Origin of the sequence: Streptomyces sp. NPDC088915 (assembly GCF_044749825.1) — a bacterium.
Classification (GTDB): Bacteria; Actinomycetota; Actinomycetes; order Streptomycetales; family Streptomycetaceae; genus Streptomyces.
In genome coordinates, this window is sequence record NZ_JBIVIR010000006.1 from 1 (window position 1) to 110577 (window position 110577).

General features: G+C 71.4%; 119 protein-coding genes, 4 tRNA genes and 1 pseudogene (1 of these 124 only partly in view). 96 read left to right on the forward strand and 28 right to left on the reverse strand.

Going from position 1 to position 110577, the window contains the following annotated elements; genetic code table 11:
- Positions 1 to 1058: M28 family metallopeptidase (locus tag ACIP5O_RS12430; RefSeq protein WP_401291983.1), on the reverse strand; the 1058-nt coding region annotated here is incomplete at its 3' end.
- A gap of 322 nt (positions 1059 to 1380) precedes the next feature.
- Between ACIP5O_RS12430 and ACIP5O_RS12435 the strand changes: the two genes are divergently transcribed.
- Entirely contained in the window at positions 1381 to 1890 is a 510-nt protein-coding gene (locus ACIP5O_RS12435; RefSeq protein ID WP_401291986.1) for a DUF1203 domain-containing protein, read from the forward strand.
- A 5-nt stretch (positions 1891 to 1895) separates the two neighbouring features.
- Here ACIP5O_RS12435 and ACIP5O_RS12440 read toward each other — a convergent pair whose 3' ends face one another.
- A complete protein-coding gene (locus ACIP5O_RS12440; RefSeq protein WP_401291989.1) occupies positions 1896 to 2861 on the reverse strand; it encodes an LLM class flavin-dependent oxidoreductase in 966 nt (321 codons plus the stop codon).
- A gap of 129 nt (positions 2862 to 2990) precedes the next feature.
- Here ACIP5O_RS12440 and ACIP5O_RS12445 point away from each other — a divergent pair, with 129 nt between their 5' ends.
- Positions 2991 to 3776 carry a helix-turn-helix domain-containing protein gene (locus ACIP5O_RS12445; protein WP_401291992.1) on the forward strand — a complete coding sequence of 262 codons (786 nt, stop codon included), beginning with the start codon at positions 2991 to 2993 and terminating at the stop codon, positions 3774 to 3776.
- On the opposite strand, the gene ACIP5O_RS12450 is transcribed toward ACIP5O_RS12445, so the two are convergent.
- The 5 genes from ACIP5O_RS12450 to ACIP5O_RS12470 form a co-directional block, all read right to left on the reverse strand.
- Positions 3736 to 4203, reverse strand: a complete 468-nt coding sequence (locus ACIP5O_RS12450; protein ID WP_401291995.1) for a VOC family protein — start codon at positions 4201 to 4203, stop codon at positions 3736 to 3738. The two genes, ACIP5O_RS12445 and ACIP5O_RS12450, sit on opposite strands and share 41 nt — an antisense overlap.
- Positions 4204 to 4257: 54 nt before the next feature.
- Entirely contained in the window at positions 4258 to 4869 is a 612-nt protein-coding gene (locus ACIP5O_RS12455) for a DUF4291 domain-containing protein (RefSeq protein WP_401291997.1), read from the reverse strand.
- 41 nt (positions 4870 to 4910) lie between these two features.
- Entirely contained in the window at positions 4911 to 5741 is an 831-nt protein-coding gene (locus tag ACIP5O_RS12460; RefSeq protein WP_401292000.1) for a nucleotidyltransferase domain-containing protein, read from the reverse strand.
- Between the two features lie 124 nt (positions 5742 to 5865).
- Entirely contained in the window at positions 5866 to 6912 is a 1047-nt protein-coding gene (gene rarD / locus ACIP5O_RS12465; RefSeq protein ID WP_401292003.1) for an EamA family transporter RarD, read from the reverse strand.
- Positions 6913 to 7100: 188 nt separating this feature from the next.
- Complete coding sequence (locus tag ACIP5O_RS12470) at positions 7101 to 7985, reverse strand: NmrA family NAD(P)-binding protein (RefSeq protein WP_401292005.1); 885 nt, start codon at positions 7983 to 7985, stop codon at positions 7101 to 7103.
- A 101-nt stretch (positions 7986 to 8086) separates the two neighbouring features.
- Here ACIP5O_RS12470 and ACIP5O_RS12475 point away from each other — a divergent pair, with 101 nt between their 5' ends.
- The 4 genes from ACIP5O_RS12475 to ACIP5O_RS12490 all read left to right on the forward strand — a co-directional run bounded on the left by ACIP5O_RS12475 (position 8087) and on the right by ACIP5O_RS12490 (position 14436).
- A complete protein-coding gene (locus tag ACIP5O_RS12475; protein ID WP_401292008.1) occupies positions 8087 to 8503 on the forward strand; it encodes a winged helix-turn-helix transcriptional regulator in 417 nt (138 codons plus the stop codon).
- Between the two features lie 84 nt (positions 8504 to 8587).
- Positions 8588 to 9454 carry a hypothetical protein gene (locus ACIP5O_RS12480; RefSeq protein ID WP_401292011.1) on the forward strand — a complete coding sequence of 289 codons (867 nt, stop codon included), beginning with the start codon at positions 8588 to 8590 and terminating at the stop codon, positions 9452 to 9454.
- Between the two features lie 590 nt (positions 9455 to 10044).
- Positions 10045 to 12222, forward strand: coding sequence for a bifunctional serine/threonine-protein kinase/ABC transporter substrate-binding protein (locus tag ACIP5O_RS12485; protein ID WP_401292690.1), 2178 nt, complete (start codon positions 10045 to 10047; stop codon positions 12220 to 12222).
- A gap of 6 nt (positions 12223 to 12228) precedes the next feature.
- Complete coding sequence (locus ACIP5O_RS12490; protein ID WP_401292013.1) at positions 12229 to 14436, forward strand: bifunctional serine/threonine-protein kinase/ABC transporter substrate-binding protein; 2208 nt, start codon at positions 12229 to 12231, stop codon at positions 14434 to 14436.
- 76 nt (positions 14437 to 14512) lie between these two features.
- On the opposite strand, the gene ACIP5O_RS12495 is transcribed toward ACIP5O_RS12490, so the two are convergent.
- From ACIP5O_RS12495 to ACIP5O_RS12515, 5 genes are all read right to left on the reverse strand, one after another.
- Positions 14513 to 15574 (reverse strand): 2-oxoacid:ferredoxin oxidoreductase subunit beta, encoded by a 1062-nt coding sequence (locus ACIP5O_RS12495; protein WP_401292016.1) that lies wholly within the window; start codon positions 15572 to 15574, stop codon positions 14513 to 14515.
- Positions 15567 to 17504, reverse strand: a complete 1938-nt coding sequence (locus ACIP5O_RS12500) for a 2-oxoacid:acceptor oxidoreductase subunit alpha (protein ID WP_401292019.1) — start codon at positions 17502 to 17504, stop codon at positions 15567 to 15569. Before ACIP5O_RS12500 ends, ACIP5O_RS12495 begins: the two co-directional genes overlap by 8 nt.
- Positions 17505 to 17867: 363 nt before the next feature.
- Positions 17868 to 18527: a response regulator gene (locus tag ACIP5O_RS12505; RefSeq protein WP_401292692.1), complete on the reverse strand. Its 660-nt coding sequence runs from the start codon at positions 18525 to 18527 to the stop codon at positions 17868 to 17870.
- Positions 18528 to 18689: 162 nt separating this feature from the next.
- A complete protein-coding gene (locus tag ACIP5O_RS12510; protein ID WP_401292022.1) occupies positions 18690 to 19976 on the reverse strand; it encodes a sensor histidine kinase in 1287 nt (428 codons plus the stop codon).
- A gap of 172 nt (positions 19977 to 20148) precedes the next feature.
- Entirely contained in the window at positions 20149 to 21327 is a 1179-nt protein-coding gene (locus ACIP5O_RS12515; RefSeq protein ID WP_401292025.1) for a sensor histidine kinase, read from the reverse strand.
- 206 nt (positions 21328 to 21533) lie between these two features.
- On the opposite strand from ACIP5O_RS12515, the gene ACIP5O_RS12520 reads away from it, so the two are divergent.
- From ACIP5O_RS12520 to ACIP5O_RS12580, 13 genes are all read left to right on the forward strand, one after another.
- On the forward strand, positions 21534 to 21962 hold the full coding sequence (locus ACIP5O_RS12520) for an NADH-quinone oxidoreductase subunit A (RefSeq protein WP_356541226.1): 429 nt from the start codon (positions 21534 to 21536) through the stop codon (positions 21960 to 21962).
- A complete protein-coding gene (locus ACIP5O_RS12525; protein ID WP_401292028.1) occupies positions 21953 to 22549 on the forward strand; it encodes an NADH-quinone oxidoreductase subunit B in 597 nt (198 codons plus the stop codon). The genes ACIP5O_RS12520 and ACIP5O_RS12525 overlap by 10 nt, the downstream gene beginning before the upstream one ends.
- Entirely contained in the window at positions 22546 to 23865 is a 1320-nt protein-coding gene (locus tag ACIP5O_RS12530) for an NADH-quinone oxidoreductase subunit C (protein WP_401292030.1), read from the forward strand. Before ACIP5O_RS12525 ends, ACIP5O_RS12530 begins: the two co-directional genes overlap by 4 nt.
- Positions 23862 to 24830: an NADH-quinone oxidoreductase subunit H gene (locus tag ACIP5O_RS12535; RefSeq protein ID WP_401292033.1), complete on the forward strand. Its 969-nt coding sequence runs from the start codon at positions 23862 to 23864 to the stop codon at positions 24828 to 24830. Before ACIP5O_RS12530 ends, ACIP5O_RS12535 begins: the two co-directional genes overlap by 4 nt.
- Positions 24830 to 25402, forward strand: coding sequence for a NuoI/complex I 23 kDa subunit family protein (locus ACIP5O_RS12540; RefSeq protein WP_401292036.1), 573 nt, complete (start codon positions 24830 to 24832; stop codon positions 25400 to 25402). Before ACIP5O_RS12535 ends, ACIP5O_RS12540 begins: the two co-directional genes overlap by 1 nt.
- Positions 25403 to 25404: 2 nt before the next feature.
- Positions 25405 to 25998 carry an NADH-quinone oxidoreductase subunit J gene (locus tag ACIP5O_RS12545; RefSeq protein WP_401292694.1) on the forward strand — a complete coding sequence of 198 codons (594 nt, stop codon included), beginning with the start codon at positions 25405 to 25407 and terminating at the stop codon, positions 25996 to 25998.
- Positions 25998 to 26351, forward strand: coding sequence for an NADH-quinone oxidoreductase subunit NuoK (nuoK, locus tag ACIP5O_RS12550; RefSeq protein WP_356541233.1), 354 nt, complete (start codon positions 25998 to 26000; stop codon positions 26349 to 26351). The genes ACIP5O_RS12545 and nuoK overlap by 1 nt, the downstream gene beginning before the upstream one ends.
- The gene (locus ACIP5O_RS12555) at positions 26348 to 28324 is read left to right on the forward strand and encodes an NADH-quinone oxidoreductase subunit L (protein WP_401292038.1); all 1977 of its coding nucleotides are present in this window, start codon (positions 26348 to 26350) and stop codon (positions 28322 to 28324) included. Before nuoK ends, ACIP5O_RS12555 begins: the two co-directional genes overlap by 4 nt.
- 27 nt (positions 28325 to 28351) lie before the next feature.
- Positions 28352 to 29905: a NuoM family protein gene (locus ACIP5O_RS12560; protein ID WP_401292696.1), complete on the forward strand. Its 1554-nt coding sequence runs from the start codon at positions 28352 to 28354 to the stop codon at positions 29903 to 29905.
- Positions 29902 to 31434: an NADH-quinone oxidoreductase subunit N gene (locus ACIP5O_RS12565; RefSeq protein ID WP_401292041.1), complete on the forward strand. Its 1533-nt coding sequence runs from the start codon at positions 29902 to 29904 to the stop codon at positions 31432 to 31434. Before ACIP5O_RS12560 ends, ACIP5O_RS12565 begins: the two co-directional genes overlap by 4 nt.
- A gap of 33 nt (positions 31435 to 31467) precedes the next feature.
- Positions 31468 to 31923, forward strand: a complete 456-nt coding sequence (gene mscL, locus ACIP5O_RS12570; RefSeq protein ID WP_356541238.1) for a large conductance mechanosensitive channel protein MscL — start codon at positions 31468 to 31470, stop codon at positions 31921 to 31923.
- 150 nt (positions 31924 to 32073) lie between these two features.
- Positions 32074 to 32937 (forward strand): zinc metalloprotease HtpX, encoded by an 864-nt coding sequence (gene htpX, locus ACIP5O_RS12575; protein ID WP_401292044.1) that lies wholly within the window; start codon positions 32074 to 32076, stop codon positions 32935 to 32937.
- A complete protein-coding gene (locus ACIP5O_RS12580) occupies positions 32934 to 33341 on the forward strand; it encodes a YccF domain-containing protein (RefSeq protein ID WP_401292047.1) in 408 nt (135 codons plus the stop codon). The genes htpX and ACIP5O_RS12580 overlap by 4 nt, the downstream gene beginning before the upstream one ends.
- A 3-nt stretch (positions 33342 to 33344) precedes the next feature.
- Here ACIP5O_RS12580 and ACIP5O_RS12585 read toward each other — a convergent pair whose 3' ends face one another.
- The 3 genes from ACIP5O_RS12585 to ACIP5O_RS12595 form a co-directional block, all read right to left on the reverse strand.
- Positions 33345 to 33971, reverse strand: a complete 627-nt coding sequence (locus ACIP5O_RS12585) for an alpha-ketoglutarate-dependent dioxygenase AlkB family protein (RefSeq protein WP_401292050.1) — start codon at positions 33969 to 33971, stop codon at positions 33345 to 33347.
- Positions 33968 to 34465, reverse strand: coding sequence for a methylated-DNA--[protein]-cysteine S-methyltransferase (locus tag ACIP5O_RS12590; protein WP_401292052.1), 498 nt, complete (start codon positions 34463 to 34465; stop codon positions 33968 to 33970). Before ACIP5O_RS12590 ends, ACIP5O_RS12585 begins: the two co-directional genes overlap by 4 nt.
- Positions 34466 to 34559: 94 nt before the next feature.
- Positions 34560 to 35051 carry a YajQ family cyclic di-GMP-binding protein gene (locus tag ACIP5O_RS12595; protein WP_062752813.1) on the reverse strand — a complete coding sequence of 164 codons (492 nt, stop codon included), beginning with the start codon at positions 35049 to 35051 and terminating at the stop codon, positions 34560 to 34562.
- Positions 35052 to 35223: 172 nt separating this feature from the next.
- On the opposite strand from ACIP5O_RS12595, the gene ACIP5O_RS12600 reads away from it, so the two are divergent.
- Positions 35224 to 35305 (forward strand) — tRNA-Tyr (locus ACIP5O_RS12600).
- Positions 35306 to 35380: 75 nt separating this feature from the next.
- Here ACIP5O_RS12600 and ACIP5O_RS12605 read toward each other — a convergent pair.
- Complete coding sequence (locus ACIP5O_RS12605) at positions 35381 to 36037, reverse strand: SDR family oxidoreductase (RefSeq protein ID WP_401292055.1); 657 nt, start codon at positions 36035 to 36037, stop codon at positions 35381 to 35383.
- Positions 36038 to 36039: 2 nt separating this feature from the next.
- Entirely contained in the window at positions 36040 to 37338 is a 1299-nt protein-coding gene (locus ACIP5O_RS12610; protein ID WP_401292058.1) for an amidohydrolase family protein, read from the reverse strand.
- A 241-nt stretch (positions 37339 to 37579) separates the two neighbouring features.
- Here ACIP5O_RS12610 and ACIP5O_RS12615 point away from each other — a divergent pair.
- From ACIP5O_RS12615 to ACIP5O_RS12640, 6 genes are all read left to right on the forward strand, one after another.
- Positions 37580 to 37652, forward strand: a tRNA-Thr gene (locus tag ACIP5O_RS12615).
- Positions 37653 to 37695: 43 nt separating this feature from the next.
- Positions 37696 to 37768: transfer RNA gene (locus ACIP5O_RS12620), tRNA-Met, on the forward strand.
- 89 nt (positions 37769 to 37857) lie between these two features.
- Positions 37858 to 38022, forward strand: coding sequence for a 50S ribosomal protein L33 (gene rpmG, locus ACIP5O_RS12625; RefSeq protein ID WP_003956487.1), 165 nt, complete (start codon positions 37858 to 37860; stop codon positions 38020 to 38022).
- Positions 38023 to 38105: 83 nt separating this feature from the next.
- On the forward strand, positions 38106 to 38558 hold the full coding sequence (locus ACIP5O_RS12630; protein ID WP_401292061.1) for a MaoC family dehydratase N-terminal domain-containing protein: 453 nt from the start codon (positions 38106 to 38108) through the stop codon (positions 38556 to 38558).
- 2 nt (positions 38559 to 38560) lie between these two features.
- Positions 38561 to 38989 carry a MaoC family dehydratase gene (locus ACIP5O_RS12635; RefSeq protein WP_401292064.1) on the forward strand — a complete coding sequence of 143 codons (429 nt, stop codon included), beginning with the start codon at positions 38561 to 38563 and terminating at the stop codon, positions 38987 to 38989.
- 61 nt (positions 38990 to 39050) lie between these two features.
- Positions 39051 to 40106 carry a UDP-N-acetylmuramate dehydrogenase gene (locus ACIP5O_RS12640; RefSeq protein ID WP_401292067.1) on the forward strand — a complete coding sequence of 352 codons (1056 nt, stop codon included), beginning with the start codon at positions 39051 to 39053 and terminating at the stop codon, positions 40104 to 40106.
- 14 nt (positions 40107 to 40120) lie between these two features.
- Here the strand turns inward: ACIP5O_RS12640 and ACIP5O_RS12645 are convergent, their stop codons facing one another.
- From ACIP5O_RS12645 to ACIP5O_RS12655, 3 genes are all read right to left on the reverse strand, one after another.
- Positions 40121 to 40756, reverse strand: a complete 636-nt coding sequence (locus ACIP5O_RS12645; RefSeq protein WP_401292070.1) for an NAD(P)-dependent oxidoreductase — start codon at positions 40754 to 40756, stop codon at positions 40121 to 40123.
- A gap of 28 nt (positions 40757 to 40784) precedes the next feature.
- Complete coding sequence (locus tag ACIP5O_RS12650; RefSeq protein ID WP_401292073.1) at positions 40785 to 41807, reverse strand: adenosine deaminase; 1023 nt, start codon at positions 41805 to 41807, stop codon at positions 40785 to 40787.
- Between the two features lie 115 nt (positions 41808 to 41922).
- On the reverse strand, positions 41923 to 43149 hold the full coding sequence (locus ACIP5O_RS12655; protein ID WP_401292075.1) for a pyridoxal phosphate-dependent aminotransferase: 1227 nt from the start codon (positions 43147 to 43149) through the stop codon (positions 41923 to 41925).
- Between the two features lie 203 nt (positions 43150 to 43352).
- On the opposite strand from ACIP5O_RS12655, the gene ACIP5O_RS12660 reads away from it, so the two are divergent.
- The 15 genes from ACIP5O_RS12660 to tuf all read left to right on the forward strand — a co-directional run bounded on the left by ACIP5O_RS12660 (position 43353) and on the right by tuf (position 62045).
- A tRNA-Trp gene (locus ACIP5O_RS12660) sits at positions 43353 to 43425 on the forward strand.
- A 103-nt stretch (positions 43426 to 43528) separates the two neighbouring features.
- Positions 43529 to 43816 (forward strand): preprotein translocase subunit SecE, encoded by a 288-nt coding sequence (gene secE / locus ACIP5O_RS12665; protein WP_125657856.1) that lies wholly within the window; start codon positions 43529 to 43531, stop codon positions 43814 to 43816.
- 44 nt (positions 43817 to 43860) lie between these two features.
- Complete coding sequence (gene nusG, locus ACIP5O_RS12670; protein ID WP_401292077.1) at positions 43861 to 44778, forward strand: transcription termination/antitermination protein NusG; 918 nt, start codon at positions 43861 to 43863, stop codon at positions 44776 to 44778.
- Positions 44779 to 44936: 158 nt separating this feature from the next.
- Positions 44937 to 45371, forward strand: coding sequence for a 50S ribosomal protein L11 (rplK, locus tag ACIP5O_RS12675; RefSeq protein WP_030208950.1), 435 nt, complete (start codon positions 44937 to 44939; stop codon positions 45369 to 45371).
- 79 nt (positions 45372 to 45450) lie between these two features.
- Positions 45451 to 46179 (forward strand): 50S ribosomal protein L1, encoded by a 729-nt coding sequence (gene rplA / locus ACIP5O_RS12680; RefSeq protein WP_015035537.1) that lies wholly within the window; start codon positions 45451 to 45453, stop codon positions 46177 to 46179.
- A gap of 113 nt (positions 46180 to 46292) precedes the next feature.
- Positions 46293 to 47123, forward strand: a complete 831-nt coding sequence (locus tag ACIP5O_RS12685; RefSeq protein ID WP_401292081.1) for a hypothetical protein — start codon at positions 46293 to 46295, stop codon at positions 47121 to 47123.
- Between the two features lie 251 nt (positions 47124 to 47374).
- Positions 47375 to 47905 carry a 50S ribosomal protein L10 gene (gene rplJ / locus ACIP5O_RS12690; protein WP_356541259.1) on the forward strand — a complete coding sequence of 177 codons (531 nt, stop codon included), beginning with the start codon at positions 47375 to 47377 and terminating at the stop codon, positions 47903 to 47905.
- A gap of 113 nt (positions 47906 to 48018) precedes the next feature.
- Positions 48019 to 48402, forward strand: a complete 384-nt coding sequence (gene rplL, locus ACIP5O_RS12695) for a 50S ribosomal protein L7/L12 (RefSeq protein WP_383446040.1) — start codon at positions 48019 to 48021, stop codon at positions 48400 to 48402.
- A 563-nt stretch (positions 48403 to 48965) separates the two neighbouring features.
- A complete protein-coding gene (gene rpoB, locus ACIP5O_RS12700) occupies positions 48966 to 52448 on the forward strand; it encodes a DNA-directed RNA polymerase subunit beta (protein WP_125657873.1) in 3483 nt (1160 codons plus the stop codon).
- Positions 52449 to 52548: 100 nt separating this feature from the next.
- A complete protein-coding gene (locus ACIP5O_RS12705) occupies positions 52549 to 56448 on the forward strand; it encodes a DNA-directed RNA polymerase subunit beta' (RefSeq protein ID WP_125657876.1) in 3900 nt (1299 codons plus the stop codon).
- 111 nt (positions 56449 to 56559) lie between these two features.
- The gene (locus ACIP5O_RS12710) at positions 56560 to 57399 is read left to right on the forward strand and encodes a hypothetical protein (protein WP_401292086.1); all 840 of its coding nucleotides are present in this window, start codon (positions 56560 to 56562) and stop codon (positions 57397 to 57399) included.
- Positions 57400 to 57690: 291 nt separating this feature from the next.
- A complete protein-coding gene (gene rpsL / locus ACIP5O_RS12715; protein ID WP_003948652.1) occupies positions 57691 to 58062 on the forward strand; it encodes a 30S ribosomal protein S12 in 372 nt (123 codons plus the stop codon).
- Between the two features lie 2 nt (positions 58063 to 58064).
- Positions 58065 to 58535: a 30S ribosomal protein S7 gene (gene rpsG / locus ACIP5O_RS12720; RefSeq protein WP_015035567.1), complete on the forward strand. Its 471-nt coding sequence runs from the start codon at positions 58065 to 58067 to the stop codon at positions 58533 to 58535.
- Between the two features lie 39 nt (positions 58536 to 58574).
- Positions 58575 to 60701 carry an elongation factor G gene (gene fusA / locus ACIP5O_RS12725; RefSeq protein ID WP_356541265.1) on the forward strand — a complete coding sequence of 709 codons (2127 nt, stop codon included), beginning with the start codon at positions 58575 to 58577 and terminating at the stop codon, positions 60699 to 60701.
- 150 nt (positions 60702 to 60851) lie between these two features.
- The gene (gene tuf, locus ACIP5O_RS12730; RefSeq protein ID WP_033201985.1) at positions 60852 to 62045 is read left to right on the forward strand and encodes an elongation factor Tu; all 1194 of its coding nucleotides are present in this window, start codon (positions 60852 to 60854) and stop codon (positions 62043 to 62045) included.
- 103 nt (positions 62046 to 62148) lie between these two features.
- Here tuf and ACIP5O_RS12735 read toward each other — a convergent pair whose 3' ends face one another.
- On the reverse strand, positions 62149 to 64140 hold the full coding sequence (locus ACIP5O_RS12735) for a PIG-L family deacetylase (protein ID WP_401292091.1): 1992 nt from the start codon (positions 64138 to 64140) through the stop codon (positions 62149 to 62151).
- 346 nt (positions 64141 to 64486) lie between these two features.
- On the opposite strand from ACIP5O_RS12735, the gene gdhA reads away from it, so the two are divergent.
- From gdhA to truA, 34 genes and pseudogenes are all read left to right on the forward strand, one after another.
- Entirely contained in the window at positions 64487 to 65854 is a 1368-nt protein-coding gene (gene gdhA / locus ACIP5O_RS12740) for an NADP-specific glutamate dehydrogenase (protein ID WP_401292094.1), read from the forward strand.
- A gap of 68 nt (positions 65855 to 65922) precedes the next feature.
- The gene (locus tag ACIP5O_RS12745) at positions 65923 to 66660 is read left to right on the forward strand and encodes a sigma factor-like helix-turn-helix DNA-binding protein (protein ID WP_401292097.1); all 738 of its coding nucleotides are present in this window, start codon (positions 65923 to 65925) and stop codon (positions 66658 to 66660) included.
- A gap of 375 nt (positions 66661 to 67035) precedes the next feature.
- On the forward strand, positions 67036 to 67344 hold the full coding sequence (gene rpsJ, locus ACIP5O_RS12750; RefSeq protein ID WP_003948644.1) for a 30S ribosomal protein S10: 309 nt from the start codon (positions 67036 to 67038) through the stop codon (positions 67342 to 67344).
- Positions 67345 to 67357: 13 nt separating this feature from the next.
- A complete protein-coding gene (gene rplC, locus ACIP5O_RS12755) occupies positions 67358 to 68002 on the forward strand; it encodes a 50S ribosomal protein L3 (protein WP_125657892.1) in 645 nt (214 codons plus the stop codon).
- 7 nt (positions 68003 to 68009) lie between these two features.
- On the forward strand, positions 68010 to 68660 hold the full coding sequence (rplD, locus tag ACIP5O_RS12760; protein WP_125657895.1) for a 50S ribosomal protein L4: 651 nt from the start codon (positions 68010 to 68012) through the stop codon (positions 68658 to 68660).
- Positions 68660 to 68983: a 50S ribosomal protein L23 gene (rplW, locus tag ACIP5O_RS12765; protein ID WP_053646169.1), complete on the forward strand. Its 324-nt coding sequence runs from the start codon at positions 68660 to 68662 to the stop codon at positions 68981 to 68983. Before rplD ends, rplW begins: the two co-directional genes overlap by 1 nt.
- Positions 68984 to 69022: 39 nt before the next feature.
- Positions 69023 to 69859: a 50S ribosomal protein L2 gene (gene rplB, locus ACIP5O_RS12770; RefSeq protein ID WP_030208986.1), complete on the forward strand. Its 837-nt coding sequence runs from the start codon at positions 69023 to 69025 to the stop codon at positions 69857 to 69859.
- A gap of 12 nt (positions 69860 to 69871) precedes the next feature.
- Entirely contained in the window at positions 69872 to 70153 is a 282-nt protein-coding gene (gene rpsS, locus ACIP5O_RS12775; protein WP_015035577.1) for a 30S ribosomal protein S19, read from the forward strand.
- A 42-nt stretch (positions 70154 to 70195) separates the two neighbouring features.
- Positions 70196 to 70543 (forward strand): 50S ribosomal protein L22, encoded by a 348-nt coding sequence (gene rplV / locus ACIP5O_RS12780; protein ID WP_004571827.1) that lies wholly within the window; start codon positions 70196 to 70198, stop codon positions 70541 to 70543.
- A complete protein-coding gene (rpsC, locus tag ACIP5O_RS12785) occupies positions 70543 to 71394 on the forward strand; it encodes a 30S ribosomal protein S3 (protein WP_030214015.1) in 852 nt (283 codons plus the stop codon). The genes rplV and rpsC overlap by 1 nt, the downstream gene beginning before the upstream one ends.
- 5 nt (positions 71395 to 71399) lie before the next feature.
- Positions 71400 to 71819 (forward strand): 50S ribosomal protein L16, encoded by a 420-nt coding sequence (rplP, locus tag ACIP5O_RS12790; protein WP_015035580.1) that lies wholly within the window; start codon positions 71400 to 71402, stop codon positions 71817 to 71819.
- Positions 71819 to 72043 (forward strand): 50S ribosomal protein L29, encoded by a 225-nt coding sequence (gene rpmC / locus ACIP5O_RS12795; RefSeq protein ID WP_017239580.1) that lies wholly within the window; start codon positions 71819 to 71821, stop codon positions 72041 to 72043. The genes rplP and rpmC overlap by 1 nt, the downstream gene beginning before the upstream one ends.
- Entirely contained in the window at positions 72043 to 72327 is a 285-nt protein-coding gene (rpsQ, locus tag ACIP5O_RS12800; RefSeq protein WP_030214021.1) for a 30S ribosomal protein S17, read from the forward strand. Before rpmC ends, rpsQ begins: the two co-directional genes overlap by 1 nt.
- A 99-nt stretch (positions 72328 to 72426) precedes the next feature.
- A complete protein-coding gene (gene rplN, locus ACIP5O_RS12805; protein ID WP_003956455.1) occupies positions 72427 to 72795 on the forward strand; it encodes a 50S ribosomal protein L14 in 369 nt (122 codons plus the stop codon).
- 2 nt (positions 72796 to 72797) lie between these two features.
- Positions 72798 to 73109, forward strand: coding sequence for a 50S ribosomal protein L24 (gene rplX / locus ACIP5O_RS12810; RefSeq protein ID WP_030208998.1), 312 nt, complete (start codon positions 72798 to 72800; stop codon positions 73107 to 73109).
- Complete coding sequence (gene rplE / locus ACIP5O_RS12815) at positions 73106 to 73663, forward strand: 50S ribosomal protein L5 (protein WP_104860432.1); 558 nt, start codon at positions 73106 to 73108, stop codon at positions 73661 to 73663. The genes rplX and rplE overlap by 4 nt, the downstream gene beginning before the upstream one ends.
- 5 nt (positions 73664 to 73668) lie before the next feature.
- Positions 73669 to 73854, forward strand: coding sequence for a type Z 30S ribosomal protein S14 (locus ACIP5O_RS12820; protein WP_003948630.1), 186 nt, complete (start codon positions 73669 to 73671; stop codon positions 73852 to 73854).
- A 220-nt stretch (positions 73855 to 74074) separates the two neighbouring features.
- Positions 74075 to 74473 (forward strand): 30S ribosomal protein S8, encoded by a 399-nt coding sequence (gene rpsH / locus ACIP5O_RS12825; RefSeq protein ID WP_030209003.1) that lies wholly within the window; start codon positions 74075 to 74077, stop codon positions 74471 to 74473.
- A gap of 21 nt (positions 74474 to 74494) precedes the next feature.
- Positions 74495 to 75034 carry a 50S ribosomal protein L6 gene (gene rplF / locus ACIP5O_RS12830; protein WP_053646165.1) on the forward strand — a complete coding sequence of 180 codons (540 nt, stop codon included), beginning with the start codon at positions 74495 to 74497 and terminating at the stop codon, positions 75032 to 75034.
- Between the two features lie 4 nt (positions 75035 to 75038).
- The gene (gene rplR, locus ACIP5O_RS12835; RefSeq protein WP_030209008.1) at positions 75039 to 75422 is read left to right on the forward strand and encodes a 50S ribosomal protein L18; all 384 of its coding nucleotides are present in this window, start codon (positions 75039 to 75041) and stop codon (positions 75420 to 75422) included.
- Positions 75423 to 75467: 45 nt separating this feature from the next.
- Positions 75468 to 76070, forward strand: a complete 603-nt coding sequence (gene rpsE / locus ACIP5O_RS12840) for a 30S ribosomal protein S5 (protein ID WP_015035588.1) — start codon at positions 75468 to 75470, stop codon at positions 76068 to 76070.
- Entirely contained in the window at positions 76070 to 76252 is a 183-nt protein-coding gene (gene rpmD, locus ACIP5O_RS12845; RefSeq protein ID WP_015035589.1) for a 50S ribosomal protein L30, read from the forward strand. Before rpsE ends, rpmD begins: the two co-directional genes overlap by 1 nt.
- Before the next feature lies 1 nt (position 76253).
- A complete protein-coding gene (gene rplO, locus ACIP5O_RS12850; protein ID WP_053646163.1) occupies positions 76254 to 76709 on the forward strand; it encodes a 50S ribosomal protein L15 in 456 nt (151 codons plus the stop codon).
- 219 nt (positions 76710 to 76928) lie between these two features.
- Positions 76929 to 78248, forward strand: coding sequence for a preprotein translocase subunit SecY (gene secY / locus ACIP5O_RS12855; RefSeq protein ID WP_401292109.1), 1320 nt, complete (start codon positions 76929 to 76931; stop codon positions 78246 to 78248).
- Positions 78248 to 78895, forward strand: a complete 648-nt coding sequence (locus tag ACIP5O_RS12860) for an adenylate kinase (protein WP_389479681.1) — start codon at positions 78248 to 78250, stop codon at positions 78893 to 78895. The genes secY and ACIP5O_RS12860 overlap by 1 nt, the downstream gene beginning before the upstream one ends.
- A 99-nt stretch (positions 78896 to 78994) precedes the next feature.
- The gene (gene map, locus ACIP5O_RS12865) at positions 78995 to 79846 is read left to right on the forward strand and encodes a type I methionyl aminopeptidase (protein ID WP_401292111.1); all 852 of its coding nucleotides are present in this window, start codon (positions 78995 to 78997) and stop codon (positions 79844 to 79846) included.
- Positions 79847 to 79950: 104 nt separating this feature from the next.
- Positions 79951 to 80109: pseudogene (locus ACIP5O_RS12870) on the forward strand (type I methionyl aminopeptidase); the annotation flags it as partial.
- 182 nt (positions 80110 to 80291) lie between these two features.
- Positions 80292 to 80513 (forward strand): translation initiation factor IF-1, encoded by a 222-nt coding sequence (gene infA, locus ACIP5O_RS12875; RefSeq protein ID WP_003956442.1) that lies wholly within the window; start codon positions 80292 to 80294, stop codon positions 80511 to 80513.
- A 63-nt stretch (positions 80514 to 80576) separates the two neighbouring features.
- A complete protein-coding gene (rpmJ, locus tag ACIP5O_RS12880; protein WP_003956441.1) occupies positions 80577 to 80690 on the forward strand; it encodes a 50S ribosomal protein L36 in 114 nt (37 codons plus the stop codon).
- 189 nt (positions 80691 to 80879) lie between these two features.
- Positions 80880 to 81260 carry a 30S ribosomal protein S13 gene (rpsM, locus tag ACIP5O_RS12885; protein ID WP_030209021.1) on the forward strand — a complete coding sequence of 127 codons (381 nt, stop codon included), beginning with the start codon at positions 80880 to 80882 and terminating at the stop codon, positions 81258 to 81260.
- A gap of 66 nt (positions 81261 to 81326) precedes the next feature.
- Positions 81327 to 81731 carry a 30S ribosomal protein S11 gene (gene rpsK / locus ACIP5O_RS12890; RefSeq protein WP_003956432.1) on the forward strand — a complete coding sequence of 135 codons (405 nt, stop codon included), beginning with the start codon at positions 81327 to 81329 and terminating at the stop codon, positions 81729 to 81731.
- 117 nt (positions 81732 to 81848) lie between these two features.
- On the forward strand, positions 81849 to 82871 hold the full coding sequence (locus tag ACIP5O_RS12895) for a DNA-directed RNA polymerase subunit alpha (RefSeq protein WP_030209023.1): 1023 nt from the start codon (positions 81849 to 81851) through the stop codon (positions 82869 to 82871).
- 174 nt (positions 82872 to 83045) lie between these two features.
- Complete coding sequence (rplQ, locus tag ACIP5O_RS12900; protein WP_401292114.1) at positions 83046 to 83534, forward strand: 50S ribosomal protein L17; 489 nt, start codon at positions 83046 to 83048, stop codon at positions 83532 to 83534.
- An 84-nt stretch (positions 83535 to 83618) separates the two neighbouring features.
- A complete protein-coding gene (truA, locus tag ACIP5O_RS12905; RefSeq protein WP_401292116.1) occupies positions 83619 to 84476 on the forward strand; it encodes a tRNA pseudouridine(38-40) synthase TruA in 858 nt (285 codons plus the stop codon).
- Here the strand turns inward: truA and ACIP5O_RS12910 are convergent.
- The gene (locus ACIP5O_RS12910; RefSeq protein ID WP_401292118.1) at positions 84447 to 85469 is read right to left on the reverse strand and encodes a hypothetical protein; all 1023 of its coding nucleotides are present in this window, start codon (positions 85467 to 85469) and stop codon (positions 84447 to 84449) included. The two genes, truA and ACIP5O_RS12910, sit on opposite strands and share 30 nt — an antisense overlap.
- 56 nt (positions 85470 to 85525) lie before the next feature.
- On the opposite strand from ACIP5O_RS12910, the gene ACIP5O_RS12915 reads away from it, so the two are divergent.
- From ACIP5O_RS12915 to glmM, 4 genes are all read left to right on the forward strand, one after another.
- Positions 85526 to 87148, forward strand: coding sequence for an ABC-F family ATP-binding cassette domain-containing protein (locus ACIP5O_RS12915; protein ID WP_401292121.1), 1623 nt, complete (start codon positions 85526 to 85528; stop codon positions 87146 to 87148).
- A 232-nt stretch (positions 87149 to 87380) separates the two neighbouring features.
- The gene (gene rplM / locus ACIP5O_RS12920) at positions 87381 to 87824 is read left to right on the forward strand and encodes a 50S ribosomal protein L13 (protein ID WP_125667150.1); all 444 of its coding nucleotides are present in this window, start codon (positions 87381 to 87383) and stop codon (positions 87822 to 87824) included.
- A 44-nt stretch (positions 87825 to 87868) separates the two neighbouring features.
- Positions 87869 to 88381 carry a 30S ribosomal protein S9 gene (gene rpsI / locus ACIP5O_RS12925; protein ID WP_030687788.1) on the forward strand — a complete coding sequence of 171 codons (513 nt, stop codon included), beginning with the start codon at positions 87869 to 87871 and terminating at the stop codon, positions 88379 to 88381.
- Positions 88382 to 88534: 153 nt separating this feature from the next.
- Complete coding sequence (gene glmM, locus ACIP5O_RS12930) at positions 88535 to 89893, forward strand: phosphoglucosamine mutase (RefSeq protein ID WP_401292124.1); 1359 nt, start codon at positions 88535 to 88537, stop codon at positions 89891 to 89893.
- Positions 89894 to 89990: 97 nt separating this feature from the next.
- Here the strand turns inward: glmM and ACIP5O_RS12935 are convergent, their stop codons facing one another.
- Both ACIP5O_RS12935 and coaA read right to left on the reverse strand, forming a co-directional pair.
- Positions 89991 to 90965 (reverse strand): DUF389 domain-containing protein, encoded by a 975-nt coding sequence (locus tag ACIP5O_RS12935; protein WP_401292126.1) that lies wholly within the window; start codon positions 90963 to 90965, stop codon positions 89991 to 89993.
- A gap of 2 nt (positions 90966 to 90967) precedes the next feature.
- The gene (coaA, locus tag ACIP5O_RS12940) at positions 90968 to 91966 is read right to left on the reverse strand and encodes a type I pantothenate kinase (RefSeq protein WP_401292129.1); all 999 of its coding nucleotides are present in this window, start codon (positions 91964 to 91966) and stop codon (positions 90968 to 90970) included.
- A gap of 172 nt (positions 91967 to 92138) precedes the next feature.
- Between coaA and ACIP5O_RS12945 the strand changes: the two genes are divergently transcribed.
- The 3 genes from ACIP5O_RS12945 (at position 92139) to ACIP5O_RS12955 (ending at position 95202) form a co-directional block, all read left to right on the forward strand.
- Positions 92139 to 92888 (forward strand): hypothetical protein, encoded by a 750-nt coding sequence (locus ACIP5O_RS12945; protein ID WP_401292131.1) that lies wholly within the window; start codon positions 92139 to 92141, stop codon positions 92886 to 92888.
- Between the two features lie 73 nt (positions 92889 to 92961).
- A complete protein-coding gene (gene glmS, locus ACIP5O_RS12950; protein ID WP_401292134.1) occupies positions 92962 to 94809 on the forward strand; it encodes a glutamine--fructose-6-phosphate transaminase (isomerizing) in 1848 nt (615 codons plus the stop codon).
- Positions 94810 to 94833: 24 nt separating this feature from the next.
- Positions 94834 to 95202, forward strand: a complete 369-nt coding sequence (locus ACIP5O_RS12955) for a holo-ACP synthase (protein ID WP_401292136.1) — start codon at positions 94834 to 94836, stop codon at positions 95200 to 95202.
- A 184-nt stretch (positions 95203 to 95386) separates the two neighbouring features.
- Here the strand turns inward: ACIP5O_RS12955 and ACIP5O_RS12960 are convergent, their stop codons facing one another.
- A complete protein-coding gene (locus tag ACIP5O_RS12960) occupies positions 95387 to 95512 on the reverse strand; it encodes a hypothetical protein (protein ID WP_401292139.1) in 126 nt (41 codons plus the stop codon).
- Here ACIP5O_RS12960 and ACIP5O_RS12965 point away from each other — a divergent pair.
- The 5 genes from ACIP5O_RS12965 (at position 95511) to ACIP5O_RS12985 (ending at position 100309) form a co-directional block, all read left to right on the forward strand.
- The gene (locus ACIP5O_RS12965) at positions 95511 to 96959 is read left to right on the forward strand and encodes an NAD(P)H-hydrate dehydratase (protein ID WP_401292142.1); all 1449 of its coding nucleotides are present in this window, start codon (positions 95511 to 95513) and stop codon (positions 96957 to 96959) included. The two genes, ACIP5O_RS12960 and ACIP5O_RS12965, sit on opposite strands and share 2 nt — an antisense overlap.
- Positions 96960 to 97066: 107 nt before the next feature.
- Positions 97067 to 98215 (forward strand): alanine racemase, encoded by a 1149-nt coding sequence (alr, locus tag ACIP5O_RS12970; RefSeq protein WP_401292145.1) that lies wholly within the window; start codon positions 97067 to 97069, stop codon positions 98213 to 98215.
- Positions 98216 to 98227: 12 nt separating this feature from the next.
- Positions 98228 to 99424 carry an alpha/beta fold hydrolase gene (locus ACIP5O_RS12975; protein WP_401292148.1) on the forward strand — a complete coding sequence of 399 codons (1197 nt, stop codon included), beginning with the start codon at positions 98228 to 98230 and terminating at the stop codon, positions 99422 to 99424.
- A gap of 9 nt (positions 99425 to 99433) precedes the next feature.
- The gene (gene tsaE / locus ACIP5O_RS12980) at positions 99434 to 99964 is read left to right on the forward strand and encodes a tRNA (adenosine(37)-N6)-threonylcarbamoyltransferase complex ATPase subunit type 1 TsaE (protein WP_401292150.1); all 531 of its coding nucleotides are present in this window, start codon (positions 99434 to 99436) and stop codon (positions 99962 to 99964) included.
- Between the two features lie 186 nt (positions 99965 to 100150).
- The gene (locus ACIP5O_RS12985; RefSeq protein WP_401292152.1) at positions 100151 to 100309 is read left to right on the forward strand and encodes a hypothetical protein; all 159 of its coding nucleotides are present in this window, start codon (positions 100151 to 100153) and stop codon (positions 100307 to 100309) included.
- A 54-nt stretch (positions 100310 to 100363) separates the two neighbouring features.
- Here the strand turns inward: ACIP5O_RS12985 and ACIP5O_RS12990 are convergent, their stop codons facing one another.
- Positions 100364 to 100906, reverse strand: coding sequence for a hypothetical protein (locus tag ACIP5O_RS12990; RefSeq protein WP_401292699.1), 543 nt, complete (start codon positions 100904 to 100906; stop codon positions 100364 to 100366).
- 119 nt (positions 100907 to 101025) lie between these two features.
- Here ACIP5O_RS12990 and tsaB point away from each other — a divergent pair, with 119 nt between their 5' ends.
- From tsaB to ACIP5O_RS13020, 6 genes are all read left to right on the forward strand, one after another.
- Positions 101026 to 101697, forward strand: coding sequence for a tRNA (adenosine(37)-N6)-threonylcarbamoyltransferase complex dimerization subunit type 1 TsaB (gene tsaB / locus ACIP5O_RS12995; RefSeq protein ID WP_401292154.1), 672 nt, complete (start codon positions 101026 to 101028; stop codon positions 101695 to 101697).
- Between the two features lie 23 nt (positions 101698 to 101720).
- A complete protein-coding gene (rimI, locus tag ACIP5O_RS13000) occupies positions 101721 to 102182 on the forward strand; it encodes a ribosomal protein S18-alanine N-acetyltransferase (RefSeq protein ID WP_401292702.1) in 462 nt (153 codons plus the stop codon).
- Complete coding sequence (tsaD, locus tag ACIP5O_RS13005; RefSeq protein WP_401292156.1) at positions 102182 to 103291, forward strand: tRNA (adenosine(37)-N6)-threonylcarbamoyltransferase complex transferase subunit TsaD; 1110 nt, start codon at positions 102182 to 102184, stop codon at positions 103289 to 103291. Before rimI ends, tsaD begins: the two co-directional genes overlap by 1 nt.
- A gap of 11 nt (positions 103292 to 103302) precedes the next feature.
- Positions 103303 to 103548 carry a hypothetical protein gene (locus ACIP5O_RS13010; RefSeq protein WP_401292704.1) on the forward strand — a complete coding sequence of 82 codons (246 nt, stop codon included), beginning with the start codon at positions 103303 to 103305 and terminating at the stop codon, positions 103546 to 103548.
- Positions 103549 to 103626: 78 nt separating this feature from the next.
- Positions 103627 to 104484, forward strand: coding sequence for a polysaccharide deacetylase family protein (locus ACIP5O_RS13015; protein WP_401292159.1), 858 nt, complete (start codon positions 103627 to 103629; stop codon positions 104482 to 104484).
- A gap of 100 nt (positions 104485 to 104584) precedes the next feature.
- Positions 104585 to 105256: a hypothetical protein gene (locus ACIP5O_RS13020; protein WP_401292162.1), complete on the forward strand. Its 672-nt coding sequence runs from the start codon at positions 104585 to 104587 to the stop codon at positions 105254 to 105256.
- Here the strand turns inward: ACIP5O_RS13020 and ACIP5O_RS13025 are convergent.
- Positions 105189 to 106385 (reverse strand): SAM-dependent methyltransferase, encoded by a 1197-nt coding sequence (locus tag ACIP5O_RS13025; protein ID WP_401292164.1) that lies wholly within the window; start codon positions 106383 to 106385, stop codon positions 105189 to 105191. The two genes, ACIP5O_RS13020 and ACIP5O_RS13025, sit on opposite strands and share 68 nt — an antisense overlap.
- A 163-nt stretch (positions 106386 to 106548) precedes the next feature.
- On the opposite strand from ACIP5O_RS13025, the gene ACIP5O_RS13030 reads away from it, so the two are divergent.
- The 3 genes from ACIP5O_RS13030 to groL all read left to right on the forward strand — a co-directional run bounded on the left by ACIP5O_RS13030 (position 106549) and on the right by groL (position 110093).
- Positions 106549 to 107526, forward strand: coding sequence for a polysaccharide deacetylase family protein (locus tag ACIP5O_RS13030; RefSeq protein ID WP_401292167.1), 978 nt, complete (start codon positions 106549 to 106551; stop codon positions 107524 to 107526).
- 522 nt (positions 107527 to 108048) lie between these two features.
- Positions 108049 to 108357 carry a co-chaperone GroES gene (groES, locus tag ACIP5O_RS13035; RefSeq protein WP_015035628.1) on the forward strand — a complete coding sequence of 103 codons (309 nt, stop codon included), beginning with the start codon at positions 108049 to 108051 and terminating at the stop codon, positions 108355 to 108357.
- Positions 108358 to 108464: 107 nt separating this feature from the next.
- Positions 108465 to 110093: a chaperonin GroEL gene (gene groL, locus ACIP5O_RS13040; protein WP_356541324.1), complete on the forward strand. Its 1629-nt coding sequence runs from the start codon at positions 108465 to 108467 to the stop codon at positions 110091 to 110093.
- Between the two features lie 64 nt (positions 110094 to 110157).
- On the opposite strand, the gene ACIP5O_RS13045 is transcribed toward groL, so the two are convergent.
- Positions 110158 to 110577: the 3' portion of an ester cyclase gene (locus ACIP5O_RS13045; protein WP_401292170.1), read on the reverse strand. The gene runs 279 nt beyond the window's last position; only the last 420 of its 699 coding nucleotides appear in the window; the start codon falls outside the window, past its right edge; its stop codon occupies positions 110158 to 110160.

Consider the following 110577-nt stretch of genomic DNA (forward strand, 5'->3'; position numbering starts at 1 on the left):
GTGACGCCGGTGACGTTGACCGTCGAGGTGACCGCGGCGCCGTTGTCCGGGACGGACACGTCGGCGGTGTTCTCGAAGACCTTGCCGGTGGGCGGCGTGGTGGAGCCGGCGGACAGCGTCCAGACCGCGTGCGCGATGGCGTCGCTGTTGCGGTCCAGGGCGGTGTCGTTAATGTTCGCGGTGGTGTCGCAGGAGGAGTGGTAGCAGCGGTCGAACGCCTGGCCGGCGGTGCCGCCCCACTTCTGCGCCTGAGCCGACGTCTTGGTGTAGTCGGCGCCGCTGAACAGGCCGCCGACCGGGACGCCGACGTTCTTGAACGGGGCGTGGTCGGAGCGGCCGTCGCCCTCGGTCTCGATCTCCGTCTGGATGCCGAGGCCGGCGTAGTAGTCCTTGAAGGTCTTCTCGATCGTCGGGTCGTCGTCGTAGACGAAGTAGCCCGGGTTCGGCGAGCCGATCATGTCGAAGTTGAGGTAGCCCTTGATCTTCGAACGCTCGGTCGTCGGAAGGTTGTTGACGTAGTACTTGGAGCCGACGAGGCCCAGCTCCTCGGCGCCCCACCAGGCGAACCGCAGGTGCTTGGAGGGCTGGTAGCCGGCGCGGGAGACGGCGAGGGCGGTCTCCAGGATCGCGGCGGAGCCGGAGCCGTTGTCGTTGATGCCGGGGCCCGAGGTCACCGAGTCGAGGTGCGAACCGGACATCAGGACCTGGTTCGGGTCACCGCCCGGCCAGTCGGCTATCAGGTTGTAGCCGGTGGCGCCGCTGGTGGTGAACGTCTGCAGGCTGGTGGTGTATCCGGCGGCGTCCAGCTTCGCCTTCACGAAGTCGATCGACGCCTTGTAACCGGTGCGGCCGTGGGCCCGGTTGCCGCCGTTGGCGGTGGCGATGGACTGGAGGTCCGTCAAGTGCTGCTTGACGGCGGTGAGCGAGATGTCGGGCGCGGCGGCGGCACCGGCGGCCTCGGCGGGCCGGGCGGTGGCACTGGTCCCGGTGAGACCGGCGAGCGCGAGCGCCGCGAGGGCGGCGACCGCGGTGACGCGTCTGGGCACGGAGGTGTTCATGTGGGGGCTCCGGATTCCGAACGGGGATGGGACGGAACGTGCGAGACGCCCCGGGCGTGGGAGGCCGCGAGGCGTTGGAGCTGTACGAATGCGTGCGGAGTGTTCAGTTGTCCGTTGCACGAGCGTTCTACTGTGCGTGCTGAATGTTCAGTGACAGGATGTGTTCACGTCAAGAGCGGAAACCGGTCAGGGGTGTTCGCTCAGCGGACGGGGGTGTCTGTGTCCCGTCGGTCCGACTCCCTTGACGGCAGGGCCGTTTCGGGAGACCGCCACGTCCGAATCCCGCCAGCGGGCAGGGCGGAGGAGGGGCGACGCTGGAGCCATGCGTACCGCCGAGACTTCTTACGTCCCCCGGGCCGTCGCGCCCGCCGCCCTCGCCGCACTGCGCGTCGTCGACGACGCCGGACGTCCCTGTGTGCCGTACCCGGCCACCGGGGGCGGGGAGCCCCTCCGCTGTTGTCTGCGCCCCGCCGCCCCCGGCGAGCGGATCGCGCTCGTCTCGTACGCCCCGCTGCGCCGCTGGGCGGCGGAGACGGGGGCGGAACCGGGCGCGTACGACGAGCAGGGCCCCGTCTTCGTGCACGCCGGGGAGTGCGGCGGGCCCGCGCCCTCGGAGGAGTACCCCTTCGCGCGGCCCGGGGCCCTGCGCACCCTCCGCCGGTACGACGCGGAGGGCCGGATCGTCGGCGGCCGGCTGCTGGAACTCCCGGAGGACCCCGCGGACGGCTTCGACCGGGCCCTCGCGGAGGCCTTCGAGGACCCCGCCGTGGCCCTGGTCCACGTCCGGGCCGTCGAGTACGGCTGCTTCCACTTCGAGGTCCGCCGCCCCTGATCCCCCTACGGGGCGCCCGCCGCCCGCACCGCCGGGAGCAGGTCCGCGAGCCGTTCCAGCTGGTCGTGCTGGGAGCGCAGGTCCAGGGCGCCGAGGCGCGCGACGACGTGCCGGGCGCCGGCCGCGACGTACTCCTCCAGGCGCTCGCGCACCCGGCCGGCCGAGCCGGTGACGACGGCCTGGACCTTCTCCAGGTCCTCCAGCGGCATGCCGTACGTGGCCCGCGCGTAGGCGTCCATCGCCCGGCGGCCGTGCTCGGGCTCCGCGTCCGGGCCGTCGTCGATCCGCACCGAGACGAACAGGGCGGGCGTGACGTCCCTGGGCGCGCGTCCGGCTCCGGCCGCCGCCGCGCGGACGGCCCGCAGGCCGGTCGCGTAGTCGGCGGGATCGGGCGGATAGGGGAGCCAGCCGTCGTACGTCCGGCCGGTGCGGGCCAGGGCGGCGGGGGTCGCTCCGCCGAGCCAGACGGGCGGGCCGCCGGGCCGGAACGGCCTGGTCATGGGCGGTACGTCGGTGAAGCGGAGGAAGTCGCCGTGGAAGGAACCGCCGCCGCCCCACAGGGTCCGCCACAGCGCGACCGTCTCGTCCAGGCGGGCGAAGCGCCTCTCCCACGGCACCTCGGACAGGGCGTAGAGGGGCTGCCCGAAGCGGCCGGGGAAGCCGGCACCGACGGCCACGGCGAGCCGGCCGCCGGACAGCAGGTCGAGCGACGCCAGCGCCTGGGCGGTCTGCACCGGCCGGCGCAGGTGCGGCAGCAGCGCGGCCGTCCCGAGCGTCACGGCGTCGGTCGCCGGGGCGAGCGCCGCCAGCATCGTGAGCGCCTCGACGCGCGGGCCGATCAGGGTGTCGTTGACGAAGAGCGAGGAGAAGCCCGCGCGTTCGGCCCGGCGGCCGAGGGCGACCAGGTCGCGGGGGTCGTCGTCCGGGCCCCACTGGGCGGCTCCGGTCGGAAGCAGTACGCCGATGTCCATGACGGCGATGCTCACGGCGGGGCGCGCGGGCCTCAATTCCCCCCGGGGAATGGCCCGGAGGCGTGTCCGTGCGGGCTCGATTCCCCGCAGGGAATGGCCCCGAGCCGCCCCCGCCCGTACAACGGGACCGTGGACTTTCCCCGTGCGCTCCGCGAACGCCGTACCGGCCGCCGTCTCAGCCAGCTCGACCTGGCGCTGCGGGCGGGCACCACGCAGCGGCACCTCAGCTTCATCGAGTCCGGCAGGTCCGTTCCCGGCCGGAACATGGTGGTGCGCCTGGCCGAGTCGATGGAGCTGCCGCTGCGGGAGCGCAACGAGCTGCTGCTCGCCGCCGGGTACGCGCCCGTGTACCCCGAGAGCCCGCTCGACGGCCCGGAACTCGCGCCCGTGCGCACGGCGATCGATCACGTCCTGCGCGGACACCTGCCGTACCCGGCCCTCGTCGTGGACCGCAACGGGGACCTGATCGCCGCGAACAGCGCGTTCGACCTGATCACCGAGGGCGCCGCCGCCGACCTCGTGGGGCCGGGCGCGAACGTCTACCGCCTGGCGCTGCACCCCGACGGCCTCGCCCCCCGCGTCGGCAACCTCGCCGAGTGGGCGCACCACGTCCTGGCCCGCCTCGGTCACCTGGAGGAGCTGCGGGCCGAGCTGGCCGGGTACGTCCCCGAACCGGGGCCGTCCGCCGGGGCCCTCGGCTTCGCGGTGCCGCTCCGGCTGCGGACCCCGTACGGCGAACTGCGCCTGATGACGACCGTGACGACCTTCGCCACCGCCGTGGACGTGACGCTCGCCGAACTGAAGCTGGAGGCGTTCCTGCCGGCGGACCGGGCGACGGCGGACGCGCTGCTCGCGGCGGCCTCCCGCACCACCGCTACTGCACGCAGAACTCGTTCCGCTCCGGATCCGCCATGACCACCCACGAGCCCGACGGCTCGTCCACCTCGCGCAGGACCGTCGCGCCGAGGCCGATCAGGCGGGCGACCTCCTCGTCCCGGGCGCCCTCCTCCGCGTGGAGGTCCAGGTGGACGCGGTTCTTGACGGTCTTCGCCTCCGGGACCCGCTGGAAGAGGATCCGGTGGCCCAGGCCCGCGTCGGTGTCCTCGTCGTACGGCTCGTCCGGGTGCCGCACGGCGGCGAGGTCCCGCCAGCCGAGCCGCTCGTCCTCCGTGCCCCCGTGCACGGTGGTCGTCACCGCGTCGGGCACGGCCCCCATGCCGAGGAGCCGCCGCACGAGCGGACTGTGGTCCTCCTCCCGGTAGCGCAGGGCGGCGGCCCAGAAGGCGGCCTGGGCGTGCGGGTCCGTGGCGTCGACGACGAGCTTCCAGTGCAGGGGTCTCATGGCACCGGTTGTAACGTCCCCTCCCCGCCCGTGCCACCGGAACGGTTCTTTCCGCTAGGACGGGCGGTCCCGTCCGACCCGCAGGCGGTCCAGGAGCCCCTCCGGTTCCGGGTACGGCTCCTCCCGGGGCAGCAGCGCGCGGGCGCCGTCCACGTCGCCGGCCCGGACCAGGGCGTGGACGCGGTGGGCGAGCGGGGTCACGTCGGTGATCGACACCGTCCACTCGTCCGCGTACCGGCGGGACGCCTCGCCCGCCAGACCGAGCTGGAGCGAGCGGTACGGGAGGGGGTTCAGGTGCGGGTCGCGCTCCGGGTCCCACTGGACCCGGGCCGGGGACTCCCGCAACTGCCGCTTCCACGCCTCCTGGTCGGGGTGGAAGCCGTGCGCGTAGTGGGAGAGGCAGGCGTTCCGCAGGGCCCACTCGAAGCCCTCGCGGGTGATCTCCACGGCGAGGACGGTCTCCTGCCCCTCCTTCAGGCCCCAGCCCGAGCGGTACATCATCCACAGGAACGACGGCTTGATCCACGTCATCCGGTCCCGCTTCCAGACGGCCGGAAACCGGCCCTCCCGCGCCGCCGGAAGCCCGATCGCGGGCGCGTACGCCTGGTAGACGGTGACCGTGCGCCCGGTGTGGAGCGCACGGATCCGGTACTTCGGTTCTTCCATGGGGTTCAGGGTGGGGGCGGGTCCCCGCTCCCCACCACCGGTTATTCCGGGGCCGGGCGGTCCGCGAGCGCCCCGCACACCTCGGCGGTCAGGGCGTCCGCCTCGTCCAGGGCCGCCGCCAGGGAGGCCGGGTCCGTACCGGGGGCGGAGAAAAGCCGGTGGGCCCGGTCCGCGAAGTCCGGCGGGCCGGCCGGCAGCTCGCCCGCCTCCCGCACCGCCCCCTTCTCGTTCAGGACCCAGCTCCCCGCGTGCGCGTGCAGGGCGTGCACGAGGAGGCCGACCGCGCGGAAGAGGCAGCCCGCCACGTAGAAGGCGTCCCCGCGGGCCGCTCCCTTCCGGGCGCAGGCCAGGGTGAACGGCGCCTCCCAGCGCGCGTTCTCGACGAGCGCCGCGCGCAGCGCGTCCGGGTAGGGGCGGACCCGCTCCTGGAGGGCCCGCAGCTCGCCGGTCGGATCGGCCAGGACGCGGCCGAGCGCCAACTCGCCCACGTAGGAGGGGGAGTAGAAGCCCAGGGGGTGACCGGGCTGGGTGCCGATCTCGAAGCGGCCCTCCTCGCACTCCTCCCGGACGCGCCGCACCCGGTCCAGGTCGCGGTAGATCCAGTCCATCCGGTGGCCGTCGACGGTCAGCCAGCCGCCGCCGTCCACCCACGGCCCCCAGCCGCCCGGCTCGGACACCTCCCCGGGGCCACCGGTCAGCTCGGCCGCCAGCAGGCGCAGGGCGTCGGTGTCCGGCGCCGACCGGTAGTACAGGCCCAGGTCGAAGTCCGAGTCGGGGGAGTGCGCCCCCCGCGCCCGGCTGCCGCCCAGGCAGACCCCGACGACCCCCTCGATCTCGGACAGGCGGTCGGCGATCTCCGTCAAGCGTTCCATCCGGCCCACTGTGCGGAGGCCGGTCACCGTCCGCAACCGGATTGTCGGAGCGCCCCGACCGAGGACCTGCCGGAAGGGGGTCGGCGCCGGGTCGGCGCCCGGTCGGCACCCGGTCGGCGTCCGGTCAGCGTCCGTTCGTGGGCGTGGCCCGGACCGACCCGGCGCCCTCGACCGATCCCGCGTCCTCGACCGACCCCGCGCCCTCGACCGGTTCCGGGGTCCCCGCCGTCCCCGCCGTCCCGGCCGCTCCCGCTCCCGCCGCCGTCGCCGCCGCGATCGCCGCCCGGCTGCGCCGGTTCGTCCGCAGCGCGTCCCAGGTGAGGATCGTCAGGGCGAGCCAGACGAGGGAGAAGCCCGCCCAGCGCTCCGGCGGCATCGCCTCGTGGAAGTAGAGGATCCCGAGGAGGAACTGGAAGGTCGGCGCGAGGTACTGGAGGAGGCCGAGCGTCGACAGCGGGACGCGGATCGCCGCCGCGCCGAAGCAGACCAGCGGCACCGCCGTCACCAGGCCGGTGGCGACGAGCAGCGCGGTGTGGCCGGCGCCGTGCGCGCCGAACGCCAGGGTGCCCCGGCTGCCCAGCCAGACCAGGTACGCGAGGGCGGGCAGGAACTGGACGGCGGTCTCGGCGGCCAGCGACTCCAGACCCCCGATGTTCACCTTCTTCTTCACCAGGCCGTAGAGCGCGAAGGAGAAGGCGAGGACGAGCGAGATCCACGGCGGCTGCCCGTACCCGATCGCGAGGACGAGCACGGCCGCGAAGCCGATCCCGACCGCCGCCCACTGCGCCGGGCGCAGCCGCTCCTGGAGGACGAGGACGCCGAGGGTGATGGTGACGAGCGGGTTGATGAAGTAGCCGAGGGAGGCCTCGACGACGTGGCCCGAGTTCACGGACCAGATGTAGAGGCCCCAGTTCACGGTGATGACGGTGGCGGCGAGGGTGATCAGACCGAGCTTGCGCGGGCTGCGCGCCAGCTCCCGCACCCAGCCCCAGCGGCGCAGGACGAGCAGGGCGAGCCCCACGAAGACCAGGGACCACGCCATCCGGTGGGCGAGGATCTCGATCGCCCCGGCGGGCTTGAGTAGCGGCCAGAAGAGGGGGACCAGGCCCCACATGCCGTAGGCGCCGATCCCGTAGAGCAGGCCTGCTCGTCCCTCGTTCTCCGTCTTCACCGGACCTCCCGCCCTGTGCCGCGCCGTCCTGTCGGCCGCTCCGACGACGGTAGCGCCGCACGGGGCGGGTTGTCATGCCCGTACCGCTATACGGTCATGACGGTCCGGCGGTCCGGCGGTACGGGCATGAGGGCTTGGCGGTACGGCCGTGACGGCCCTGCGGTACGGGCATGGCGGCCCGGCGGTCGTCAGGAGGCGTCGAGCGCTTCCTGGATCGAGACGCCGACCGGGGTGGTCGGGCGGCCGATCAGCCGGGTCAGGTCGCCGGTCCGCAGGGCGAGCGCGCCGTGCTCGGCGGCCCGGTCGACGTCGACCAGGATCTCGGCGAAGGGGCGCGGGAGCCCGGCGCCGGTGAGGATCTCCAGGTGGGCCTCGGCGGAGACGGGGGTGTAGACGACCTCTCGGCCGGACCGGGCGGCGACCTCGGCCGCGTACTCGGCGAAGGACCAGGCGGTGTCGCCGCTCAGCTCGTACGTCTCGTTCAGGTGCTCCTCGGCCGGGCCGGTCAGGACGGCGGCCGCGGCGGCGGCGTAGTCGGCGCGGGAGGCGGAGGCGATCCGGCCCTCGCCGGCGTTGGAGACGACGGCGCCGTGGGCGAGGACGGGGGCCAGGTTGGCGGTGTAGTTCTCGCTGTACCAGCCGTTGCGGAGGAGGGTGTACGGCAGGCCGGAGGCGAGGATCAGGCGCTCGGTCTCCTTGTGCTCGGCGGCCAGCTCGAAGTCGGCGTCGTCGCCGCCGAGGACGCCGGTGTACGCGAGCTGGGCCACGCCCGCCGCCTTCGCCGCGTCGATCACGGCGGCGTGCTGCGCGACGCGCCGGCCGACCTCGCTGCCGGAGATCAGGAGCACCCGGTCGCCGGCCTCGAAGGCGTCCGCCAGGGTCTCGGGGCGGCCGTAGTCGGCGATCCGCAGCTCGACCCCGCGCTCGGCCAGGTCCGCGGCCTTCTCCTTGTCGCGGACGACGGCGACGATCCGCCCGGCGGGGGCGGCGCCCTCGGCGGGGACCGCGGAGAGGAGGGCGTCGACGACGAGGCGGCCGAGCTGTCCGGTGGCTCCGGTGACGACGATGCTCATGGTGCTTCCTTACGCGTGGGGTGTGTGAACGTTGAACTTGTACTCACCGTAGGACCCGCACTAACTTTTCGGAAGTGCCCACTTTGAAGTAAGGTACTGGCATGGAGGTAAGTGAAGAGGTGAGCGCGATGGCTCCGCTGCCCGACGTCTTCGAACCGATGTGCCCCTCGCGGGCCGTCCTGGAGCACGTCACCAGCCGCTGGGGCGTCCTCGTCATGGCGTCCCTCCTGGAGCGGCCGTACCGCTTCAGCGAACTGCGCCGCCGCATCGGGAACGTCAGCGAGAAGATGCTGGCCCAGACGCTCCGGACGCTGGAGCGCGACGGCTTCGTCCACCGCGACGCCAAACCCGTCATCCCGCCCCGCGTCGACTACGCCCTCACCCCGCTCGGCACCGAGGCCGCCCGCCAGGTCTGGGCGCTCGCCCACTGGAGCGAGCAGCGGGTCGCCGCCGTCCAGGAGGCCCGCGAGCGGTACGACGAGGCGCGTCGCGAGAGTGCCACCGCTCTGTCCCAATGAGGTTGTAGCCACGGTGGGTTGACCCGGCAGGTCGTACGATCTGATCGCCGTTCGGGCAATCCGTGTAGGGACCGTGGGGGAACTGTGGCGTACGGGGACCGAAGACTGCTGCGCGCCTGCTGCGCCGTGCTGGTGGGCGGGCTCATCGCGACCGGGTGCGCGGACGGCGGCGACGACCGCGACGACGGGGCGAAACCCGGCGGCAAGGGGAGTACGAGCGGGGCGCCGGCCCCGAGCGGTACGGCCACGGCCGCTCCGGACCCCACGCCCGCCCCCACGCCGACCGCCCTGGACTTCACCCCCGACCCGGAGCGGGTGCCGAAGAACGCCGCCGACGCCAGGCGGATCGCCCTCGCCGTCGTCGCCGGGCCCGACGCCTGGGGCCCGGAGTACGTGAAGCGCACCCCGTACCTCAGCGGCCCCGACTACTGGCCCGTGCTCGGGGACGGCTGCTCCTGGGAGACCGGCAACCGGCCCTCCGACGTCCTCTCCAGCGTCACCGCCTACAGCGAGGTCCCCGCCGCCGACGGCCGGGGGACCCTCCGGGTCGCCGCCACCGTCACCGTGCACCGCACCGAGGACGACGCCGACTGGGAGATGGCCGAGACCCTGGAGGAGGCGCTCCGCTGCCCGAACCAGAGGCTGCGCGACGGCGAGCGCATCGAGGGGCTCATCTCCCTCGGCAACCCCTTCGGCCTCGGCGGCAACTACACCGCCACCGACTCCCTCGGCGAGCGCGGCGGCTACTACAGCGACGCGGTCCCCGGGAAGCAGTTCTACGGCTGGTACCAGTCGCGGATCGGCCAGGTCACCGTCGCCACCGTCGTCAAGGGGGCCCCGGGCTACAGCGAGCAGGCGACCGGCACGACGGTCGGCACCGTCACCGCCCAGGTCCAGGCCCTCGTCACCATGCTCGAACGCGTCAAGGACGAGCTGGAGGTCCAGTCATGAGCCCCGTGAACCCGAGAGACGGCCGGGAGCCGGTGGACGGCCGGGAGCCGGGGAACGGTCAGGAGCCGGGGAACGGTCGGGAGCCGGGGAACGGTCAGGAGCCGGGGAACGGTCGGGAGCCGGTGGACGGTCGGGAGCCGGGGAACGGGGCCGGGCCCCAGCCGCCGCGCGACCCCCGGATCGGCCCCCTGCCGACCCCGCCGGCCCGGTCCGCCGCCGGCCGCCGGAACTCGCCCGGAGCCGGGCACGCGGACTCCCGGCCCCCGGCCGAGCCTCCGGTGGAGAACCCGTCCCCGGCCGAGCCTCCGGCGGAGAACCCGCCCCCGGCAGGGACCCCGCAACTGCCCCGACAGGCCCCGGACGAGCCCCCGTTCCCGCCCCGGCCCCCGGCAGGGAGCCCGCCCCGGCCTCCGGCGGAGAACCCGTCCCCGTTCCCTCCCCAGCCTCCCGCAGGGACCCCCGCAGGGACCCCACCCCGCCCCCCGGCCGAGCCCCCCCACTCCCCGGTCGAAGCCCCCCGCCCCCCAGCAGCACCCCCCCGTCCCCACCCCGGTGACCTCCACCCCCTCCTCCCCTCCGATCCCTCCGTCATCGCCGGTTACCGGCTGCTCGGGCGGCTCGGGGCCGGCGGCATGGGCGTCGTCTACCTGGGCCGCACGGCCAACGGCGAGCTCGCCGCCGTCAAGGTCACCCACGCCGACCAGGCCGACCAGCCCGACTTCCGGGCCCGGTTCCGGCGGGAGGTCGAGGCCGCGCGGCGGGTCTCCAGCCCCTGGGCCGTCCCCGTCACCGGCGCCGACCCGGACGCCCCCGAACCGTGGATGGCCACCGCCTTCGTCGCCGGGCCCTCCCTCGGCGAGGCCGTCACCGCGCACGGGGCACTGCCCGAGCGGAGCGTCCGGCTCCTCGGCTGGGCCGTCGCCCGCGCCCTCGCCGCCGTGCACGCGGCCGGGCTCGTCCACCGGGACGTCAAACCGGGCAACGTCCTGCTCGCCGTCGACGGCCCCCGGCTCATCGACTTCGGCATCGCCCGCGCCACCGGCGAGACCGCCCTCACCGCCACCGACATGGTCGTCGGCACCCCCGGCTTCCTCGCCCCCGAGCAGGCCGAGGCCCGCGCCGACGCCGTCGGCCCCGCCGCCGACGTCTTCGCCCTCGGCTGCCTCCTCGCGTACGCGGCGACCGGACGCCCGCCCTTCGGCACCGGCACCCCGGACGCCCTCCTCTACCGGACCGTCCACGACGCGCCCGACCTCACCGGCGTGCCCGAGGGGCTGCTCGACCTCGTCCGGGCCTGCCTCGCCAAGGACCCCGCCGACCGGCCGACCGCCGCGGAGATCGGCGTACGGCTCGTCGAGGACACCCCCGGCGCCGCCGCCGAGTGGCTGCCCGCCCCCGTCGTGCGGACCATCGCCGAGCGCTCCGCCCGGATGCTCGCCCTGCCCGAGATCGACGCGACCGCGTCCGGCGCGGGGGCGGCGGAGCCGCCGAAGCGCAGCAGGCGCGGCTTCCTGCTCCTCGCCTCCGGCGCCGCCGTCCTCGCCGCCGGCGGCGGAGCCCTCGCCGTCCGGTCGGCCCTCGGGGGCGAGGACGGCAGGAAGGGCGACGGCAAGGCCGCCCCGCCCCGCACCACCTGGAAGATCGGCGTCCTCGCCGACCTCTCCGGCCCCGCCGGGGAGACCGGGCGGGCCCAGGAGCGCGGCGCCCGCCTCGCCGTCGAGCAGTTCAACGCCCGGAAGAACAAGCCGTTCACCCTCGAACTCAAGGTCTCCGACGACCGGGGCGACCGGAACGCCGCCCTCGAAGCGGCCCGCAGGCTCACCACCGACCCCGGCGTCGTCGCCGTCCTCGGCCCCACCTCCGACGACACCGGACAGGCCGCGCTCCCCGCCTTCGAGGAGTCCGGCCTCCCGCTGCTCACCACCTCCGCCGGATTCAACCTGTTCACCCGGCGGGACGAGGAGAGCCCGCCCAACGCCACGGTGCTGCGGGCCATGCCCAGCCACCTCATGGGCGGCGCGTACCTCGCGTTCGCCGTCACGCTCCTGCCCGCCGTCCGCAAGCCCGGGGTCCTCCAGGAGCGCACGGACGACCAGTACAGCTGGCTGCTCGTGCGCGGCGTCCAGTTCGGCTTCGGACAGGCCAAGATCACCCCGCACTACCGGGTCGTCCCCGCCCACGCGCGGGACTACCGCGGGATCCTCGGCGGGATGATCGACGCCGGCATGGACGCGTACGTCCACTGCGGGGTCCGCGAGACCGCCGTCCTCGCCGCCCGCGCCCTCGCCGAACTCGGCTTCACCGGACCCCGGTTCGTCGGCCAGCACGCCTTCGGCCCCGCCTTCCTGAAGGAGGCCGGACCCGCCGCCGAGAACTGGTTCTTCGGCGTGCCCGTCCTCGACCCCCTGGCCCGAGAGAAGGACACCAAGATCAAGGCCGCGGACCGGGAGAGGACCGCCGGGTTCGTCGCCGCGCACCGCAAGCGCTACGGCGCCCCTCCCGCGTACTACACGGGCGAGTCGTACGACGTCGTGAACATGGTCCTCGACCAGCTCGCCCGGAACGCGAAGGCGGGCAGGACCCCGGCCCGCAAGGGCCTCTGGGCGCAGCTCCGGGCCAAGAAGTACACCGGCGTCATGGGCGGGTACTCCTTCGACGAGTACGGCGACCTCAGCGGCGTCGGCACGTTCGTGTACGGCGTGCAGAACGGCGCCTACACGTCGATCGGGGCCGCGCCCGCCGTGCCCGCCAACCTGCGGAAGAGCTGACCGCCCGTGCAGCCGCTCCGCAGGGCCGACCCGTCCTCGATCGCCGGCCACCGGCTCCTCGGCCGCCTCGGCGCCGGCGGCATGGGCGTGGTCTACCTCGTCCGCACCCCCGGCGGGACGCTCGCCGCGCTCAAGATCGTCCGCGCCGAGCACGCCGCCGATCCCGGCTTCCGGGAGCGGTTCCGCCGCGAGACCCGGACCGCCGGGCGGATCACCGGCCGCTGGGTGGTCCGCGTCCTCGGCGCCGACCCGGAGGCCCGGGAACCCTGGCTGGCGACCGAGTTCGTCCCCGGCCCCTCGCTCGCCGAGGCCGTCGCCCTGCACGGCGCCCTGCCCGAACCGACCGTGCGGGCCCTGGGCGCCCGGCTCGCGGACGCGCTCGCCGACGTGCACGCGGCGGGGCTCGTCCACCGGGACGTGAAGCCGGGGAACGTCCTCCTCGCCCTCGACGGGCCGCGCCTCATCGACTTCGGCATCGCCCGGTCCGCCGGGGCCACCGCCCTGACCGCCACGGACGCGATGATCGGCACCCCCGGCTTCCTCGCCCCCGAACAGGCCCGCGTCGGCGTCGCGGACGAGGTCGGCCCGGCCGCCGACGTCTTCGCGCTCGGCTGCGTCCTCGCGTACGCCCTCACCGGCGAACGCCCCTTCGGTACGGGCGCGGTGGCCGCCGTCGTCTACCGCACCGTCCACGAGGAGCCGGACCTCCGCGAGGTCCCGGACACGATCCTGCCGCTGGTCGCGGCCTGCCTGGCCAAGGACCCGGCGGCCCGCCCCACGGCCACGGAGGTGAGGGCCGCCCTCGGGGAGGCCGGGGGCCCGGCGGGGGACTGGCTGCCGCCCGGCCTGCCCGCGCTCATCGCCCGGCGGTCCTCCCGCGTCCTCGACCTGCCGGTCCCCGAACCGACCGTGCTCGCGGCCCCCGAACCCCCCGCCGGGGTCTCGCGCCGCCGCGTCCTGGCGGCCGGCTCGGCGGCGGCCGTCGCCGGAGCGGGCGGCCTGACCGCCTGGCTCCTCGGCCGCGGCCCCGCCGGGAAGGGCACGGGGGCGGGAACGGGCGGGGGCGCCGCGCTCCCCGCGTACACGATCGGCGTCCTCACCGATCTGAGCGGCCCCACCGAGGAGGCCGGGCGGGCGCAGGAGCGCGGCGCCCGGCTGGCCGTGGAGACCTTCAACGCCCGCCCGGACCGGACCTTCGACGTGACCCTGCGGGTCGTGGACGACGGCGGGGACGGAAAGCGCGCCACGACCGCCGCCCGCACCCTGCTCAAGGACGAGGGGCTCGTCGGCGTCGTCGGCCCGACGACCGCCCCGAGCGTGGTCGCCGCCGTGGCCGAGCTCGTCGACCGCTCCGTCCCCCTGGTGAGCGTCCTCGCCGCCGTCCCGAACGGCACCACGGTGGAGGGCCAGACCACCAAGCGCACCTACTTCGAGCCCCGCCCCTCCCCGGACACGATGATCGTCCCGTTCGTGCGCTACCTCTCCGAGCGCGGGATCGTCCGGACCGCCCTCGTGGAGGACCGCGACGGCGGCCGGTCCACCTGGTTCGCGATCAAGAGCCTCAAGCAGACCCCGCCCTCGCAGTCCAAGGGCGGGACGGTGACCGCCCACCCGGTCGAGGCGGACAGCGAGGACTTCGCCTCCGCCGTACGGGCCGCCCTCGCGACGGACCCGCAGGCCGTGATGTACGTGGGGGTCTCGCCGCGCCGGGCCGCCCTCTGCGCGAAGGCCCTGCGCGACCGGGGCTTCCGGGGGCCCTGCGGCAGCGTCGAACAGCCCTTCACCCGGGAGTTCCTCGACCTCGCGGGCCCGGCGGCCGAGGGCTGGTACTTCGGCACGGGCCACGTCGACCCGGACGGCCTCCCGGCGGCGAAGGACTTCACCGCCGCGTACCGGAAGCGCTGGGGACTGCCCGGCACCACCCCCGTCGAGCCGTACGCCACGGAGGCGTACGACGTCGTCAACTGGACGCTCCGGGCGCTGGGCACGACGGTCGGGAACCACTCCGAGTCGGTGGCGTCCGGAGTGGCGAACGACCTGCGCCAGACCCCGTACAAGGGCCTCGCCAAGACGTACTCCTCGGACGGCAGGGAGAGCGTCGTCGCGAACCTCGTCGGGCTCTTCCTCTGGAAGGTGAAGGACGGGAAGCCGTACTTCCTGGGGGAGTTCGCGGACGCGGCGGTGGCGGAGGCGAAGAGGACGGGGAAGACGTGAGGGGGAGGACATGAGGGGGAGGACATGAGGGAGGGCGGGTCCGTGGGGACCCGCCCTCCCTCTCCGCGCCGTCGCGTCAGCCGACGACGGTCCAAGTGTCGTTGCCGGTGAGGAGCTGGGCGAGGTCGCCCTTGCCCTGCCGCTCCACGGCCGCGTCGAGCTGCTCCGCCATGAGCGTGTCGTAGACCGGCCGCTCCACCGACCGGAAGACCCCGACGGGGGTCCGGTGGAGGGTGTCGGGGTCGGCGAGGCGGGAGAGCGCGAAGGCGGTGGTGGGGGTGGTGGCACGGGCGTCGTGGACGAGGATCTCGCCCTCGTTCGCGGGCGTCACGTCGACGACCTCCAGGTCACCGGTGGCCGCGTTCCGCACGACCCCCTTGGCGAGGTCGGCGCCGAAGCGGATCGGCTGCCCGTGCTCCAGCCGGATCACCGCCTCCTGGGCCCGGTCCTTGTCCTTCAGGACGTCGAAGGCCCCGTCGTTGAAGATGTTGCAGTTCTGGTAGATCTCCACCAGGGCCGTGCCGTTGTGGTCGGCGGCCTGCCGCAGGACCTCGGTGAGGTGCTTGCGGTCGGAGTCGACCGTGCGGGCCACGAAGGACGCCTCCGCGCCGAGCGCCAGCGAGACCGGGTTGAAGGGCGCGTCCAGGGAGCCCATCGGGGTCGACTTGGTGATCTTGCCGACCTCGGAGGTGGGGGAGTACTGGCCCTTGGTCAGGCCGTAGATCCGGTTGTTGAAGAGCAGGATCTTGAGGTTGACGTTGCGGCGCAGGGCGTGGATGAGGTGGTTGCCCCCGATGGACAGCGCGTCGCCGTCGCCGGTGACCACCCAGACCGACAGGTCGCGGCGCGAGGTGGCCAGACCGGTGGCGATGGCGGGGGCCCGGCCGTGGATGGAGTGCATCCCGTAGGTGTTCATGTAGTACGGGAAGCGGGAGGAGCAGCCGATGCCGGAGACGAAGACGATGTTCTCCCTGGCCAGGCCGAGTTCGGGCATGAAGCCCTGGACGGCGGCCAGGACGGCGTAGTCGCCGCAGCCGGGGCACCAGCGCACTTCCTGGTCGGACTTGAAGTCCTTCATCGACTGGACGGCCTCGGCCTTCGGCACCAGGTGCAGGAGCGACTCGGCGGACTCAGGCATCGATGGCCTCCTTGAGGACGGCGGCGAGCTGCTCGGCCTTGAACGGCATGCCGTTGACCTGGGTGTGGCTGCGCGCGTCGACCAGGTACGCCGCCCGGAGCAGGGTGGCGAGCTGGCCGAGGTTCATCTCGGGGACGACGACCGTCTCGTACCGCTTCAGCACCTCGCCGAGGTTCTTCGGGAAGGGGTTCAGGTGGCGCAGGTGGGCCTGGGCGACGTGGCCGCCCTCGCGGCGGACGCGCCGCACGGCGGCGGTGATCGGCCCGTAGGTGGAGCCCCAGCCGAGGACCAGGGTGCGCGCGCCGTCCGGGTCGTCGACCTCGACGTCGGGCACGTCGACGCCGTCGACCTTGGCCTGGCGGACGCGGACCATGAAGTCGTGGTTGGCCGGGTCGTAGGAGATGTTCCCCGTGCCGTCCTGCTTCTCGATGCCGCCGATGCGGTGTTCGAGTCCGGGCGTGCCGGGCACGGCCCACGGCCGGGCGAGGGTCTCGGGGTCGCGCTTGTAGGGCCAGAAGACGTCGGTGCCGTCGCCCAGGGTGTGGTTGGGGCCGGTGGCGAACGCGGTCCGCAGGTCGGGCAGCTCGCCGGTGTCGGGGATCCGCCACGGCTCGGAGCCGTTGGCGAGGTAGCCGTCGGAGAGCAGGAAGACCGGCGTGCGGTACGTCAGGGCGATCCGGGCCGCTTCGAGCGCCGCGTCGAAGCAGTCGGCGGGCGTCTGCGGCGCGACGACCGGCACGGGCGCCTCGCCGTTGCGCCCGTACATCGCCTGGAGCAGGTCGGCCTGCTCGGTCTTGGTCGGCAGGCCGGTCGACGGGCCGCCGCGCTGGATGTCGACGATCAGCAGCGGCAGCTCCAGGGAGACGGCCAGGCCGATCGTCTCCGACTTGAGCGCCACCCCGGGGCCGGAGGTGGTGGTGACGGCGAGCGAGCCGCCGAAGGCCGCGCCGAGCGCGGCGCCGATCCCGGCGATCTCGTCCTCGGCCTGGAAGGTCCGCACGCCGAAGTTCTTGTGCTTCGACAGCTCGTGCAGGATGTCGGAGGCCGGGGTGATCGGGTACGAGCCGAGGTAGAGCGGCAGGTCGGCCCGGCGGGCGGCGGCGACCAGGCCGTACGACAGGGCCAGGTTCCCCGAGATGTTGCGGTACGTGCCCGTGGGGAAGGCGCGGGTCGCGGGGGCGACCTCGTAGGAGACGGCGAAGTCCTCGGTGGTCTCCCCGAAGTTCCAGCCGGCCCGGAACGCGGCCACGTTCGCCTCGGCGATCTGCGGCTTCCTCGCGAACTTGCGGCGCAGGAACGCCTCGGTGCCCTCGGTCGGCCGGTGGTACATCCAGGACAGCAGCCCGAGCGCGAACATGTTCTTCGACCGCTCGGCCTCCTTGCGGGGCAGGCCGAAGTCCTTCAGCGCCTCCAGGGTCAGCGTCGTCAGCGGCACCGGATGCACCCGGTAGCCCTCCAGGGAGCCGTCCTCCAGCGGCGAGACCGCGTAGCCGACCTTCGCCATCGCCCGCTTGGCGAACTCGTCGGTGTTGACGATGACCTCGCCGCCGCGCGGCACGTCGGCGATGTTCGCCTTCAGCGCCGCCGGGTTCATCGCGACCAGTACGTTCGGCGCGTCGCCCGGGGTGAGGATGTCGTGGTCGGCGAAGTGGAGCTGGAACGAGGACACGCCCGGCAGCGTCCCGGCGGGCGCCCGGATCTCGGCCGGGAAGTTCGGCAGCGTCGACAGGTCGTTCCCGAAGGACGCCGTCTCCGAGGTGAACCGGTCACCCGTGAGCTGCATGCCGTCGCCCGAGTCGCCCGCGAAGCGGATGATCACCCGATCGAGGCGCCGGACCTCCTTCGCGCTGCCGTCCTGGGACGCGGCCGGGGCGCCTCTCTGCTCCCCGAGCAGGGCCTCACCGGCCTCGCTGCTGACCTGGCTGGTCACTGAACTGGACCTCCCTCGTGGCAAGGGGACTCTCCGCCGGAGGCGGGGAGGAGCTCGGGGCGCGGTCGGCCGATCACCGTCCGTCCCGCTGCCCACCCTACGACGGCGGGGGCGAGTCTCCCCGGACTTCTTGCATCGTGGACCGCTTTTCGGGGTCCGTTCTGTCCGGGTTCGTCACGTCGTGTCGCTGTCCGAAGTATTCCGGAAGGTCTGGTTCCGGTCTTTCTGTCGCCCGGGGGCCGGTTCCGGCGGCCGGGAGGCCGGAACCGGCGGGCGGTCACCCGGGGCCCGGCGGCCCCGGAGCCCCTCGGGACCTCAGCCCCTCAGCCCCGCAGGACCTCAGCCCCGCAGGACCTCATGACCTCATGACCTCAGGTACGTCAGTACGGCGAGTACCCGCCGGTGATCGCCGTCACTCGGCGAGAGTCCCAGCTTCAGGAAGATGTTGCTGATGTGCTTCTCCACCGCGCCGTCGCTCACGACCAGCGCCTTCGCGATCGCCGAGTTCGTCCGCCCCTCCGCCATCAGGCCCAGGACCTCCCGCTCGCGCGGGGTCAGGTGCGCCAGGACGTCCTGCTGCCGGCTGCGGCCGAGGAGCTGCTGCACGACCTCCGGGTCCAGGGCCGTGCCGCCCCCGGCGACCCGGACGACCGCGTCCACGAACTCGCGGACCTCCGCGACCCGGTCCTTCAGGAGGTAGCCCACGCCCCGGCTGGAACCGGCCAGGAGCTCGGTGGCGTACTGCTCCTCCACGTACTGCGACAGGACGAGCACCCCGAGCCCCGGATGGTCCTTGCGCAGCCGCACCGCCGCCCGCACGCCCTCGTCCGTGTGGGTCGGCGGCATCCGCACGTCCGCCACCACCACGTCCGGCAGCGTCCCCTCGGCCGCGAGCTTCCCCACCGTCTCCACCAGGGCCTCGCCGTCGCCGACCCCGGCGACGACCTCGTGCCCCAGGTCGGTCAGGAGCCGGGTCAGCCCCTCCCGGAGCAGTACCGAATCCTCGGCGATGACCACCCGCACCCGTCCCGCCACGTCCCGCTCTCCCACGCCCCACAGCCCCCACGATCAGGTCGTCCGGTCTTCCGTCGAAGCCCCAGCATCGCACCCGGGAGCCCCCGGAGGACCCGGGTTCCGTCCGGCGGACCGGGGCCGGGGCCGCGACCCCGACCCGCCGGACGGGAGCTACGCCCGCCAGGGCAGTTCGGCCGTGACCGTCGTCGGGCCGCCCGCCGGCGAGTCCACGACCAGGACCCCGTCCACCGCCCCGACCCGCTCGGAGAGCGCCGCCAGGCTCCGCCCGGCCGCCGCCTCCGCGCCGCCGACGCCGTCGTCCCGGACCTGGATCATCAGCCGGTCGCCCGAGCGCCACACGTCCACCCGGGCGCGCCGCGCCCGCGCGTGCTCGGTGACGTTCCGCAGGAGCTCCGAGACCGTGAAGTACGCGATCCCCTCGATCGCCGCGACCGGCCGCGCCGGCAGGTCCACGTCCACCGACACCGGCACCGCGCAGCGCGAGGCCACCGCCGACAGGGCCGCGTCCAGGCCCCGGTCGGTGAGGACGGCCGGGTGGATGCCCCGGGCCAGGTCCCGCAGCTCCTGGAGCGCCAGCTTCACCTCGCCGTGCGCCTCGTCCACCAGGACCGCCGCCGCCTTCGGGTCCTCCGCCAGCCTCTCCTTCGCCAGGCCCAGGTCCATGGCGAGCGCCGACAGCCGGGCCTGCGCGCCGTCGTGCAGCGCCCGCTCGATGCGCCGCAGGTCGGCGGCGGCGGTGTCCACGAGCACGCCCCGGTCCGACTCCAGCTCCGTCACGCGCGAGGCCGGCCGGGACGGGCCGAGCAGCCCGGCCACCAGGAACCGGTCGACGGCGACGAGCCCGCGCAGCAGCCACGGCCCGACCAGGACGAACAGCAGGCCGATCGCGCTGGTGACCGCGATCTCGAAGGGCGAGTCCAGGTACAGGCCGTGCGTCCCGTCGCCGTACAGCTGGATCCCGTCCTCCCCGACGTACGCGGGGAACGTCCACTGCCACAGCGGATACGTGAAGAGGCTCCAGCCCCATCCCCAGAACGCGACCGTCACCGAGAAGGAGAACACCGCCCACGGCATGTGCACGAACGCGTAGAGCAGGTGCCGCCACGAGGCCCCGCTCTTCAGCATGGCCCCCATCCACGAGAACGCCCCGCCGGTCCGGCCGCGCACCGGCTCCGGCGCCGTCACGTCCAGGCCGAGCAGCGCCCGCGCCCGGGCCCGCTCCACCGCGCCGAAGCCCCGGCACAGGGCGAGCGCCCCGGCCAGGACCGGGACGCCGAGGAAGGTGACGAGCAGCCCGACGCCGGTCGAGACGAGGGAGACGGAGAGCGCGAACCAGCAGATGCTCAGCGGGAGGCCGATCAGCACGTACCCGAGGGCGCGCCAGGTGCGCCCCTCGAACGGCGCGCGGATCGCGGCGGGGAGTCGGTGGGAGGGCATGGCGAACGTCCTTCTCTGCTGGTGTCCTGGCGGTGGACTCGGGGCGGTGCGGTGCGTGTTCCAGGATTCCGTTCCGGCGGGGGCCGGACCATGAGGGAGGTCGGCGTCTGCGGGCGGGGGTTTTCCCCACCCCGGGGGCCCGGGGGCCCGGGGGCCCGGGGGCCCGGGGGTTCTACCGGGCGGCCGCGACCCGGTCCCGCCACGGCAGCTCCGCCGTGACCGTCGTCGGCCCGCCCGCCGGGGAGTCCAGGACGAGGACGCCGTCGACCGCGCCGAGGCGCTCCGCGAGCCCGGCGAGCCCCGTGCCGCCGTCGAGGCGCGCCCCGCCGGCGCCGTCGTCCCGGACCTGGAGCATCAGCCTTCCGCCCGCCCGCCACACCTCCACGGAGGCGGACCGGGCGCGGGAGTGCTTGGAGACGTTCTGGAGCAGCTCCGAGACCGTGAAGTACGCGATGCCCTCGATCGCCTCCGCCGGCCGCTCGGCCAGGTCGACGTCGACCCGCACCGGCACCGTGCAGCGCGCCGAGACGGAGGACAGGGCGGCGCCGAGCCCCCGGTCGGTGAGGACGGCCGGGTGGATGCCCCGGGCCAGGTCCCGCAGCTCCTGGAGCGCGAGCTTCACCTCGCCGTGCGCCTCGTCGACCATCGCGGCGGCGGCCTCCGGGTCGTCGAGGAGCTTCTCCTTCGCCAGACCGAGCCCCATCGCGAGGGCGACGAGCCGGGCCTGCGCGCCGTCGTGCAGGTCGCGTTCGATGCGCCGCAGGTCGGCGGCGGCGGTGTCGACGACCACGCCCCGGTCCGACTCCAGCTCGGCGATCCGCCGCTCCAGCTCGTCGGAGGGCGAGAGCAGCCCCCGGACCATGCCCCGGTCGGCGCTCGCGAGCAACCGCGCGAGGAAGGGGAGCACGGGCCAGAGGACGAGGAGCGAGACCAGGGTGACCGTGAAGGTCACGATCCCCCAGGGCAGCCGGATCAGCCCGTACAACTGGGTCCGCCAGGCCACCGGGTCCTTCAGCGCGGACCACAGCCAGCCGAAGAAGCCGTCGCGCCGGGGCAGCGGGGACGGCTCCCGGACCGCGACGCCGAGCAGGCCCCGGGCCCGCCCCCGCTCCGACCGGCCGAGCAGCCGGGCGCCGCCGAGGCCGAGGGCGAGCAGCGGGAGGCCGATCACGGTGACCGAGAGGCCCACCCCGAGCAGGACGCTCACCACCGCGTAGACGAAACCGGCCAGCGTCGTGAGGAGGTTGGAGAGGAGGAAGACGATCTCCTTCCAGGTCTCCTTCCCGTAGGCGGTACGGGGACGCGCCGGGGCGGTGGCGGAAGCGGCGGCGGAGTCGTGATCGGCACTCATGGGCCCCAGGGTGCCCGGCGCGGATCACGCGCCGCCATGGGGGAGACGGTCGAACGGAAGGGGGGTTAACCCCACCGGGGCCGGTCCGGGGCCGGTCCGGGGCCGACCCGGAGCCCGCGCGGGAACGGTCACCACGACTGCTTACGGTCCCTTTAGCAGGGCCTAGACTCGCGTGCGTACAGATGCGTACAGAACAGAAGTGACCCATGGGGCACCTGGACCGAGGGGCGGACGTGCGGGAACCGACCGTTGTCGCGGCCGACGCGGCGGACTACTTCCAGACGTACTCCGTCGTCGGCCTGCTCGCCGTCGTCGGCGTGCTCTTCGTCGCCGTGGCGTTCGGCGCGGGCAGGCTGCTGCGGCCCGTCGTGCCGACGCCCGAGAAGCTCCTCACGTACGAGTGCGGCGTCGACCCCGTGGGGGAGGGCTGGGCGCACACCCAGGTCCGCTACTACGTGTACGCCTTCCTCTACGTGATCTTCGCCGTCGACTCGATCTTCCTCTTCCCCTGGGCGACGGTCTTCGCCGCGCCCGGCTACGGCGCCACGACCCTGGTCGAGATGTTCGTCTTCCTCGGCTTCCTGGCCGTGGGGCTGCTCTACGCGTACAAGAAGGGCGTCCTGGCATGGACGTAACACCCGGAGTCCCCGGAACCGCTCCCGAGCCCGTGGCCCTGCCCGCCCCGAAGCTGGGACCGCTCGCCCGCCTGGCCCCGGAGCCGATGAAGGTGGTCCTGAACTGGGGCCGCCGCTACAGCCTGTGGGTCTTCAACTTCGGCCTCGCCTGCTGCGCGATCGAGTTCATCGCCGCGTCGATGGCCCGGCACGACTTCATCCGCCTCGGCGTGATCCCCTTCGCGCCCGGACCGCGCCAGGCCGATCTGATGATCGTCTCGGGCACGGTGACGGACAAGATGGCACCGGCCGTGAAGCGCCTCTACGAGCAGATGCCCGAGCCGAAGTACGTCATCTCCTTCGGCGCCTGCTCCAACTGCGGCGGCCCGTACTGGGACTCGTACTCCGTGACGAAGGGCGTCGACCAGATCATCCCGGTCGACGTGTACGTACCGGGCTGCCCGCCCCGGCCCGAGGCGCTCCTCCAGGGCATCCTCAAGCTCCAGGAGAAGATCGCGCGGGAGAGCCTGGCGGAGCGGTACGCGGCGCCCCCCTCGGTCGCGGAACTGACGAGCCCGCTGACGCCCCCGCCGGGAGGCACGGCATGAGCACGTACGACATCCTCCCGGAGTCGGTGACGGAGGTCTTCGGCGAGGAGGCGACGGCGGAACGGGCGTACGACCTGCTGACGGTCGACGTCCCGCCGGCCTCCTGGATCGCGGCCCTGACGACGGCCCGCGACACGTTGGGCTGCACCTACTTCGACTGGCTGAGCGCGGTCGACGAGCCGGGCACGGGGTTCCGGGTCTGCGCCCACGTGGTGTCCCTCGCGGAGGGCTCCCCGCGCCGCCTCCTCGTCCGTACGACGGTCCCGCACGCGGCCCCCGCCCTCCCGACGGCGGTGGACGTGTACGCGGGCGCGGGCTGGCACGAGCGCGAGACCCACGAGATGTTCGGCGTGGACTTCACGGGCCACCCGAACCTGGTCCCGCTGCTCCTCCCCGAGAACTTCGAGGGCCACCCGCTGCGCAAGGACTTCGTCCTCGCGGCCCGGGTCGCCAAGGCGTGGCCGGGCGCGAAGGAGCCGGGCGAGTCGCACGAAGGCGGCCCCAAGCGCCGCCAGATGCTCCCCCCGGGCGTCCCGGACCCCAACGAGTGGGGCCCCCTCAAGGGCCAGCTCCCCCCGGCCCCCACCCGCGCCGAACGCCCGGCCCGCCGCACCCGCACGACGACGGACACCACCCCGGCCGACCCGACGACGACGCCCCCGGTACGTCGTGCCCGTTCGGCGTCGGAGGGCTCGGCGAGCCAGGACCCGACGACGGCCCCGGCCCGCCGGACCCGCTCGGTGTCGGAGGGTTCGGCGAGCCGGACGGCGGAGGAACCGGGCACTCCGGCGCGCCGCTCCCGCTCCGCGTCGGACGGCTCGGTCAGCCAGGCGCCCGCAGGGGACGCGGCGGGGGAGACCCCGCCCGAGACGCCGCGCCCGCCGCGCCGCTCCCGTTCCGCGTCGGACGGCTCCGCGAGCCAGGCGGTGGGGGAGCCGGGTGCTCCGGTACGCCGCTCCCGCTCGGCCTCGGACGGCTCCGCGAGCCAGACGCCCCCGGAACCGAGGGCCCCCCGCGCCCACCGCAGCTCGGACGCCCCCTGGCACCACGCCCGCCCGGCCTTCGACGAGGAACCGGCGGCCCCGGCGGAACAGGACACCGCACCGGCCCCGGCCCCGCAGGAGGCCCCGGCGGCCCCGGCGGAGCCCGCCGCCCCGGCGGAGCCGGACACCGCCACCGCCCCGGCCGAACCCGGCACGGACGCCGAACCCGGCACGGACGCCGAACCCGGCGAGGACGCCGAACCCGGCAAGGAAAAGCCCACCGACCCCGACCCCGCCGACCCCACCCACCCCGCCGGAGGCGATCCCGCGTGAACGACGTACTCGACGTCGCCCTCCGGCTCCTCGTCGTCTTCGCCGTCTTCCTCGTGCTGCCGCTCGTCGTCGGCCAGACCGAGCACAAGGTCATGGCCCACATGCAGGGCCGCCTCGGCCCCATGTACGCCGGCGGCTTCCACGGCTGGGCCCAGCTCGTCGCCGACGGCGTGAAGTTCGCGCAGAAGGAGGACGTGGTCCCGAAGGACGCCGACCGGCGGGTCTTCCAGCTCGCGCCGGCCGTCGCCCTCCTCCCGTACCTCCTCGTCCTCGTCGCGATCCCGGTCGGCCCGGAGGAAGGGGCCGTCGGGCAGGTCGTCGACGCCGGCATCTTCTTCGTGCTCGCCGTCATGGGCGTCGGCGTCCTCGGCAGCCTCATGGCCGGCTGGGCGTCCGCGAACAAGTTCTCGCTGCTCGGCGGCCTGCGCACCGCCGCCCAGCTCCTCGCGTACGAGCTCCCGATGCTCCTCGCCGCCGCCTCCGTCGCGATGGCCGCCGGCACCGTCTCCCTCCCCGGCATCCTGAACGCCTTCGCGTGGTGGTGGGTGCCCTGGCAGATCGTCGGCGCGCTCGTCTTCTTCGTGGCCGGCCTCGCCGAACTCCAGCGGCCGCCGTTCGACATGCCGGTCGCGGACTCGGAGATCATCTTCGGCGCGTACACCGAGTACACCGGCCTCCGCTTCGCGCTCTTCCTGCTCGCCGAGTACGCGGGCATCGTCGTGCTCTGCGGCCTCACCACCGTCCTCTTCCTCGGCGGCTGGCACGGCCCCCTCGGCGCCGACGGCCTCGGCTGGGTCTGGACCCTCCTGAAGACCGCCGTCCTCGCCTTCGTCGTCATCTGGCTGCGGGTCAGCTACCCGCGCCTGCGCGAGGACCAGCTCCAGCGCCTCGCCTGGACGGCGCTCGTCCCGCTCGCCCTCGCGCAGATCGCGCTCACCGGCATCGTGAAGGTGGCGATCCAGTAATGGCTCCTCTGCTCCCGCCCTCCCGACCCGGCATCCCGGGTTCCGGCCTCGCCAAGGGCCTCGCCGTCACCCTCCGCACGATGACGCGGCGCTCGCACACCGCGCAGTACCCCGACGTACAGCCCGAACTCCCGCCCCGCACCCGTGGGGTCATCGGCCTGTTCGAGGAGAACTGCACGGTCTGCATGCTCTGCGCCCGCGAGTGCCCCGACTGGTGCATCTACATCGACTCCCACAAGGAGACGGTGCCGCCCGCCGCCCCCGGCGGCCGCGAGCGCAGCCGGAACGTCCTCGACCGCTTCGCCATCGACTTCGCGCTCTGCATGTACTGCGGCATCTGCATCGAGGTCTGCCCCTTCGACGCGCTGTTCTGGTCGCCCGAGTTCGAGTACGCGGAGACCGACATCCACGAGCTGACGCACGAGCGCGACAAGCTCCGCGAGTGGATGTGGACGGTCCCGGAACCGCCCGCGCTCGACCCGCGCGCGGAGGAACCGAAGGAGATCGCCGCCGCCCGCAAGGCGGCGGAGAAGGCCGCGGCGGCAGCGGCGGCCGAGGGGGAACAGCAGTGATCCTGACAGCAGTACAAGCGGCACAAGCGGCACAAGCAGCACAAGCAGTACAAGCGGTACAGCAAAGCCACGGCTTCCTCTCGCCCACCGGCGTGGAGATCGCCTTCCTCCTCGTCGGCCTCGTCACCCTCGGCGCCGCCGTCGTCACCGTCACCACCCGCCAGTTGGTGCACGCCGCCCTCTGGCTGGTCGTGGCCCTCGGCGGCCTCGCCGTCGAGTACCTGCTCCTGACCGCCGAGTTCATCGCCTGGGTGCAGGTGCTGATCTACGTCGGTTCCGTCGTCGTCCTCCTCCTCTTCGGCCTCATGCTCACCAAGGCCCCCATCGGCCGCTCCCCGGACACCGACTCGGCCAACCGCCCGGTCGCCCTCGCCGTGGCCCTGGCCGCCGCGGCCGCGCTCGTCTGGGTGGTCGTCGACGCGTTCCGCACGACCTGGATCGACCTCGACGGAGCCGTCCAGGGCTCCACCGAGGTGACCGGCTCGATCCTCTTCCGGCACTGGGTGCTGCCCTTCGAGGCGCTGTCCGTGCTCCTCCTGGCCGCCCTGGTCGGCGCCATCGTGCTCTCCCGGAAGAAGAACGAGGGGGAACGCTGATGCACCTCGCCTACCCCGCCGTCCTCGCCGCCCTCCTCTTCTGCACCGGCCTCTACGGCGTCCTCGCCCGCCGCAACGCGATCCTCGTCCTGATGTCCGTCGAGCTCATGCTCAACGCCGTCAACCTCAACCTCGTCGCCTTCGACGTCTGGCTCCGCGACGCCCTCCACGCCGGCCAGGCCCTCACCCTCTTCACCATCGCCGTCGCCGCCGCGGAGATCGGCATCGGCCTCGCGATCGTCCTGATGGTCCACCGCAACCGCGGCACCTCGGACGTCGACCGCCTCCGCGACACGGCGGAGCACCCGGACCCGGACAAGACCTCCGACGAGAAGGCCGAGGCCGCCGCGTGACCACCACCACCCTCGCCGTCCTCGTCCCCCTCCTCCCCTTCCTCGGCTCCGCCGCCGGGTTCCTCCTCGGCCGCACCGCCCCCGGCTTCGTCCGCCCCCTCGCCGTCCTCCCGACCCTCGCCGCCGCCGTCCTGGCCGTGCTCGTGGCGGTCCGCCAGGGCGGCGGGAAGGCGATCGACGCCGCCACCGAGCTCACCCCCACCGGCTCGGTCCCGATCGACCTGGCCCTGCACGTCGACGGCTTCGCCGCCCTCGTCGCCGTCCTCGTCGGCACCGTCGCGACCTGCGTGCAGATCTACTCGACCGGCTACCTCCGCGAGGACCCCCGCTACCCCTCGTACGCCGCGCTCGTCTCCCTCTTCACCGCCGCGATGCTCCTCGTCGTCTACTCCGGCGACCTGATGGTGCTCCTGGTCGGCTGGGAGGTCATGGGCATCTGCTCGTACTTCCTCGTCGGCCACTACTGGGAGACCCCCGAGGCCCGGTCCGCCTCCCTCAAGGCCTTCCTCGTCACCAAGCTCGGCGACGTCCCCTTCCTCATCGGCCTCTTCGCGCTCGCCGCCGACGCCGGCACCTTCCGGATCACCGGGGTCCTCGGCGCCGTCGCGACCGGCGGCCTCGACCACCCCACCCTCGTCGCGCTGCTGCTGCTCGCCGGCGTCGCGGGCAAGTCCGCGCAGTTCCCGCTGCACACCTGGCTCCCGGACGCCATGGCCGGCCCCACCCCCGTCTCCGCGCTCATCCACGCCGCCACGATGGTCGCCGCCGGCATCTACTTCACCGCCCGGCTGCTCCCCGTCTTCGCCGCCTCCGCCGCCGCGATGACCGTCCTCGCCGTGATGGCCGCGGTCACCATGGTCGGCTCGGCGCTCGCCGCGCTCGCCCAGGACGACATCAAGCGGGTCCTCGCCTACTCGACGATCGGCCAGCTCGGCTACATGGCCGGAGCCCTCGCCGTCGGCGACCGGGGCGCCGCCGTCTTCCACCTCCTCTCGCACGCCGCCTTCAAGGCCCTGCTCTTCCTCGCCGCCGGCGCGGTCATCCACGCCGCCGGTACGAACTCGCTGACCGCCATGTCCCGCATGAGCGGCCTCGCGAAGCGGATCCCGGACGCGTACTGGACGATGACCGTCGCCCTCCTCGCCCTCGCCGCGATCCCGCCCTTCGCCGGCTTCTTCTCCAAGGAGGCCGTCCTGGTGGCCGCCGAGCACACCGCGCTCGGGGACCGGACCGCCGCCCCCGCCGGAGCCGGCTGGACCGTCCTCGTCGCGGGCCTCCTGACCGCCCTCCTCACCGCCGCCTACGCCCTCCGCCTCTGGCTGCGCACCTTCCGGGGCCGGGGCGCCGAAGCCCCCGATCACGGCCGCCAGCCGATCGCCATGACCTCCGTCCTGTGGGTCCTGGCCGTCCCCTCCCTCGGCTTCGGCCTGACCGTCCGCCACCTCCCCGACTGGTTCGACGGGAACGAACTCGCCCCGACCCTCGTCACCGCCGTCCTCGGCACCGGCCTCGCCGTCGCCGGAGCGGCCGTCACCTATGCCGTCTGGCGCACCCTCGCCGCCCGGGCCCCCGTCGTCCCCACCCAGCACGTCGCCCACCCGGACGCCGACGCGGGCCTGGTCGAGGCCGAGGCGCTGCACCTGCCGCACCCCGCCGAGGACCCGGCCGACCCCGGCCGCGCCCTCCTCGGGCCGCTGCACCGCCCCGCCGCCGACGGCTTCCACCTGGACGCCGCCTACCGGGCCGCCTTCGTCCGCCCCGTACTCGCCGCCGCCTCCCTGGTCCGCTTCCTGGACCGCGAGGTCGTCGACACCTACGTCCGGGGCGCCGCCGGATCCGCCAAGGGCCTGGGGTGGCTCGTCCGCCGCGCCCAGACCGGCAACGTCCAGACCTATCTGAGCGCCCTGCTCGCCGGCTCCGTCGTCCTGGCGATCGCCGCAGTCGCCCTCGCCAACGCCGTCGCCGGAGCGTGAGCCGTGATCGATATCAGCGAATCCGTGATGCAGTTCCTCCTGGCGTTGATCGTCGCCGGGCCGCTCCTCGGCGCCGCCGCGGCCCTCCTCCCCGCCCCGCCGGGGCTGAAGGGGACGTCACCCGACCAGGCCGTCCTGCGCCACGGCGTCACCGTCACCGGCGTGATCCTGCTCGCCACGCTCGTCCTCGCGGCCGGCTTCGACCACGACCACCCCTCGACGATGCAGGCCACGACCGACATCAGCTGGATCAGGGCACTGGACGTGCGCATCCACCTCGGTGTCGACGGCATCTCCCTCCCCCTCCTGGTCCTGACCGCGCTCCTGAGCTTCCTCTGCGCGCTCCACTCCTACTTCAAGCCTCCGGCGGGCCCCGCCCCCAAGGCCTTCGTGGCACTCCTCCTCGTCCTGGAGTCCGGCACCCTCGCCACCTTCGCCGTCCTCGACCTCGTCCTGTTCTTCCTGGCCTTCGAGACGGTCCTCATCCCGATGTACTTCCTCATCGCCCGCTGGGGCGGCGAGGGCAGGCGCGCCGCCGCCACGAAGTTCGTCCTCTACACGCTCCTCGGCTCCGTCGTCATGCTGCTCGGACTCCTCCTCATCGGTGTGAAGTCGGGCACATTCGACATGGTGGCACTCGCCACTGACAACGGCCGCGGACTGACCACGTCCGTGCAGGTCATCGCCGTTCTCGCGATCGGGATCGGGCTCGCCGTGAAGACCCCGATGTGGCCGCTGCACAGCTGGCTCCCGGACGCCCACACCGCCGCCCCCACCGTCGGCTCCGTCCTCCTCGCCGGCGTCCTGCTCAAGATGGGCACGTACGGCCTCGTCCGGATCGTCCTGCCGATCGCACCCGACGGCATGCGGACCTTCGCCCCGTACCTCGCCGCCTTCGCCGTCGCCGGGATCGTCTACGGCTCGCTCGCCTGCCTCGCCCTCGCGCGCCCCGGCGCCAAGGGCGACCTCAAGCGGCTCATCGCGTACTCCTCCGTCGGCCACATGGGCTTCGTGCTCCTCGGCATCGCCACCATGACCCCCACCGGGGTCAACGGCGCCCTCTTCGCCAACGTCGCCCACGGCCTCGTCACCGGACTGCTCTTCTTCCTGGCCGGCGCGGTCAAGGACCGGTACGGCACCGCCGACCTCGACACCCTCGCCGGCGCCACCGGGGCCGCCCTCTACGGCCGCGCCCCCCGCCTCGGCGCCCTCCTCGCCTTCGCCGCCGTCGCCTCCCTCGGCCTGCCCGGCCTCGCCGGCTTCTGGGGCGAGATGCTGGCCCTCTTCGGCGCCTTCGACCCCGCTGAGGGCCTCAGCCGCCCCGCCTTCCTCACCTTCACGGCGATCGGCGCCTTCGGCACCCTGCTCACCGCCGCGTACCTCCTGATCGTCGTCCGCCGCGTCTGCATGGGCGGCCCCCGGCCCGCCGGGGAGGCCCCGATCGCCGACGTCCAGGGGTACGAGTTCGCCGCCTGGACCCCGCTCGTCGCCCTCACCGTCCTCGCCGGACTCTGGCCCGCCGTCCTCCTCGGCCTCACCGACCCGGCCGTCCAGAAGCTCCTCGCCGGAGGCACCCAGTGACGTCGCAGCTCGTCCAGTCCGTCGACTGGCTCACGATCGCGCCCCCCGTCCTCACGGCCGCGGTCGCCCTCGCCGTCCTCGTCGCCGACCTCTTCGTCCCGCCGGAGCGCAAGCGGATCCTCGGCTGGACCGCGATCGGCGGCCTCGCCGCCGCCCTCGCACTCCTCCTCCCGCTGCGGGCCGGCGACCGCTCCACCTTCTGCCTCACCCCCGACACGCGGGTCACGGCGTGCAGCTACACCGCCGACCACTTCACCCTCGTCATCCAGCTCCTCGTCCTCGGCGGCGCGCTCCTCACCGCGCTGCTCTCCCTGGACGAGACCCGCGAGAGGCTCCCGGCCGGCGAGTACTGGTTCCTGCTGCTCTCCTCGGCCGCCGGAGCCGCCCTGCTGCCCGCCTCCCGGGACCTCGCGACCCTCGTCGTCGCCCTGGAGGTGGCCTCCCTGCCCGCCTTCGCGCTCGTCGGCCTCAAGCGCGGCGACCGCATGTCCGGCGAGGCCGCCCTCAAGTTCTTCCTCTCCTCCGTCACCGCGACCGCCGTCACCCTGCTCGGCGCGAGCTTCGTGTACGCGACGACCGGCACCCTCCACCTCACGGAGATCGCCCAGCGCCTCGACGAGGTCCCCGGGCAGCTCCAGACCCTCGCCGAGGCGGGCGTCGCCCTCACCCTCGTCGGCTTCGCCTTCAAGACGGCCGCGGTCCCCTTCCACTTCTGGGTCCCCGACACCTACGTCGGCGCCCCGCTGCCCGTCGCCGCCTACCTCTCCGTGGTCGGCAAGGCCGTCGGCTTCACCGGCCTGATCCTGGTGACCGTCGTCGCCTTCCCCTCGTACGCGGACGTGTGGGGCCCGGCGCTCGCCGTCCTCGCCGCGCTCACCATGACCGCGGGGAACGTCGCCGCCCTGCGCCAGTCCGCCACGCGCGCGTGGAGCGCGGTCCGGCTGCTCGCCTGGTCCTCCGTCGCCCAGGCCGGCTACCTCCTGGTGCCGATCGCGGCCGCCGCGTACTCCGGGGACGACCAGATCGGCGCCACCGTCGCGTACGCCCTGATGTACGCCGTCGTGAACCTCGGGGCCTTCGCGGTCGTCGCCCTCGTCGCGCGCGTGCGCCCCCGGAACCGGATCGAGGACCACCGGGGCCTGTACGCGACGCACCCCGCCGCCGCCCTCGCGCTCGCCTTCTTCCTCCTGAATCTGGCCGGTTTGCCCCCGGGTATCATCGGCCTCTTCGCCAAGGTGACCGTCTTCTCGGCGGCCGTCGACGCGGGCCTGGGCTGGCTGGGCGTGGTCATGGCGCTCAACGTCGTGATCGCGCTGTACTACTACCTCCGCTGGACGGCCCTGCTCTTCCGCACCCCGGAAGAAGCGCCGGAAGGGGTCCGGGAGGGCAGCGCCGCCCCCCGGCACCGGACCTCCCACCGGCCCCCCGTGCCGGTCACCCTGGCGATCGTGCTGACCGCCGTCGCCGGAGCCGTCCTGTCGGGCTACCCGCAGTTCGCCCTCCGCTTCGCGGCGAACAGCCTTTTCTGACCCCACCCGAGCAGAACCCAGGAGCAGGGCCCCGTGCTGAACGGATTCAAGGACTTCATACTTCGCGGGAACGTCGTCTCGATGGCCATCGGTCTGGCCGTCGGAACGGCGTTCACCTCCGTCGTCACGGGCTTCAGCAAGGCCTTCATCACCCCGCTCATCGGCCTCGCCACCGGCTCGGTCGGCAACTTCAACGACGCGACGTTCAGCATCGGCAAGACCGTTTTCCCCTACGGCCTGGCCATCTCCGCGACCATCGCCTTCGTCATCACCGCGGCGGTCCTCTACTTCCTGATCGTCGTCCCGATGACGGGGATCCAGCACAAGTTCGCCAAGGAGAAGGCCGCCGACCCCAAGTCGGAGAAGCGCGACTGCCCCCACTGCTACAGCGAGATCCCGGCCATCGCCTCCCGCTGCGCCTTCTGCACCGGCGAGGTCGAACCCGTCGGCACCCTCCTGGAAAAGGTCGAGGTCCCGGCACCCCGCTGATCACCCGGACGGCCCACGGCCACCCCCCCCGGCGCGGCCGGGGGAACCCGAACCTCCCGCCTGGCGTTGACCAGAACGGGAGGGTCCACTGGGGGAGTGGACCACCACGAGGAAAAGGGTTCCCCTGCCGCACCACCTGGAGGGCGTACCGTGCACCGCCGGCACAACGGGCTGAGGACCGCCGTCCTCCTCGGAGGGCTCTCGGCCCTCATCATCGTCATCGGCAGCTTCTTCGGGCGTACGGGGCTGGTCGTCGCGCTCGTCGTGGCGCTCGGCACCAACGCGTACGCGTACTGGAACAGCGACAAGCTGGCGCTGCGGGCCATGCGCGCCCGCCCGGTCAGCGAGTTCGAGGCGCCCGCGCTCTACCGGATGGTGCGCGAGCTCTCCACGCAGGCGCGCCAGCCCATGCCCCGGCTCTACATCTCGCCGACCCAGGCGCCCAACGCCTTCGCCACCGGCCGCAACCCGCGCAACGCCGCCGTCTGCTGCACCGAGGGCATCCTCGCCCTCCTGGACGAACGGGAACTGCGCGGGGTCATCGGCCACGAGCTGAGCCACGTCTACAACCGGGACATCCTCATCTCCTCGGTCGCCGGCGCGCTCGCCTCCGTGATCATGTTCCTGGTGAACTTCGCCTGGCTGATCCCCGTCGGCCGCTCCAACGACGACGACGGCCCCGGCCTGCTCGGCATGCTGATGATCATGATCCTCGGCCCGATCGCCGCCTCCGTCATCCAGCTCGCCATCTCCCGCTCCCGGGAGTACGAGGCCGACGCCTCCGGCGCCCAGCTCACCGGCGACCCGCTCGCCCTGGCGGGCGCCCTGCGGAAGCTGGAGGCGGGCACCAAGCAGCTGCCGCTGCCGCCCGAGCCCCGGATCGAGACCGCGAGCCACATGATGATCGCGAACCCGTTCCGGCCCGGCCAGGGCCTCTCCAAGATGTTCTCCACCCACCCGCCGATGGCCGAGCGCATCGCCCGGCTCGAACAGATGGCAGGTCGACGCCCGTGAAGACGATCCTGAACGTCATTTGGCTGGTCCTGTGCGGATTCTGGATGTTCCTCGGCTACATGCTCGCGGGACTCCTGCTCTGCGTCACGATCATCGGCATCCCCTTCGGGCTCGCCGCCTTCCGCATCGGGATCTACGCCCTGTGGCCCTTCGGCAAGACGGTCGTCGACCGCCGCGACGCGGGCGCGCCCTCCTGCGTGGGCAACGTCCTGTGGCTGGTCCTCGCCGGCTGGTGGCTGGCGCTCGGCCACATCACCACCGGCATCGCCCTCTGCATCACGATCATCGGCATCCCGCTGGGCATCGCGAACTTCAAGCTGATCCCGGTCTCGCTGCTGCCGCTGGGCAAGGAGATCGTCTCCACGGACAGGGCCGCGGGCGTCCAGGTCCCCCAGAGCTACTGAGAACTACGGCATCCCGGTCTCCCGCAGGGTGATGTTGAGCCGCCCCCTCACCCCGAGGGCGGGCTCGGCGGTCCCGGGGAACACCCGGGGCACCCCGTGGTGCGCCCACCGCGAGGGCCCGCCGAAGACGAACAGGTCGCCGGAGACCAGCTCGACGTCCCTGTGGGGCCGCCCCCGGCCCTCCGCGTTCCCGAACCGGAACACGCACCGGTCCCCCAGGCTCAGCGACACCACCGGCGCCCCGGAGCGCTCCTCCCGGTCCTGGTGCATGCCCATCCGCGCCTCGGGCGCGTAGAAGTTCACGAGCGCGGTGTCGGGCGTGAAACCGCCGTGCTCCCCGTACGCCTCGGCAACGGCCTCCCGCCCGAGCGAAACCAGCCACTCGGGCAGTTCGAGGCCGACGGCGTCGAGATACCGGTACGGCACCCACTGCCGCCCCAGACACAGCGACCGCACCGACATGACGCCCCCGCCCGGCAGCACGGTCCGCCGGTACGGAAAGGGCCCGCGCCCCCACTCCCGGCAGGCGTCCACCAGCTCCCGCTGCCGCGAGAACGGCAGCCACGCGGGCACGTGCACGGCCCCGGGCGCGACGACGACCCGTTCCCGGGGAAAGAGCCCCTCACTCACACCAGGGCCCCCTCCAGGCCCAGCAGCCGCTCCTTGCGCTCGACCCCGGCGGCGTACCCGCGCAGGGCCCCGTCGGCCCCGATCACCCGGTGGCAGGGCCGCACCACGAGCAGCGGATTGCGCCCGATCGCGGTGCCCACGGCCCGCACCCCGGCCCCCGCCGAACCGACCCGCCGGGCGATCTCCCCGTACGAGACGGTGGAGCCGTACGGCACTTCTTCGAGGGCCCGCCAGACACGCTGCTGGAACTCCGTCCCGGCGTCACCGTCGACCGGCACCTCGAACCGCTCCCGCTCCCCGGCGAAGTACTCCCGCAACTGCCCGGCGACCTCCTCGAAGGCCCCGGGCGCACGCGTCCAGCCGTCCTCGACCACGACGCCGCCCCTCTGCCCCGGCAGGGACAACGAGCGCAGCACGGCACGACCCCCCGGCGCGAGCCGCCCGACCAGCAGCATCTCGCCCAGGGGGCCGTCCACGTACGCGTACACGGTCATGACTGCTTCCTCTCCCGCACGGCTCTTCCACGACCCAGTGTGCGGGGCCGCCGACGAGGGGACCGGCGGGATTCGGACACGACCCTCGACGGGGCTAGCGGTAGTTCACGAACTGGATCGCGAAGTCGAAGTCCTTGCCCTTGAGGAGCGCCTGCACGGCCTGGAGGTCGTCCCGGCTCTTCGAGCTGACCCGCAGCTCGTCGCCCTGCACCTGCGCCTTGACGCCCTTGGGGCCCTCGTCGCGGATGGTCTTCGCGACCTTCTTGGCGTTCTCCTGGGAGATGCCCTCGGTGACCGAGGCGAAGAGCTTGTACTCCTTGCCGGAGAGCTGCGGCTCGCCCTCGACGTCCAGCGACTTGAGCGAGATCCCCCGCTTGATCAGCTTGGACTGGAAGATGTCGAGGATCGCGTTGACCCGCTCCTCGCCGTTCGCCTGCATGAGGATCTTCTCGCCCGACCAGGAGATCGAGGCGTTGGTCCCCTTGAAGTCGTAGCGCTGCGAGATCTCCTTGACGGCCTGGTTGAGGGCGTTGTCGACCTCCTGCCGATCGACCTTGGAGACGATGTCGAAACTGGAGTCGGCCATGACTCGTGGCTCCTTGCTCGGGTGCTGTGGATACAGCGCAAAGCCTAGGGGGCGAGCCACGGCCCGAACCGCTGATCAAACCGGTGGCGGAGCACCCCCGGGGATCAGGTATTGTTTACGTCGTTGCCACGGAGCACCGCCGAAAAGCGGATCTGCAAGGCGACGATCCCATGGCGGTGTGCCCGAGTGGCCAATGGGAGCGGACTGTAAATCCGTCGGCTTAGCCTACCCAGGTTCGAATCCTGGCGCCGCCACGCGATGTTGAGGGTCCCCGGTACGCGTACCGGGGACCCTCTCTCGTTGTGCGGGGTGCACGACGCCGCCCCGGGTCAGTTTCCGGCCACCGCCTTCACCGCCACCGAGAGCGGCGTCGAGCCCGAGGTCAGTTCCAGGGTGAGGCCGGACGTCGCCGGGGTGTCCAGGAGTTCCGCGACGACCGCCGCCACGTCGTCGCGGGGGACCGGGCCGCGGCCCGTGCGGGCCTCCAGGCGGACCAGGCCCGTGCCCGCGTCGTTCGTGAGGGTGCCGGGGCGCAGGATCGTCCAGTCCAGGGCCGTACGGGAGCGGATCTCGTCGTCGGCCGCGCCCTTGGCCCGCAGATAGGTGTCGAAGATCTCGTCGCCCGGGTGGGACGCGTCCGCGCCCATCGAGGAGACGACGACGTACCGCCGCACCCCCGCCCGTTCCGCCGCGTCCGCGAGGAGCACCGCGGCCCCCCGGTCCACCGTGTCCTTGCGGTCCGCCCCGCTGCCCGGACCCGCACCCGCGGCGAAGACCACCGCGTCGGCGCCCCGCAGGGCGTCGGCGACCATGGGGGACGACGCCGTCTCCAGGTCCAGGACCACGGGTTCGGCACCCGCCTCCCGCAGGTCCGCCGCCTGTTCCGGCCGGCGGATGATCCCCGCCACTTCGTGCCCGCCCGCCGAGAGCAGCCTCTCCAGGCGCAGGGCGATCTGTCCGTGTCCTCCAGCGATGACGATGCGCATACTCACGACCGTACGACGGGACCGGCCCGAGGGCCCCCCGGCCCGGGCGGCCGCTTCGTCCGCGCCTGTCGCGGCAGGTCGAGCGCCGCCGCCGAGTCGCAGTACTCCCGCACCGCGCTCGTCCGCGCCACCACCCGCCCCCGGTGCACCACGATCCGGCTGTACGCCAGGGACAGCACGCCCGCGAGCCGCTCGCCCCGCACCGCGAGCAGCTCCGCCGGAAAGCCCGCCTCCACCCGCACCTCCGGAAGGCCCAGCACCGCCCGCGCCTCCGCGCCCACCGCCCCGTACGCCTCCTCCGGCGCGAGCCCGCCCTGCGAGGCCAGCAGGTACGCCGCCTCCAGCGGATCCCCGCGCCCCACCGGGTTGGCCGCGTCCCGCAGCGCCCCGCTCCCGGCCGCCACCCGCACCCCCGCCGACCGCAGCAGCCCCACCGGCGCCACGCCCCGCGACCCCGCGTCCCGGCACCCGCCCTGCGGCAGGCACACCACCCCCACGCCGGCCGCCGCCAGCCGCTCCGCCGCCCGCCCCGCCACCTCCGGAGGGAGACGGGCGAGGCCCGCGCACGGGCCGATCGTCACCCCCGTCCCCAGCTCCCCGGCCATCGCCGCCAGCCGGGCCAGCCACGCCGGATCGCCACCCTCCGTGTGCAGGTCCACCGGTACGCCGTGCTCCGCCGCGACCTCCAGGACCACCGCCGCGTGCCCGGCCGGATCGGGGTCCGGGTCCGGTCGGCCGCCGACCGCGACCGCGCCCCTCCGCACCGCGTCCCGCAGGAGCGCCCGCCCGTCCGCCCCCGCCGCCCCGGTCAGCAGCCGGGGCACGGCGACGGGCAGCAGCTCGCCGAGGCCGTGCAGCGAACGCCGGGCCCGGAGCACCTCCTCCAGCGGTCCGAGGCCCTGCCCGTCGTCGATCCCCACGTGCGCGCGCAGCGCGGTCGCGCCGTGCCCGAGCTGGAGCAGCGCGGCCTCCGTGGCCCGGCGCCGCACCTCCTCCCCGTCGTACGGGACGGGGCCGGAGCCGGGGCCGGGGAGGTCGGCGGAGAACGCGGTGTCGGCGTGGGCGTGCGGCTCGGCGGGAGCGGGCAGCAGCAGGTACCCCGTGAGGTCCACCCGGGCCCCCGCGGCCACGGGCGCGAGGCTGCCCGCCGTACCGACCGCCTCGATCCGGTCGCCCACGAGCCGCACGTCCACGGTCCGCCCGTCGGCGAGCCGCGCGTGCGAGAGCAGGAGGGAGGTCGGGCCGGCGCCGGCCGCGGCCCCGTCCTCGGGCGGCTGGGGCTGCTTGCTGTCGGCTGGCATCCGGCTCCTCAACGCTCCTCGGGGTCGGAATCGGGGTCGGAATCGCGATCGGGATCACGCGGCGTGCGGCCGAGCCTAGGGGCGCCCGCGGTGACCTGCGGGGAGGGGCGCGACGGGCGTACCGATGAGCGCACGTGTGGCGTACGTGTGGCGTACGTGACGCCTGGTGGGAGGGCCCGAATCGTCGCGGGGAAACGGATTTGGGAGATGGGCCGGAGACCGTGTAATGTCTTCCTCGCTCGCCCCAATAGCTCAGTCGGTAGAGCGTCTCCATGGTAAGGAGAAGGTCTACGGTTCGATTCCGTATTGGGGCTCTGGTGAGAAGGACCCGCCTTCGGGCGGGATCCGGATCATCAAAGCGGTGTAGCTCAGTCGGTAGAGCAAGCGGCTCATAATCGCTGTGTCACCGGTTCAAGTCCGGTCACCGCTACACACGGTAGCCGATTGCGGGGTCGGTCCTTCGATCGGCTACCCTTTTATGCGTTCATCCGTCCAACCGTCCGTCCAAGGAGCACTCACGTGGCTGCCACCGACGTCCGCCCGAAGATCACGCTGGCCTGCGTGGAGTGCAAGGAGCGGAACTACATCACCAAGAAGAACCGGCGTAACAACCCGGACCGTCTTGAGATGAAGAAGCACTGCCCCCGCTGCAACTCGCACACCGCGCACCGCGAGACGCGCTAATCAGGCTCGTACACGAGGCCGCCCCCATTCCGGGGGCGGCCTCGTGTCGTTTGTCGGCAACAGATCCAGGAGGTATCGAGTCCATGGCGCTCGACCAGTCCTTCGTGGGCCGGACCTATCCGCCCACCCCGCCCTACGAGGTCGGCCGCGAGAAGATCCGCGAGTTCGCGGAGGCGATCGGGGACGCCAACCCCGCGTACACCGACGCCGGGGCGGCCAAGGCGCTCGGTCACCCCGACGTGATCGCCCCGCCCACCTTCGTGTTCGCCATCACGTTCAAGGCGGCCGGACAGGTCGTCGAGGACCCGCAGCTCGGCCTCGACTACAGCCGGGTCGTCCACGGCGACCAGAAGTTCGCCTACACCCGCCCCGTACGGGCCGGGGACCGGCTCTCGGTCACCTCCACCATCGAGGCGGTCAAGTCCCTCGCCGGCAACGACATCCTGGACGTCCGCGGCGAGGTCCACGACGAGACCGGCGAGCACGTCGTCACCGCCTGGACCAAGCTCGTCTCCCGAGCGCCCGAGGAGGCCTGACCATGACCGCGAAGATCGCCTACGACGAGGTCGAGGTCGGCACCGAACTGCCCGCGCAGGCCTTCCCCGTGACCCGCGCCACCCTCGTCCGGTACGCCGGTGCCTCCGGGGACTTCAACCCCATCCACTGGAACGAGAAGTTCGCGGTCGGGGTCGGGCTCCCGGACGTCATCGCCCACGGCATGTTCACCATGGCCGAGGCGATCCGCGTCGTCACCGACTGGGCCGGCGACCCCGCCGCCGTCGTCGAGTACGGCGTCCGCTTCACCAAGCCCGTCGTCGTCCCCGACGACGACACCGGCGCCCTGATCGAGGTCGCCGCCAAGGTCGCCGCCAAGCTGGACGACGGCCTGGTACGGGTGGACCTCACGGCGACCAGCGCGGGCCAGAAGGTCCTGGGAATGAGCCGGGCCGTGGTGCGGCTCGCCTGACGCGTTTGTTCCAGCCGCGGGTGGAACGTTCCACCCGCGGCTGGAACGTACTCTTGGCCCCGTGCAGCTCCTCAACGACGCCCCCCTCGCCCCCCTCACCACCTTCCGTCTCGGCGGCCCCGCCTCCCGCCTCGTCACCGCCACCACCGACGACGAGGTGATCGCGGCCGTCCGCGAGGCCGACGACGCCGGGACGCCGCTGCTGATCATCGGCGGCGGGTCCAACCTGGTCATCGGGGACAAGGGCTTCGACGGCACCGCGCTCCGGATCGCCACCACCGGCTTCTCCCTCGACGGGACCCGTCTGGAGCTGGCCGCCGGAGAGGTCTGGACGGACGCCGTCGCGCGGACCGTCGAGGCCGGGCTCGCCGGGATCGAGTGCCTGGCCGGGATCCCCGGCTCGGCCGGGGCCACCCCGATCCAGAACGTCGGCGCGTACGGGCAGGACGTCTCCGCCACCGTCACCGAGGTCGTCGCGTACGACCGGACCACCCGCGAGACGGTCACGCTGACCAACGCCGAGTGCGCCTTCTCGTACCGGCACAGCCGCTTCAAGGAGCACCCCGAGCGGTACGTCGTGCTGCGGGTCCGCTTCGACCTGGAGGACGCCGACGGGCTCTCCGCGCCGATCAAGTACGCCGAGACCGCCCGCGCCCTCGGCGTCGGGGCCGGCGACCGCGTCCCGCTCGCCGCCGCCCGCGAGACCGTCCTGAAGCTGCGCGCCGGCAAGGGCATGGTCCTGGACCCGGAGGACCACGACACCTGGTCGGCCGGCTCCTTCTTCACCAACCCGATCCTCACGGCCGGGCAGTACGAGGCCTTCCTCGCGCGCGTGGCCGAGCGGCTCGGCCCCGACGTCGTCCCGCCCGCCTTCCCGGCAGGCGACGGCGCGGTGAAGACCTCGGCGGCCTGGCTGATCGACCGGGCCGGGTTCACCAAGGGGTACGGCTCCGGGCCCGCCCGGATCTCCACCAAGCACACGCTCGCCCTCACCAACCGGGGCGGGGCGACCACCGAGGACCTCCTCGCCCTCGCCCGCGAGGTCGTCGCCGGGGTCAGGGACGCCTTCGGGATCACCCTCGTCAACGAGCCCGTCACCGTCGGCGTCGAGATCTAGTACGGCTGGTACGGCTAGTACGCGACGCCCACGCCCTGCTTGACCGTCGACGGGTCGTCGATCATCGCCAGCATCGCGTGGGCCACGTCCGCGCGGGCCAGGAAGCGGCCCCGGGGCGGGGTGCCGGCGACGACCGTGCGGTAACGGCCGGTGCCCGGCCCGTCCGTCAGCCGGGGCGGGCGCACGGCCGTCCAGTCGGCGTCGCTCGCGGCCAGGTCGGCCTCCATGGCCCGCAGGTCGGCGTGGACGTCCTTCAGGACCGCGCCCACGACCGCGACGGCCGCCCTGTCCACGAGGGCCCGACCGGCCGGGACCGGGCCCAGCGGGGCCGCGCTGACCACCAGGAGGCGGCGCACCTTCTCGGCCTCCATCGCCGCGAGCACCGAGCGGGTCAGCCGGGCCGCCACGCCCGCGTCCGCCCGGCTCCTGGCCCCGAGGCCCGAGAGCACCGCGTCCCGTCCCGCGATCGCCGCGCGCAGCTCCCCGGGATCGGACAGGTCCTCGGCCCGGCGGACCACGAGCCGCGTGCCGGTCGCCGCGAGCCGCGCCGGGTTCCGCACCACCGCCGTCACCTCGTGGCCCGCGGCCAGCGCCTGGCGGACGACCTCCCGGCCGACGCCGCCGGTCGCGCCGAAGACGGTGAGCCTCATCCCGTGCCTCCCCCGTGGCAGGGCCCGTTCAGGACCCGATCCAGTCGTCGATCCCCGCGAGCAGCTTCTCGCGTACCCCCTCGGGTGCCGCCGAACCCCGCACCGACTGCCGTGCCAGCTCGGCCAGTTCCGCGTCCGTGAAGCCGTGGTGCCGGCGGGCGATCTCGTACTGCGCCGCGAGCCGCGAGCCGAAGAGCAGCGGGTCGTCCGCGCCGAGCGCCATCGGCACCCCCGCGTCGAAGAGGGTCCGCAGCGGTACGTCCTCGTGCCTCTCGTACACCCCGAGGGCCACGTTCGACGCCGGGCAGACCTCGCAGGTCACCCCGCGCTCGGCGAGCCTGCGCAGCAGCCTCGGGTCCTCCGCCGCCCGCACCCCGTGGCCGACCCGGGCCGCCCGCAGGTCGTCCAGGCAGTCCCGCACCGACGCCGGGCCCGTCAGCTCGCCGCCGTGCGGGGCCGCCAGGAGGCCGCCGTCGCGGGCGATGGCGAACGCCCGGTCGAAGTCCCGGGCCATGCCCCGGCGCTCGTCGTTGGAGAGCCCGAAGCCCACCACGCCCCGGTCCGCGAACCGGACCGCGAGCCGGGCCAGGGTGCGGGCCTCCAGGGGGTGCTTCATCCGGTTCGCCGCCACCAGGACCCGCATGCCGAGCCCGGTGTCCCGGGAGGCCGACTCGACCGCGTCCAGGATGATCTCCAGGGCCGGGATGAGCCCGCCGAGGTGCGGGGCGTACGAGGTGGGGTCGACCTGGATCTCCAGCCACCCCGAACCGTCCCTGACGTCCTCCTCGGCCGCCTCGCGGACCAGCCGCCGGATGTCCTCCGGCGCGCGCAGGCACGAGCGGGCGATGTCGTAGAGGCGCTGGAAGCGGAACCAGCCGCGCTCGTCGGTCGCCCGCAGCTTGGGGGGCGTACCGCTGCTCAGCGCTTCGGGGAGGTGCACGCCGTACTTGTCGGCCAGCTCGATCAGCGTCGTGGGCCGCATCGAACCGGTGAAGTGCAGGTGCAGATGGGCCTTGGGCAACAGGGTGAGGTCGCGGAAATCGTGCTCCATCGACCGATCCTGCCGCACCCGAACGGGGGAGGACAGCCCTTTCCCCGATCGGGAGCCTCCCGAACGCAGAAACGGGCCCCGGTTCCGGGGAACCGGGGCCCGTGACGAACTGCGGTCAGGCGGTCGCCTCGGCCAGCAGCTTCTGGATCCGGGACACGCCCTCCACCAGGTCCTCGTCGCCGAGCGCGTACGACAGGCGCAGGTAGCCGGGGGTGCCGAAGGCCTCGCCCGGGACGACCGCGACCTCGGCCTCGTCCAGGATGAGGGCGGCCAGCTCGACCGAGGTCTGCGGGCGCTTGCCGCGGATCTCCCTGCCGAGCAGCTCCTTGACCGAGGGGTACACGTAGAACGCGCCCTCCGGGGTCGGGCAGACGACGCCGTCGATCTCGTTCAGCATCCGCACGATCGTCTGGCGGCGCCGGTCGAAGGCGGTGCGCATCTCCGCGACCGCGTCCAGGTTCCCGGAGACGGCGGCGAGCGCGGCGACCTGCGCGACGTTGCTCACGTTGGACGTGGCGTGCGACTGGAGGTTCGTGGCGGCCTTCACGACGTCCTTCGGGCCCACGATCCACCCGACGCGCCAGCCCGTCATCGCGTACGTCTTCGCCACGCCGTTGACCACGACGCACTTGTCGCGCAGCTCGGGCACGATCGCCGGCAGCGAGGTGAACTTCGCGTCGCCGTAGACCAGGTGCTCGTAGATCTCGTCCGTCAGGACCCACAGGCCGTGCTCGACGGCCCAGCGGCCGATCGCCTCGGCGTCGGCCTCGCTGTAGACGGCGCCGGTCGGGTTCGAGGGGGAGACGAAGAGGACGACCTTGGTCTTCTCCGTGCGGGCCGCCTCCAGCTGCTCCACCGAGACCCGGTAGCCGGTCGTCTCGTCGGCCACGACCTCCACCGGGACGCCGCCCGCGAGGCGGATCGACTCGGGGTACGTCGTCCAGTACGGCGCCGGGACGATGACCTCGTCGCCCGGGTCGAGGATCGCGGCGAAGGCCTCGTAGATCGCCTGCTTGCCGCCGTTGGTCACCAGGACCTGGGACGCGTCGACCTCGTAGCCGGAGTCGCGCAGCGTCTTGGCGGCGATGGCGGCCTTCAGCTCGGGCAGGCCGCCGGCCGGCGTGTAGCGGTGGTACTTGGGGTTCTTGCAGGCCTCCACGGCCGCCTCGACGATGTAGTCGGGGGTCGGGAAGTCGGGCTCGCCCGCGCCGAAACCGATCACCGGACGGCCGGCGGCCTTGAGGGCCTTGGCCTTGGCGTCGACGGCGAGGGTGGCGGACTCGGAGATCGCACCGATCCGGGCGGAGACCCGACGCTCGGTGGGAGGGGTAGCAGCGCTCATGCGGCCATCGTCCCAGACCGTCTCGGCGGCGGGCACACAGGTTTCACGGAGCGGACAGGAACGGTCATTCCCGGTCGTACGCACGCCCGTCGGCAGGTCGGCGCGGTTCCTGTTCGACGTAGGGGCCCATGACCACGTATGCTCACTCCTCGTTGGTCCGCACCGGCCGCGTCTCACGATGCGGTAGGTTGGGTAACTGACAAAGGGTCGTAGCTCAATTGGTAGAGCACCGGTCTCCAAAACCGGCGGTTGGGGGTTCAAGTCCCTCCGGCCCTGCTACACACACCGCCAGGTGTTGTGCGCATGTACGTACTTCATTGCACCGCCGTGCGGCTCCACCCGGGCGCGGCACGGCCGACCCGGAATCAGGTGAGACATCGTGACGGACGCCGTAGGCTCCATCGACACGCCTGATGCCGACGACGAGACCGCAGAGTCGAAGAAGAAGTCCCGTAAGGGCGGAAAGCGCGGGAAGAAGGGCCCTCTGGGCCGCCTCGCGCTCTTCTACCGCCAGATCATCGCGGAGCTCCGCAAGGTCGTCTGGCCCACGCGCAGCCAGCTGTCGACGTACACCACCGTGGTGATCGTCTTCGTCGTCATCATGATCGGCCTTGTCACCGTGATTGACTATGGCTTCCAGGAAGCAGTCAAGTACGTCTTCGGCTGACTTTTTGTTCCACCCCATCTGTATCGCAGGAAGAAGCAGCCACCGTGTCTGACGCGAACCTGAACGACGCCTTCGAGTCTGAGTCCGCCGAGGACGAGCTGGACATCGTCGAGGCCGCCGACGAGGACCAGGCCGACGCTGCTGACGACGCTGCGGGCGAGGCCGCCGCCGACGAGACCGTCGAGGACGAGGGCGCCGAGGACGAGTCCGACGAGGACGTCGAGGAGTCCGACGAGGACACCGAGGAGTCCGACGAGGACACCGAGGAGTCCGACGACGACGTCGAGACCGTCGAGGACGAGGCCGCCGCCGAGGTCGAGGAGACCGAGGAGGAGGCCGCCCCGGTCGACCCGGTCGCCGCGCTCCGCGAGGAACTGCGCACCCTCCCCGGCGAGTGGTACGTCATCCACACCTACGCGGGCTACGAGAAGCGCGTGAAGGCCAACCTGGAGCAGCGCGCCGTCTCGCTCAACGTCGAGGACTTCATCTACCAGGCCGAGGTCCCCGAGGAAGAGATCGTCCAGATCAAGGGCGGCGAGCGGAAGAACGTCAAGCAGAACAAGCTCCCCGGCTACGTGCTCGTCCGCATGGACCTCACGAACGAGTCCTGGGGCGTCGTCCGCAACACCCCCGGCGTCACCGGCTTCGTGGGCAACGCCTACGACCCGTACCCGCTGACCCTGGACGAGATCGTCAAGATGCTCGCCCCGGAGGCCGAGGAGAAGGCCGCCCGCGAGGCCGCCGAGGCCGAGGGCAAGCCGGCTCCGGCCCGCAAGCTGGAGGTCCAGGTCCTGGACTTCGAGGTCGGCGACTCGGTCACCGTCACCGACGGCCCCTTCGCCACCCTCCAGGCCACGATCAACGAGATCAACGCCGACTCGAAGAAGGTCAAGGGCCTCGTCGAGATCTTCGGCCGCGAGACCCCGGTCGAGCTCAGCTTCGACCAGATCCAGAAGAACTGATCCCACGGTTTTCCGACCAGGTCAGAGCGGCTGTCGCAGCCGCTCTGACCTGCTCGGTTTTTAGCCGCACGTGTATACCCGTTATCGTGGTGCGGTATGCCTCCATCCGGATGTCCGGATGGCGGGCTGAACACTCTCACTAGGACCCGGAGAGAGCAATGCCTCCCAAGAAGAAGAAGGTCACGGGGCTTATCAAGCTCCAGATCAACGCCGGTGCGGCCAACCCGGCCCCGCCGGTCGGCCCCGCGCTGGGTCAGCACGGCGTCAACATCATGGAGTTCTGCAAGGCCTACAACGCCGCGACCGAGTCGCAGCGCGGCATGGTCGTGCCGGTGGAGATCACGGTCTACGAGGACCGTTCCTTCACCTTCATCACCAAGACCCCGCCGGCCGCGAAGCTGATCCTCAAGGCCGCCGGTGTGGACAAGGGCTCCGGCGAGCCGCACAAGACCAAGGTCGCCAAGCTCACGGCCGCCCAGGTCCGCGAGATCGCCTCGGTCAAGCTCCCCGACCTGAACGCCAACGACCTCGACGCCGCGTCGAAGATCATCGCCGGCACCGCCCGCTCCATGGGCATCACGGTCGAGGGCTGATCACCCCCCTTGTGATCCAGTGGTAGGACCAAGCGCTGGTCCGCACCACGACTCCACACCTGAACCAACAGGAGAAGAAGTGAAGCGCAGCAAGGCTCTCCGCGGCGCGGACGCCAAGGTCGACCGCGAGCGGAACTACGCTCCCCTCGAGGCCGTCCGTCTCGCCAAGGACACCGCCACCACGAAGTTCGACGGCACCGTCGAGGTCGCCTTCCGCCTGGGTGTCGACCCGCGCAAGGCCGACCAGATGGTCCGTGGCACCGTGAACCTCCCGCACGGCACCGGTAAGACCGCCCGGGTCCTGGTCTTCGCGACCGGTGACCGTGCCGAGGCCGCGATCGCCGCCGGCGCCGACATCGTCGGCTCCGACGAGCTCATCGACGAGATCTCCAAGGGCAACCGCCTGAACGAGTTCGACGCCGTGGTGGCCACCCCGGACCTCATGGGCAAGGTCGGCCGCCTCGGCCGCGTCCTCGGCCCGCGTGGTCTCATGCCGAACCCCAAGGTCGGCACCGTCACCCCCGATGTCGCCAAGGCTGTCAACGACATCAAGGGCGGCAAGATCGAGTTCCGCGTCGACAAGCACTCGAACCTGCACTTCATCATCGGCAAGGTCTCCTTCGACGAGACGAAGCTGGTCGAGAACTACGCCGCGGCCCTGGAGGAGATCCTCCGTCTGAAGCCGTCCGCCGCCAAGGGCCGCTACATCAAGAAGGCGACCCTGACGACGACGATGGGCCCCGGCATCCCGCTGGACTCCAACCGCACCCGCAACCTCCTCGTCGAGGAGGACCCGGCCGCGGTCTGAGCCCCATCGGCTCGCTGAAGTGGTCAGCCGGCCCCGCACCTCTCCGGAGGCGCGGGGCCGGCTTCTTGTCTACGGTCGGACCACAAGGAGCCGATCAAGAGGTGGGGACGGCCATGAGCGGAACCACGTGGAAGAGCGCCCTCGTCGCCCTGGCGGCCGCGCTCGTCGTGACGGGCGTCGCGGGGTGCGCGGACGGCGGCGCCGCGAAGCGGGCCGGCTCCCCGTCCGCGTCGGCGGGGACCCGGGACCGGGAGGAGGCCGCGAAGGCCGTCCGGGCCGCGTACGAGAAGACGGCGGCGGCCAAGAGCGCCAAGGTCCGGATGCAGGTCGTGGTGAGCGGCGGCCGGGCGGCCGGCAGCAGCACCTTCACCGGTGTCCGCAAATGGGGTCCCTCGGTCGCGGACCTGAAGGTCACCGCCTCCACGTACCTGGCGGCCGTCCCCGGCGCCCCCGCCGAGACGCGCGTGGTCGCGGCCGGCGGAGCCGCGTACACCGACGTGGGCGCCGGGCGGACCGCGCTCACGGGCGGCAGGCGCTGGCTGAAGGTCGACCTGGAGGGCCCCGGCGCGGACGACGGGCTCGTGACCCAGCTGACCGCCGGGCTGAGCGGCGTCAACCAGGACCCCGCCGAGGAGCTCGGCCTCCTCGCGAAGTCGTCCACGCTGAAGCCCCTCGGCGCGGTGGAGGAGCCCGGTGCGCGGGCCTACGGGGGAGACCTCCCCGGGGGCAGGCACCTGGAGGTCTGGATCGGCGCGGACGGCTATCCGCGGCGCACGGTCCTCACGACCGACACCGACGGCTCGCTGACGAAGCTCATCACGACCTCCACCGACTACGGCACCGAGGTCGACGTCCGGACCCCGCCCGCCGGCGACACGATCGGCTTCGCGGAACTGCTCGCGAAGTTCACCAAGGGCCGCGGCGGGGGGAGCGGTCGGGGCTGATTTGCCCCCGGCCGACCCGGTCGCGTACTCTTCCGAGGAAGCCAAAGACCGCTGGTCGTCTCTGCGCCCGTTCGGGTGCGGTGGCCGAAGGATTCGCTGAGAGATGCGAACGACCCGCGCAGGTGACTGTGGAAGAGTTCCCGATTCCTTGTGAAACGGTCGAGCTGAGCCCCGTGCGCCTGCGCCCGGGGCGTTTTGTTTTGTTCAGCCCCTTCCGAGCGGTCCCATCACCCGGAAGGAGGCCGACGCTTATGGCAAGGCCCGACAAGGCTGCCTCGGTGGCCGAGCTGGAGGACCAGTTCCGCAGCTCGAACGCCGCTGTGCTGACCGAGTACCGGGGTCTCACCGTCGCGCAGCTCAAGACGCTGCGTCGTTCGCTCGGTGAGAACGCCCAGTACGCCGTGGTGAAGAACACGCTGACCAAGATTGCGGCCAACCAGGCCGGGATCACCGCGCTGGACGAGCACTTCGCTGGTCCGACCGCGGTCGCCTTCGTCACCGGTGACCCGGTGGAGTCGGCGAAGGCCCTGCGTGACTTCGCCAAGGAGAACCCGAACCTCATCATCAAGGGCGGTGTCCTTGACGGTAAGGCGCTCTCCGCGGATGAGATCAAGAAGCTCGCGGACCTCGAGTCCCGCGAGGTTCTGCTCAGCAAGCTGGCCGGCGCGTTCAAGGGCAAGCAGTCCCAGACTGCCTCGCTCCTCCAGGCGCTGCCGTCGAAGTTCGTCCGCACCGCGGAGGCGCTTCGCGTCAAGCTCGCCGAGCAGGGCGGTGCCGAGTAACTCGGCTCGCGCATTGATCCGCGCCGCCTAGCGCGCGGATCGCAGCGGGCCGACAGTACGCCCGCCTCTACATACATCCGGCACCTGCCGAATTAGTGGAAGGATCGCCCATCATGGCGAAGCTCTCTCAGGACGACCTCCTCGCCCAGTTCGAGGAGATGACCCTCATCGAGCTCTCCGAGTTCGTGAAGGCCTTCGAGGAGAAGTTCGACGTCACCGCCGCCGCGGCCGTCGCCGTCGCCGGTCCGGCCGGCCCGGGCGCCCCGGCCGAGGCCGCCGAGGAGCAGGACGAGTTCGACGTCATCCTCGAGGGTGCCGGCGACAAGAAGATCCAGGTCATCAAGGTCGTGCGCGAGCTCACCTCCCTGGGCCTCAAGGAGGCCAAGGACCTCGTCGACGGCGCCCCGAAGCCGGTCCTCGAGAAGGTCGCGAAGGACGTCGCCGAGAAGGCCGCCGAGTCCCTCAAGGCCGCCGGCGCCTCCGCCACGGTCAAGTAAGACCGTTTCGAGTCGCTGTAGCCGACTCTCGCTTCCGCGCGACGCGTTCCGTGTAACGCGGGAGCACCGAAGGGCGATCATCCACATGGGTGGTCGCCTTTCGGCGTTCCCGGGAACGGGCGTGGCGGGCGTCCGGAGGGGTGCCGGAAGCGGAGTATGGTGATCTTCGCCGTGCGCCCCGCGGAGCGGGGGCCCTTGACGAACCGCACGCAGCGCGCAATTCTCAGGACGCGTCGTCACAACGATCCGTATCCGAGGCATGGATCGACGGCGGAACGGGCAGTATCGAGGTGCGCCGCACGGCGCGAAGTAGCGCGGAGTTGAGAGCAACGAGGGTCGCGAAGAACTCGCCCTGGACATCAGTGAGCCAAGTGGCTACACTGACCCTTTGCGCTGCCTGTTAGCTGCCCCCTGCCCGTCACCAGGGGCATACCTTCGCATCCGTTTCATCGGCCGACCCCTTCTGACCTGGCCTTTCGGTCATTTCAGGAAACGTCTGCCCTGAAGCTCTGCTGGGGACCGGTACGCGCGTAGTGAGTCCGAGCCCTCGGAAGGACCCCCTCTTGGCCGCCTCGCGCAACGCCTCGACCAATACGAACAACGGCGCAAGCACCGCCCCGCTGCGCATCTCCTTTGCAAAGATCAAGGAGCCCCTCGAGGTTCCGAACCTCCTCGCGCTGCAGACCGAGAGCTTTGACTGGCTGCTCGGCAACGCCGCCTGGAAGGCTCGCGTCGAGGCCGCCCTTGAGTCGGGACAGGACGTCCCCACGAAGTCCGGCCTGGAGGAGATCTTCGAGGAGATCTCCCCGATCGAGGACTTCTCCGGGTCGATGTCGCTGACCTTCCGCGACCACCGCTTCGAGCCGCCGAAGAACTCGATCGACGAGTGCAAGGACCGTGACTTCACGTACGGCGCCCCGCTCTTCGTCACCGCCGAGTTCACCAACAACGAGACCGGCGAGATCAAGTCCCAGACGGTCTTCATGGGCGACTTCCCGCTCATGACCAACAAGGGCACCTTCGTCATCAACGGCACCGAGCGTGTCGTGGTGTCGCAGCTGGTCCGTTCGCCGGGCGTCTACTTCGACTCGTCGATCGACAAGACCTCCGACAAGGACATCTTCTCCGCCAAGATCATCCCGTCCCGGGGTGCCTGGCTGGAGATGGAGATCGACAAGCGCGACCTGGTCGGCGTCCGCATCGACCGCAAGCGCAAGCAGTCCGTCACCGTCCTCCTGAAGGCCCTCGGCTGGACCACCGAGCAGATCCTCCAGGAGTTCGGCGAGTACGAGTCCATGCGCGCCACCCTGGAGAAGGACCACACCCAGGGCCAGGACGACGCGCTGCTCGACATCTACCGCAAGCTCCGCCCGGGCGAGCCGCCGACCCGCGAGGCCGCCCAGACGCTGCTCGAGAACCTCTACTTCAACCCGAAGCGCTACGACCTCGCGAAGGTCGGCCGCTACAAGGTGAACAAGAAGCTCGGCGCGGACGAGCCGCTGGACGCCGGCGTCCTCACCACGGACGACGTCATCGCCACGATCAAGTACCTCGTGAAGCTCCACGCGGGCGAGACCGAGACGATCGGCGAGAACGGCAACGAGATCGTCGTCGAGACCGACGACATCGACCACTTCGGCAACCGTCGTCTGCGCAACGTCGGCGAGCTCATCCAGAACCAGGTCCGCACGGGTCTGGCCCGCATGGAGCGCGTCGTCCGCGAGCGCATGACCACGCAGGACGTCGAGGCGATCACGCCGCAGACCCTGATCAACATCCGGCCGGTCGTCGCCTCCATCAAGGAGTTCTTCGGCACCAGCCAGCTGTCGCAGTTCATGGACCAGAACAACCCGCTGTCGGGTCTGACGCACAAGCGTCGTCTCTCGGCGCTGGGTCCCGGTGGTCTGTCCCGCGAGCGGGCCGGCTTCGAGGTCCGAGACGTGCACCCGTCCCACTACGGACGCATGTGCCCGATCGAGACCCCCGAAGGCCCGAACATCGGTCTGATCGGTTCGCTCGCCTCGTACGGCCGCGTCAACGCGTTCGGCTTCATCGAGACGCCGTACCGCAAGGTCGTCGACGGCCAGGTCACCGACGAGGTCGACTACGTCACCGCCGACGAGGAGGACCGCTTCGTCATCGCGCAGGCCAACGCCGGCCTCGACGACGAGCTGCGCTTCACCGAGAACCGCGTCCTGGTCCGCAAGCGCGGCGGCGAGGTCGACTACGTCCTCCCGGCCGACGTGGACTACATGGACGTCTCGCCGCGCCAGATGGTGTCGGTCGCGACCGCCATGATCCCGTTCCTCGAGCACGACGACGCCAACCGCGCCCTCATGGGCGCGAACATGATGCGTCAGGCGGTGCCCCTCATCAAGTCGGAGGCCCCGCTCGTCGGCACCGGCATGGAGTACCGCTGCGCCACCGACGCCGGCGACGTGCTCAAGGCCGAGAAGGACGGTGTCGTCCAGGAGCTGTCGGCCGACTACATCACGGTCGCCAACGACGACGGCACGTACATCACGTACCGCCTGCACAAGTTCTCCCGCTCCAACCAGGGCACCTCTGTGAACCAGAAGGTCGTCGTGGACGAGGGCGACCGCGTCATCGAGGGCCAGGTCCTCGCCGACGGTCCCGCCACCGAAGACGGCGAGATGGCGCTCGGCAAGAACCTGCTCGTGGCGTTCATGCCGTGGGAGGGCCACAACTACGAGGACGCGATCATCCTGTCGCAGCGCCTCGTGCAGGACGACGTCCTCTCCTCGATCCACATCGAGGAGCACGAGGTCGACGCCCGTGACACCAAGCTGGGCCCCGAGGAGATCACCCGGGACATCCCGAACGTCTCCGAGGAGGTCCTCGCCGACCTCGACGAGCGCGGCATCATCCGCATCGGTGCCGAGGTCGTCGCCGGCGACATCCTGGTCGGCAAGGTCACGCCCAAGGGCGAGACCGAGCTGACCCCGGAGGAGCGCCTGCTCCGCGCGATCTTCGGCGAGAAGGCCCGCGAGGTCCGCGACACCTCCCTGAAGGTGCCCCACGGCGAGATCGGCAAGATCATCGGCGTGCGCGTCTTCGACCGCGAGGAGGGCGACGAGCTTCCCCCGGGCGTGAACCAGCTGGTCCGCGTCTACGTCGCCCAGAAGCGCAAGATCACCGACGGTGACAAGCTCGCCGGCCGTCACGGCAACAAGGGCGTCATCTCGAAGATCCTGCCGATCGAGGACATGCCGTTCCTGGAGGACGGCACCCCGGTCGACATCATCCTCAACCCGCTCGGCGTCCCGTCCCGAATGAACCCGGGACAGGTCCTGGAGATCCACCTCGGCTGGCTCGCCAGCCGCGGCTGGGACGTCTCCGGCCTCGCCGACGAGTGGGCGCAGCGCCTCCAGGCCATCGGCGCCGACCAGGTCGCCCCCGGCACCAACGTCGCCACCCCGGTCTTCGACGGTGCGCGCGAGGACGAGCTCGCGGGCCTGCTGAACCACACCATCCCGAACCGCGACGGCGAGCGCATGGTGCTCCCGACCGGCAAGGCGAGGCTGTTCGACGGCCGCTCCGGCGAGCCGTTCCCGGACCCGATCTCCGTCGGGTACATGTACATCCTCAAGCTCCACCACCTGGTCGACGACAAGCTCCACGCGCGTTCGACCGGCCCGTACTCGATGATCACCCAGCAGCCGCTGGGTGGTAAGGCCCAGTTCGGTGGCCAGCGCTTCGGTGAGATGGAGGTGTGGGCGCTGGAGGCTTACGGCGCCGCGTACGCCCTCCAGGAGCTGCTGACGATCAAGTCCGACGACGTGACCGGCCGCGTGAAGGTCTACGAGGCCATCGTCAAGGGCGAGAACATCCCTGAGCCCGGCATCCCCGAGTCCTTCAAGGTGCTCATCAAGGAGATGCAGTCCCTGTGCCTCAACGTGGAGGTGCTGTCCTCGGACGGCATGTCCATCGAGATGCGCGACACCGACGAGGACGTCTTCCGCGCAGCGGAGGAGCTCGGCATCGACCTGTCCCGGCGCGAGCCGAGCAGCGTCGAAGAGGTCTGACGGGAGTCCGGCCGGGGGGACCCGTACAGGTCCCCCCGCCGGCCCCAGGACCCCCGTATCAGACCCACAGCCTTACAACCCTGAGAGGGATTGACGCATAGTGCTCGACGTCAACTTCTTCGACGAGCTCCGGATCGGTCTGGCCACCGCTGACGACATCCGTCAGTGGAGCCACGGCGAGGTCAAGAAGCCGGAGACCATCAACTACCGCACGCTCAAGCCCGAGAAGGACGGACTCTTCTGCGAGAAGATCTTCGGTCCGACCCGGGACTGGGAGTGCTACTGCGGCAAGTACAAGCGCGTCCGCTTCAAGGGCATCATCTGTGAGCGGTGTGGCGTCGAGGTCACCCGCGCCAAGGTGCGCCGCGAGCGGATGGGCCACATCGAGCTCGCCGCCCCCGTCACCCACATCTGGTACTTCAAGGGCGTCCCGTCGCGCCTCGGATACCTGCTCGACCTCGCCCCGAAGGACCTGGAGAAGGTCATCTACTTCGCGGCGTACATGATCACGTACGTCGACGACGAGCGCCGTACGCGTGACCTGCCCTCGCTGGAGGCGCACGTCTCCGTCGAGCGCCAGCAGATCGAGAACCGTCGCGACTCCGACCTGGAGGCCCGCGCCAAGAAGCTCGAGAACGACCTCGCCGAGCTGGAGGCCGAGGGCGCCAAGGCCGACGTGCGCCGCAAGGTGCGCGAGGGCGCCGAGCGCGAGATGAAGCAGCTGCGCGACCGCGCGCAGCGCGAGATCGACCGTCTGGACGAGGTCTGGTCGCGCTTCAAGAACCTCAAGGTCCAGGACCTGGAGGGCGACGAGCTCCTCTACCGCGAGCTGCGTGACCGCTTCGGCACGTACTTCGACGGCTCGATGGGCGCCGCGGCGCTGCAGAAGCGCCTGGAGTCCTTCGACCTGGAGGAGGAGGCCGAGCGCCTCCGCGAGATCATCCGCACCGGCAAGGGCCAGAAGAAGACCCGTGCGCTCAAGCGCCTCAAGGTCGTCTCCGCGTTCCTGCAGACCGCGAACAGCCCCAAGGGCATGGTTCTCGACTGCGTGCCGGTCATCCCGCCGGACCTGCGTCCGATGGTGCAGCTGGACGGTGGCCGCTTCGCGACCTCCGACCTGAACGACCTGTACCGCCGCGTGATCAACCGCAACAACCGCCTGAAGCGGCTTCTCGACCTCGGCGCGCCCGAGATCATCGTGAACAACGAGAAGCGCATGCTCCAGGAGGCCGTGGACGCCCTCTTCGACAACGGTCGTCGCGGTCGCCCGGTCACCGGTCCCGGCAACCGCCCGCTGAAGTCCCTGAGCGACATGCTCAAGGGCAAGCAGGGTCGTTTCCGTCAGAACCTGCTCGGCAAGCGAGTCGACTACTCGGCCCGTTCCGTCATCGTCGTCGGCCCGCAGCTCAAGCTGCACCAGTGCGGTCTGCCGAAGGCCATGGCGCTCGAGCTCTTCAAGCCGTTCGTGATGAAGCGCCTGGTGGACCTGAACCACGCGCAGAACATCAAGTCGGCCAAGCGGATGGTCGAGCGCGGCCGCACGGTCGTGTACGACGTCCTCGAAGAGGTCATCGCCGAGCACCCGGTCCTCCTGAACCGTGCGCCCACGCTGCACCGCCTCGGCATCCAGGCCTTCGAGCCGCAGCTGGTCGAGGGCAAGGCCATCCAGATCCACCCGCTCGTCTGCACCGCGTTCAACGCGGACTTCGACGGTGACCAGATGGCCGTCCACCTGCCGCTCTCCGCGGAGGCGCAGGCCGAGGCCCGCATCCTGATGCTGTCCTCGAACAACATCCTCAAGCCGGCCGACGGCCGCCCGGTCACGATGCCGACCCAGGACATGGTTCTCGGTCTGTTCTTCCTGACCACCGACGGCGAGCTGCGTGACACCAAGGGCGAGGGCCGCGCGTTCGGCTCCACGGCCGAGGCGATCATGGCGTTCGACGCCGGCGAGCTCGCGCTGCAGTCGCCGATCGACATCCGCTTCCCGGTGGGCACCATCCCGCCGCGCGGCTGGACCCCGCCGGCGCGCGAGGAGGGCGAGCCCGAGTGGCAGCAGGGGGACTCGTTCCGCCTGCGCACCACCCTGGGCCGCGCGCTCTTCAACGAGCTGCTGCCCGAGGACTACCCGTTCGTCGACTACTCGGTGGGCAAGAAGCAGCTCTCCGAGATCGTCAACGACCTGGCCGAGCGCTACCCCAAGGTCATCGTGGCGGCGACGCTCGACAACCTGAAGGCGTCCGGCTTCTTCTGGGCGACCCGCTCCGGCGTCACCGTGGCCATCTCCGACGTCGTCGTCCCCGAGGCGAAGAAGGAGATCGTCGCCGGGTACGAGGCGCAGGACGAGAAGGTCCAGAAGCAGTACGAGCGCGGTCTGATCACCAAGGAAGAGCGCACGCAGGAGCTCATCGCGATCTGGACCAAGGCGACCAACGAGGTCGCCGAGGCGATGAACGCGAACTTCCCCAAGACCAACCCCATCTTCATGATGGTCGACTCGGGTGCCCGAGGAAACATGATGCAGATGCGGCAGATCGCGGGTATGCGCGGTCTGGTGTCGAACGCGAAGAACGAGACGATCCCGCGTCCCATCAAGGCGTCCTTCCGCGAGGGCCTCTCCGTCCTCGAGTACTTCATCTCGACGCACGGTGCCCGTAAGGGTCTCGCCGACACCGCCCTGCGCACCGCCGACTCGGGTTACCTGACCCGTCGTCTGGTGGACGTCTCGCAGGACGTCATCATCCGCGAGGAGGACTGCGGCACCGAGCGCGGTCTGAAGCTGCGGATCGCGGCGAAGGACGAGACGGGTGTCCTGCGCAAGACGGACGACGTCGAGACCTCCGTGTACGCGCGGATGCTCGCCGAGGACGTCGTCGTGGACGGCAAGGTCATCGCGCCGGCCAACGTCGACCTGGGTGACGTGCTCATCGACGCCCTGGTCAACGCGGGCGTCGAGGAGGTCAAGACCCGTTCGGTCCTGACCTGCGAGTCCGCCGTCGGCACCTGTGCGTTCTGCTACGGCCGTTCGCTCGCCACCGGCAAGCTGGTCGACATCGGTGAGGCGGTCGGCATCATCGCCGCCCAGTCCATCGGTGAGCCCGGTACCCAGCTGACGATGCGTACCTTCCACACCGGTGGTGTGGCCGGTGACGACATCACCCAGGGTCTGCCCCGTGTCGTCGAGCTCTTCGAGGCCCGGCAGCCCAAGGGTGTCGCCCCGATCTCGGAGGCGGCCGGCCGCGTCCGCATCGAGGAGACCGAGAAGACCAAGAAGATCGTCGTCACCCCGGACGACGGCAGCGACGAGACGGCGTTCCCGATCTCGAAGCGCGCCCGTCTGCTCGTGGGCGAGGGCGACCACGTCGAGGTGGGCCAGAAGCTCACCGTGGGTGCCACCAACCCGCACGACGTGCTCCGGATCCTCGGTCAGCGCGCGGTCCAGGTCCACCTGGTCGGCGAAGTCCAGAAGGTCTACAACTCGCAGGGCGTGTCGATCCACGACAAGCACATCGAGATCATCATCCGGCAGATGCTGCGCCGCGTGACGATCATCGAGTCCGGCGACGCGGAGCTGCTTCCGGGCGAGCTGGTCGAGCGGTCGAAGTTCGAGACCGAGAACCGTCGTGTGGTCACCGAGGGCGGTCACCCCGCCTCCGGCCGTCCGCAGCTGATGGGCATCACCAAGGCCTCGCTGGCGACGGAGTCCTGGCTGTCGGCCGCCTCCTTCCAGGAGACGACCCGAGTGCTGACGGACGCGGCGATCAACGCCAAGTCCGACAGCCTCATCGGCCTCAAGGAGAACGTCATCATCGGTAAGCTCATCCCGGCCGGTACGGGTCTGTCCCGCTACCGCAACATCCGGGTCGAGCCGACCGAGGAGGCCAAGGCCGCGATGTACTCGGCCGTCGGCTACGACGACATCGACTACTCGCCGTTCGGCTCGGGCTCCGGCCAGGCCGTTCCGCTGGAGGACTACGACTACGGTCCGTACAACCAGTAGGCGAGTCGCTCGACGCCCGAGGGCGGTCACCCCGATCACGGGGTGGCCGCCCTCGGCGGTTTCCGGCGGCTTCGGTAGGTTGGCGGCCCTGTCCGACCGAGGAGCCGCCCCGTGACCGCCCGCCCCCGCCCGCGCCTGCTGTACGTCACCGACCTCGCCTATCCGGCGCGGGGGAGGCGCTACGGCGACGAGGACGTGGCGCTCACCGCCCGGCTGCGGGAGGACTTCGACCTGGCCCTCTGCCACCCGCGGGACGCCGCCGCCCTCATGGACGCCTTCGACGCGGTCGTGGTGCGCAACAGCGGCCCCGTGCTGGGCCACCGGGAGGCGTACGCGGCCTTCCGCGAGCGGGCCCTGGCGCTCGGCACCCGCGTCTACAACCCGCTCCACGGGCGCGGCGACATGGCGGGCAAGGGGTACCTCCTCGAACTGACGGCCGCCGGTCTCCCGGTCATCCCCACCGTCGACCGGTCCGGGGCCCTGGAGGGGCTGCCGGAGGCCGCGGAGTACGCGGTGAAGCCCCGGGACGGGGCCGACTCCGAGGGCCTGCGCTTCGTCCCGTACGGGGAGCTCGCCGGCCTCCTCGACGGGGCGGCCGGGGAGCTCCTCGTCCAGCCCCGGATCGACTTCCGGTACGAGGTCTCGTTCTACTTCGTCGACGACCTCTTCCAGTACGCCCTGTACGCCCCCGACCCGGAGCGCCGCTGGGTCCTGGAGCCGTACGAGCCGTCCCCGGACGACCTGGCCTTCGCGCGGCGCTTCGTGGACTGGAACGCCCTCGGGCACGGGATCCAGCGCGTCGACGCCTGCCGGGCGCCCGACGGCGGGCTGCTCCTGGTCGAGCTGGAGGACCTCAATCCGTACCTCTCGCTCGACCGGGTCTCCGAGGAGGTCCGGGAGGCCTTCGCCGACGCCCTCACCGGCTCCCTGCACCGCTTCCTGGCGGGGTGAGGGGCGGGGCGGGGACGGGGTGGGGGGCGGCCGTCCCACGTCGTGATCATGTGCGCGTGGGCATTTGTTTTGACCGGAGTCCGTACGGTAGGTACGCTCAAGCCTTGTGCCTGGGGTGTGCCTGGGCTCGTGTGCGTGTCCTCAACCGCACGGCGAGTTCCGCACCGGCCACCGTGATCCTCGCTCCTCTCCATCCTCGATGGAGCCCGCGAGATTCGACACACCCGACCGCGTGGGTCGGTGAATGTTCCAGGTTAGTTGTACCGACGGCACACAGAAACCGGAGAAGTAGTGCCTACGATCCAGCAGCTGGTCCGCAAGGGCCGGCAGGACAAGGTCGAGAAGAACAAGACGCCCGCACTCGAGGGTTCCCCTCAGCGTCGCGGCGTCTGCACGCGTGTGTTCACGACCACCCCGAAGAAGCCGAACTCGGCCCTCCGGAAGGTCGCGCGTGTGCGTCTGACCTCCGGCATCGAGGTCACGGCCTACATCCCGGGTGAGGGTCACAACCTGCAGGAGCACTCCATCGTGCTCGTGCGCGGTGGCCGTGTGAAGGACCTGCCGGGTGTTCGCTACAAGATCATCCGCGGTTCCCTCGACACGCAGGGCGTCAAGAACCGTAAGCAGGCTCGCAGCCGCTACGGCGCCAAGAAGGAGAAGTAAGAATGCCTCGTAAGGGCCCCGCCCCGAAGCGCCCGGTCATCATCGACCCGGTCTACAGCTCTCCTCTTGTCACCTCGCTGATCAACAAGATCCTGCTGGACGGCAAGCGTTCCACCGCCGAGCGCATCGTGTACGGCGCCATGGAGGGTCTTCGCGAGAAGACCGGCCAGGACCCGGTCATCACGCTGAAGCGCGCGCTGGAGAACGTCAAGCCGGCCCTCGAGGTCAAGTCCCGCCGTGTCGGTGGCGCCACCTACCAGGTGCCGATCGAGGTCAAGCCGGGCCGCGCGTCCACGCTCGCCCTCCGCTGGCTCGTCGGTTACTCCCGCGCCCGTCGCGAGAAGACCATGACCGAGCGCCTCATGAACGAGCTCCTCGACGCCTCGAACGGCCTCGGTGCTGCCGTCAAGAAGCGTGAGGACACGCACAAGATGGCCGAGTCCAACAAGGCCTTCGCGCACTACCGCTGGTAGTCGCAACCCACATCGAGACCGAGAGAAGACTGAGCCGATATGGCTACCACTTCGCTTGACCTTGCCAAGGTGCGCAACATCGGCATCATGGCTCACATCGACGCGGGCAAGACGACCACCACCGAGCGGATCCTGTTCTACACCGGTGTCTCGTACAAGATCGGTGAAGTCCACGACGGCGCTGCCACGATGGACTGGATGGAGCAGGAGCAGGAGCGCGGCATCACGATCACGTCCGCCGCGACGACCTGCCACTGGCCGCTCGAGAATGTCGATCACACGATCAACATCATCGACACGCCGGGCCACGTCGACTTCACCGTCGAGGTGGAGCGTTCGCTGCGCGTGCTCGACGGTGCTGTCACCGTGTTCGACGGTGTGGCCGGTGTCGAGCCCCAGTCCGAGACCGTCTGGCGTCAGGCGGACCGCTACGGCGTTCCGCGCATCTGCTTCGTCAACAAGCTCGACCGGACCGGCGCCGACTTCCTGCGCTGCGTCGACATGATCGTGGGCCGCCTCGGCGCCACCCCGATCGTCATGCAGCTCCCGATCGGTGCCGAGGCCGACTTCCAGGGCGTCGTCGACCTCGTCCGCATGAAGGCGCTCGTCTGGTCCGCCGAGGCCAGCAAGGGCGAGATGTACGACATCGTCGACATCCCGGCCGAGCTGACCGAGCTGGCCGAGGAGTACCGCGGCAAGCTGGTCGAGACCGTCGCCGAGAACGACGAGGAGCTCATGGAGCTGTTCCTGGAGGGCGTCGAGCCCACCGAGGAGCAGATCTACGCGGCCGTCCGTCGCATCACCATCGCCTCCGGCAAGGGCGGCGACACCACGGTCACCCCCGTGTTCTGCGGCACCGCCTTCAAGAACAAGGGCGTTCAGCCCCTGCTCGACGCGGTCGTGCGCTACCTCCCCTCGCCCCTGGACGTCGAGGCCATCGAGGGCCAGGACGTCAAGGACCCCGAGGTCGTCGTGCGGCGCAAGCCGTCCGACGAGGAGCCGCTGTCGGCCCTCGCGTTCAAGATCGCGAGCGACCCGCACCTCGGCAAGCTCACCTTCGTCCGGATCTACTCCGGTCGCCTGGAGGCCGGCACCGCGGTGCTGAACTCCGTCAAGGGCAAGAAGGAGCGCATCGGCAAGATCTACCGCATGCACGCGAACAAGCGTGAGGAGATCGACTCGGTGGGCGCCGGCGACATCGTCGCCGTCATGGGCCTCAAGCAGACCACCACCGGTGAGACGCTGTGCGACGAGAAGAACCCGGTCATCCTGGAGTCCATGGACTTCCCGGCGCCGGTCATCCAGGTCGCCATCGAGCCCAAGTCCAAGGGTGACCAGGAGAAGCTGGGCGTCGCCATCCAGCGTCTCGCGGAGGAGGACCCCTCCTTCCAGGTCCACTCGGACGAGGAGACCGGCCAGACCATCATCGGTGGCATGGGCGAGCTCCACCTCGACATCCTCGTCGACCGCATGCGTCGCGAGTTCAAGGTCGAGGCGAACGTCGGCAAGCCGCAGGTCGCGTACCGCGAGACGATCCGCAAGACCGTCGAGCGCGTGGACTACACCCACAAGAAGCAGACCGGTGGTACCGGTCAGTTCGCCAAGGTGCAGATCGCGATCGAGCCCATCGAGGGTGGCGACGCCTCCTACGAGTTCGTGAACAAGGTCACCGGTGGCCGCATCCCGAAGGAGTACATCCCTTCGGTCGACGCGGGCGCGCAGGAGGCCATGCAGTTCGGCATCCTGGCCGGCTACGAGATGACTGGCGTCCGCGTCATCCTTCTCGACGGCGGCTACCACGAGGTCGACTCCTCCGAGCTCGCGTTCAAGATCGCCGGTTCGCAGGCCTTCAAGGAGGCCGCGCGGAAGGCTTCGCCGGTCATTCTCGAGCCCATGATGTCCGTCGAGGTCACCACGCCCGAGGACTACATGGGTGAGGTCATCGGCGACATCAACTCCCGCCGTGGTCAGATCCAGGCCATGGAGGAGCGCAGCGGCGCTCGCGTCGTGAAGGGCCTCGTGCCCCTTTCGGAGATGTTCGGCTACGTCGGAGACCTCCGCAGCAAGACCTCGGGTCGCGCAAGCTACTCGATGCAGTTCGACTCCTACGCCGAGGTTCCGCGGAACGTCGCCGAGGAGATCATCGCGAAGGCCAAGGGCGAGTAACTCTTCCGAGTTCACGCTTTAGGCTTGACACCAGTGACCGGGGCCCGGCCCCGAAACCCGAGGAATCGGGTCCCGGTCGACTGGCATCCCAGCAAAGATCACCTGGCGCCGATGAAGCAAGGCGTTCAGAACCACTCCAGGAGGACCCCCGTGGCGAAGGCGAAGTTCGAGCGGACTAAGCCGCACGTCAACATCGGCACCATCGGTCACATCGACCACGGTAAGACGACCCTCACGGCCGCCATTACCAAGGTGCTGCACGACGCGTACCCGGACCTGAACGAGGCCTCGGCCTTCGACCAGATCGACAAGGCTCCCGAGGAGCGCCAGCGCGGTATCACCATCTCGATCGCGCACGTCGAGTACCAGACCGAGTCGCGTCACTACGCCCACGTCGACTGCCCCGGTCACGCGGACTACATCAAGAACATGATCACGGGTGCGGCGCAGATGGACGGCGCCATCCTCGTGGTCGCCGCCACCGACGGCCCGATGCCGCAGACCAAGGAGCACGTGCTCCTGGCCCGCCAGGTCGGCGTTCCGTACATCGTCGTCGCCCTGAACAAGGCCGACATGGTGGACGACGAGGAGATCCTGGAGCTCGTCGAGCTCGAGGTGCGTGAGCTCCTCTCCGAGTACGAGTTCCCGGGCGACGACCTGCCGGTCGTCCGCGTCTCGGCGCTCAAGGCGCTCGAGGGCGACAAGGAGTGGGGCGAGAAGCTCCTCGGCCTCATGCACGCCGTGGACGAGTCCATCCCGCAGCCCGAGCGCGACGTCGACAAGCCGTTCCTGATGCCGATCGAGGACGTCTTCACGATCACCGGTCGTGGCACCGTCGTCACCGGTCGCATCGAGCGTGGTGTCCTCAAGGTCAACGAGACCGTCGACATCATCGGCATCAAGACCGAGAAGACCACCACCACGGTCACCGGCATCGAGATGTTCCGCAAGCTGCTCGACGAGGGCCAGGCCGGTGAGAACGTCGGTCTGCTCCTCCGTGGCATCAAGCGCGAGGACGTCGAGCGCGGCCAGGTCATCATCAAGCCGGGTTCGGTCACGCCGCACACGAACTTCGAGGCCCAGGCCTACATCCTGTCGAAGGACGAGGGTGGCCGTCACACCCCGTTCTTCAACAACTACCGCCCGCAGTTCTACTTCCGTACCACGGACGTGACCGGCGTCGTGACCCTCCCCGAGGGCACCGAGATGGTCATGCCGGGCGACAACACCGCCATGAGCGTTGAGCTGATCCAGCCCATCGCCATGGAGGAGGGCCTGAAGTTCGCCATCCGTGAGGGTGGCCGGACCGTCGGCGCCGGCCAGGTCGTCAAGATCACCGCCTGATCTTGAACTGACCTGGTGACTCGCAGGAGTCGCCGAGCAGTAGGAGAAGGCCCCGCACCGAAAGGTGCGGGGCCTTCTCGCGTTCCCGGGGCCGTCGGTTCCTCTACGGCTTCCAGCTCCACGGGCGCCCGTCCGCGCCGAGCCCCACCACGGTCACGCCCCGCGCCCCCAGGTGCAGCGCGGCCGGGGCCGCCGCCCCGCCCTTCGCCGTACGGACCCGGGTCCGGCCGCCGACCCGCACCACCGTCCGGCCGCGCGTGTCCGTGCCGAGCAGGACCGTGCCGAGCGCCGCCGACCGCGCGGCGACCACCTCCCCGTACCCGTCGAGACCGGTGTCGCCGGCCGGGCCGAGCAGCCGCGCGTCCGCCGGGGGCCGGTGGAACAGCTCGCCGTCCGCGCTCGCCACCGTGGAGCCGGAGAGCGGCAGCCGCTCCGTCCGCTCCCGCCCGTCCACCCAGTGCCGTACGGACTCCCGGCCCGCCGCGTACACGTGGACGCGGCCCGCGGCGTCCACCGAGACGGCCGGGGCGTCCTGGACCTCGGCGGTCCCGGGGAGCGTCCGCCACGGGCCCCAGGAGCCGTCCGCCGCCCGGACCCGGGTCGAGAGGCGCCCGTCCGCGTTCCGTACGAAGAGGTGGACCCGGCCGTCGGGGGCCGCGACCGCCACCGGGGAGCCGAGCCGGCGCCCCCGGTCGTCCCCGCGCTCCGGGTTCCCCAGGCCCCGCCAGGCGAGGAACGGGCCGCCGGGGGAGCGCTGTTCGAGGAGCACCACCTCGCGCCGGTTGGCGCCGCCGTGCCCGTCGAGCGCGGCGAACCGCACCCCGAGGAGCAGCACCCGCCCGTCGGGCAGGACCGCGGAGCCGAGGGCCGGGGCGAGCGGGCCGCCGCCGAGGTCCTCCGGCTCGCCCCAGACGCCGCTGCCGGGCGCCGACTCGCGCCGGCGGACCGCCCGCAGGCCGAGGACCCCGTACGCCGCGAGCCGGCCGTCCGGCTCCTCGGCGAGGGCCGGGCGGGCGCCGGGCCAGCGGTGGTGGGTGGAGCGGACCCAGCCCTTGCGGTTGGTCAGCGGGCGGTCGCCGCCGACGCCGTAGTCGCCGCAGCCCGAGGGGTTCCCGCACCGCCAGGAGGGGTCGCCGCCGTACGGGACGAGCCGGGCCGCCTTCTCCTTCAGGACCCCCGGCGGGAGGTTCTTGGGCCAGTGCCGGTTGTAGTAGCCGCGGAAGGCCGTCGTGGTGAACGCCGGTATCGGCTCGCCGTCCCGTACCGCGTCCGAGACCCGGCGGCACAGCGCCGCCCAGGTGAAGCAGGCGACCGCCGTGTGGTCCCCGTGGTCGGCGTAGCCGGGCTGCTCGGAGTCCCGCCGCCGGGTGGCCTCGTCGCTGTGCTGGACGTCCGGGTCGGGGTCCAGGGTGTGCACCACCGTGGGCCGGTAGCGGGCGAGGAGCCCGGCGAGGACGCCGACCAGGCCGTCGTAGTCGTAGGTGCTGGCCCGGGTGACGGGGGAGCCGGCCGAGAGGTGGGTGCGCAGCTCCAGGGCGCGGTCCTCCCAGAGGGCGGGCAGGGCCGTGTACCGGCGGGGGGTGTGCATCGGCAGGTCGAGGAAGACCAGTTCGACCCGGCGCCCGCCGTGCGCGAGGACGTCGACCTCGGCCCGCCGGCCGCCGGGGAGCGCCAGCGTGCCCCGCCGCCACGGGGTGAACGGCGGCAGGCCGAGCGCCACCGCGTACGACTGGCGCAGGCCCTGGTGGCGGGCGGCGGAGTAGGCGGCCCGGTCCGGGGGCGTCTCGGGCATCCCCGCGACGCGGTTCCGGCCGGTGTGCTCGCCGGCCGTCACGTACACGGAGACGAGCGGGACGCCCGCGTCGAACAGCCGCTGCGAGTCCGGGTTCATGAAGTACAGGTCGTCGTCCGGGTGCGCGGCGAACTGCATCAGGAGCGCCCGGCGGGCCCGCGCCGAGTCGATCGGCTTCCCCGGCGCCGGATCGGCGGTCGGCGCGCTCCGGCGCGGCTCCGGTACGGAGCACCCGGCGGCGGCCGCGGTGGCGGCGAGGGCCGCAGTGAGCACCGCCCGGCGGCGGGGTCGGACGTGCTGCACTGCGGGGCCCTTCGCTCGGCGGTCTCCGGGACGGCGGAAACGGACGTCTGTAAGACGGGCATCTGTGCGAAGGGGTTGTGTGCGTGCGAAGACGTGGGCGGGAGGGGCGTACGCGGGCGCGGACGAGGGGGCGCCCGGGCGCGGCGGGGCCGGTGGTCGTCTCGGATGGCGGACCCCGGCATCCGCTTACTGGTGCTTGCATTCACATGGATGTAACAGTGGGCACGGCGGCGGGGACGACGGGGTCCCGGAGCGGCCGTCCTCACCTCCCCGCGCGCGGCAACGGCGCCGAGCGCTCCCACCCGGTTCTCCGCCGGCGTACAGCCGTGCCAGAAGGGGGTTCCACGTGTCGAACCGACCCGACCCGCAGTCCGCCCGCTCCACCCTCGACGCTCTGCGCGCCGAGATCGAACACCGCAATCCGGCGCAGCCCGAGTTCCACCAGGCCGTCCACGAGGTGCTCGACACCCTCGCCCCGGTGCTCGCGGCCCGGCCCGAATTCGCCGAGCCGGGGCTCCTGGAGCGGCTGGTCGAGCCCGAGCGGCAGATCGTCTTCCGGGTGCCGTGGCAGGACGACCGGGGCCGGACGCACGTCAACCGGGGCTTCCGCGTCGAGTTCAACAGCGCCCTCGGCCCGTACAAGGGGGGCCTGCGCTTCCACCCCTCCGTGAACCTGGGGATCGTCAAGTTCCTCGGCTTCGAGCAGATCTTCAAGAACGCCCTGACCGGGCTCGGCATCGGCGGCGGCAAGGGCGGCAGCGACTTCGACCCACACGGGCGCAGCGACGCCGAGGTCATGCGGTTCTGCCAGTCCTTCATGACCGAGCTGTACCGGCACCTCGGCGAGCACACCGACGTGCCGGCCGGTGACATCGGCGTCGGCGGCCGGGAGATCGGCTACCTCTTCGGCCAGTACCGGCGGATCACCAACCGCTGGGAGGCCGGCGTCCTCACGGGCAAGGGCACCGGCTGGGGCGGCTCCGCGATCCGCCCGGAGGCCACCGGCTACGGCAGCGTGCTCTTCACGGCGGCGATGCTCCGCGAGCGCGGCGAGGACCTGGAGGGACAGACGGCCGTCGTCTCCGGCTCGGGCAACGTGGCGCTGTACACGATCGAGAAGCTCCTCGCGCTCGGCGCCAACCCGCTCACCTGCTCCGACTCCAGCGGTTACGTGTACGACGACAAGGGCATCGACCTCGACCTGCTGAAGCGGGTCAAGGAGGTCGAGCGCGGCCGGGTCGCCGACTACGCCGAGCGCCGGGGCTCCTCCGCGCGCTTCGTGCCCGGCGGCCGGGTCTGGGAGGTCCCCGCCGACGTCGCCCTGCCGTCCGCGACGCAGAACGAGCTGGACGAGAACGACGCGGCGACCCTGGTCCGCAACGGCGTGAAGGCCGTCGCCGAGGGCGCCAACATGCCCACGACGGCCGGGGCGGTCCACCTGTTCCAGCGGGCCGGCGTCGCCTTCGGCCCGGGCAAGGCGGCCAACGCGGGCGGCGTCGCGGTCAGTGCCCTGGAGATGGCCCAGAACCACTCCCGCACGTCCTGGAGCGCGGAGAGGGTGGAGGCGGAGCTCGCCGGGATCATGACCTCGATCCACACCGCCTGCCACGAGACGGCCGAGCACTACGGGACGCCGGGCGACTACGTCACCGGGGCCAACATCGCGGGCTTCGAGCGGGTCGCCGAGGCGATGCTGGCGCAGGGCGTCATCTGATCCGTACGCACGCACACGCGTACGTCCGTACGACGGGCCCGCGGGGGCCGGGGGAGGGAACGTCCGGAATGGGGCACGGTGACGAGGACGTCTTCCTCCGGCGTGCGGCCGGGCCGGACGAGGTCGAGGACCTGCTGCGCGCGTACGCGCCGGAGGTCCTCGCCGCCTTCGTGGGCCGGTTCGGCGACTTCGACCTCTGCGAGGGGGTCTTCCAGGAGGTCCTGGTCGCGGCGGCCCGGGAGTGGCCCGAGCGGGGGATCCCCTCCTACGCGCGCAGTCGGCTGCTCACCACCGCCGTCGGCGCGCTGATCGACCGGGTGCGCCGCGCGGAGGCGGGCCGGCGCGGCGGGGCCGGGGCCCTGGCCCTCACGGACCGCGCGATCCTGGCGTACGCGGGACGGGGCGCTCCGGGGGAGGACGTCTGGGAGGGGCCGCTCTCGCTGTTCCTGCTCTGCTGCCATCCGGACCTGCCCCGGGCCGCCCGGACCGCGCTCGTCCTGCGCGCCGTCGGCGGCCTCGGTCCCGCACGGGTCGCCGCCTTCTTCGACCTGCCCGAGGAGACCCTGGAGCGGTACGTGGTCCGGGCCAGGCGGACGATCGTGGACGGGGGCTGGGCGCGCGCCCTGCCCGTGGGGGAGGAGCGCACGGCCCGCCTCGCCGAGGTGCGGCGCGTGCTCCGGCTCGTCCGCGACCGGGGGTACGCGGCCGAGGCGGCCCGGCTCGCCCGGCTGCTGGACCGGTGCCTGCCGGACGGGGGTGGGGCGCACGGCTTCGAAGCGTGCGCCCCGGCGCATAGGTGTACGTGACGTGGGGTACAGTCTTGGACCCCGATTGGCGGCGGGATGGCCCGGTGTGGCAGACTGTCGGGGTTGCTCGGTTGAGTGCCGATGCTGCGCGCCTCCCGTCGGGAGGACCGGAAGCGAGTCCCACAGTACTCGTCGCTCCTTCTCAGGAGCGGACGTACGGGAATCTTCTGGGAAGCGTCAGCGGGGTACCGGCCAGGCACTCGGTGGGTGTTCTGCCCCCGGCTCGCGGTTCTCGGGACCGCGCCCCCTTGGTTGGGAAGTCCTCAGGGACTTCTGCGTAGAGGGAGCGCGACACGCCCGACCGCGTGGGTCGGAGGTGGAGTCACGAGAGCCCCCGAGTCCAGAGCGTTACGAGACAAAGGACTACTAGTAGCCATGGCGGGACAGAAGATCCGCATCCGGCTCAAGGCCTACGACCACGAGGTCATCGACTCCTCGGCGAAGAAGATCGTCGAGACGGTGACCCGCACTGGTGCGTCGGTCGCGGGCCCGGTGCCGCTGCCCACTGAGAAGAACGTGTACTGCGTCATCAAGTCGCCGCACAAGTACAAGGACTCGCGCGAGCACTTCGAGATGCGCACGCACAAGCGCCTCATCGACATCCTCGACCCCACGCCGAAGACGGTCGACTCGCTCATGCGTCTCGACCTGCCGGCGGGCGTCGACATCGAGATCAAGCTCTGAGGTGACGCGCGAGATGGCTAAGAACATCAAGGGCATCCTGGGCGAGAAGCTCGGCATGACGCAGGTCTGGGACGAGAACAACCGGGTCGTCCCGGTGACCGTCGTCAAGGCCGGCCCGAATGTCGTGACCCAGGTCCGCACGAACGACAGCGACGGCTACGAGTCGGTCCAGATCGCCTTCGGCGAGATCGACCCGCGCAAGGTGAACAAGCCCCTCAAGGGTCACTTCGCCAAGGCCGACGTCACCCCGCGCCGCCACCTGGTGGAGCTCCGCACCGCTGACGCCTCCGAGTACACGCTCGGCCAGGAGATCACCGCCGAGGTCTTCGAGGCCGGCGTGAAGGTCGACGTCACCGGCAAGAGCAAGGGCAAGGGCTTCGCCGGTGCGATGAAGCGCCACAACTTCCGTGGTGGCAAGGCCTCGCACGGTGCCCACCGCGTGCACCGCAAGCCCGGTTCCATCGGTGGCTGCGCCACTCCGGGCCGTGTCTTCAAGGGCATGCGCATGGCCGGTCGCATGGGCAACGAGCGTGTGACCACCCAGAACCTGACCGTCCACGCCGTTGACGCCGAGAAGGGTCTGCTGCTCATCAAGGGCGCCGTCCCCGGCCCCAACGGTGGCCTCGTCCTGGTCCGCACCGCGGCCAAGGGGGTTTGAGGAACCGATGAGCACCATTGACATCCTTTCGCCGGCAGGCGACAAGGCCGGGACCGTCGAGCTCCCCGAGGAGATCTTCGGCGCCAAGGTCAGCGTTCCGCTGATCCACCAGGTCGTCGTCGCGCAGCTGGCCGCGGCCCGTCAGGGCACGCACAAGACCAAGACCCGTGGCGAAGTCCGCGGTGGTGGCAAGAAGCCTTACCGCCAGAAGGGCACCGGCCGCGCCCGTCAGGGTTCGACCCGCGCCCCGCAGTTCGCCGGTGGTGGCGTCGTCCACGGCCCGCAGCCGCGTGACTACTCCCAGCGGACCCCGAAGAAGATGAAGGCCGCCGCCCTCCGCGGTGCCCTCTCGGACCGGGCCAACCACTCCCGCATCCACGTCGTCACCGGCGTGGTCGAGGGTGAGGTCTCCACCAAGGCCGCCAAGACGCTGTTCGGCAAGATCTCGGAGCGCAAGAACCTGCTCCTGGTCGCCGAGCGCTCCGACGAGGCCGCGTGGCTGTCCGCTCGTAACCTGCCCCAGGTGCACATCCTGGAGCCGGGCCAGCTCAACACGTACGACGTGATCGTCTCCGACGACGTGGTCTTCACCAAGGCCGCCCTCGAGTCCTTCGTGTCTGGCCCCCAGACCGCTGAGACCGAAGGGAGCGACGCCTGATGAGCGAGGCCGTCGTCACCAGCAAGACCTTCTCGGACCCGCGTGACATCCTCGTCAAGCCGGTCGTCTCGGAGAAGAGCTACGCCCTGCTCGACGAGAACAAGTACACGTTCATCGTCGCGCCCGGCTCCAACAAGACCCAGATCAAGCAGGCCGTCGAGGCGGTCTTCTCGGTCAAGGTCACCGGGGTCAACACGATCAACCGCCAGGGCAAGCGCAAGCGGACCAAGGCCGGTTTCGGCAAGCGCAAGGACACCAAGCGCGCCATCGTGACCCTTGCTGAGGGCAACCGAATCGACATCTTCGGCGGCCCGACCGCCTGACGGCGGTCGAGTCGTCCGATATCGGACGAGGACTGAGAAATGGGTATCCGCAAGTACAAGCCGACTACGCCGGGCCGTCGTGGCTCCTCCGTAGCCGACTTCGTCGAGATCACGCGGTCCACGCCGGAGAAGTCGCTGGTCCGCCCCCTGCACAGCAAGGGCGGCCGTAACAACACCGGTCGTGTGACCGTCCGTCACCAGGGCGGTGGCCACAAGCGCGCCTACCGCGTGATCGACTTCCGTCGTCACGACAAGGACGGCGTGCCGGCCAAGGTCGCTCACATCGAGTACGACCCCAACCGCACCGCGCGCATCGCGCTGCTCCACTACGTGGACGGCGAGAAGCGCTACATCATCGCCCCCAAGGGTCTGACGCAGGGTGACCGCGTCGAGAACGGCCCCGGCGCGGACATCAAGCCCGGCAACAACCTGGCGCTCCGCAACATCCCGGTCGGTACCACGATCCACGCGATCGAGCTCCGTCCCGGTGGCGGCGCCAAGTTCGCGCGTTCCGCCGGTGCCTCCGTGCAGCTGCTGGCGAAGGAGGGCACGATGGCCCACCTCCGCATGCCCTCCGGCGAGATCCGTCTGGTCGACGCCCGCTGCCGCGCCACCATCGGCGAGGTCGGCAACGCCGAGCAGTCGAACATCAACTGGGGCAAGGCCGGCCGTAAGCGCTGGCTGGGTGTTCGCCCGACCGTCCGCGGTGTGGCGATGAACCCGGTCGACCACCCGCACGGTGGTGGTGAGGGCAAGACCTCCGGTGGTCGCCACCCGGTCTCCCCGTGGGGTCAGAAGGAGGGTCGTACTCGTTCGCCGAAGAAGGCTTCGAACAAGTACATCGTCCGCCGCCGCAAGACGAACAAGAAGCGCTAGGAGCGGGTTTAGATGCCGCGCAGTCTCAAGAAGGGACCCTTCGTCGACGGCCACCTCGTCAAGAAGGTGGACGCCCAGAACGAAGCCGGTACCAAGAACGTCATCAAGACCTGGTCCCGTCGCTCGATGATCATCCCGGCCATGCTCGGCCACACGATCGCGGTGCACAACGGCAAGACCCACATTCCGGTGTTTGTCACCGAGTCGATGGTCGGCCACAAGCTCGGCGAGTTCTCGCCGACGCGCACCTTCCGGGGTCACGTGAAGGACGACCGGAAGTCGAAGCGCCGCTAGTAGCGGGGTGGAATGACCATGACAGACACTGGAAGGACAACCATGGAAGCCAGGGCCCAGGCGCGGTACATCCGCGTCACGCCCATGAAGGCCCGCCGCGTGGTGGACCTTATCCGTGGCATGGACGCCACGGAGGCTCAGGCGGTCCTGCGTTTCGCCCCGCAGGCCGCGAGCGTGCCGGTTGGCAAGGTGCTGGACAGCGCCATCGCCAACGCCGCGCACAACTACGACCACACTGACGCCTCTTCGCTGGTCATCAGCGAGGCGTACGTGGATGAGGGCCCGACCCTGAAGCGGTTCCGTCCGCGTGCTCAGGGCCGTGCCTACCGGATCCGTAAGCGGACCAGCCACATCACCGTGGTCGTCAGCAGCAAGGAAGGAACCCGGTAATGGGCCAGAAGGTTAACCCGCATGGGTTCCGGCTCGGCATCACCACGGACTTCAAGTCCCGCTGGTACGCCGACAAGCTGTACAAGGACTACGTCAAGGAAGACGTCGCCATCCGCCGGATGATGACGTCCGGCATGGAGCGCGCCGGCATCTCGAAGGTGGAGATCGAGCGCACCCGTGACCGTGTGCGTGTGGACATCCACACCGCGCGTCCCGGCATCGTCATCGGCCGCCGCGGCGCCGAGGCCGACCGCATCCGCGGCGACCTCGAGAAGCTCACGGGCAAGCAGGTCCAGCTGAACATCCTCGAGGTCAAGAACCCCGAGATGGACGCCCAGCTGGTCGCCCAGGCCGTCGCCGAGCAGCTCTCCTCCCGCGTCTCCTTCCGTCGTGCCATGCGCAAGAGCATGCAGGGCACGATGAAGGCCGGCGCCAAGGGCATCAAGATCCAGTGCGGCGGTCGTCTCGGCGGCGCCGAGATGTCCCGCTCGGAGTTCTACCGCGAGGGCCGCGTGCCCCTGCACACGCTCCGCGCGAACGTCGACTACGGCTTCTTCGAGGCCAAGACGACCTTCGGCCGCATCGGCGTGAAGGTCTGGATCTACAAGGGCGACGTCAAGAACATCGCCGAGGTCCGCGCCGAGAACGCCGCGGCCCGTGCGGGTAACCGCCCGGCCCGTGGTGCGGGTGGCGCTGGCGACCGTCCCGCCGGCCGTGGTGGCCGCGGTGGCGAGCGTGGCGGCCGCGGCCGCAAGCCGCAGCAGCAGTCCGCGCCGGCTGCGGAGGCCCCCAAGGCCGACGCTCCCGCCGCCGCTGCCGCTCCGGCTGAGAGCACCGGAACGGAGGCCTGACCGACATGCTGATCCCCCGTAGGGTCAAGCACCGCAAGCAGCACCACCCCAAGCGCTCGGGCATGAGCAAGGGTGGTACGCAGGTCGCGTTCGGCGAGTACGGCATCCAGGCCCTCACGCCGGCGTACGTGACCAACCGCCAGATCGAGGCGGCCCGTATCGCGATGACCCGCCACATCAAGCGTGGCGGCAAGGTCTGGATCAACATCTACCCGGACCGCCCGCTGACGAAGAAGCCCGCCGAGACCCGCATGGGTTCCGGTAAGGGTTCTCCGGAGTGGTGGATCGCGAACGTCAAGCCGGGTCGGGTGATGTTCGAACTGTCCTACCCGAACGAGAAGATCGCGCGCGAGGCCCTGACCCGTGCGGCCCACAAGCTGCCGATGAAGTGCAAGATCGTGAAGCGCGAAGCAGGTGAGCTGTGATGTCGGCCGGTACCAAGGCGTCCGAGCTGCGCGAGCTGGGCAACGAGGAGCTTCTCAACAAGCTCCGCGAGGCCAAGGAAGAGCTGTTCAACCTCCGCTTCCAGGCGGCGACGGGTCAGCTCGAGAACCACGGTCGGCTCAAGTCCGTCCGTAAGGACATCGCCCGGATCTACACCCTGATGCGTGAGCGCGAGCTGGGCATCGAGACGGTGGAGAACGCCTGATGAGCGAGAGCAACGTGACTGAGCAGAAGACCGAGCGCAACGCTCGTAAGGTCCGCGAGGGCCTGGTCGTCAGCGACAAGATGGACAAGACCGTCGTCGTCGCTGTCGAGGACCGCGTCAAGCACGCGCTGTACGGCAAGGTCATCCGCCGTACGAACAAGCTCAAGGCTCACGACGAGCAGAACGCCGCCGGCATCGGCGACCGCGTCCTCCTGATGGAGACCCGGAAGCTGTCGTCGACGAAGCACTGGCGCGTCATCGAGATCCTCGAGAAGGCCAAGTAATCACCTAGGGGGTTTCCCTTAGGTTCAGTTCCGCCAGGCTCGGCAGGGGCTTCCGCGTGAAGCCCCTGCCGGGAACCGGCAGACAATCAGGAGATAGACGTGATCCAGCAGGAGTCGCGACTGCGTGTCGCCGACAACACTGGTGCCAAGGAGATCCTTTGCATCCGTGTTCTCGGTGGCTCGGGTCGCCGCTACGCGGGCATCGGTGACGTCATCGTCGCCACCGTCAAGGACGCGATCCCCGGTGGCAACGTGAAGAAGGGTGACGTCGTCAAGGCGGTCATCGTTCGCACCGTCAAGGAGCGCCGCCGCCAGGACGGCTCGTACATCCGCTTCGACGAGAACGCCGCTGTCATTCTCAAGAACGACGGCGACCCTCGTGGCACCCGTATCTTCGGCCCGGTCGGCCGTGAGCTGCGCGAGAAGAAGTTCATGAAGATCATCTCGCTCGCGCCGGAGGTGCTGTAAGCATGAAGATCAAGAAGGGCGACCTGGTCCAGGTCATCACCGGTAAGGACAAGGGCAAGCAGGGCAAGGTCGTCACGGCCTTCCCCCGCGAGAACCGCGTCCTCGTCGAGGGTGTCAACCGGGTCAAGAAGCACACCAAGGCCGGCCCCTCGCAGGCCGGCGGCATCGTCACGACCGAGGCCCCGATCCACGTGAGCAACGTTCAGCTCGTCGTGGAGAAGGACGGCAAGAAGGTCGTCACGCGTGTCGGTTACCGCTTCGACGACGAGGGCAACAAGATCCGCGTTGCCAAGCGGACGGGTGAGGACATCTGATGGCTACCACCACTCCGCGTCTCAAGACGAAGTACCGCGAGGAGATCGCGGGCAAGCTGCGTGAGGAGTTCTCCTACGAGAACGTCATGCAGATCCCCGGCCTCGTGAAGATCGTGGTCAACATGGGTGTCGGCGACGCCGCCCGTGACTCGAAGCTGATCGACGGCGCGATCCGCGACCTCACGACGATCACCGGTCAGAAGCCGGCCGTCACGAAGGCCCGCAAGTCCATCGCGCAGTTCAAGCTCCGCGAGGGCCAGCCGATCGGCGCCCACGTCACGCTCCGTGGCGACCGCATGTGGGAGTTCCTGGACCGCACCCTGTCGCTCGCGCTCCCGCGCATCCGCGACTTCCGCGGCCTGTCCCCCAAGCAGTTCGACGGCCGTGGCAACTACACCTTCGGTCTCACGGAGCAGGTCATGTTCCACGAGATCGACCAGGACAAGATCGACCGTGTCCGGGGTATGGACATCACCGTGGTGACCACGGCGACCAACGACGACGAGGGCCGTGCCCTTCTGCGTCACCTCGGCTTCCCCTTCAAGGAGGCGTAAGCGAGATGGCGAAGAAGGCTCTCATCGCGAAGGCTGCCCGCAAGCCCAAGTTCGGCGTGCGCGGCTACACGCGCTGCCAGCGCTGTGGTCGTCCCCACTCCGTGTACCGCAAGTTCGGCCTGTGCCGCGTGTGCCTCCGTGAGATGGCTCACCGTGGCGAGCTGCCGGGCGTGACCAAGAGCTCCTGGTAACTCCCTCTCGCCCCCTGGGCGTCAGGAGTTCCGGAGACTCTCGGTAAGCATTGGGCCGGCGGAGGCCCACCCCCGTCATGCCGTAGGCTGGTGGGGTTGGGCGTCCGCCGCCCGTACGACTTACTACGCCGTAGGTCCCCGCGCCGCACCCGTCCCGCCCCTGTGTGGGGAGAGGGATGGCGCACTGGAAACCCCGGCGAGAGAGGCCGAAGGCCAATTCATGACCATGACTGATCCGATCGCGGACATGCTGACTCGTCTGCGTAACGCGAACTCGGCATACCACGACACCGTGACGATGCCGCACAGCAAGATCAAGTCTCACATCGCGGAGATCCTCCAGCAGGAGGGCTTCATCACGGGCTGGAAGGTCGAGGACGCCGAGGTCGGCAAGAACCTCGTCCTCGAGCTCAAGTTCGGTCCGAACCGTGAGCGCTCCATCGCGGGCATCAAGCGGATCTCGAAGCCCGGCCTCCGGGTCTACGCGAAGTCCACCAACCTGCCGAAGGTCCTCGGCGGCCTGGGCGTGGCGATCATCTCCACGTCCCACGGTCTCCTGACCGGCCAGCAGGCAGGCAAGAAGGGCGTAGGTGGGGAAGTCCTCGCCTACGTCTGGTAGTCGGGAACGGAGGAATAGCTAATGTCGCGTATTGGCAAGCTGCCTATCCAGGTTCCCGCCGGCGTGGACGTCACCATCGAGGGCCGCACGGTCACGGTGAAGGGTTCCAAGGGCACCCTGAACCACACCGTCGCCGCGCCGATCGAGATCGTGAAGGGTGAGGACGGCGTTCTCAACGTCACCCGCCCGAACGACGAGCGTCAGAACAAGGCCCTCCACGGCCTGTCCCGCACGCTGGTGGCCAACATGATCACCGGTGTGACCCAGGGATACGTCAAGGCGCTCGAGATCAGCGGTGTCGGTTACCGCGTCGCCGCGAAGGGCTCCAACCTGGAGTTCCAGCTCGGTTACAGCCACCCGATCCTGGTCGAGGCGCCCGAGGGCATCTCGTTCAAGGTCGAGTCGCCGACCAAGTTCTCGGTCGAGGGCATCGACAAGCAGAAGGTCGGCGAGGTCGCCGCCAACATCCGCAAGCTGCGCAAGCCCGACCCGTACAAGGCCAAGGGCGTCAAGTACGCGGGCGAGGTCATCCGCCGCAAGGTCGGAAAGGCTGGTAAGTAAAGCCATGGCATACGGTGTGAAGATCGCCAAGGGCGACGCCTACAAGGGCGCTGCCAAGAAGCGCCGCCACATCCGCATCCGCAAGAACGTGTCGGGTACGGCGGAGCGTCCGCGCCTCGTCGTGACGCGTTCCAACCGCGGCATCACCGCTCAGGTCATCGACGACCTCAAGGGTCACACCCTTGCGTCGGCGTCGACCCTGGACGCGTCGATCCGCGGTGGCGAGGGCGACAAGTCCGCGAAGGCCAAGCAGGTCGGTTCCCTGGTCGCCGAGCGCGCCAAGGCCGCCGGCGTCGAAGCCGTCGTGTTCGACCGTGGTGGCAACAGGTACGCCGGGCGCATTGCCGCTCTGGCTGACGCCGCCCGCGAAGCCGGGCTGAAGTTCTAAGCCCCGGTTCCGGGACTAACGGACGTAACAGAGAGAGGTAATCCAATGGCTGGACCCCAGCGCCGCGGAAGCGGTGCCGGTGGCGGCGAGCGGCGGGACCGGAAGGGCCGCGACGGTGGCGCTGCCGCCGAGAAGACCGCGTACGTTGAGCGCGTCGTCGCGATCAACCGCGTCGCCAAGGTTGTCAAGGGTGGTCGTCGCTTCAGCTTCACCGCGCTGGTCGTGGTGGGCGACGGTGACGGCACCGTAGGTGTCGGTTACGGCAAGGCCAAGGAAGTTCCCGCGGCCATCGCCAAGGGCGTCGAGGAAGCCAAGAAGAACTTCTTCAAGGTTCCCCGCATCCAGGGCACCATCCCTCACCCGATCCAGGGCGAGAAGGCCGCGGGCGTCGTCCTGCTCAAGCCGGCTTCCCCCGGTACCGGTGTGATCGCCGGTGGCCCGGTGCGCGCCGTCCTCGAGTGCGCCGGCGTTCACGACATCCTGTCGAAGTCGCTCGGCTCCGACAACGCGATCAACATCGTGCACGCGACCGTGGAGGCCCTCAAGGGCCTGCAGCGTCCCGAGGAGATCGCGGCCCGCCGCGGTCTGCCCCTCGAGGACGTCGCTCCCGCGGCTCTGCTCCGTGCGCGTGCCGGGGCGGGTGCGTAATGGCTCGCCTCAAGGTCACGCAGACGAAGTCGTACATCGGCAGCAAGCAGAACCACCGCGACACCCTGCGTTCGCTCGGCCTCAAGAAGGTCAACGACGTGGTTGTCAAGGAGGATCGTCCCGAGTTCCGCGGCATGGTGCACACCGTCCGCCACCTCGTGACGGTCGAGGAGGTTGACTGACATGGCGGAGAACAACCCGCTGAAGGCCCACAACCTCCGTCCCGCCCCCGGCGCCAAGACCGCGAAGACCCGTGTCGGTCGTGGTGAGGCGTCGAAGGGTAAGACGGCCGGTCGTGGTACGAAGGGCACGAAGGCCCGCTACCAGGTTCCGCAGCGCTTCGAGGGTGGGCAGATGCCCCTCCACATGCGTCTGCCGAAGCTCAAGGGCTTCAAGAACCCCTTCCGCACCGAGTACCAGGTCGTGAACCTGGACAAGCTCACCTCGCTCTACCCGCAGGGTGGCGAGGTCACGGTGGCCGATCTGGTCGCCAAGGGTGCCGTTCGCAAGAACCAGCTCGTCAAGGTCCTGGGCCAGGGCGAGGTCTCCGTGGCGCTGCAGGTGACGGTCGACGCCGTCTCCGGCTCCGCCAAGGAGAAGATCGCCGCCGCCGGCGGCACCGTCACCGAGCTCGTCTGAGACGACCGCTCGATGGCCTGAACATCCGACCGGGGATGCCTCTCAAAAGGGGCATCCCCGGTTGGTCGTTCCTAGGGGGGCATGGTCGCCGGTAAGGTGGCGTGCACTGTCCAGGCTCCATGCGGTATACCCGCGCGGAACCGATGACTGAATTCAACTATTCGTCGAACCTCAAGACCGTCACCCTTGACGCATAGCGCGGGGGTCGCAGGAGGCACCGTGCTCACCGCGTTCGCCCGGGCGTTCAAGACGCCCGACCTGCGCAAGAAGCTGCTCTTCACGCTCGCCATCATCGTGCTGTACCGGCTCGGGGCCCACGTCCCCGTCCCCGGCGTCAGCTACGAGGCCGTCCAGCAGTGTGTCAAGCAGGCCAGCGAGGGCAACAACAGCCTCTTCGGCCTGGTCAACATGTTCAGTGGCGGGGCGCTGCTGCAGATCACCATCTTCGCGCTCGGCATCATGCCGTACATCACGGCGAGCATCATCCTGCAGCTGCTGACCGTCGTGATCCCGCGTCTGGAAGCCCTCAAGAAGGAGGGGCAGTCCGGCACCGCCAAGATCACGCAGTACACCCGGTACCTGACGATCGCCCTCGCCATCCTCCAGGGCACCGGCCTCGTCGCCACCGCCAAGAGCGGCGCGCTCTTCAGCGGCTGCATCGTCGCCGACCAGGTCGTGCCCGACCAGTCGATCTTCACCATCGCCACCATGGTCCTCACGATGACCGCCGGCACGGCCGTCGTCATGTGGCTCGGCGAGCTGATCACCGACCGCGGCATCGGCAACGGCATGTCGATCCTGATGTTCATCTCGATCGCCGCCGGCTTCCCGGGCGCCCTGTGGGCCATCAAGAAGAGCGGCAAGCTCGCCCAGGGCTGGATCGAGTTCGGCGTCGTCATCCTCATCGGCTTCGTGATGGTGGCCCTGGTGGTCTTCGTCGAGCAGGCCCAGCGGCGCATCCCGGTCCAGTACGCGAAGCGCATGATCGGCCGGCGCTCCTACGGCGGTACGTCCACGTACATCCCGCTCAAGGTGAACCAGGCGGGTGTGATTCCCGTCATCTTCGCGTCGTCGCTGCTCTACATCCCGGCGCTCGTGGCGCAGTTCTCGAACTCCACCGCCGGCTGGAAGACCTGGATCGAAGCCCACTTCGTCAAGGGTGACCACCCCTACTACATCGCCGCGTACTTCCTCCTGATCGTGTTCTTCGCCTTCTTCTACGTGGCGATCTCGTTCAACCCCGAGGAAGTCGCCGACAACATGAAGAAGTATGGTGGCTTCATCCCGGGTATCCGGGCCGGTCGACCTACTGCCGAGTACCTGAGCTACGTGCTCAACAGGATCACTTGGCCGGGCTCGCTGTACTTGGGTCTGATCGCTCTCGTGCCGACGATGGCGTTGGCAGGCTTCGGTGGCGCCAATGCCAACTTCCCCTTCGGCGGGACGAGCATCCTGATCATCGTGGGTGTGGGGCTGGAGACCGTGAAGCAGATCGAGAGCCAGCTCCAGCAGCGCAATTACGAAGGGTTCCTCCGCTGATGCGAATCGTCCTCGTCGGACCGCCCGGTGCGGGCAAGGGCACGCAGGCCGCGTTCCTTGCCAAGAACCTGGACATCCCGCACATCTCCACGGGTGATCTGTTCCGCGCCAACATCTCTCGGGGCACGGAGCTGGGCCTCAAGGCCAAGGCGTTCATGGACGCCGGTGACCTGGTGCCCGACGAGGTGACCATCGGGATGGCCAAGGACCGCATGGAGCAGCCGGACGCCGTCAACGGCTTCCTGCTCGACGGGTTCCCCCGGAACGTCGCTCAGGCCGAGGCGCTGGACGCCGTCCTGAAGGCCGAGGGCATGGAGCTCGACGCGGTCCTGGACCTGGAGGTCCCCGAGGACGAGGTCGTGAAGCGGATCGCGGGCCGCCGCATCTGCCGCAAGGACAGCGCGCACGTCTTCCACGTGACGTACAACGCGCCGAAGACCGAGGGCGTCTGCGACGTCTGCGGCGGCGAGCTCTACCAGCGCGACGACGACTCCGAGGAGACCGTCCGCCGGCGCCTGGAGGTCTACCACACGCAGACCGAGCCGATCATCGACTACTACCGGGCGCAGAACCTGGTCGTGACGATCTCGGCGCTCGGCAAGGTGGACGAGGTCACCGCCAAGGCGATGGACGCGCTCAAGAAGTAACCCCGGTTCGTTCGACACGGCCGCGGTGCCCCTCGGGGGCGCCGCGGCCGTATCGTTGTTCCGTCCCCCTTTTACCCCCACGGAAAGGCCCCGGCCACGATGGTGCAGATCAAGACCCCCGAGCAGATCGCGAAGATGCGCGAGGCGGGGCTGGTCGTCGCCGCCATCCACGCGGCGACCCGCGAGGCGGCCGTGCCGGGCGCCACGACCCGGGACCTGGACGAGGTCGCGCGGAAGGTCATCGCCGACCACGGGGCGAAGTCGAACTTCCTCGGGTACGGCGGGTTCCCCGCGACGATCTGCACCTCGGTGAACGAGGTCGTCGTCCACGGCATCCCCGACGACAAGACCGTCCTGAAGGACGGCGACGTCATCTCGGTCGACTGCGGCGCGATCGTGGACGGCTGGCACGGCGACGCGGCCTACACGGCCTTCGTGGGCACCGGCCACGCCCCGGAGCTGATCGAGCTCTCCCGGGTGACCGAGGAGTCGATGTGGGCCGGCATCGCGGCCATGAGGACCGGCAACCGCCTGGTCGACGTCTCGAAGGCGATCGAGACCTACATCAAGCGGCAGCCGCGGCCGGCGGTCGGCGACCACAGCCTGGGCCGGTACGGGATCATCGAGGACTACGGGGGCCACGGCATCGGCACCGAGATGCACATGGACCCGCACCTGCTGAACTACGTCTCCCGCAAGCGCGGCAAGGGCCCCAAGCTGGTCCCCGGCTTCTGCCTGGCCATCGAGCCCATGGTCTCCCTCGGCACCCCCCGCACGGAGGTCCTGGAGGACGACTGGACGGTCATCACGACGGACGGCACCTGGTCCTCCCACTGGGAGCACAGCGTGGCGGTGACGGAGGAGGGGCCGCTCGTCCTGACCGCGGTCGACGGGGGCAGGGCGAAGCTGGCGGAGCTGGGCATCACGGCGGCTCCGGATCCGTTGGCGTAGCGGGGCGGCACCCCATGGCCGCCGGTCGGAGGCCGGCGCAGCCCCTCGAAGCTTGTGAGGCGCCCTCGGCGCCGAGCCCGCGAGAGGGGCGTCGGGGATCGGTCGATTGGACGGTCATCACGACCGACGGCACCTGGTCCTCCCACTGGGAGCACAGCGTGGCGGTGACGGAGGAGGGGCCGCTGGTCCTGACGGCGGTCGACGGGGGCAGGGCGAAGCTGGCGGAGCTGGGAATCACGGCGGCTCCGGATCCGTTGGCGTAGTCCTGGAAGGTACGCATTTTCTACGGCGTGGCGGCTTGCGTAAGGATCATTTCGGGTGGGCAGACTTCCCGATTCGTCTTTTCCTTGCGCCTGACGTAGACTGATGCGTCGGCTCTCGTGTACCCGTGTGTCCGCACGCGGCGGCGAAAGTCGATCAAGGTAGCCGATTCGAAAGGCGAAGCGTGGCCAAGAAGCAAGGTGCCATCGAGATCGAGGGCACCGTGATCGAGTCCCTCCCGAACGCCATGTTCAAGGTGGAGCTCCAGAACGGTCACAAGGTCCTCGCGCACATCTCCGGCAAGATGCGGATGCACTACATCCGGATCCTCCCGGACGACCGGGTCGTCGTGGAGCTCTCTCCGTACGACCTGACGCGTGGCCGGATCGTCTACCGCTACAAGTAGATCTTGCCCGCACCCCGCCTCCGCGCGCGGGTGGTGGCACTGACCCGGAGAACCTCACATCCCATGAAGGTCAAGCCGAGCGTCAAGAAGATCTGCGACAAGTGCAAGGTGATCCGCCGTCACGGCCGGGTCATGGTCATCTGCGACAACCTGCGCCACAAGCAGCGCCAGGGCTGACGCACGCCGACCGACCTGCATTTCGCAGTTCTTCGCGCGACGCATAGCAACATGTACATACGCAGAGCCCGTCCGACCGTGTCCCACGGTTGACGGCACCTCCGGCGGGGGCCGGGGACCCGACCTGTACCTCATACGGCAGCCGGGAACGGTTCTGCAGCAGACCCCCGAGAACACAGGAGCCATTGAATGGCACGCGTTTCCGGTGTTGACATCCCGCGCGAAAAGCGTGTGGTGGTCGCACTCACCTACGTCTTCGGCATCGGGCGCACCCGGTCCGAGGAGATTCTCGCCGCGACCGGCGTGAACCCGTCCACCCGTGTCCGCGACCTCGCCGAGGAAGACCTCGTCAAGATCCGCGAGTACGTGGACGCCAACCTCCGTACCGAGGGTGACCTCCGCCGTGAGATCGCCGCCGACATCCGCCGCAAGGTCGAGATCGGCTGCTACCAGGGCCTCCGCCACCGTCGTGGCCTGCCCGTCCGCGGTCAGCGCACCAGCACGAACGCCCGTACCCGCAAGGGCCCGCGTCGCGCCATCGCCGGCAAGAAGAAGCCGGGCAAGAAGTAGTCCTCAGCGGACGCTTGACCAAGCGGTCTTCGCTGTAGGACCGACCACCTCCCGTAGGAGTTATAGATGCCCCCCAAGGGTCGTCAGGGCGCTGCCAAGAAGGTGCGCCGCAAGGAAAAGAAGAACGTCGCTCACGGCCACGCGCACATCAAGAGCACGTTCAACAACACGATCGTCTCGATCACGGACCCCTCGGGCAACGTGATCTCCTGGGCCTCCGCCGGCCACGTCGGCTTCAAGGGCTCGCGCAAGTCCACCCCCTTCGCCGCGCAGATGGCCGCCGAGTCGGCCGCCCGCCGCGCGCAGGAGCACGGCATGCGCAAGGTCGACGTCTTCGTCAAGGGTCCCGGCTCCGGCCGTGAGACCGCGATCCGCTCCCTCCAGGCCACCGGCCTCGAGGTCGGCTCGATCCAGGACGTCACCCCCACGCCGCACAACGGCTGCCGTCCCCCCAAGCGCCGCCGCGTCTGACGCACGGCTGCTTGTTCAGGACTTCGGGCGGTACGGCTCTTCGGGGCCGTGCCGCCCGTACCCTTGCAGGACAAGTCGGACGTCAAATAGTGGGCGTCCACGACTGAAGGACACAACATGCTTATCGCTCAGCGTCCGTCGCTGACCGAAGAGGTCGTCGACGAGTTCCGCTCCCGGTTCGTGATCGAGCCGCTGGAGCCGGGCTTCGGCTACACCCTCGGCAACTCCCTCCGCCGTACCCTCCTCTCCTCGATCCCGGGTGCCGCCGTCACGAGCATCCGCATCGACGGCGTCCTGCACGAGTTCACCACCGTGCCGGGCGTCAAGGAGGACGTCACCGACCTCATCCTGAACATCAAGCAGCTGGTCGTCTCCTCGGAGCACGACGAGCCGGTCGTGATGTACCTGCGCAAGCAGGGCCCGGGTCTGGTCACCGCCGCCGACATCGCGCCCCCGGCCGGTGTCGAGGTGCACAACCCCGACCTCGTCCTGGCGACCCTGAACGCCAAGGGCAAGCTGGAGATGGAGCTGACCGTCGAGCGCGGTCGCGGCTACGTCTCCGCCGTGCAGAACAAGCAGGCGGGCCAGGAGATCGGCCGCATCCCGGTCGACTCCATCTACTCGCCGGTGCTCAAGGTCACGTACAAGGTCGAGGCGACCCGTGTCGAGCAGCGCACCGACTTCGACAAGCTGATCGTCGACGTCGAGACCAAGCAGGCCATGCGCCCGCGCGACGCCATGGCGTCCGCCGGCAAGACCCTGGTCGAGCTGTTCGGTCTGGCGCGCGAGCTCAACATCGACGCCGAGGGCATCGACATGGGCCCGTCCCCGACGGACGCCGCCCTGGCCGCCGACCTCGCGCTGCCGATCGAGGAGCTGGAGCTCACCGTCCGCTCGTACAACTGCCTCAAGCGCGAGGGCATCCACTCCGTGGGTGAGCTCGTGGCGCGTTCCGAGGCGGACCTGCTCGACATCCGCAACTTCGGTGCGAAGTCGATCGACGAGGTCAAGGCGAAGCTGGCCGGCATGGGCCTGGCGCTCAAGGACAGCCCGCCCGGGTTCGACCCGACCGCCGCGGCCGACGCCTTCGGCGCGGACGACGACGCGGATGCCGGGTTCGTCGAGACCGAGCAGTACTGACGGTCGCGATTTTGCTGTGGACCGGTTTCGGCTGGTCGCGCCCACGCGGCGGTAGCCGCAAGATCGACACCTCCCCGCGCCCCTGGGGGCGCGGGGTCTCCGACGGGTGACCGCCCGCTCGGACACTGACATCGGTACCTCATACGGCCGGTGCAGATCACAAGGAGAAACACCATGCCGCGTCCCGCGAAGGGTGCCCGCCTCGGCGGTTCCGCCGCGCACGAGAAGCTGCTCCTCGCCAACCTGGCGAAGTCGCTCTTCGAGCACGGCCGCATCACCACGACCGAGGCCAAGGCCCGCCGCCTGCGTCCGGTCGCCGAGCGCCTGATCACCAAGGCGAAGAAGGGCGACATCCACAACCGTCGCCTGGTGCTGCAGTCGATCACCGACAAGGGGATCGTCCACACCCTCTTCACCGAGATCGCCCCGCGTTACTCGGAGCGTCCGGGTGGCTACACCCGCATCACCAAGATCGGCAACCGTCGTGGCGACAACGCCCCGATGGCCGTGATCGAGCTGGTCGAGGGCGAGATCGCCAAGAAGGCGACCGTCGCCGAGGCCGAGGCCGCCACCAAGCGCGCCGTTAAGGAGGCCGACGAGGCCCCCAAGGCCGAGGAGACCAAGACCGACGAGGCTGCGGCCGAGGAGTCGAAGGACGCGTAAGCGTTTTTCCGGCTGTTTTCGTGTGCGGGCCCGTACCCCTCGTGGGTGCGGGCCCGTTCCCGTGTGTTTGAGAGGATCTTCCGCGTGAGCGACGACGTGCAGGACGGTTTCGTACGGGTCCGGCTGGACCTTTCGTACGACGGCAGGGACTTCTCCGGCTGGGCCAAGCAGGCCCGCGGGCAGCGGACCGTCCAGGGGGACATCGAGGACGCCCTGCGGACCGTGACCCGGTCCAAGGAGACGTACGAGCTGACCGTCGCCGGCCGGACCGACGCCGGGGTGCACGCGCGCGGCCAGGTCGCCCACGTCGACCTGCCCGTGGAGCTGTGGGAGGAGCACCGCGACAAGCTGCTGCGGCGGCTCGCCGGGCGCCTCGCGCACGACGTGCGGATCTGGTCCCTGACCGAGGCCCCCAGCGGTTTCAACGCCCGTTTCTCGGCGATCTGGCGCCGCTACGCCTACCGCGTCACCGACAACCCCGGCGGGGTCGACCCGCTGCTGCGCGGGCACGTGCTCCGGCACGACTGGGCCCTCGACACGGACGCCATGAACGAGGCCGCCGCCGCGCTCGTCGGCGAGCACGACTTCGCCGCGTACTGCAAGCGGCGCGAGGGCGCCACCACCATCCGCACCCTCCAGGAGCTGCGCTGGGAGCGGCGGCCCGACGGCGTCCTCGAAGCGACCGTCAAGGCGGACGCCTTCTGCCACAACATGGTCCGCTCGCTGGTCGGCGCGCTGCTCTTCGTCGGCGACGGGCACCGGCCGGTGGACTGGCCGGGCAAGGTGCTGGCGGCCGGCGTCCGGGACTCGGCCGTGCACGTCGTGCGGCCGCACGGCCTCACCCTCGAAGAGGTCGGCTACCCGGCCGACGAGCTGCTCGCCGCCCGCAACCGGGAGGCGCGCAACAGGCGGTCACTCCCCGGGAGCGCCGGCTGCTGCTGAGGCCTGGGACTTGCCGCGGGCGTAGATCTGGTTGAAGGCGAAGGTGCCCAGGTCGTCGCTGGCCCGGAAGACGCCCTGGTCGGCCTTGGTGACCTTCTTGCCGTTGGCGAAGCCGGCCTGGGTGAAGTACGCGTACCGGCCGATCGAGTTCGACCGGCGCAGGCAGACCGTGGCGTGGCAGAAGTCGCCCACGCCCGCGCCGGTCAGGGGCGCGATGCCGCCGGCGGCCTGGTCCTTCGCCTTGAGGGCCGCGGCCTCGGAGGGGAAGACGGCGACGCCGACGGTGATCGCCACGCCGTCCCTGACGTAGGTGGCCCGGAGCACCTTCTGGCAGCCGTTGTTCTTCAGGACGGTGCCGAGGCCGCCCTGGGTGACGGCCGCGCAGTTCGTCGTGGCGGAGGTCGCGCCCTTCTGGTACGGGCGGCCGTTCATGGTCAGCTTCCTGCCCGGGAAGAGGCCCTCGGCGGTGAGCGGGGCCTTGTCCTTCTTCGGGTCCGAGATGTAGTCCTTCGGGTTCGGCGGGGGCGGCGGCGCCACCGAGGAGAAGGTCGGCTCGGGGGTGGGGGCCTCGGTGGGGGAGGCCGACGCGGTGGGGGTCCCGCCGTTCTTCGCGGTGTCGTCCTTCGTGCCGCCGGCCACCACGGCGGTGGCGACGATCGCGCCGACGGCCAGGGTGGCCAGGACCCCGCCGCCGATCATCAGTCGGCGCCTGCGGCGGTCGCGGGAGGCCGAGGCGTCGGCCAGGGCGCTCCAGTCGGGGGTGGGGCCGCCGCTGCCGCCGTCCCGGGCGCCGGGGAAGGGGTCGGGGGCGTTGCCGTCCCGGGCGCCGGGGAAGGGGTCGCCGCCGGGCTGTCGCCCGTGTCCCGGCCCCTGTCCGTACCCCTGCTGTCCGTGGCCGCCGGGCGGCTGCTGTCCGTACCCGGGCTGCCCCCCGTACCCCTGCTGCCCCTGTTGCTGCGGCTCCTGCGGCCACTGCGGTCCCCCAAAGCTCATGCCGCGCATCCTAAACCGGTTGGGCGGGGCCGACGCGGGCGGCGACAATGCACCTCATGGGACACGTCGAGGCCGCACATCTTGAGTACTACCTCCCCGACGGGAGGGTCCTGCTCGCGGACGCCTCCTTCCGGGTGGGGGAGGGGGCCGTCGTCGCCCTCGTCGGGGCCAACGGCGCCGGCAAGACCACGCTCCTCCGGATGGTCTCCGGGGAGCTCAAGCCGCACGGCGGCTCCGTCACCGTCAGCGGCGGCCTCGGCGTGATGCCGCAGTTCGTCGGCTCCGTACGGGACGGGTCGACCGTCCGCGACCTGCTCGTCTCGGTCGCGCAGCCCCGGATCCGGGAGGCCGCGAAGGCGGTCGACGCGGCCGAGCACCTGATCATGACGGTGGACGACGAGGCCGCGCAGATGGCGTACGCGCAGGCGCTCTCCGACTGGGCCGAGGTGCAGGGGTACGAGGCCGAGACCCTCTGGGACATCTGCACCACGGCCGCGCTCGGCGTCCCGTACGAGAAGGCGCAGTTCCGCGAGGCCCGGACGCTCTCCGGCGGCGAGCAGAAACGCCTTGTGCTCGAAGCGCTGCTGCGCGGCCCCGACGAGGTCCTGCTCCTCGACGAGCCGGACAACTACCTCGACGTGCCCGGCAAGCGGTGGCTGGAGGAGCGGCTGCGGGAGACCCGCAAGACCGTGCTCTTCATCTCCCACGACCGGGAGCTGCTCTCCCGGGCCGCGCAGAAGATCGTCGCCGTCGAACCCGGCCCGGCCGGTTCGGACGTGTGGGTGCACGGCGGCGGCTTCGCCACCTTCCACGAGGCGCGGCGGGAGCGGTTCGCCCGCTTCGAGGAGCTGAAGCGGCGCTGGGAGGAGAAGCACGCCCAGCTGAAGAAGCTCGTGGTGAACCTGCGGCAGGCGGCCTCGGTCAGCCACGAGATGGCCTCGCGGTACGCGGCGGCGCAGACCCGGCTGCGGAAGTTCGAGGAGGCCGGGCCGCCGCCGGAGCCGCCGCGCGAGCAGGACATCCGGATGCGGCTGCGCGGAGGTCGGACCGGGGTCAGGGCCGTGACCTGCGAGAACCTCGAACTGACCGGTCTGATGAAGCCGTTCTCGCTGGAGATCTTCTACGGGGAGCGGGTCGCCGTCCTCGGTTCGAACGGCTCCGGCAAGTCGCACTTCCTGCGGCTGCTCGCCGGGGACGGGTCGGTCGCGCACACGGGGACGTGGAAGCTGGGCGCCCGGGTCGTGCCCGGACACTTCGCGCAGACCCACGCCCACCCGGAGCTCGCCGGGCGCCCGCTCGTCGACGTCCTGTGGACCGAGCACGCCAAGGACCGGGGCGCGGCGATGTCCGTGCTGCGCCGGTACGAGCTGGAGCGCCAGGGCGACCAGGCCTTCGACAAGCTCTCGGGCGGCCAGCAGGCCCGGTTCCAGATCCTGCTCCTGGAGCTGGCGGGGACGACCGCGCTGCTGCTCGACGAGCCGACGGACAACCTGGACCTGGAGTCGGCCGAGGCCCTCCAGGACGGTCTGGAGGCGTACGACGGGACCGTGCTGGCCGTCACGCACGACCGCTGGTTCGCGAAGAGCTTCGACCGGTACCTGGTCTTCGGCGCGGACGGGGTCGTGCGGGAGACGCCGGAGCCGGTGTGGGACGAGCGGCGGGTGGAGCGGGCGCGGTAGGGCCCGCCCCCGGGCGGGAGGCGTTTTGACCCGTCCGGGGTGGCGCGGGTACTGTTGCCGTTTGTTATGCGTATCGGCTTCGTCGTTCTCACGCGAGGGGCCCTTACGCAGGTTCCCTGGAGCAGTTACCAGTGGCTCGCATACGGGCGATGACCCGGCAGTGCAGGCCCCAGCTGCATGATCGCTTCAGGTGTGTCTGGACTCCATCCACTGAAGAAGCGAAGGCTACGAAGTGCGTACGTACAGCCCCAAGCCCGGCGATGTCACTCGCCAGTGGCACATCATCGACGCGCAGGACATCGTCCTGGGCCGTCTGGCGACCACGGCCGCGAACCTCCTGCGAGGCAAGCACAAGCCGGTGTACGCCCCCCACATGGACATGGGCGACTTCGTCATCATCATCAACGCCGACAAGGTCCACCTGTCCGGCAACAAGAAGACCCAGAAGCTGGCGTACCGCCACTCCGGCTTCCCGGGCGGTCTGCGCTCCGTCCGCTACGACGAGCTGCTGGCCAAGAACCCCGAGAAGGCCGTCGAGAAGGCCATCAAGGGCATGATCCCCAAGAACTCCCTGGGCCGTCAGATGCTCTCGAAGCTGAAGGTCTACGCGGGCGAGAACCACCCGCACGCTGCCCAGCAGCCGGTCCCGTTCGAGATCACCCAGGTCGCGCAGTAGTTCCGGCCACACCCCCTAAGAACGAAAGAAATCTGAGGAGCATCGTGGCCGAGACCACCCCCGAGACCCCCGTCGACGAGTTCGAGGGCGTCGAGGAGTACACCACCGAGACCGAGAACGTCGAGGGTGACTACACCTCCGAGTCCCTCGCGTCCCGCTTCGGCGACCCGCAGCCGGCCGCCGGCCTGGGCCGTCGCAAGAACGCCATCGCCCGCGTCCGGATCGTCCCGGGCACCGGCAAGTGGAAGATCAACGGTCGCACCCTTGAGGACTACTTCCCCAACAAGGTGCACCAGCAGGAAGTCAACGAGCCCTTCAAGGTGCTCGAGCTCGACAACCGCTACGACGTCATCGCCCGCATCGCGGGTGGCGGTGTCTCCGGCCAGGCCGGCGCCCTGCGCCTCGGCGTGGCCCGTGCGCTGAACGAGGCGGACGTCGAGAACAACCGCCCGGCGCTGAAGAAGGCCGGCTTCCTCTCCCGCGACGACCGTGCGGTCGAGCGCAAGAAGGCCGGTCTCAAGAAGGCCCGCAAGGCTCCGCAGTACAGCAAGCGTTAATCGCCTGCTCGGTCTGCATTCCGTACGCCCCGGCGGCACTGCCCGTGCCGTCGGGGCGTACGGTTTTTCGTACTCTCCTTTCATAAGCCTCTTCACAAGCCCCTCTTTCATGGGCTTCATGGGCGCCCGGGCACGTATTTTCGGAGGACAGCTGTGGGACGACTCTTCGGCACGGACGGCGTACGCGGCGTCGCCAACGCGGACCTGACGGCGGAGCTCGCGCTCGGCCTGTCCGTCGCGGCGGCGCACGTGCTCGCCGAGGCGGGCACCTTCGAGGGGCACCGGCCGACCGCGGTGGTCGGGCGTGACCCGCGCGCGTCCGGAGAGTTCCTGGAGGCCGCCGTCGTGGCCGGCCTCGCCAGCGCCGGCGTCGACGTGCTGCGCGTCGGCGTGCTGCCGACCCCGGCCGTGGCCCACCTCACCGGCGTCCTGGGCGCCGACCTCGGCGTGATGCTCTCCGCGAGCCACAACGCCATGCCCGACAACGGCATCAAGTTCTTCGCGCGCGGCGGCCACAAGCTGGCCGACGAACTGGAGGACAGGATCGAATCCGTGTACGAGGAGCACCGCACCGGTGCTCCCTGGGACCGTCCGACCGGTGCCGGCGTCGGCCGCGTCCGCGACTACGACGAGGGCTTCGACACGTACGTCGCCCACCTCCTCGCGGTCCTCCCCAACCGTCTCGACGGCCTGAAGGTCGTCCTCGACGAGGCCCACGGCGCCGCCTCTCGCGTCTCGCCCGAGGCCTTCGCCCGGGCCGGCGCCGAGGTGATCACCATCGGCGCCGGGCCCGACGGCCTCAACATCAACGACGGCTGCGGCTCCACCCACCTCGGCCTGCTCCGGGCCGCCGTCGTCGAGCACGGCGCCGACCTGGGCATCGCGCACGACGGCGACGCCGACCGCTGCCTGGCCGTGGACGCGGCGGGCAACGAGGTCGACGGCGACCAGATCCTCGCCGTGCTCGCCCTCGCCATGCGCGAGGCCGGCACCCTGCGGGGCGACACGGTCGTCGCGACCGTCATGTCCAACCTGGGCTTCAAGCTCGCCATGGAGCGCGAGGGCCTGAACCTCGTCCAGACGGCGGTCGGCGACCGCTACGTCCTGGAGTCCATGAAGGAGCACGGCTACGCGCTCGGCGGCGAGCAGTCGGGCCACGTCATCGTGCTCGACCACGCCACCACCGGCGACGGCACCCTCACCGGCCTCATGCTGGCCGCCCGGGTCGCCGCCACCGGCAAGTCCCTCGCGGACCTCGCCGGCGTGATGGAGCGGCTGCCGCAGGTCCTGATCAACGTGAAGGACGTCGACAAGTCGCGCGTCACCACCTCCGCCGACCTGGCCACCGCCGTCCACGAGGCCGAGCGCGAGCTCGGCACCACCGGCCGGGTGCTGCTCCGCTCCTCGGGCACCGAGCCGCTGGTCCGCGTCATGGTCGAGGCCGCCGACATCGAGCAGGCCCGGTCGGTCGCGCAGCGCCTCGCGGACGTCGTGAAGTCCGCGCTCGGCTAACCTTTCTGAGGCACCGTCATGCGGGAGGGCCCCGTCGCACCGGACACCGGCGCGGCGGGGCCCTCGCCGGCCGCCCCCTCGTCAGCCGTCCCCCTCGTCAGCCGCCCCCGTCGGTCGTGCCCTTCCGGACCTTCGCCCCGCGGCGCAGGCGGCCGTGCAGGGCGCGCCAGAGCGCCTTCTGGCCGTACAGCGTCAGCACCCCGGCCAGCATGATCCCGAACAGGTTCAGCAGGAGCTGTTCGATCGAGCCCCACGTCTGGCCGACGTCGCCGTAGGCGAGCGCCACGGCCGCGTTCGCGCCCGCGGGGACCGTCGTCACCGAGATCGCCACGCCGACCAGGGCCCCGGACTTCGCCGAGGTCAGCGAGAGCATGCCCGCCGCGCCCGCGAGCAGCGCCACGACGAAGGAGAACGGGTCCGGCTTCCAGATGAAGCCGGTGTTGGGCCGGTCCGCGTCCAACTGGGCCCGGCTGAACAGGTCGAGCGCGTCCATCCCCAGGCTGAAGAGCGTCGTCATCGCGATCGCCGCCGCGAAGCCGACGAGCAGCGCGATCAGCGAGCGCGCGGCGAGCCCCGGGGCGCGCCGCACCACCGCCGTGCAGACGCCGGCGAGCGGGCCGAACTCCGGGCCGACGGCCATGGCGCCGACGATGAGGATCGCGTTGTCCAGGACGACGCCGCAGGCCGCGATCATCGTCGCCAGGACCATGAACGCGACGTACGTGACGGAGAGCGTCGACTCCTCGTGCGTCGCGCCCGCCAGCTGCTCCCAGAGCACCGCGTCGGCGGGCTCGCCCGGGGCCTCCTTCTCGGCGGCGTCCGCCCGCGCGGAGAGGGAGAGGCCGACGTCGTCGACGGCGATCGAACCGACCCGGTCGATCCGCAGCCCGCGCAGCCCCTTCAGGAGCTCGTCGCCCGCCTCGCGGGCCACGTCGCACATCACGACGTCCCCCGCGGGGGACCGGGCCGCGCCCGGCAGCACCACCAGGTGCGTGGTGCCCACCGTCGACTCGACGAGCCCCGTCACGGCCGGGGTGAGCTCGTGGGGGACGATCATCCGCAGATGCAGCATCCTCAGAGCTTACGGAGGCTCAGCTTCTGCACCTTGTGGTCGGGGCCCTTGCGGACGACGAGGGTCGCCCGGCCGCGCGTGGGCGCCACGTTCTCCAGGAGGTTCACCTTGTTGATGGTCCGCCACATGGTGCGGGCGTACTCGAAGGCCTCCTCCTCGGAGACCTGGGTGTAGCGGCGGAAGTACGAGGAGGGGTCCTGGAACGCGGTGTCGCGCAGCTTGCGGAAGCGGTTCAGGTACCAGCGCTCGATGTCCTCCGCCTTCGCGTCCACGTACACCGAGAAGTCGAAGTAGTCGGCGAGGCCGACGCGGGTGCGGCCGTCCTTGCCGGGCAGCGCGGGCTGGAGGACGTTCAGCCCCTCCACGATGAGGATGTCCGGGCGGCGGACGACCAGCCGCTCGCCGGGCACCCGGTCGTAGATCAGGTGCGAGTAGACCGGGGCCGTGACCTCGTCCTTGCCCGCCTTGACGTCCGCGACGAACCGGGTCAGGGCCCGGCGGTCGTACGACTCGGGGAAGCCCTTGCGGGACATCAGGCCGCGCTCCTTCAGCTCCTCCATCGGGTAGAGGAAGGCGTCCGTGGTCACCAGCTCCACGCGCGGGTGCTCCGGCCAGCGGGCCAGGAGCGCCTGGAGGAGGCGGGAGACGGTGGACTTGCCGACCGCGACCGAACCGGCGACCCCTATGACGAAGGGGGTGCCGCGCTGCTCGGCGCTCTCGCCGAGGAAGGTGTTCAGGGCGCCGCGCAGACCGCTGGTGGCCTGCACGTACAGATTGAGCAGGCGGGACAGCGGCAGGTAGACGTCCCGCACCTCGTCGAGGTCGATGACGTCGCCGAAGCCGCGCAGCCGCTCGACCTCGTCGGCGGTGAGGGGCAGCGGCGTCTTGTCGCGCAGGGCGCTCCACTCGGCCCGGGTGAGGTCGACGTACGGGGTCGGCTCGGAGGGGCGGCGGCCCGTGGAGCCGTCCCCGCCCGTGCTTCGTGGCGGCGAAGTGATCACACCGCCATTGTCGGGGGTCGGGGACGGCCGTGGGTGGTGGGGTCGGTCACGCGGCGAAGGGGTTGGTCCCGCTCGCGGCCCTGGGCGATCATGTCCCTGCCGCGTGCACCCGAGTCTCACGCGGGGGGAGCCGCCGTCCGGCGGCACGAAGAGAAGCAGAGAGTCACCACGCATGCGTACGTCCATCCGCACCGTCGCCGTCGCCGCCACCGCCGTCTCGCTGGCCCTGCTCTGCACCGCCTGCAGCAGCGACGAGGCCGGTGACTCCGGCAAGGGCTCCGCGGCGCCGAGCGCCTCCGCCACGTCGGAGGCCCCCGCCGCGAAGGCGCTGTCCGCCGCCGAGCTGGAGAAGCTGATCGTCGAGCAGGCCGACCTGCCCGGCCACCAGGTCCAGAAGGCCAAGGCCTCCGACGTCGTGAAGTCCGAGACCGTCGTCACCGACAAGGCCTCCTGCAAGCCGCTCGCCGACGCCCTGGCGTTCATCGCGACCGGCGACCCGGCCGCGTCCGTGCAGCGCAAGGCCGTCGAGGTGCCCAAGAAGACGGGCTCGCCGGAGGACGCCCTCGGGGCGCTCTCCGCGCCGGTGACGAGCGTGACGCTCGGCTCGTACGACGGGCAGGGCGCGCAGGAGGCCCTCGCCTCCCTGAAGACGGCCGGGACCGACTGCGCGGGCGGCTTCGGGGTCACCAGCAGCGGCCAGAAGGCGAAGGTCACCAAGGTGACGCCGGAGACGGTGACCGCGGGCGACGAGGCGCTCGCCTGGACGGTGGCCTCGGACGTGGACGGCGAGCCGTTCGTCACCAAGCTGGTCGTCTTCCGCAAGGGCAACACGCTGGCCTCGTTCTCCTCGTTCAGCCTCGCCGGCACGGTGAAGGAGCTGCCGAAGACGATCGTGGAGGCGCAGGCGAAGAAGCTGGGCTGACCCCGCCCGCCCCGCCGGACGGACGCCGTGTCGGCTCCGTCCGGTGGGGTGGATCGCGCCGTAGTCTTCCGACATGTGCGGAATCGTGGGATACGTCGGCGGTCAGTCGGCGCTTGATGTGGTGGTCGCGGGCCTCAAGCGGCTCGAATACCGGGGCTACGACTCGGCCGGTGTCGCGGTGCTCTCCGACGGGGGGCTCGCCGCGGCCAAGCGGGCGGGCAAGCTCGTCAACCTGGACAAGGAGCTGGCCGAACGGCCGCTGCCCGGCGGCTCCGTGGGGATCGGGCACACCCGCTGGGCCACCCACGGCGGCCCGACCGACGCCAACGCGCACCCGCACCTGGACAACGCCGGGCGGGTCGCCGTCGTCCACAACGGCATCATCGAGAACTTCGCCGCCCTGCGCGGGGAGCTGGCGGAGCGCGGCCACGCCCTGGCGTCCGAGACGGACACCGAGGTCGTCGCGCACCTGCTCGCCGAGGAGTTCTCCTCCACCGGGGACCTGGCCGAGTCCATGCGGCTGGTGTGCCGGCGGCTCGACGGGGCGTTCACCCTGGTCGCCGTGCACGCCGACCAGCCGGGCGTCGTCGTCGGCGCCCGCCGCAACTCCCCGCTCGTCGTCGGCGTCGGCGAGGGCGAGAACTTCCTCGCCTCCGACGTCTCCGCCTTCATCGCCCACACCCGTTCCGCGATCGAGCTGGGCCAGGACCAGGTCGTCGAGCTGACCCGGGACGGCGTGACCGTCACGGACTTCGACGGGGTGCCCGCCGACGTGCGGGCCTACCACGTCGACTGGGACGCCTCCGCCGCCGAGAAGGGCGGCTACGACCACTTCATGCTCAAGGAGATCGCCGAGCAGCCCAAGGCCGTCGCCGACACCCTCCTCGGCCGGATCGACGCCTCCGGGCGGCTCACCCTCGACGAGGTGCGCATCCCCGACACGGTGCTCCGCGAGGCCGACAAGGTCGTCGTCGTCGCGTGCGGCACCGCCTTCCACGCCGGGCTCATCGCCAAGTACGCCATCGAGCACTGGGCCCGCGTCCCCTGCGAGGTCGAGCTGGCCAGCGAGTTCCGCTACCGGGACCCGATCCTCGGCCCGCGCACCCTGGTGATCGCGATCTCCCAGTCCGGCGAGACCATGGACACCCTGATGGCGCTGCGGCACGCGCGCGAGCAGGGCGCGAAGGTCCTCGCCGTCTGCAACACCAACGGCTCCACCATCCCGCGCGAGTCCGACGCCGTGCTCTACACGCACGCGGGGCCCGAGGTCGCCGTCGCCTCCACCAAGGCCTTCCTGACCCAGCTCGTCGCCTGCTACCTGCTCGCGCTCCACCTCGGCCGGGTGCGCGGCACCCAGTGGGGCGACGAGGTCCTCGCCGTGGTGCGCGAGCTCGCCCGCATCGGCGAGGAGGTCGAGCGCGTCCTGGAGACGATGGAGCCGGTGCGCGAGCTCGCCCGCTCCCTCGCCCACAAGAACACGGTCCTCTTCCTCGGCCGGCACGTCGGCCACCCGGTGGCCCTGGAGGGCGCCCTGAAGCTCAAGGAACTGGCGTACATGCACGCCGAGGGCTTCGCGGCGGGCGAGCTCAAGCACGGACCGATCGCCCTGATCGAGGAGGACCTGCCGGTCGTGGTCGTGGTGCCCTCGCCCGAGGGACGCTCGGTCCTCCACGACAAGATCGTCTCCAACATCCAGGAGATCAGGGCGCGCGGCGCCCGCACGATCGTGATCGCGGAGGAGGGCGACGAGACGGTCGTCCCGTACGCCGACCACCTCGTCCGGATCCCCGCCACGCCTACGCTGCTCCAGCCGCTGGTCTCCACGGTGCCGCTCCAGGTCTTCGCCTGCGAGCTCGCCACCGCGCGGGGCAACGAGGTCGACCAGCCGCGCAACCTGGCCAAGTCGGTGACCGTGGAGTGAGTGGGGTGGGGAAGTGAGCGGGACATGATCATCGGGGTGGGGATCGACGTGGCGGAGATCGACCGGTTCGCCGAGTCGATCGAGCGGACGCCGGGGCTCCTGAAGAGGCTCTTCGTCGAGGACGAGCTGCTGCTCCCGAGCGGCGAGCGGCGCGGGACCGCCTCGCTCGCCGTGCGGTTCGCCGCGAAGGAGGCCCTCGCGAAGGCGCTCGGCGCGCCGGCCGGACTGCTGTGGACGGACGCCGAGGTGTACGTCGAGGAGACCGGGCGGCCGCGCCTGCGGGTGCGGGGGACGGTGGAGGCCCGGGCGGCGGAGCTGGGCGTGGAGCACTGGCACGTGTCGCTGAGCCACGACGCGGGGGTGGCGTCGGCGGTGGTGATCGCGGAGGGGTGAGCGATACGCCCCGGGGCCCGGCCGTGCGGAGACGGCCGGGCCCCGGGACGTGTGGCGCGCGCGGCTGCCAGGGCCGGCGACAGGATGTGTGTACCGCGCGCGTGCGGAGTGGTGTGACGTCCTCCGACTTACTTAGGTAAGCCTAAGCTAAGTTGGAGGGCAAGTGATGTCAACCCCCCTCCGGTCAACCCTTCTCCGGGCGGGCCTCTTGCGAGCAGGCCTCCTCCGGGCGGGCCTCTCCCGAGCGGGCCTCCTTCGGGCGGCCCTCCTTCGGGCGGCCCTCCGCCGCCTGCGGCAGACTGCTGGGCATGCGTACCGCTTACCGCGTGGAGACCGTCCGGGCCGCCGAGGCCGCCCTCATGACCCGCCTCCCGGAGGGCGCCCTCATGAGCAGGGCCGCCGCCGGACTCGCCGCCGCCTGCTGCTCGTTGCTCGGGAAGGGACGGGTGTACGGGTCCCGGGTCGTCCTCCTCGTCGGGACCGGCGACAACGGCGGCGACGCGCTGTACGCCGGGGCCCGGCTCGCCCGGCGCGGCGCGGGCGTGACCGCCGTGCTGCTCGGCGCGCGCGCCCACGAGGGCGGCCTCGCGGCGTTCCGGGCTGCGGGCGGACGGATCGCGGACGACCCCTTCGAACCCCTCGCCGGGGCCGACCTCGTCCTCGACGGGATCACCGGCATCGGCGGGCGCGGCGGGCTGCGGCCCGACGCCGTGCCCGTCGCCCGGGCCGCGCGCGGCTCCGACGCCGTCGTCGTCGCCGTCGACCTGCCCAGCGGCGTCGACGCCGACACCGGGGAGGTCGCCGGGGAGGCGCTGCGGGCCGACGTGACGGTCACCTTCGGCACGTACAAGCCGGGGCTGCTCGTCGACCCCGCGCACGCGTACGCCGGCGCGCTGCGGCTCGTGGAGATCGGGCTCGGCGCGGTCCTGCCGGGGGTGCCGGACCTGGAGGCGCTCCAGCACGAGGACGTGGCCCGGCTGCTGCCGGTGCCGGGCGCCGAGAGCGACAAGTACCGGCGCGGGGTCGTCGGCGTCGTCGCCGGCTCCGCCCGCTACCCCGGCGCCGCCGTCCTCGCCGTGACCGGGGCGCTGCGGGGCGGGGCGGGGGCCGTGCGGTACGTCGGGGCCGGCGGGGACGCGGTGCTCGCCGCGCATCCCGAGACCCTGGTGCACACCGGACCGCCGCGGCAGGCCGGGCGGGTCCAGGCCTGGGTCGTAGGGCCGGGCCTCGGCGAGGAGGCCGACGCCCGGGAGGCGGTCGCGGACGTCCTCGCCTCGGACGTGCCGGTCCTCGTCGACGCGGACGGACTGCGGGGGTTGGACCCGGCGGCCGTACGGGGCCGGAGCGCGCCCACCCTCCTCACCCCGCACGCGGGCGAGGCGGCGGCGCTGCTCTCCGCCCCGCGCGAGGAGGTCGAGGCGGGACGGCTCGCGGCGGTCCGCGAACTGTCGGGCCGCTTCGGGGCGACGGTCCTCCTGAAGGGCTCCACCACGCTCGTGCACGGCGGCACCGGTCCCGTACGGGTGAACCCGACCGGGACGTCCTGGCTCGCCACCGCCGGGAGCGGCGACGTCCTCTCCGGCCTGGCGGGCTCGCTGCTCGCGGCGGGCCTCCCGCCCGTCGACGCGGCCTCCTGCGCCGCCTACCTCCACGGCCTCGCCGCCCGCCGCGCCTCCTCGGGGACGGCCCCGGTGACGGCGACGGAGGTGGCGGGAGCCCTGCACGACGCCTGGCGGGACGTGCGGGACCCGTCGTAGGACGACCCGGGACGAGGAGGGCCCACGGGGGCGGTCGCCCGTAAGGGTGATCGGCGCTACAGCCCGGGAAAGCGGCGCCGGGGGCCGCACCTGAGAGACTGGGCGCGATGACTGAGACACCGCCGCCCCGCAGAGCCCGCGCCGAGATCGACCTCGGCGCGCTGCGTGCGAACGTCCGCACGCTGCGCGCCCGCGTCGCCCCCCACGTCCGGATCATGGCCGTGGTCAAGGCCGACGCGTACGGACACGGCGCCCTGCGCTGTGCCCGGGCCGCCCTGGAGGCGGGGGCGGACTGGCTCGGCACGGCCACCCCGCACGAGGCGCTCGCGCTGCGGGCCGCCGGCATCACGGACGTTCCCGTCATGTGCTGGCTCTGGACCCCCGGCGACCCCTGGGACCAGGGCATCGAGGCCGGGCTCGACATGTCGGTGAGCGGGATGTGGGCCCTGCGGGAGGTCGTCGCGGCCGCCCGCGCCACCGGGAAGAGCGCGCGCGTCCAGCTCAAGGCCGACACCGGGCTCGGCCGCAACGGCTGCCAGCCCGCCGACTGGCCCGAGTTGGTCGGGGAGGCGCTCGAGGCCGAGGCCGAGGGGCTCCTCAAGGTCACCGGGCTCTGGTCGCACTTCGCCTGCGCCGACGAGCCCCACCACCCCTCCATCGCGGCCCAGCTCGACGTCTTCCGCTCGATGCTCGACCACGCCGAGAAGGCCGGCGTCGAGCCCGAGGTCCGGCACATCGCCAACTCGCCGGCCACCCTCACCCTCCCCGAGGCCCACTTCGACCTCGTCCGGCCCGGCATCGCCGTCTACGGCATCTCGCCCAGTCCCGAACTCGGCACCGCCGCCGAACTCGGCCTGCGGCCCGTCATGTCGCTCAAGGCGAGCGTCGCCCTCGTCAAGCAGGTCCCGGCCGGACACGGCGTCAGCTACGGGCACCACTACGTCACCGACGGCGAGACCACCCTCGGGCTCGTGCCCGTCGGATACGCCGACGGCGTCCCCCGGCACGCCTCCGGCCGCGGCCCCGTCCTCGTCGGGGACACCGTCCGCACGATCGCCGGCCGCGTCGCCATGGACCAGTTCGTCCTCGACCTCGGCGGGGAGATCCCCGAACCCGGCACCGAGGCCGTGCTCTTCGGCCCCGGCGACCGGGGCGAACCGACCGCCGAGGACTGGGCGGCGGCCGCCGACACCATCGCGTACGAGATCGTCACCCGGATCGGCGCGCGCGTCCCGCGCGTCTACCCGGGCGAATGAGGAGGAGCGCCCGTGGGGGAGACCAGTAGTGGCGGCGCCTGGCGCCGCGCCGGGTTCGCGGGCGCCGCGATAGGCGTCCTGGCGGCCGGGGCCGCCGCCGGAGTCGCCGTCGAGCGGCTCACGGTGGGCCGTTCCGTACGCCAGAAGGCCCGGCTCGCCCTGGACGCCGCCGGCCCCTACGGGGGCCTGCGCGGCACCCCCGGCCGCGCCCTCGCCGACGACGGGACCGTCCTCCACTACGAGGTCGACGAGGTCGAGGGGGCCGACGGGGCCGAGCCCGATCCCTCGGGCGCCCGGCTCCGGCGGCTCTTCGGGCGCCGCCGCCCCGCCCCCGTCACCGTCGTCTTCAGCCACGGCTACTGCCTCAACCAGGACTCCTGGCACTTCCAGCGGGCCGCCCTGCGCGGTCTCGTGCGGACCGTGTACTGGGACCAGCGCAGCCACGGGCGTTCGGGCCAGGGCGTCTCCCAGGCCGGACCCGACGCCGTCCCCGTCTCCATCGAACAGCTCGGCCGCGACCTCCGGGCCGTCGTCGACGTCGCCGCCCCCGAGGGGCCCCTCGTCCTCGTCGGGCACTCCATGGGCGGCATGACGGTGATGGCGTTCGCCGAGCAGTACCCCGACCTGATGCGCGACCGGGTCGCCGGCGTCGCCTTCGTCGGCACCTCCGCCGGAAAGCTGAACGAGGTCACGTACGGCCTGCCCGTCGTCGGCGTCAACGCCGTCCGGCGGATCCTGCCGGGGGTCCTGCGGGCACTCGGCGCCCAGGCGGAGCTGGTCGAGCGCGGCCGCCGGGCGACGGCCGACCTCTTCGCCGGGCTCGTCAAGAAGTACTCGTTCGCCTCGAAGGACGTGGACCCGGCCGTCGCCCGCTTCGCCGAGCGGATGATCGAGTCCACCCCCATCGACGTGGTCGCCGCCTTCTACCCGGCCTTCGCGGAGCACGACAAGTCCGCCTCCCTGCCCGCCCTCCGCGACCTGCCGGTGCTCGCGCTCGCCGGGGACCACGACCTCGTCACCCCCACCTCCCACACCGAGGCCATCGCCGCCCTGCTCCCCGAGGCCGAGCTGGTGATCGTCCCGGACGGCGGCCACCTGGTGATGCTGGAGCACCCGGAGGCCGTCACCGACCGCCTCGCCGACCTGCTCGTACGGGCCGGGGCCGTGCCGGAGCCGACGGCGGCGGGGACGGACCCCGGCGAAAGCTAGATTGGCGGTATGGAAGCAGCGCACCCGTCCGTACCCCCCGTGCCCGGCGACGCCACGCCCGTCTCCGAGGCCACCCTCTCCGTCGACTCCCCGGAGCGGATGCAGGAGCTGGGCCTCCGGCTCGCGAAGGTCCTGCGCCCCGGCGACCTCGTCATGCTCACCGGCGAGCTCGGCGCCGGGAAGACCACCCTCACCCGCGGCCTCGGCGAGGGGCTCGGGGTGCGCGGCGCCGTCACCTCCCCGACCTTCGTCATCGCCCGCGTCCACCCGTCCCTGGTGGGCGGCCCGGCCCTGGTGCACGTCGACGCGTACCGCCTCGGCGGCGGGCTCGACGAGATGGAGGACCTGGACCTGGACGTCTCGCTGCCCGAGTCCGTCGTGGTCGTCGAGTGGGGCGACGGCAAGGTCGAGGAGCTGACCGACGACCGGCTGCACGTCCTGATCCATCGCGTCACCGGCGACACCGAAGACGACCGGCGCACGGTCCTGCTGCGCGGCGTCGGGGAGCGCTGGGCGGGGGAGGACCTGGGCGCGCTCTGAATCCCTCCTGCCCGCCCTCCCGCCCCGCCGCCCCCACGTATGTTCCGACAACGTGTCGGCAAAGTGTTGCGTGGGTCGTACGAGCCGTGGTCCCATGGACGCACGAGCTGGTTAGGTGTACCTAACCTACGGGAGGCAGGCATGGCGACGCCGGAGCGCGCGGAACCCGGTCGGGAGCACGTCACGATGAGTGAGCTGCTGGCGTCCTGCGTGGCCGCCCGCACGCTCTCCACCCCGCCGGGACCGCAGACCGAGGACGCCGAGGACACCGAGGACGCCAAGGACGCGCGGGAGCGGGACGTCACGTACGACCGGTACGGGCGGGTGGAGGACGAGGCCGCCTAGGGCCTGTCCGGCGGATCAGGGTCGGTTAGGCCCTAGGGGTGCCCCGGGAACGGCTCAGGAGACGACGACGACCTTCGTGCCGATCACCGCGAACGTCCACAGCGCGTTCCCGTCGGCCCGCTTCATGCGGACGCCGCCGGTCTTCCTCGTCGGGTCCGGCTCCGGCATCGAGCCGTCCACCGCCGCGCTGAAGCCGATCGCCACGTCCTGGGTCGTCGCGAACCGCACCACGTGCTCGATCTGCACCCCGTCCGAGCCGCGCACCGAGCCCGACCGCGAGGTCACCGCGTACGCGCCCGGCGGCGGGGACACCGTGCTCGGCATCACCGTGAACGTGCGGGTGGCCCTGCCGTCGCCGCTCACCAGCCACACCCGGCGGTCGGCCAGGCCGTACACGACCCGCTCCCCGGTGCCCGAGTCCGCCGGGACGGCGAGGGGGTCGCGGACCGGCTGCTTCGGGCCGCCGCTCGGAGAGGTCGAGGGGGTCGCCGTGGCCGTGGCCTCCGGCTTGGCCGAGAGGTCGGCGGGAACGTCCGCCGAGGCCTGGTAGGCGAGGAAACAGACCGCGGCGACCGCCGCCGCCGTGAGCCCGGCCACGAATCCCGAGCTGCTCCGTGCCACCGTGCCCACCTCTCGTACGAACGTATCGAGGGTGACGGTAGCAGCCGCCGCCCCGGGGGTCGGGGCAGCGTGCCCGGGAGCCGTAGGCTGTTCGCGTGCTGTTGCTCGCCATGGATACCGCCACCCCCGCCGTCACCGTCGCCCTCCACGACGGCGAGGCCGTCGTCGCCTCGTCGAGCCGGGTCGACGCCCGCCGCCACGGGGAGCTGCTGCTGCCCGCCGTCGACCGGGTCCTCGCCGAGGCCGGGCTGAAGCTCGACGCGGTCACCGGCGTGGTCGTCGGCGTCGGCCCCGGCCCGTACACCGGTCTGCGCGTCGGCCTCGTCACGGCCGCGGCCTTCTCGTCCGCGCTCGGCGTGCCCGTGCACGGCCTGTGCACCCTCGACGGACTCGCGTACGCCGCCGGGATCGACGAGCCCTTCGCCGTCGCCACGGACGCGCGCCGCAAGGAGGTGTACTGGGCGCGGTACGCCGACTCCCGCACCCGCGTGACCGACGCGGCCGTCGACCGGCCCGCCGACATCGCCGAAGCCCTCGCCGGGCTCCCGGTCGTCGGCGCGGGCGCCCGCCTCTACCCCGAGGCCTTCCCCGACGCCCGCGACCCCGAGCACCAGTCGGCCGCCGCGCTCGCCGCCCTCGCGGCGGAGAGGCTGGCGGCCGGGGACGGCGGGGCCGGGGGCGAGGGCTTCCTCGATCCGCTGCCGATGTACCTGCGCCGCCCCGACGCCCAGGTGCCCAAGAACTACAAGGTGGTCACGCCCAAGTGACCGGCGGCGTGGAACTGCGCGAGATGCGCTGGTGGGACATCGAGCCGGTGCTCGCCCTGGAGGACGAGCTGTTCCCCGAGGACGCCTGGTCGGCCGGGATGTTCTGGTCCGAGCTCGCGCACTCCCGGGGGCCGGGCGCCACCCGCCGGTACGTCGTCGCGGAGGACCCCGGCGGCCGGCTCGTCGGGTACGCCGGGCTCGCCGCCGCCGGCGGCCTCGGCGACGTGCAGACCATCGCCGTCGCCCGCGACCAGTGGGGGACCGGGCTCGGCGCCCGGCTCCTCACCGACCTGCTCCAGCACGCCACCGCCTTCGAGTGCGACGAGGTCCTGCTCGAAGTGCGCGTGGACAACACCCGGGCCCAGAAGCTCTACGAGCGCTTCGGCTTCGAGCCCATCGGTTTCCGGCGCGGCTACTACCAGCCCGGAAACGTCGACGCGCTCGTGATGCGACTGACCGTCCAAGGAACCGGAACCGATATCTGATGGCTGCTGACGAACCCCTGGTGCTCGGCATCGAGACCTCCTGCGACGAGACCGGCGTCGGCATCGTCCACGGGACCACCCTCCTCGCGGACGCGATCGCCTCCAGCGTCGACACCCACGCCCGTTTCGGCGGCGTCGTGCCCGAGATCGCCTCCCGCGCGCACCTGGAGGCGATGGTCCCGACGATCGAGCGCGCCCTGAAGACCGCCGGGATCTCCGCGCGGGACCTCGACGGCATCGCCGTCACCGCCGGGCCCGGCCTCGCGGGCGCGCTGCTCGTCGGCGTCTCGGCGGCCAAGGCGTACGCCTACGCCCTCGGCAAGCCGCTCTACGGCGTCAACCACCTGGCCTCGCACATCTGCGTCGACCAGCTGGAGCACGGCAGGCTGCCCGAGCCGACGATGGCCCTGCTGGTCTCCGGCGGGCACTCCTCGCTGCTGCTCTCCACCGACATCACCTCCGACGTGCGCCCGATGGGCGCCACCATCGACGACGCGGCCGGCGAGGCCTTCGACAAGATCGCCCGCGTGCTCGACCTCGGCTTCCCCGGCGGACCGGTCATCGACCGGCTCGCCAAGGAGGGCGACCCGAAGGCCATCGCCTTCCCGCGCGGCCTGAGCGGCGCCAAGGACCCGGCGTACGACTTCTCCTTCTCCGGCCTCAAGACCGCCGTGGCCCGCTGGATCGAGGCGAAGAGGGCGGCCGGCGAGGAGGTGCCGGTGCGGGACGTGGCCGCGTCCTTCCAGGAGGCGGTCGTGGACGTCCTCACCCGCAAGGCCGTCCGGGCCTGCAAGGACGAGGGCGTCGACCACCTGATGATCGGCGGCGGCGTGGCCGCGAACTCGCGCCTGCGGGCCCTCGCCCAGGAGCGCTGCGAGCGGGCCGGGATCCGGCTGCGGGTGCCCCGGCCGGGCCTGTGCACGGACAACGGCGCGATGGTCGCGGCCCTCGGCTCCGAGATGGTCTCCCGGGGCCGGGCCGCCTCCGACCTGGAGCTGTCGGCGGACTCCTCGCTGCCGGTGACGGACCCGCACGTGCCGGGCGCCCACGCGCACGACCACTCCCACGACCACGTGCACGAGGTCAGCAAGGAGAACCTGTACTCGTGAGGCTCACCCTCATGTGGGAGGCGCGGGCCGTGCGGGGGCGGGGCCCCGAGCTCCTGGAGTGGGCCCGGGAGCGGTCCCGGGTCCTCGCGTACGAGCCGGAGCGCCGGGAGGTCTTCCGCGCCCCCCAGGACCGGGTCCTCGTCCTCACCTGGTGGGAGGCGGAGACCTTCGACGCGGAGCTGCCGGAGCTGCCGGAGCCGGACGCGGAGCTGATCACCCGGCCGGTGCACCGCTGGCGGTTCGAGGCGGTCGAGTAGCCGCACGACCGGGAGTTCGATCGGTCACACGTACGCCCGCCGGGCAACCTTTCGAACCGTACGGGCATCTCCCGGCGCGTGAAGAAGACGATCGCGCTCTGGGCAGCGCTGACCGCCGCGGCCCTCCTGGTGACCGGCTGCACGGCGGAGCACCCCGCCGCCGCCCCCGTGTCCGACCCGCCGACGTCGTCCGCGCCGACCCCCTCCGCGTCCCGGTCCGCCGCCGGGAGCGGGGCGCCGGGCGCCCCGGCGTCGGCCGCCGCGTACCGGAAGTGGGGCCTGAAGCCCTTCGCGGCCCCGCCCGCGCCGCCGGCGGCGAAGCCGGTGGTCCGCGGGCCGGGGGAGCCGGTGCCGGTCATCAGCGAGATCCCCACCGAGGAGAAGATCGTCTTCGTCACGATCGACGACGGGGCGGAGAAGGACCCCGAGTTCGTCACGATGATGAAGGAGCTCAAGGTCCCCTTCACCATGTTCCTCACCGACGCCGCCATCCGCGCCGACTACGGCTACTTCTCGCCGCTCGTCGCCCAGGGCCACGGCGTCGCCAACCACACGCTCACCCACCCCGATCTGCGCACCCTCTCCCCGGAGGCCCAGCGCCGGGAGATCTGCGGCCAGCAGGAGAAGCTGAAGCGGCGGTACGGCACGGCCCCGCGCCTCTTCCGCCCGCCCTACGGCAACTGGAACGAGGCCACGCGCACGGCGGCCGGGGCCTGCGGGGTGGACGCGATCGTGCTGTGGCGCGAGTCCATGCAGATCAAGAACATGCAGTACCAGCGCGGCGACCGGAAGCTCCACCCCGGCGACATCGTCCTGGCCCACTTCCGCGGTCCGTCCGAACTCAAGGGCCGCACGATGACCGAGATGACGGCCACGATGCTCCGCCGCATCCAGGAACAGGGCTTCACGGTGGCGCGGCTGGAGGACTACGTCTGACCGGCCGGGCCCCTCGGGCGGCGCGGTCCGGGGCGGTGGGCCCCCGGGCGGCGCGGTCCGGCGCCGCGAGCCCCCGGGCGGCCCGCCTAGAGTGTCGGGCATGTCCACGCGTACCCCGTTGCCCCCGCCGCCTCCGCCCGCCGAGCTCCGGAGCTGGCCCGACCGGGACGCGCTGCTCGCCGACCGGGCGCGGGCGCTGGGCGAGTTGGGGCGGCGGCTGCTCGGTCCCGGACGGCTCGCCGTGTTCCTGGCGGCGTTCGGGCTGCTCCAGCTCGGCTGGGGGCTGATCGGGGTGCTGCTCGGTTCGCTCGGCGACCCCCTCGACGTGATCAGCGTGTTCATCGTGCTCTTCGCGGCGGCGCTCGGCATCGGGGTGCTCGCCCCCGGAGTGTGGCTGACCGTGCGCGGGCTGCGGCGTGACCGGGTCGTCCGGGAACGCCTCGTCCAGTGGGCGGCCCTCGACCGGCACGGCCCGACCGACGCCCGGCTGCGCGCCCCCGTCCCGAGCGTCTGCTGGCTGGTGCTGTCCTTCGTGATGTGCGCGGCCGGGCTCTGGCTGGGCTTCGCCGTCCCGGCGGGCACCACCCGGGACAACGGCGGCTACGGCCTCGTCGCCTACGGCATGGGCGCCGCCCTGATCCTCTGGATCACGGGACTCACCGGCCTGGTGAAGGCCGTCGGCCACTACCGGTTCGCGGTGCGGCTCACCGCTCCCCGCCCGGCCGGACGGGCCGGCCGATCAGCATCGTCGGGGCACCCGCGACCCGAGTGAGCAGCACCGTCGCCGCGTTCGGGCCCTTCGGCTTCACCTTGCGGCGGATCTCCTCCGGCTCGACCGCCGAGCCCCGCTTCTTCACGGTCAGGGTGCCGACCTCCCGCTCCCGCAGCAGCGCCTTCAACTTCTTGAGGTTGAAGGGGAGTTCGTCGGTGATCTCGTACGCGGCGGCGTACGGGGTCGGGACCAGGACGTCCGAGGTCACGTACGCGATCGTCTCGTCGACCAGGCCGCCGTCCAGCTCCTCGGCCACCTCGGCCACCAGGTGCGCGCGGATCACCGCGCCGTCCGGCTCGTACAGGTAGCGGCCCACCGGCCGGACCGCCGGGTCGGGCAGCCCGCGCCCGGCGAGGGTCGCGCCGGAGGGCAGCAGTGTGGCCCGGCGCGCGCCCGGCTCCGTACCGAACCACAGCACGGCCTCCTTCACGTCCCCGCCGTCCGAGATCCACTCCGCCCCGGCCTCCGCCGGTACGGCCTCGTGTGGGATGCCCGGCGCCACCTTCAGGGCCGCGTGCGGGGCCTTCCGGGCCGCCTCGACCGCCCAGGAGAGCGGCGGCGAGTACGCCTCCGGGTCGAAGATCCTGCCCCGGCCACCGCGCCGCGCGGGGTCGACGAACACGGCGTCGTACGGGCTCGTGTCGATCTCCGTCACGTCCGCGCACCGCACCTCGATCAGGTCCGACAGGCCGAGCGCCCCGGCGTTGGCCCGGACCGCCTCGGCGGTCAGCGGGTCGCGGTCGACGGCGAGGACGGAGATCCCGGCGCGGGCCAGGGCGATCGCGTCGCCGCCGATCCCCGAGCACAGGTCCGCCACGCTCCCGACGCCCAGCGCCTTCATCCGGCCGGCCCGGTGCGCGCCGACCGGGGCCCGGGTCGACTGCTCGACGCCGTGGGGCGTGAAGTACATCCGGTACGCGTCCTCCGCGCCGAACTTCGCCACCGCCCGCTGCCGCAGCCGCGCCTGGCCGAGCGCCGCCGTGACCAGCTCGGCGGGGTGGTCGCGGCGCAGCCGGGACGCGACCGCCAGCTCCCGGGCGGGGTCGTAGTCGCGCAGGGCGGCGAGGAGCGTCTGCCCCTCGGGGGCGAGCAGGGCGGCGAAGGAGGCGAGGTCGGTCACCCGTCCCATTCTGGGCCCTGGGGAGCCGTGGGCCCGCCGGATCCGGGCTCCGGGGAGAGCTGTGGGCCGGCCGGGGGACGGTGGGCCGGGTACGGCGGTGTCGCGGCCGGAAGGGACCGCCGCGCTGACAGGATGCGGCGCCATGCAGCTCGTACGACAAAAGGAACAAAAGATGAGAAAAGGCGTGCACCGCTCCCACCGGACGCTCGGAGCGGCGCTCGTCGTCGCCGCCCTCGCCTCCGTCGCCACGGCCTGCTCCGGCGCCGGCCCGGACCGCTCCGCACCGCCCTCTCCCGCCTCCGGCCAGCAGGCCCCGCGGCAGGGCCTCAAGCAGGCCCCGAAGCAGGCTCCGCAGCAGGCCCCGAAGCAGGGTGCCGCCGCCGCGCCCGAGTCGCAGGCGCAGAAGGCCGAGAAGCTCCGTCTCCGGAAGGCCGCCCGCGCGCTCGCCGCCAAGAAGTGGGGCCTCGCCGGGCCCCCGCTCGAAGCGCCCGCCCCGCCCGCCGTCAAGCCGAGGATCACCACCCGCAAGGGCTTCGAGACGAAGAGCGAGGGCATGCCGCCCGTCTTCACCACCGTGCCCACCAAGGAGAAGGTCGTCTTCCTGACGATCGACGACGGCTCGGAGAAGGACCCCGAGCTGCTGCGGATGATGAACGAGCTGGACGTCCCCTACAGCGCCTTCCTCAGCGACTACGTCGTCAGCGACGACTACGCCTACTTCGCCCGGATGCAGAAGTCGCGGAAGGGCGGGGTCGCGCTCCACAACCACACCCTCCACCACCGCTACCTGCCCGGACTCTCGTACGACCAGCAGAAGCGCGAGATCTGCGGCATGCAGGACGTCATCGAGAAGAAGTACGGCAAGCGGCCCGAACTCTTCCGCCCGCCGTACGGCAACTACAACGACGACACCCTGCGCGTGGCCAAGTCCTGCGGCATCAAGGCCGTCCCGCTGTGGGCCGCCGAGGCCTTCCCCGACCACATGGAGTGGCGCGAGTGGGACCGGGACCTGCACCCCGGCGACATCGTCCTCACCCACTTCCGGGGCGAGGAGGACTGGGAGGGCAGCATGGCCGACATGGTCCGCCGCGTGATGAACGTGATCACGGCCAAGGGCTACGCGGTCGCGAAGCTCGAGGACTACGTGTGAGACCCGGGAGGCGCGGGCGCCGGGCCGCCGCCGCCCTGGCCGTGGCCGGGGCGCTGCTCGCCCTCCCGGCCCTCACCGCCTGCGCTTCCCCGGACGGCCCGGTGGACCCGATCGAGCGGCTGGGCCGGAAGGCGGCGGAGGGGATGGGATCCCGGGCTTCGGCGCCGCCGGGGGAGCGGGAGCGGGTCGGACGGGCCACGGGGGAGCGGGAGCGGGTCGGACGGGCCGCGGTGGAGGGAAAGCCGGTCGAACGGGCGGGCGTACGGTCCGCGGACCGGGAGGGAAGGCGCTGCCGGAAGGCCCCGGAACCCCGCACGACCGCGCCCCCGGTCACGCCACGGAGCGATGAATTGGCACTCCGCTTGACCGAGTGCTAATCGCGGCCATAGTCTCGGCTCTGGCACTCCCCACCGGAGAGTGCCAACACAGCGACGGGCAGGTCCGGCACCCGCGACGACGGATCCACCTGGTTCGCCACCTCAGACAGTCAACCCCGTGATCTCCGAAGGGGGAGGTCGGATCGTGACGACCACCAGCTCCAAGGTTGCCATCAAGCCGCTCGAGGACCGCATCGTGGTCCAGCCGCTCGACGCCGAGCAGACCACCGCCTCTGGCCTGGTCATCCCGGACACCGCCAAGGAGAAGCCCCAGGAGGGCGTCGTCCTGGCCGTCGGCCCGGGCCGCTTCGAGAACGGCGAGCGCCTGCCGCTCGACGTCAAGACCGGCGATGTCGTGCTCTACAGCAAGTACGGCGGCACCGAGGTGAAGTACAACGGCGAGGAGTACCTCGTCCTCTCGGCCCGCGACGTGCTCGCGATCGTCGAGAAGTAAGTCACCCCGAGCCAGAGGCTCTGAACCGCGCCCCGAGGCCCCTTTCCCGGGCGCCCCGGGGCGCCGTTCGTTCCACCAGCAGATTCCGAGAGGGCTGAACCGCTCCCATGGCGAAGATCCTGAAGTTCGACGAAGACGCCCGTCGCGCCCTTGAGCGCGGCGTCAACAAGCTTGCCGACACGGTGAAGGTGACGATCGGCCCCAAGGGCCGCAACGTCGTCATCGACAAGAAGTTCGGCGCCCCCACCATCACCAACGACGGTGTCACGATCGCCCGCGAGGTCGAGATCGAGGACCCGTACGAGAACCTCGGCGCCCAGCTCGTGAAGGAGGTGGCGACCAAGACCAACGACATCGCGGGTGACGGCACCACCACCGCCACCGTGCTCGCCCAGGCCCTGGTCCGCGAGGGTCTGCGCAACGTCGCCGCCGGCGCCTCCCCGGCCGCCCTGAAGAAGGGCATCGACGCCGCCGTCAAGGCCGTGTCCGAGGAGCTCCTCGCGACCGCGCGCCCGATCGACGACAAGTCCGACATCGCCGCCGTCGCCGCGCTCTCCGCGCAGGACCAGCAGGTCGGCGAGCTCATCGCCGAGGCGATGGACAAGGTCGGCAAGGACGGCGTCATCACCGTCGAGGAGTCCAACACCTTCGGCCTGGAGCTCGACTTCACCGAGGGCATGGCCTTCGACAAGGGCTACCTGTCCCCGTACATGGTGACCGACCAGGAGCGCATGGAGGCCGTCCTCGACGACCCGTACATCCTGATCAACCAGGGCAAGATCTCCTCGATCCAGGACCTGCTCCCGATCCTGGAGAAGGTCATCCAGGCCGGCGCCGGCAAGCCGCTCCTGATCATCGCCGAGGACGTCGAGGGCGAGGCCCTGTCGACCCTGGTCGTGAACAAGATCCGCGGCACCTTCAACGCGGTGGCCGTCAAGGCCCCCGGCTTCGGCGACCGCCGCAAGGCCATGCTCGGCGACATCGCCACCCTCACCGGTGCCACCGTCATCGCCGAGGAGGTCGGCCTCAAGCTCGACCAGGCCGGTCTGGACGTGCTCGGCACCGCCCGCCGCGTCACCATCACCAAGGACGACACCACCATCGTCGACGGTGGCGGCGACTCGTCCGAGGTGCAGGGCCGCGTCAACCAGATCAAGGCCGAGATCGAGTCCACCGACTCCGACTGGGACCGCGAGAAGCTCCAGGAGCGCCTCGCGAAGCTGGCCGGCGGCGTGTGCGTGATCAAGGTCGGCGCCGCCACCGAGGTGGAGCTGAAGGAGAAGAAGCACCGTCTGGAGGACGCCATCTCCGCGACCCGCGCCGCGGTCGAGGAGGGCATCGTCTCCGGTGGCGGCTCCGCGCTCGTCCACGCCGTCAAGGTCCTGGAGGGCAACCTCGACAAGACCGGCGACGAGGCCACGGGTGTCGCGGTCGTCCGCCGCGCCGCCGTCGAGCCGCTGCGCTGGATCGCCGAGAACGCGGGCCTGGAGGGCTACGTCATCACCTCGAAGGTGGCGGAGCTCGACAAGGGCCAGGGCTTCAACGCCGCGACCGGCGAGTACGGCGACCTGGTCAAGGCCGGCGTCATCGACCCGGTGAAGGTGACGCGCTCCGCCCTGGAGAACGCCGCCTCGATCGCCTCCCTCCTCCTCACCACCGAGACCCTCGTGGTGGAGAAGAAGGAAGAGGAGCCGGCGGACCACGGCCACGGCCACGGTCACGGCCACTCGCACTGAGGCGCGTAGCCGACCGCTGAGGCCCGGTGCCCCCGTCGCGGGGGCACCGGGCCTCAGCGCGTCTCTACTCCTCCACCGCTCCGAGCCGCTCCATCAGCCCGAGCATGTCGTACTGCCACCAGTCCTCGACGACCTTGCCGTCGTCCCGGAAGCGCTGGATCAGCGTGCCGGTCATCCGGACGTCGATGCCGGTGGGCTGGAGGCCCATGAAGTCGCCGGTGTGGGTGGCGTCGCAGGTCCAGCGGGTGCAGACGCGGTCGCCCTCGGCGATCTGGTCCTCGACGGTGAAGGCGAAGTCGAACCCCTGCCGCCACATCTCGATCCCGCGGCGGACCGCGTCCATGCCGAGGGAGTCCTGCACGTCGGAGGGGTCGTGGCTGTGGCACCCCTCGGCGATCACCTCGTCCAGCGGCGGAAGCTCCCCCGGCGTGCCGATCAGCTCCAGGAACCGGCGCGCGGCGGCCTTGCACATCTGCTCGTCCCG

Excerpts from the sequence above, each read along its gene's own strand:
- ACIP5O_RS12435 (WP_401291986.1), top strand. The coding sequence starts at position 1,381 with ATGCGTACCGCCGAGACTTCTTACGTCCCCCGGGCCGTCGCGCCCGCC.
- ACIP5O_RS12440 (WP_401291989.1), bottom strand. The coding sequence starts at position 2,861 with ATGGACATCGGCGTACTGCTTCCGACCGGAGCCGCCCAGTGGGGCCCG.
- ACIP5O_RS12450 (WP_401291995.1), bottom strand. The coding sequence starts at position 4,203 with ATGAGACCCCTGCACTGGAAGCTCGTCGTCGACGCCACGGACCCGCAC.
- ACIP5O_RS12455 (WP_401291997.1), bottom strand. The coding sequence starts at position 4,869 with ATGGAAGAACCGAAGTACCGGATCCGTGCGCTCCACACCGGGCGCACG.
- ACIP5O_RS12460 (WP_401292000.1), bottom strand. The coding sequence starts at position 5,741 with ATGGAACGCTTGACGGAGATCGCCGACCGCCTGTCCGAGATCGAGGGG.
- ACIP5O_RS12470 (WP_401292005.1), bottom strand. The coding sequence starts at position 7,985 with ATGAGCATCGTCGTCACCGGAGCCACCGGACAGCTCGGCCGCCTCGTC.
- ACIP5O_RS12475 (WP_401292008.1), top strand. The coding sequence starts at position 8,087 with ATGGAGGTAAGTGAAGAGGTGAGCGCGATGGCTCCGCTGCCCGACGTC.
- ACIP5O_RS12495 (WP_401292016.1), bottom strand. The coding sequence starts at position 15,574 with ATGCCTGAGTCCGCCGAGTCGCTCCTGCACCTGGTGCCGAAGGCCGAG.
- ACIP5O_RS12510 (WP_401292022.1), bottom strand. The coding sequence starts at position 19,976 with ATGCCCTCCCACCGACTCCCCGCCGCGATCCGCGCGCCGTTCGAGGGG.
- ACIP5O_RS12515 (WP_401292025.1), bottom strand. The coding sequence starts at position 21,327 with ATGAGTGCCGATCACGACTCCGCCGCCGCTTCCGCCACCGCCCCGGCG.
- ACIP5O_RS12520 (WP_356541226.1), top strand. The coding sequence starts at position 21,534 with ATGGGGCACCTGGACCGAGGGGCGGACGTGCGGGAACCGACCGTTGTC.
- ACIP5O_RS12525 (WP_401292028.1), top strand. The coding sequence starts at position 21,953 with ATGGACGTAACACCCGGAGTCCCCGGAACCGCTCCCGAGCCCGTGGCC.
- ACIP5O_RS12530 (WP_401292030.1), top strand. The coding sequence starts at position 22,546 with ATGAGCACGTACGACATCCTCCCGGAGTCGGTGACGGAGGTCTTCGGC.
- ACIP5O_RS12540 (WP_401292036.1), top strand. The coding sequence starts at position 24,830 with ATGGCTCCTCTGCTCCCGCCCTCCCGACCCGGCATCCCGGGTTCCGGC.
- nuoK (WP_356541233.1), top strand. The coding sequence starts at position 25,998 with ATGCACCTCGCCTACCCCGCCGTCCTCGCCGCCCTCCTCTTCTGCACC.
- ACIP5O_RS12560 (WP_401292696.1), top strand. The coding sequence starts at position 28,352 with ATGCAGTTCCTCCTGGCGTTGATCGTCGCCGGGCCGCTCCTCGGCGCC.
- ACIP5O_RS12590 (WP_401292052.1), bottom strand. The coding sequence starts at position 34,465 with ATGACCGTGTACGCGTACGTGGACGGCCCCCTGGGCGAGATGCTGCTG.
- ACIP5O_RS12595 (WP_062752813.1), bottom strand. The coding sequence starts at position 35,051 with ATGGCCGACTCCAGTTTCGACATCGTCTCCAAGGTCGATCGGCAGGAG.
- ACIP5O_RS12605 (WP_401292055.1), bottom strand. The coding sequence starts at position 36,037 with ATGCGCATCGTCATCGCTGGAGGACACGGACAGATCGCCCTGCGCCTG.
- ACIP5O_RS12610 (WP_401292058.1), bottom strand. The coding sequence starts at position 37,338 with ATGCCAGCCGACAGCAAGCAGCCCCAGCCGCCCGAGGACGGGGCCGCG.
- ACIP5O_RS12630 (WP_401292061.1), top strand. The coding sequence starts at position 38,106 with ATGGCGCTCGACCAGTCCTTCGTGGGCCGGACCTATCCGCCCACCCCG.
- ACIP5O_RS12635 (WP_401292064.1), top strand. The coding sequence starts at position 38,561 with ATGACCGCGAAGATCGCCTACGACGAGGTCGAGGTCGGCACCGAACTG.
- ACIP5O_RS12645 (WP_401292070.1), bottom strand. The coding sequence starts at position 40,756 with ATGAGGCTCACCGTCTTCGGCGCGACCGGCGGCGTCGGCCGGGAGGTC.
- ACIP5O_RS12650 (WP_401292073.1), bottom strand. The coding sequence starts at position 41,807 with ATGGAGCACGATTTCCGCGACCTCACCCTGTTGCCCAAGGCCCATCTG.
- ACIP5O_RS12655 (WP_401292075.1), bottom strand. The coding sequence starts at position 43,149 with ATGAGCGCTGCTACCCCTCCCACCGAGCGTCGGGTCTCCGCCCGGATC.
- rplK (WP_030208950.1), top strand. The coding sequence starts at position 44,937 with ATGCCTCCCAAGAAGAAGAAGGTCACGGGGCTTATCAAGCTCCAGATC.
- ACIP5O_RS12685 (WP_401292081.1), top strand. The coding sequence starts at position 46,293 with ATGAGCGGAACCACGTGGAAGAGCGCCCTCGTCGCCCTGGCGGCCGCG.
- rplJ (WP_356541259.1), top strand. The coding sequence starts at position 47,375 with ATGGCAAGGCCCGACAAGGCTGCCTCGGTGGCCGAGCTGGAGGACCAG.
- rplL (WP_383446040.1), top strand. The coding sequence starts at position 48,019 with ATGGCGAAGCTCTCTCAGGACGACCTCCTCGCCCAGTTCGAGGAGATG.
- rpsG (WP_015035567.1), top strand. The coding sequence starts at position 58,065 with ATGCCTCGTAAGGGCCCCGCCCCGAAGCGCCCGGTCATCATCGACCCG.
- fusA (WP_356541265.1), top strand. The coding sequence starts at position 58,575 with ATGGCTACCACTTCGCTTGACCTTGCCAAGGTGCGCAACATCGGCATC.
- ACIP5O_RS12745 (WP_401292097.1), top strand. The coding sequence starts at position 65,923 with ATGGGGCACGGTGACGAGGACGTCTTCCTCCGGCGTGCGGCCGGGCCG.
- rpsJ (WP_003948644.1), top strand. The coding sequence starts at position 67,036 with ATGGCGGGACAGAAGATCCGCATCCGGCTCAAGGCCTACGACCACGAG.
- rplC (WP_125657892.1), top strand. The coding sequence starts at position 67,358 with ATGGCTAAGAACATCAAGGGCATCCTGGGCGAGAAGCTCGGCATGACG.
- rplD (WP_125657895.1), top strand. The coding sequence starts at position 68,010 with ATGAGCACCATTGACATCCTTTCGCCGGCAGGCGACAAGGCCGGGACC.
- rplW (WP_053646169.1), top strand. The coding sequence starts at position 68,660 with ATGAGCGAGGCCGTCGTCACCAGCAAGACCTTCTCGGACCCGCGTGAC.
- rplB (WP_030208986.1), top strand. The coding sequence starts at position 69,023 with ATGGGTATCCGCAAGTACAAGCCGACTACGCCGGGCCGTCGTGGCTCC.
- rpsS (WP_015035577.1), top strand. The coding sequence starts at position 69,872 with ATGCCGCGCAGTCTCAAGAAGGGACCCTTCGTCGACGGCCACCTCGTC.
- rplV (WP_004571827.1), top strand. The coding sequence starts at position 70,196 with ATGGAAGCCAGGGCCCAGGCGCGGTACATCCGCGTCACGCCCATGAAG.
- rpsC (WP_030214015.1), top strand. The coding sequence starts at position 70,543 with ATGGGCCAGAAGGTTAACCCGCATGGGTTCCGGCTCGGCATCACCACG.
- rplP (WP_015035580.1), top strand. The coding sequence starts at position 71,400 with ATGCTGATCCCCCGTAGGGTCAAGCACCGCAAGCAGCACCACCCCAAG.
- rpmC (WP_017239580.1), top strand. The coding sequence starts at position 71,819 with ATGTCGGCCGGTACCAAGGCGTCCGAGCTGCGCGAGCTGGGCAACGAG.
- rpsQ (WP_030214021.1), top strand. The coding sequence starts at position 72,043 with ATGAGCGAGAGCAACGTGACTGAGCAGAAGACCGAGCGCAACGCTCGT.
- rplX (WP_030208998.1), top strand. The coding sequence starts at position 72,798 with ATGAAGATCAAGAAGGGCGACCTGGTCCAGGTCATCACCGGTAAGGAC.
- ACIP5O_RS12820 (WP_003948630.1), top strand. The coding sequence starts at position 73,669 with ATGGCGAAGAAGGCTCTCATCGCGAAGGCTGCCCGCAAGCCCAAGTTC.
- rpsH (WP_030209003.1), top strand. The coding sequence starts at position 74,075 with ATGACCATGACTGATCCGATCGCGGACATGCTGACTCGTCTGCGTAAC.
- rplF (WP_053646165.1), top strand. The coding sequence starts at position 74,495 with ATGTCGCGTATTGGCAAGCTGCCTATCCAGGTTCCCGCCGGCGTGGAC.
- rplR (WP_030209008.1), top strand. The coding sequence starts at position 75,039 with ATGGCATACGGTGTGAAGATCGCCAAGGGCGACGCCTACAAGGGCGCT.
- rpsE (WP_015035588.1), top strand. The coding sequence starts at position 75,468 with ATGGCTGGACCCCAGCGCCGCGGAAGCGGTGCCGGTGGCGGCGAGCGG.
- rpmD (WP_015035589.1), top strand. The coding sequence starts at position 76,070 with ATGGCTCGCCTCAAGGTCACGCAGACGAAGTCGTACATCGGCAGCAAG.
- rplO (WP_053646163.1), top strand. The coding sequence starts at position 76,254 with ATGGCGGAGAACAACCCGCTGAAGGCCCACAACCTCCGTCCCGCCCCC.
- ACIP5O_RS12860 (WP_389479681.1), top strand. The coding sequence starts at position 78,248 with ATGCGAATCGTCCTCGTCGGACCGCCCGGTGCGGGCAAGGGCACGCAG.
- map (WP_401292111.1), top strand. The coding sequence starts at position 78,995 with ATGGTGCAGATCAAGACCCCCGAGCAGATCGCGAAGATGCGCGAGGCG.
- rpmJ (WP_003956441.1), top strand. The coding sequence starts at position 80,577 with ATGAAGGTCAAGCCGAGCGTCAAGAAGATCTGCGACAAGTGCAAGGTG.
- rpsM (WP_030209021.1), top strand. The coding sequence starts at position 80,880 with ATGGCACGCGTTTCCGGTGTTGACATCCCGCGCGAAAAGCGTGTGGTG.
- rpsK (WP_003956432.1), top strand. The coding sequence starts at position 81,327 with ATGCCCCCCAAGGGTCGTCAGGGCGCTGCCAAGAAGGTGCGCCGCAAG.
- ACIP5O_RS12895 (WP_030209023.1), top strand. The coding sequence starts at position 81,849 with ATGCTTATCGCTCAGCGTCCGTCGCTGACCGAAGAGGTCGTCGACGAG.
- rplQ (WP_401292114.1), top strand. The coding sequence starts at position 83,046 with ATGCCGCGTCCCGCGAAGGGTGCCCGCCTCGGCGGTTCCGCCGCGCAC.
- ACIP5O_RS12910 (WP_401292118.1), bottom strand. The coding sequence starts at position 85,469 with ATGAGCTTTGGGGGACCGCAGTGGCCGCAGGAGCCGCAGCAACAGGGG.
- ACIP5O_RS12915 (WP_401292121.1), top strand. The coding sequence starts at position 85,526 with ATGGGACACGTCGAGGCCGCACATCTTGAGTACTACCTCCCCGACGGG.
- ACIP5O_RS12935 (WP_401292126.1), bottom strand. The coding sequence starts at position 90,965 with ATGCTGCATCTGCGGATGATCGTCCCCCACGAGCTCACCCCGGCCGTG.
- ACIP5O_RS12945 (WP_401292131.1), top strand. The coding sequence starts at position 92,139 with ATGCGTACGTCCATCCGCACCGTCGCCGTCGCCGCCACCGCCGTCTCG.
- glmS (WP_401292134.1), top strand. The coding sequence starts at position 92,962 with ATGTGCGGAATCGTGGGATACGTCGGCGGTCAGTCGGCGCTTGATGTG.
- ACIP5O_RS12955 (WP_401292136.1), top strand. The coding sequence starts at position 94,834 with ATGATCATCGGGGTGGGGATCGACGTGGCGGAGATCGACCGGTTCGCC.
- ACIP5O_RS12965 (WP_401292142.1), top strand. The coding sequence starts at position 95,511 with ATGCGTACCGCTTACCGCGTGGAGACCGTCCGGGCCGCCGAGGCCGCC.
- ACIP5O_RS12960 (WP_401292139.1), bottom strand. The coding sequence starts at position 95,512 with ATGCCCAGCAGTCTGCCGCAGGCGGCGGAGGGCCGCCCGAAGGAGGGC.
- alr (WP_401292145.1), top strand. The coding sequence starts at position 97,067 with ATGACTGAGACACCGCCGCCCCGCAGAGCCCGCGCCGAGATCGACCTC.
- tsaE (WP_401292150.1), top strand. The coding sequence starts at position 99,434 with ATGGAAGCAGCGCACCCGTCCGTACCCCCCGTGCCCGGCGACGCCACG.
- ACIP5O_RS12985 (WP_401292152.1), top strand. The coding sequence starts at position 100,151 with ATGAGTGAGCTGCTGGCGTCCTGCGTGGCCGCCCGCACGCTCTCCACC.
- rimI (WP_401292702.1), top strand. The coding sequence starts at position 101,721 with ATGCGCTGGTGGGACATCGAGCCGGTGCTCGCCCTGGAGGACGAGCTG.
- tsaD (WP_401292156.1), top strand. The coding sequence starts at position 102,182 with ATGGCTGCTGACGAACCCCTGGTGCTCGGCATCGAGACCTCCTGCGAC.
- ACIP5O_RS13010 (WP_401292704.1), top strand. The coding sequence starts at position 103,303 with ATGTGGGAGGCGCGGGCCGTGCGGGGGCGGGGCCCCGAGCTCCTGGAG.
- ACIP5O_RS13020 (WP_401292162.1), top strand. The coding sequence starts at position 104,585 with ATGTCCACGCGTACCCCGTTGCCCCCGCCGCCTCCGCCCGCCGAGCTC.
- ACIP5O_RS13025 (WP_401292164.1), bottom strand. The coding sequence starts at position 106,385 with ATGGGACGGGTGACCGACCTCGCCTCCTTCGCCGCCCTGCTCGCCCCC.
- ACIP5O_RS13030 (WP_401292167.1), top strand. The coding sequence starts at position 106,549 with ATGAGAAAAGGCGTGCACCGCTCCCACCGGACGCTCGGAGCGGCGCTC.
- groL (WP_356541324.1), top strand. The coding sequence starts at position 108,465 with ATGGCGAAGATCCTGAAGTTCGACGAAGACGCCCGTCGCGCCCTTGAG.